The sequence below is a fragment of the Phenylobacterium sp. Root1290 genome (assembly GCF_001425305.1).
GTDB lineage: Bacteria > Pseudomonadota > Alphaproteobacteria > Caulobacterales > Caulobacteraceae > Phenylobacterium.
Map to the genome: position 1 here is coordinate 1669125 of NZ_LMEE01000001.1, position 109938 is coordinate 1779062.

A 109938-nucleotide genomic window follows, 5' to 3' on the forward strand; every position below is an offset into this window, starting at 1 on the left:
CGAGATCGCCCATCAGTTCGCCACCGGCCGCCTGCGGCTCTCGGGCCTGATCGTCGACACCGACCGCGACGAGGACGAGACCTCGCTGACCTATAACGAGCTGCCGCGTGGCGACTTCGACGAGTTCGAGATCCAGGCTGAGCGCATCCAGCAGCGCACCTACGCCCTCGACCTGGACGGCGAGTTCGACGCCGGGCCGGGCAAGCTCGGCTTCGACCTGGGCTGGTCGCGCTATGACGAGAAGACCCGCACGAACGTCGATGTCGGCGAGGAAGAGGACTTCTCCGACCGCGAACTGGACGAGTACGTCGAACTCGACATCGACGACCAGGAGTGGGGCGCCGGCGCCTATTACAAATGGAAGTCCGACCTGGTCGCGGTGAAGGCCGGCGTCGACTGGCTGAAGAAGACCCGTGACGGCTCCGAGGTCGAGTTCGACGTCGACGACGGCGCCGTCGGCGACCCCGATCCGGGTCCGGGCGCGGTCTACAAGATCAAGGAGCGCCGGATCGATCCCTATGTGCGGCTGACCTTCGAGCCGTCCGCCATGTGGACCTTCGATGCCGGCCTTCGCTACGAGACCACCAAGCGCGAGGTCGAGAGCGACCAGGGCTCGGTGTCCAAGGACGCCAACGAGCTCAATCCCTCGCTGCACGCCACCTTCCGGCCGACCGACGTCGATCAGTTCCGCGCCTCTGTCGCGCGCACCGTGCGGCGCCCCGACTACGGCCTGCTGGCCCCCTATGTCGCCGAGGAGGAGCCCGCGGAGGACGACGATCTGCGCGGCAATCCCAACCTCGACAATGAAACCGCCTGGGGCCTCGACATCGGCTACGAGCGCCGCCTGGGCGCCCGCGGAGTCGTCGGGATCAACTTCTTCTATCGCGACGTCGAGAACCTGATCGACCTCGTCGCCACCAGCGAAGTGTCGTCGTCTGGGCTGGGCCGCGTCTACGAGCCGCGCAACATCGGCTCGGGCAAGACCTATGGGATCGAGCTCGACCTCTCGACGCCGCTGGACGTGATCGGCCTGCCGAACACCGGGGTGTTCTTCAACTACACCTGGTTGGAGAGTGAGGTGAAGGATCCCTTCACCGGCCAGGACCGGCCGTTCACCAACCAGCCGAGCTACGTCTACAACGTCGGCTTCGTGCACACCGTGCCGAGCTGGAACGCCAGCTTCGGCGCCAGCCTGTACGACCGCGACATGGGCTTTGAGTCCGGCCTCGATGAGGAGGTCACCGTGGACTACGACGCCGATCTCGAGGCCTTCGTCGAGAAGCGCTTCGGCGATCGCTACGTGGTCCGCCTGGCGGCGATGAACCTGCTCGACAAGGAAAAGCGCGAGACCTACCGCACCTTCGACGGCGACTCGGTCGACGAGATCCTCGCCAACCGCCTGGCCCGCGACGTCGCCGAAAGCGAGCGCGAGAGCGAGCGGTCCGGCGTGCTCTACCAGGTCACGTTCCGGGCGGCGTTCTAGCCGCGGAGGCTCATCCCCGCGAAGGCGATCGCGCCTTCGCGGGCGATGCTCAGTCCATCAGTTTCTGGGCCAGGTAGACGTAGTGCCGGGCCCAGCGCTTGGCGTTCATCTCCGGGTCGGCGTCGTTGGAGTGGCCGCCGAAGGTGTTCTCGAAATAGAGGTAGGGGTAGCCGAGCTGCTCCATCTTGGCGGCGAACTTGCGGGCGTGGCCGGGATGCACCCGGTCGTCGCGCGTGTTCGTGGTGATGTAGGGCTCGGGGTACTTCTGGCCGGGCTTGAGGTTCAGGTAGCCGTCGTACCTGGCGATGAAGGCGTGATCCTCCGGCACGTCCGGATCGCCGTACTCGCCGACCCACGAGGCCCCAGCCGAGAGCTTGTGGTAGCGCAGCATGTCGACCAGCGGGCTCTCGACCACCACGGCTTTCCAGAGCTCGGGATGCTGGGTCATCGAGACGGTGGTCAGCACCCCGCCGTTGGAGCGGCCGTAGATGCCCAGACGGCGGGCTGAGGTGATCTTGCGCGCCTCCAGGTCGCGGGCCACCGCGGCGAAGTCGTCGAAGGCCAGCTGGCGCTTCTCGCGCAGCACCGACTGGTGCCAGGCGGGGCCGAACTCGCCGCCGCCGCGGATGTTGGCGATGACGTAGGCGCCGCCGCGTTCCAGCCAGATCTTGCCCATCTCCGGGATGTAGATCGGCGGCTTGGCGACTTCGAAACCGCCGTAGCCGTACATGATGGTCGGGACCCCGCCGTCGAGCTTGGCGCCCTTCGGACGGACCACGAAGTAGGGGATCTGGGTCCCGTCGGACGAGGTCGCCCAGAACTGGTCGACCTGATCTTTGCTGGCGTCAAAGCGGGCCGGCAGCGACTTCAGCTTCTCCGCCTTGCCGGTGGCGCCGTCGGCCAGCCACAGGCTCGATGGCGTCAGGAAGCCCTCGGCCCCGACGAACAGTTGGTCGTCCCTGCCGGAGGTGGAGATGATCGACAGCGTCTCGCCCTTGGGCAGGGCCAGGCGGCGGGCGGTCCACTTGCCGTCCTTCAGGTCGTAGACGTCGACCGCGCCCTTCACGTCCTCCAGCAGCTCGACCGCCAGCAGGCCCTTGGTGTCGGCGACCGCCTGGATCGCCTGGCGCGGCCCGGGCTGGAAGACCAGCGCCGGCTTGGCGGCCAGATCCTTGGGGTCGTAGGCGATCAGCGCACCGGAGCCGAAGCCGTTCCAGGCCTCCTGCAGCGTGAAGACCATCCGGCCGTCGACATAGGCCTGGAACTGCGCCTTCTTCGGCAGGGCGACCGCGGTCAGCTTGCCGTCGACGTACAGCGAGTACTCGGACTCGAAGAAGGTGAGGCCGCGCTGGATCAGCACGCCGTCGGTCCTGCCGGCCTCGCCGCGCAGCACCGCCGCGTTGGCCCAGACGTCTGACTTCTGGCCGCGGAAGATTTCGGTCGCCTCGCCCGAGCGCTTCAGGATCTTGACCACGTTGGCGTAGCCGGAGGCGGTGACCTCGCCCGGGGTCCATTCGCGCCAGGCGACCAGGGTGTCGCGGTCGACCCATTCGGCGCCTTGCTTGCCTTCCGGCGAGCGGAATCCGCCCTCGACGAAGGTTCTGGTCCTGGTGTCGAACTCGCGCAGCTCGACCGCGTCGCCGCCGCCGTTCGACAGCCGCACCAGGCACAGGGTCTCGTCCGGCTTGAGGCAGGTCGCCCCCTTCCAGAACCAGTTGCGCCCCTCGTCCTTGGCCAGCTTGTCGATGTCGAGCGTGACCTCCCAGGCCGGCGCGGCCATGCGGTAGGAGGCCAGGCTGGCGTGACGCCAGACGCCATGGGTGTTGGTCGCATCCTGCCAGAAGTTATCGACTCCGCCGGCCCGGAAGTCGGGCTTGGGGATGCGGTCGGTGGCGGTGAAGATCGCCCGGCCTTCGGTGAGGAAGGTCTGGTAGCGGGCGTCGCCTTCGAGGCGCTTGGCGGTGCGGGCGTTCTGCGCCTCCACCCAGGCCATCGCCTTGGGGCTGTCGATGTCTTCGAGCCAGATGAACGGGTCGGCGGCGGGGGGCTGAGCCAAGGCCGCGGGGGCGGTTAGAAGGGCGCCTGCGAGCGCCGCCGTAACAAGTTTCATGGGCGTTACGCATAGCGGCCAAGCCGGGCCGTGTCTCGCGCAAGGTGATTGCGTGGCAATTCTCGCCTATATAGCCCCGGCCATGAGCCGTCCGTTCCTGAAGATGAACGGGCTCGGCAACGACTTCGTCGTGGTCGAGGCCCGCACCGCCCCCTTCGCGCCCACCGCGGAGGAGGTGCGCGCGATCGCCAGCCGCGAGCGCGGAATCGGCTGCGACCAGCTGGTTTCCATCGAGCCCTCGCAGAAAGCTGACGCTCGGGTGCGCTTCTGGAACGCCGACGGTGAGGAGGTCGGCGCCTGCGGCAACGCCAGCCGCTGCGTCGGCTGGCTGCTGATGGAGGCCTCGGGCCGCGACCAGGCGGTGATCGAGACCCAGGGCGGCCTGCTGACCGCGGCCCGCGCCGGCGACAGGATCGTCAGCGTCGACATGGGCGAGCCGGGCCTCGACTGGCGGCAGATCCCGCTGGAGGAGGAGATGGACACCCGCGGCATAGAGCTGCAGGTCGGCCCCATCGACGACCCGATCCTGCACACGCCGGGCTGCGTCTCGATGGGCAATCCGCACGTGGTGTTCTTCGTTCCGGACGCCGAGACCGCGCCGGTGGTCCAGGTCGGCCCGATGATCGAGCATCACCGGCTGTTCCCAGAGGGCGTGAACGTCGGCTTCGCGCAGATCGTCAGCCGCGACCGCATCCGGCTGAAGGTCTGGGAGCGCGGGGCGGGCCTGACCAAGGCCTGCGGCACCGGCGCCTGCGCGGCGCTTGTCGCCTCGTATCGGCGCGGCCTGGTCGACCGCAAGGCGACGCTGGTGCTGGACGGCGGCGAGCTGGTCATCGAATGGCGCGAAAGCGACGGCCATGTGATCATGACCGGCCCGGCCCAGGTCGACTTCACCGGAACGCTGCCGTGAGCCACGACCACGACGCTGTCGAAGACTTCGAGCTGACGCCGCGGACGGCGCCGGCTGACGCGCGCGGCGTGGACATCGTCACCTTCGGCTGCCGCCTCAACGCCTATGAGAGCGAGGTCATCCGCGCCCGCGCGGCGGAGGACGGGCTCGAAAACGCGATCGTCTTCAACACCTGCGCGGTGACCAATGAGGCCGTGCGCCAGGCGCGTCAGGCGATCCGCAAGGCGCGGCGCGAGAATCCTGACGCCAAGCTGATCGTCACCGGCTGCGCAGCCCAGATCGACCCGGCCGCCTTTGCGGCGATGGACGAGGTCGACCTCGTGCTCGGGAACGCCGAGAAGTCCCAGGCCGGCGCCTATGCCGACCAGGTTCCCGAGGGCAAGGTCCGCGTCAACGACATCATGAGCGTGCGTGAGACCGCAGGTCATCTGATCGACGGGCTGAAGGATCGCGCCCGGGCCTATGTCGAGGTCCAGAACGGCTGCGATCACCGCTGCACCTTCTGCATCATTCCCTATGGCCGCGGGAACTCGCGCTCCGCCGCCGCCGGCGAGGTGGTCGAGCAGGTCCGCAAGCTGGCCGCCCAGGGCTATCAGGAAGTGGTGCTGACCGGCGTCGACGTGACCAGCTGGGGCGCCGACCTGCCGGGCCAGCCGACCCTGGGCCAACTGGTCGCGCGGATCCTGAAGCTGGTCCCCGATCTGCCGCGCCTGCGGCTGTCCTCGATCGACGCCGCCGAGATCGATCCGGACCTGATGCGCTGCCTGGCCGAGGACGCCCGGCTGATGCCCTACCTGCACCTGTCGCTGCAGGCCGGCGACGACATGATCCTCAAGCGCATGAAGCGCCGCCACAGCCGCGCCGACGCCCTGAAGCTGGTCGCCGACGTGCGGGCGGTGCGGCCCGACACGGCCTTCGGCGCCGACCTGATCGCCGGCTTCCCGACCGAGACCGAGGAGATGTTCGAGAACACCCTGGCGCTGGTCGAGGAGGCGGGTCTGTCCTTCCTGCACGTCTTCCCGTTCAGTCCGCGGCCCGGCACGCCCGCGGCGCGGATGCCCCAGCTACAGCGCCCGGTGATCAAGGACCGCGCCGCCCGTCTGCGCGCGGCCGGCGAAGCGGCGCTGGTCCGGCACCTGGAGCGTCAGGTCGGCCGCACCCTGATGGGCCTGGTCGAGCGCCCCGGCGTGGCGCGGGCCGAGGATTTCACCGAGATCGCCTTCGAGGGCGAGGCCCAGGTGGGCGGCGTCGTTTCGTTCTTCGTCACTGGGGTCGGCAGCGGCAAGGTGCTCGCCCGCAACGCTGTCGCCGCGGACGTCGCCTGAGCCGGCGCCCGCTATGCGGGTTTATGATGCAACTGTTGCGAGAATCTGCTGGTCGGTTTGCGTGAAGTCTCGGAGGGTCCCGGCCGCTGGAAAGGCCAGCGAGATCCTCAGGAGACGTCGTGTTCCGCACATTCCTATTGTCCGTCGCTCTGGCAGCGTCGGTCGCGGCAATCAGCTCGCCCGCCGCCGCTGCAATCAAACAGATCGATTTCACCGTGAGCAGCGGAGACTGGCAGCATCTGAACGGGGTGAACGGTCCCTACGGACTTTCGCTGCAGCCGACGCTTTCGGGGAGCTTGCGGTTCGACGACACGAAGGCCGACTCCAGCGCGTTCGTTTCGCTGGACTACGTGACCGGTACGCGCGTGTGGACGCTGGCGGACATCGCGGCTAATTCCAGCATCTTCTATTCCGGCGGGGCGTTCTCGGCGTTCGCCCTGCATTTCGGAAGCGGCAACCTGCTGGCTTCAAACACCACGGCTTCGGTCGCCGAAGGCCCCAACACCCTATACTGCAACAATTGCGTTTCGATCGGCCCGGTTAGCGCCGTCCCTGAGCCGCAGACCTGGGCCCTGATGATTGCCGGCTTCGGTTTGCTCGGGACCGCCTTGCGACGGCGCAAGGCCATGCTGGCGTCCTAGGAGCCTCCGGGCCGTCCGCGTCCGGGGAAGGCCGGCAGCGTCCAGCCGTAGCGGATGGCCCCGGCGCGGATCGAGAAGGCGACGGCGAAGCCGGTGATCCCGGTCCAGACGTCGCGCAGGCCCATCGCGTCGAGCGCCACATAGACCCCCGCGCCGGCCAGGGCGCAGCTCACATAGATCTCGCGGCGCAGCAGCACGGAGGGCTCATTCGCGAGCACATCGCGAATGATGCCGCCGAAGCAGGCGGTCAGCACGCCCATGACCAGGGCCGAGAACGGCGGCGCGCCGAGCGACAGCGCCTTGGCCGCCCCCACCACGCTGTAGGCCGCCATGCCCAGGGCGTCGAACCACAAGAGCACCTTCATCCGCGCGTGGCCGGTGCCGAACACCCAAACCGCCAGGGCCGCAGCCACGCAGACGATCAGGTAGTCGGGCCTGCCGACCCAGAAGACCGGCGCGTCGAGCAGCAGGTCGCGCAGGGTCCCGCCGCCGACCCCGGTCACCGCCGCGAAGAAGGCGAAGGTGACGAAGTCATGCTTGCGCTGGGCGGCGGCCAGGGCCCCGGTCGCGCCGAAAACGGCGACTGCTGCGTAGTCGAACCAGGTGAAGGCGGCGGCGAGAGCGTCCATGCCTGCATCCTCTATCGCGCAACCCTTTGACGAGCTAGAAGCGGGCCATGACCGAACCGAAGAAGGGCTGGTTCCAACGTCTCACCGCCGGGCTGTCGCGCTCGTCGAAGCAGATGACGGAACAGGTGGTCTCCACCTTCACCAAGCAGCCGCTGGACCAGGCCAAGCTCGACGAGCTTGAAGAGATGCTGATCGAGGCCGATCTCGGCCCGCATTCGGCTGCGCGCATCACGAAACGCTTTGCGGACGAGAAGTTCGGCAAGAGCGTCGATGAGCAGGAAATCAAGGAAGCCCTCGCCGAAGCCATCGGCGCGGAGCTGGAAAGCCGTGAAGGCGAGTTCGCGCCGCTGTCGGGGCCGCGCCCCTATGTGGTGATGTTCATCGGCGTCAACGGCTCGGGCAAGACCACCACGTTGGGGAAGATCGCCGCCGACCTGGTCGGGCGCGGCGCCAAGGTGCTGGTCGTCGCCGGCGATACGTTCCGCGCCGCGGCGGTCGAGCAGCTGAAGGTCTGGGCCGAGCGCTCGGGCGCCGACTTCATGTCGCGGCCGACCGGATCGGACGCGGCGGGCCTGGCCTTCGACGCGATCGAGCGGGCCAAGGCCGAGGGCTATGACGTCGTGCTGATCGACACCGCCGGCCGCCTGCAGAACAAGCAGGGCCTGATGGATGAGCTCCTGAAGGTCATCCGCGTGGTCAAGAAGGTCGAGCCGGACGCACCTCACGAAACCCTGCTGGTGCTGGACGCCACGGTGGGCCGCAACGCCCTTGCCCAGGAGAACATCTTCGGCAACCAGATCGGCGTGTCGGGCATCGTCATGACCAAGCTGGACGGCACGGCCCGCGGCGGCGTGCTGGTGCCGGTGGCCCAGGCCTCCGACTCGCCCATCAAGCTCATCGGCGTCGGCGAGGGGATTGAGGATCTCCAGCCTTTCAAGGCCCGAGCCTTCGCCCGCACCCTCGTTGGCCTGGAAGACGCATGAAGCTCTCCCCTAACGCTCGCAAGTGGGTGCGCGGCGTCGTCGACTACGGCGGCCTGGTCGCCTTCCTGATCGGCTTCTTCATCAACCGGAACGGCGGCCTCACCTCGCAGGAGGCGCTGGTCCTGGCGACCTGGTGGCTGGTCGGCGGCTCCGCCCTCGGCCTTGTCGTCGGCCTGGTGTTCGAAAAGCGCATCGCGCCGTTCCCGCTGATCGCCGGCGGCGCGGCCCTGCTGTTCGGCGGCCTGACGCTGTTCTTCCACGACGTCCGCTTCGTGAAGATGAAGCCGACGGTGATGAACACCCTGTTCGGGATCGTCCTGCTGGGCGGAATGGTCCTGCGCAAGAACCCGCTGAAGCTGCTGCTGGGCGATGCGATGAAGATGCCCGACGAAGGCTGGCGCAAGCTGACCCTCAACTACGGCCTGTTCTTCCTGGCCCTGGCGGCGCTGAACGAGGTGGTCTGGCGGACCCAGCCGGACGACATCTGGGTGGTGTTCCGGTTCCCCGGCCTGTTGATCCTGTCGGTGCTGTTCTCGTTCGCGCAAGTGCCGCTGATGATGAAGTACGCCAAGACCGACGAGCCGCCGCCGCCGCACGTCGAGTAGCTCGCGGAACGATGATTTCCGGGCGCCCCTGGCGCCCGCACCGTCCACTGACCATCTGTCGTCAAACCGACACCGTAGCCCGGTAGCGTCCGGGGCGTGTCGACAGGCGGGGGTGGAACCGGATGGCCAAGTCGAAGTCCCACGACAAGGTGAAGAAGGGCCTGCCGGCCCTGGACAAGTCGCCCAGCCATCTGCTGCACCGGGCGCTGCAACTGGCATTGGACATCTATGCGGCCGAGCAGGGCGACGGCGGGGTCACCCAGCGCCAGTACGCCGTGCTTGCGGCCGTCGAGGCCTATGAGGGCCTGACCCAGACCGACCTAGTCCGGATCACCGGCATCGACCGCTCGACCCTGGCCGACATGGTCGCGCGGATGATCGTGAAGGGCCTGCTGGAGCGCCAGCGCTCGGTCTCCGACGCCCGCGCCAACGCCGTCAGCCTCACCGAGGCCGGGCGGGTCGCGCTGGCAGAGGCCAAGCCGCGGATGGCGGCGGCTGACGCGCGGCTGCTGCGGCTGCTCTCGACCTCAAAGCGCGAGGCCCTGACCGCGGCGCTGCGCGACCTGATCCGCGCCAGCGACGAGGCCGCGGCGGTTCCCGTCCCGATCGCGGCGGCCAAGAAGCCGAAGGCCGACAAGCCGAAGAAGGCCAAGGCCGACAAGGCGGACAAGCCGAAGAAAAAGAAGCTGAAGAAGGCGGCCTGAGGGCCGCCGCTAGACCCGGATGTCCAGAAGCGAGCCCGGACGCAGGATCTTCTGCGGCGGCTCGTCGGGCAGCGCGGCGGGCATACGGTGCGCCGGGGCGGCTGGCGCCTGAGCCTGAACTTGGGCCTGGGCGGCGGCGGGTCGGCCCATCGCCGCTTCGAAGAACGCCCGCTGGGCCGGATTGCGGACCGGGGCCGTGGCCTGGGGCTGCGGCTGCGGGGTCGGGAAGATCGGCGGTCGGATCGTGCTCACGGCGCAGGCTTTATGGTTAACGGAACCTTCGCGACCGTTCGCTGCGTCGTCTCAAGGTTTGGTTAACGCGGGGCTTCCCTTGGAGCGTGTTCGAGCGGCGAAACCGCCGACGCTTTCGCCTAGCGCGCCTTGGCCAGAAGTTCGCGGGCCTTCTCGGCGGTGAGCGGGCCGGTGTGCTTGGCCAGGATCACGCCGCCGGGGCCGACCAGATAGGTCTCCGGCACGCCGGTGACGCCGAGGTCGATGCCGGCGCGGCCGTCACGGTCCACCAGCCGCTCGGCATAGGGATCGCCCAGGCGGCCGAGGAAGGCCTTGGTGTTCTCCGGCGCGTCCTTGTAGGCGACGCCGACCACCCGAACGCCCTGCTTTTTCAGGTCGACCAGCACCGGATGCTCGATCTCGCACGGGGCGCACCAGGAGGCGAAGATGTTGACCAGCACCGGCGCCGGCTCGGCGGCGTCGTGCAGCCGCACGGGGCGGCCGGTGTCGAGGGTCGGCAGGGTCAGGTCCGGCAGCGGCTTGCCGACCAATGCGTCGGGCTGGACCTGCGGATCGCGCTTGAGCGCATAGAGGCCGAACAGCAGGCCCAGCGCCAGCAGGGCGGCCAGCGGCAGGAACGCGAGGGTGCGGTTCACTTGCCGTCCTTCTCCGCCCGCCGCCGCCAGACGCGGGACTGGCGCAGGGTGAAGACGATCATGCCTAGGAAGGTGAGGGCGGTCAGGCCGTAGGCGGGCCACACGAAGACCGCGTACTTGCCGGCGTCGAGGTCGAGCATCGGATTATCCTCTCGCCGCGCGCAGAGCCGCGGCCTCGGCCCGGCGGCGCCAGACCTGGGCGCGGATCCCGACCAGCCACAGCGAGCCGAAGGCCGACATGTAGGCCAGGCCCATCAGCAGCAGCGGCCAGAGATAGTCGTTGGTCATCGACGGACCGTCGGCGCGGAACACCGAGGCGCCCTGGTGCAGCGTGTTCCACCAGTCGACCGAGAACTTGATCACCGGCAGATTGACCGCCCCGACCAGGGCCAGGATCGCGCAGGCGCGGGCGGCCTTGGTCTCGTCGTCGAGCGAGGCGCGCAGGGCCATGTAGGCCAGGTAGACCAGGAACAGCACCAGGACCGAGGTCATCCGCGCGTCCCACTGCCACCAGGTGCCCCACATCGGCCGGCCCCAGAGCGAGCCGGTGAACAGCGCCATGAAGGTGAAAGCCGCGCCCAGCGGGGCGGCGGCTCTCGCCGCGGCGTCGGCCAGGGCGTGACGGAAGACCAGGGCCAGGAAGCTCGCCACCGCCAGGCAGGCATAGACGAACATGCTCATCCAGGAGGCGGGCACGTGGATGAACATCAGCCGGACGGTGTCGCCCTGCTGGTAGTCCTCGGGGGCGGTGAAGCCCAGCCACAGGCCGGCCAGCGCCAGGACGAGCGCAATGGCCCCGAACATCGGGGCGGCCCAGCGGGAAAAGGCCATGAACCGCTCGGGATTCGACAGAAAGGCCGGCGCCGGGATCATGCCTGCGGCTTAGCGTCGGGCGACCTTGCCTGCAAGCGGCGCGTGCGCACAGCCTCGCCGCGGGGCGAGAGCCGGTAGCCGACCTCGAGGCTCTCGGTCAGGCCAAGGGCCTTGAGTTTGCGCACGTCGGTCTTGAACGGCGCGGTGTCGCGGCGAAGGCGGGCGGCGAGGTCCGGCGCCCGCACACCAGGGTTGGCGGCGATCAGGTCCAGCACCACCGCGGTCCAGGGCGCGCGGGCGTCCAGCCGGGCCAGTTGCGCCTCAACCTCGGTCAGCGCCGCCTCAGAGACGTCCAGCCGCAAGGCCTTGCGGGGATCCTCGCCGGTCCGCCGAAAGGCGATGCGGTGGATCGGGGCCTCGCCCTCCAACGCGGCCAGCGCCGCCGCGCGCGAGGCGTAGCCCGCGCGGATGGCGTCGGCGTCGGTGACGGCCTCGGCCGCGATGATCGCGACCTCGTCGATCGCCAGCAGTCCGGCGGGCGTATGCAGCGTTCCGCCCGCCTTGACGGTCGGTTTGCGCCATCGGCGAAAGGCCAGATCGACCTTGCCCTCCGCGATGGCCTTCAGGACGGGCGCCTTGAACAGCATCGCCCGTCCCTTTTAGCACAGGAGCGGCCTATTCGCCGTGGCCCATGGGTCCGGGGCCGCGTCCACGATGACCGCCCTTGCCCCCGTCGCCCTTGCCGTGGCCGCGCGGGGCCATGGCGTCGAACGCCTTCTGCTGGGCTGGGCTCAGCTGCGCGTAGAACCGCTTGGTGGCCGCCACGCGCTGGTCGAAGCGGGCCAGGCGCTCGGTCATCCGGGCGCGCTGGGCGTCGAGGCGTTGGGGCGTCGTCATCGCGCCGACGGCGGCGCGGTCGGCGCGGGCCGGGCGCGCGGCGGGCTTGCCGGTGTCGAGAAAGGCCTTCAGGGCCGGCTCCTGGTCAGGGCGAAGCTGCAACGCCGCGCGCAGGTGCTCGGCTCGGCGGGCGGCCATCGCCTCGGGGTCGGGACGGCGCCACTCGCCGCGCCCGTCGCGCGGCTGGCTCGGCGCGGCCGGGGGCGGCGGCTGCTGGGCGGCGCTGGCGGTGGCCCCGACCAGCAGCACGCCGCCGATCGCCCAGGGCGCAAGTTTGGTGAAGTTCATCGGTCTGTTGCTCCAGTAACTGCCCCTCATCCGTTCAACGGTGGTGTTCGCAGAGTCCGTCGCTGGCATGTTGGCTTTCGTCGACACAGGTGAAGCTGCGTCAGTAGTTTCGATTACACGCCTCTTGGTTTTCGGGCGCCCTCGCCCGGCGCAACAAGGAGACTGAACATGCGCATCATCCTCGCGGCCCTGGCCATGACCTGCGTGCTCGGCGCGGGGTCGGGCGCCCTGGCGGCGGATCTCGATCCCATCGCGGTGCAGCGCATCGAGGCGACGGCCTACGACTATGTGGACGGCCAGCTGGAAGGCGACGCGGCCCGCGTCGCGCGCTCGCTGCACCCCGATCTCGCCAAGCGGGCGGTGAAGCCGAACCCGGACGAGGAGCTGGGCCTGAGACGGATGAGCAAGGAGGAGCTGGTCGACCTGACTCGCCGCGGCGTCCTGAAGACTCCGCGCGAGAACTGGGACCGGCAGGTCAGGGTCTTGGACATCGCCGGCGACGTCGCTGTCGCCCGCGTCGAGACGCCCTGGTTCGTGGACTACTTCCACCTCGGCCGGTTCGGCGACCGCTGGGTGATCGTCAACGCCATGTGGCAGCCCAAGCCGCAGCCGGCGGTGACCGACTAGCGCGCGGCGAAGGGCTAGCTGAGCGCGTTGCGGCAGGCGGCGGCCATGGCGATCGGCCCCAGCGCCACGGCGCCGGCCGCATAGGCCGCCAACAGGGCGAAGCCGGCCCTCCAGGGCAGGCCGCCCGCATAGGCGTCCAGCGCGCCGCCGCCGAAGATGACCGGCGGCACGAAGAGGGGCAGCACGATCACGGCGGTCAGCAGCCCGCCGCGGCGGGCGCCCAGGCTGAGCGCCGCTCCGATCCCGCCGACGAAGGCGAAGGCCAGCCCGCCCATCAGGGCGCAGGCGAAGATCAGCGGCGCCAGGTGCGGCTTGGCGCCCAGCGCGATGGCCGCGATCGGCGCGGCGAAGGCCAGCGGCGCGGCGGTCGCCAGCCACTGTCCCAGGCACTTGATGGCGCAGGCGATCTCCAGCGGCACCGGCGACAGGGTCAGCAGATCCAGGGCGCCGTCCTCGTAGTCGCGCTCGAACAGCCGGTCGAGAGAGAGCAGGGCGGCCAGCGCCAGCGCCACCCAGGCCGCGCCGGGCGCGATCGCCGCCAGCCGCGCGGGCTCGGGCCCCGTCGCCAGGGGCAGCAGGGTGGCGACCCCGGCGTAGAAGGCCAGCGACACCATCGGTCCGCCGCCGCGGCCCCAGGCCAGGGCGGCCTCACGCGACAGAAGTGCCATGGCGCGGCTCATGACGCGGTCTCCTCGGACCCGACCTCGACCGCCAGGGCCGGGATCGGCAGCGGGTCGTGCACCGCCGCGACGATCAGCCCGCCGCCCGCCAGATGCGCGGCCATGATCTCGCCGAAGCGGACGCGCCAGCCGGCGTCCAGCGGGCTGAGCGGTTCATCCAGCAGCCACAGCGGGCGCGGCGCGGCCAGCAGCCGGGCGAGCGACAGCCGCCGCCGCTGTCCGGCCGAGAGCCGTCGGACTTCGAGATCGAGCAGGCGGGTCAGGTCGAGCCGGGCGGCCGCCTCGCGCGCCGCCGTCTCGCTCGCGCCGCTCCAGCGCGCCCAGAACGCGAGCTCTTCCCAGGCGGTGCGGGCCGGCTTCTGGCCGTCCTGGTGTCCGGCCAGATGCACGTGCTCGGCGCGGGCGTCCTCGGGGTCCAGCCCGCCGAAGGTGATTTGCCCGGCCTCAAGCGGCACGAGGCCGGCGATAGCGCGCAGCAGGCTGGTCTTGCCCGCGCCATTGCGGCCGACCAGCGCGGCGGCCTGGCCGGCCGGGAGCTCGACGTTAAGTCCCGAAAACAAAAGCCTTCCGCCCCGCCGCAGCGCCAGTTTTTCGATCACCAGCGCCTCGATCACGCCGCGGCTCCTTGCGGGTGATTCTCAGGTAGCGAGGAAATACCTCCGCCTGCATGGACGGTTAGGAAATCAGGGTCTATGACGCCCGCGGCCGTCGCCACCTTGGGGGGCGTACGCGGCGCTGGGACGAACGCTGTGTGTCCGCCCCGAAAAGCGCGCGATCCCCGATGTGGTCCAAGAGCGGCCGAGAACAGAGGAAGGATCCCTGATATGGCGTCTAACGACAGCCTGAAGTCCCGCCGCGAACTGGTCGTCGGCGACAAGACCTACGTCTACTACAGCCTTCGCGCCGCAGAGGAAGCCGGTCTTTCGAACGTGGCGCGCCTGCCCGTCTCGATGAAGGTGCTTCTCGAGAACCTGCTGCGCAACGAAGACGGCACGACTGTCGGCCCTGACGACCTGAAGGCGCTGGCCGCCTGGATCGACAACAAGGGCTCCGTCGAGCACGAGATCAGCTTCCGCCCGGCCCGGGTCCTGATGCAGGACTTCACCGGCGTTCCGGCCGTCGTCGACCTGGCCGCCATGCGCGACGCCATGACCCAACTCGGCGCCGACCCCGAGAAGATCAACCCGCTGAACCCCGTCGACCTGGTCATCGACCACTCGGTCATGGTCGACCACTTCGGCACCGCCAAGGCCTTCGGCGAGAACGTCGAGCGCGAGTACGAGCGCAACATCGAGCGCTACCGCTTCCTGCGCTGGGGCTCGTCGGCCTTCAACAACTTCCGCGTCGTGCCGCCCGGCACCGGCATCTGCCACCAAGTGAACCTCGAGTACCTGGCCCAGACCGTGTGGCTGAACGAAGAGGACGGCGCTTCGGTGGCCTATCCGGACACCGTCGTCGGCACCGACTCGCACACCACCATGATCAACGGCCTGGCCGTTCTGGGCTGGGGCGTCGGCGGCATCGAGGCCGAGGCGGCCATGCTGGGCCAGCCGATTCCGATGCTGATCCCGGAAGTCATCGGCTTCAGGCTGACTGGCGCCCTGCCGGACGGCGCGACCGCCACCGACCTGGTGCTCACCGTCACCCAGATGCTCCGCAAGAAGGGCGTCGTCGGCAAGTTCGTCGAATTCTTCGGCCCGGGCCTCGCGGGCCTGACCCTGGAAGACCAGGCGACCATCGCCAACATGGCTCCGGAATACGGCGCCACCTGCGGCTTCTTCCCGGTCACCAAGGCGACCATCGACTATCTGCGCGCCACCGGCCGTGATCCGGCCCGCGCCGACCTGGTCGAAGCCTACGCCAAGGAACAGGGCATGTGGGTCGAGGCCGGCGACGCCGAGCCGGTCTTCACCGACACCCTCGAGCTCGACCTCGGCGCGGTTCTGCCGTCGCTGGCCGGCCCGAAGCGCCCGCAGGATCGCGTCCTGCTGTCGGACGCCGCCGCTGAGTTCAAGGCCGCCCTGGCCAAGGACTTCGGCAAGACCGGCGAAGAGCCCCGCGCCCCGGTGGCCGGTGAGAAGTTCGACGTCGGCAACGGCGACGTGGTCATCGCGGCCATCACCTCCTGCACCAACACCTCGAACCCCTCCGTCCTGATCGCCGCCGGCCTGGTGGCGAAGAAGGCGGTCGAAAAGGGCCTGAAGGTGAAGCCGTGGGTGAAGACCTCGCTGGCCCCCGGCAGCCAAGTCGTGACCGACTACCTGAAGGCCGCCGGCCTGACGAAGTCGCTCGACGCGCTGGGCTTCAACCTGGTCGGCTACGGCTGCACCACCTGCATCGGCAACTCCGGCCCGCTGCCGGAAGCCATCGCCGAGGCGGTCAACGCCAACGACCTGGTCGCCTGCTCGGTGCTCTCGGGCAACCGTAACTTCGAAGGCCGCGTGAACCAGGACGTCCGGGCCAACTACCTGGCCTCGCCGCCGCTGGTGGTCGCCTACGCCCTGGCCGGCAACATGAACGTCGACCTGGCCACCGAGTCCCTCGGCGTCGGCAAGGATGGCAACCCGGTGTTCCTGAAGGACATCTGGCCGACCTCGGAAGAGATCGCGACGCTGCAGCGCAAGCACGTCACCCAGAAGATGTTCGCGACCCGCTACGCCGACGTGTTCAAGGGCGACAAGAACTGGCAGGGCATCAAGGTGTCCGGCGGCCAGACCTACGCCTGGGACATGGGTTCGACCTACGTGCAGAACCCGCCGTACTTCCAGAACATGAAGATGGAGCCGGAGCCGGTCACCGACATCGTCGAGGCCCGCATCCTCGGCGTGTTCGGCGACTCGATCACCACCGACCACATCAGCCCGGCCGGTTCGATCAAGGCGACTTCGCCGGCCGGTGTCTATCTGCGTGAACGCCAAGTGCCCGCTACGGAGTTCAACTCCTACGGCGCGCGCCGCGGCAACCACGAGATCATGATGCGCGGCACGTTCGCCAACATCCGCATCCGCAACAAGATCACGCCGGAAATCGAAGGCGGCGTGACCAAGCACTTCCCGTCGGGCGACGTCATGTCGATCTACGACGCGGCCATGCGCTACCAGAGCGAAGGCCGTCCGGCGGTGGTGTTCGCGGGCAAGGAATACGGCACCGGCTCGTCGCGTGACTGGGCCGCCAAGGGCACCAAGCTCCTTGGCGTCCGCGCGGTGATCGCCGAGAGCTTCGAGCGCATCCACCGCTCGAACCTGGTCGGCATGGGCGTGCTGCCGCTGCAGTTCACCCAGGACGGCTGGCAGAAGCTGGGCCTGACCGGCGAGGAAATCGTCACCATCCGCGGCCTGACGGAGCTCGCGCCCCGCAAGCAGCTGACGGTCGAGATGTACCGTCCGTCGGACGGCCGCATCGCCCGCTTCCCGGTTCGTTGCCGCATCGATACCCCGACCGAGCTTGAGTATTTCAAGAACGGCGGCGTGCTGAACTACGTGCTGCGCAACCTGGCCGGCGGTTCGGCGGCCTAAAGTCTTGGTTTGCCTCTCTCCCGCAGAGGGGTAGATCATCGAGTTCGAGGGGGCCTGCACCCGTGCAGGCCCCCTCTTTCGTTTCCGCGCCGGTCAAAGCTGCTCACGCCTTGTTGAAATCCAAACCTCGGGGAAGTCCGCTTAATTGCGCCACGATGCGTAAGGCCGCGCTTTTCATTCTCCTGCTCTGCGTGATCCCCGTCGCCGCGGCCGCCAAGCCGCCGGTGGTCGTGGAGCTGTTCACGGCGCAGGGCTGCGCCTCCTGCGGGGAAGCCAACGCCAACCTGGCCAAGCTGGCCCAGCGGGAAGGCGTCCTGGCCCTGACCTTCCCGGTCGACTACTGGGATTATCTCGGCTGGTCGGACACCTTCGCCAAGCCCGAGTTCACCGCCCGTCAGAAGGCCTATGTCGCCCGGCTGGAACTGCGCGAGCCCTATACGCCGCAGGTCGTGGTCGACGGCCGCGCCCAGGCCGGCGGGCTGCAGACCGAGAAAGTCGAACGGCTGCTGTCCCAGGCGGCCAAGGCGCCGCACGATCCGCCGGACATGGCGTTCATCGGCGCACGCCGCGTCGACGTCGGCACCGGCCGCCCGCCGCGCGGCGGGGCCGAGGTGTGGATGGTCCGCTATGACCCGCGCGAGCACGACGTCGTGGTCAGGAAAGGCGACAACCGCGGCCAGACGGTCGCGCACCGCAATGTCGTGCGCGAGATCAAGCGTCTGGGTTCCTGGCGCGGCCGGCCGACCGCCTATCGGCTGCCGGCGGAGGCCGAGGAGGGCCTGGTGACCGCGGTGCTGGTCCAAGCGACCGACGGCGGCCACATCCTGGCCGCCGCGGTCAAGGAGTAGCTGCGGCCTCGCCCAGGGCGTTCAGAGCCCGGAAGTTCTGCGCGCCTTCGATCGGCGGCATCGCAAGCAGGATGTCGAACATCGCGATACTGAATTCGCAGAAGGCTGTCTGGCTGAGCGGATCATTCGCCTTCGCCGGATCCCCGCCGATCTCGCCGAAGGCGACCCGCAGGCGATCGTCGGACAACTGGTCGTAGGCGTCCATAGCGATGGCCTCGAGCGCCTTTTCGTTGATCCTCACCGCGGGAGCTTCCGGCGCGAGCGCAGTCTGCTCAAGCAGCTTGGTCATCACGCTCATCTCCCGCTGGGTCAGATCCTCGGGCAAGGCGCGGACCGCGGCGATGTCATATTGGCGGACGCCCAGGATCGATAGGCATCCGGCCGGATCTCTGGCGAGCGTCACCTTGGCCTGCTCCCGGGTGAGCTTAAGCACCGCCAGAGTGTTCTCGATGTTGGCCTTAGGCGTCTGTTGCGCCACCAGCTGGACCACGACTGCATTGAGGTCGGCGACCATGGCCTTATGGGGCCGTCCGCCATTTATGCCCTGGACCAGGCCATCCAGCACTTGGGCGTAGACGGCTGGGTAGTGCTTGGCCAGCATCGAATAGAGCGGGATGGTCTGCAGTTCTTCGGCCGCGGCCTCGCGGGCGATACGTTCGGCGGCCGCGGGCGACGCGAAAGCCAGCGTCAGGGCCAAGGCCGCCGCCAGGCGGCGCAGCGTCTTTGCGCGTGTCATCGATGTCCCCCCGGGGCGCGCCGGGCGCGGCGCTTGATCTTGAACTACCTATCCGCTCTCAGGGCTCAGACGCAACGAAGCCCGCGCGGGTGGGGGGAGGATCCGCGCGGGCTCGCATTGGGGTGCTCTATAGAAAGAAGCGCCGGTTGACCGAAGCCCGCGATCCAGGGGGGCTGGGGGGGCTGTTCAGGATCCGGGACCAGCAGGTTCCGGCCAACCGACGATGTGAATATCGGGGCCGGATCAGGCGCGCGAACGACCGAAATAAGGTCTTTCCGTGGCGCAACATTACGGCGGATTTAGTTTTGGGGGCGGCCGTGTCGACGGTGCAACTGGGGCGCACACAGAGGGTTTGTCGAGCACACGAATTTGGGGCACGCTGACCTCTGATGGCGCTTGATCCGCAACAGCAGCACGCACGGACCGCACAGGTCTTCTTCGAGCGTCGCGAGCTCAACCGCCTGCTTGCCCTCTATGGCCGCATGGTCGCCGCCGGCGAATGGCGCGACTACGGCATTGGCGCGCTGTCGGACGCCTGCGTGTTCTCGGTGTTCCGCCGCGCCTCAGAGGCGCCGCTCTATCGCATCGAGAAGCGCCCCGCCCTGGCTCGTCGCCAAGGCGCCTGGGCGGTCATCGGCCAGGGCGGCATGGTCCTGCGCCGCGGCCATGAGCTGGAGCAGGTGCTCCGCTTCTTCGACAAGGGCCGCTTCAAGGTCGTGGACTAGGCCCGTATCCGGAAGGCGTCGCCGCAAACAAAAACCCCGGCGGTTTCCCGCCGGGGCCTGGAAGGTCTGCGCTGCTCGCGCCTAGCGGCGATCGCCGAGGAAGGCGAGCAGGAACTGGAACAGGTTGATGAAGTCGAGATACAGGTTCAGCGCACCGTAGTTGGTCGCCACGCCCATTGCGGCCTGGTCGCCGCCCATCTCGTAGTAGCTCATCTTCAGGCGCTGGGTGTCCCAGGCGATCAGACCGGCGAAGATGAATACGCCCACCGCGTTGATGATCAGGTACATCATCGGGTTCTTCAGGAAGATGTTCACGACGCTGGCGATCACCAGGCCGACGAGGCCGATGATCAGGAAGCTGCCGAAACCGGTCAGGTCCTTCTTGGTCGTGTAGCCCACCAGAGACAGGGCGCCGAAGGCCGCCGCCGTGATCAGGAAGGTCGAGAAGATCGAGGCGCCCGTATAGACGAAGGTCAGTACGCCCAGACCCGCGCCGATCAGGCTGACGATGGTCCAGTAGTAGATGCCCGACGACCGCGGCGTGACGTTCTTCATGGCGAAGGCGCCGAAGAGGATCACGGCCAGCGGCGCGAACGCCACGATCATGCCGAGCAGGGTGTAACCGACCTTGCCCGTCGGCGAGACGGTGAACATCAGGTCGCGAACCGGCGGGAAGGTGCCGGTCACAAACGCCAGAGCGGCGGAGAGCAGAAGACCCAGCGCTACCTTGTTGTAGACGCCGAGCATGAAGCTGCGCAGACCCGCGTCCACCGACATGTCGGCGCGATCTACGGGGACCGTGCGCGCGTAGCCGCGGTTATAGTCGCTCATAGGGATGTTGGCCCTTCTAGACGCGCCCCTAGCGGACGCATTGCGAATATCGTGTTCCATGAGCCTGCTTGCAAGGCTGGGTCGATTACGATTGCGTCAGTACGTCAGCACCTTAGGTAGGCTTCCATGATCCGCCTGTTCGCCGCGCTCGCCATTCCCGAGGAGGTCGCCGAAGACCTGATCGCCCGTCAGGATCGTTTGCCCGGTGCGCGATGGCGGCCGCCCGAGGCGTTTCACATCACTCTGAGGTTCGTCGGCGACGTGGCCGAGAACGTCGCGGCCGACCTCGACGCCGAACTTACCACCGTGGGTGGCGGGCCGCTGGAATTGTCCCTTGGCGGCGTGGGGGCTTTCGGCGAAGGCGCCGACATCCACGCGATCTGGGCCGGCGTGGACGACAACGAGGGACTGCGCCACCTGGCCCGGTCCTGCGAAACAGCCGCCCGTCGCGCTGGGCTCAAGCCAGACACCCGGGTCTACAAGCCGCACGTCACCCTGGCCTATCTGCGCCGCCCCAACCCGGCCGACGTCGCCGTCTGGATCCAGGAAAACAACCTGCTGCGCACCGAGCCCTTCCGCGTGACCAGCTTCGGACTCTATTCCAGCTGGCAGTCCGACCAGGGCTCCTGGTATCGGGCCGAGCGCGAGTATCCGCTGTACTGAGGCTCAGGCCTGGACCGCGTGATCTTTGAGGACGCCGAGCGTCACGATCGCCAGCGTCTCCTCGTGCGTGGCCTCCAGCACCACCTGCGGCGCGGCGCCGGCGTCCAGCGCCTCCTTCCAGCGCGGCGCGCACAGGCACCAGCGGTCGCCGGGCTTCAGCCCTTCGAAGCCGTACTCCGGCATCGGGGTCGAGAGGTCGTTGCCGATCATCTTGGAGTAGGCGAGGAACTCCGCCGTCATCACCGCGCAGACCGTGTGCAGGCCCAGGTCGTGCGGTCCCGTCTCGCAGCAGCCGTTGCGGAAGAATCCGGTCACGGGGTCGAGCGAGCAGGCGAGCAGCTCGCCGCCCAACACGTTCTTGGCGCCGGCGTCGTATCGGGTGGTCATGGCGCCATCCTAACCCTTATGACTGGGCCTTAGCCAGGAGCCCGCAGATCGTGATCGTCGCCCGCCCGCGCCGCAGCGCCCTCTACATGCCCGCCGCCAACGCCCGCGCGATCGAGAAGGCCCGCGAACTGCCCTGCGACGTGGTGATCCTCGACCTGGAGGACGCGGTCGCGCCCGAGGCCAAGGAGAGCGCGCGCGACCAGGCGGCCGCCGCGGTGAAGGCCGGCGGCTTCGGCCGGCGCGAGGTGGTGATCCGGGTGAACGGCCTCGACACGCCATGGGGGCTGGAGGATCTGGCCGCGGCGATCGACGCGCGGCCCGACGCCATCCTGGTCCCCAAGGTGTCGAGCGCCCACGACGTGCGGGCCTACGGCGCGGCCGAGGCCGGCGGCGTGCCGCTGTGGGCGATGGTCGAGACCTGCGCGGCGCTGTTCGCCCTGGGCGAGATCGCCGGGGCCGGCGCCGGGCTCGGCGCCCTCGTGGTCGGAACCAACGACCTGGCAAAGGAGATGCGCTGCCGCCTGAGCGTGGAGCGCGCGGCGCTGACCGGGCCCCTGTCGCTGATCGTCGCCGCGGGCCGCGCCCATGGCCTGGCGGTGCTGGACGGCGTGTTCAACGAGATCGAGGACGACGCCGGCCTGGCGGTCCAGTGCGCCCAGGGGCTGGAGTTCGGCTTCGACGGCAAGACCCTGATCCACCCGCGCCAGGTCGAGGCCGCAAACGCGGCCTTCAGCCCCTCGCCCGAGGAGGTCGCGTGGTCGCAAGTGGTCGTCGCGGCCTTCGATTCGCCGGAAAACGCCGTTAAGGGTGTTCTTAAAGTCGAGGGGCGCATGGTTGAGCGGTTGCACCTGGCTCAGGCGCGGCGCGTGATCGCCGTGGCTGAAGCCATCGCCGCGGCGTGAGGCGTGATTTGAACTATCTTCTGAGGTCTTCGATCGGGCTCCTGGCCCTGGCCGCCGCGTCCGTGGCCCAGGCGCAGGACGTCGTCGATCCGATCGGCTCCATCCTCGATCAGGTCGACGAGGACACCGCCGAGACGCTTGGCGCGCCGCCTGTCCCGCAACCTGCGCCGCCGCAGCCGGCCCCCGCGCCGGCTCCCGCGACCTATCCGGCTCCCGCGCCGGCCGCCGCAGTTCCCTACACGCCCGTCCCCGCGCCGCCGGCGGAGCGCCCGGCCGTCTACCAGCTGCCGCCGGCCTACACCCCGCCGCCGCCGCCGCCGCCGCGTCGTCCGCTGCTGAGCGCGCCGGTCACGGTCGACGAGTACGACAAGACGCCCGAGGCTCCGCTCAACGCGGTCGAGCTCGGCTATGAGAGCCGGCTGCGCTCGTCCTTCGCCTCGGCCCAGGGCATGCAGGGGCCGATGGACGGCGCCTGGATGCTGCGCTCACGCTCGGGCGAGACGCTCTATTCCTTCATGCTGGTGGACAAGGGCGGCGGCACGCTGGAAGGCGCCTGGCGCGATCCGCGCCGGCGTGGATCGCCCGACGCCTCGGGCTTCATGGTCGACATCCAGCGCGTCGGCTCGCAGGTCAGCGCCAGCTTCTATCCGCGCGCCGGCGGCGGCGTGGCGACCGTGATGCTGACCCCCGGCGGCGGCGGCGAGTGGTCGGGCGACCTGCTGGAAGGCCGCGACCGCACCGCCGTCACCCTGCGCCGAAACTAGGCCAGCCCCAGGGCGGCGCGGGCCGCGGCGACGACCGCCGCGAGGTGTTCGGCTCGATAGGGCTCGGCGGGGCTATGGCCCCACACCGGGCCGGGCCAGGCCGGGTCCTGCGCCCGGCGGCCGATCACGTGCACGTGCAGCTGCGGCGTGACGTTGCCCAGCGCCCCCACGTTCAGCTTGTCGACCTGGAAGCCCAGCGCCCGCACCGCACGGCCGGCCGCCAGGATCTCGTCGGTGAGCGCGGCGAGCTCCTCGCGCGCCAGATCCTCCAGCTCGCGGGCCCCGACCTGGCGCGGGATCAGCACGATCCAGGGATAGCGCGCGTCGTCCTGCAGCCGCGCATGGCTGATGGGCAGTTCGCCCAGGGCGTGGGAGGTGGCCAGGAAGGCCGGATCGATCTCGAACATGACCTCGGTTTGGTAGACCGCGGCGCGCGGCGAGTCACTTGCGCTTGCCGCAAAGCCCTTGCGGGTCTAGACCGCGCGCGATTTCGCACTGCAAACACGGGACAGTTCCATGACCACGAAAAAGCCGATCCGCGTCGCTGTCACCGGCGCCGCCGGCAATATCGGCTACGCCCTTCTCTTCCGCATCGCCTCGGGCGAAATGCTGGGCAAGGACCAGCCGGTCATCCTGCAACTGCTCGAAATCCCGACCGAGGGCGCGCAGAAGGCCCTGAAGGGCGTGGCCATGGAACTGGAAGATTGCGCCTTCCCGCTGCTGGCTGACATGGTCCTGACCGACGACGCCAACGTCGCCTTCAAGGACGCCAACTGGAACCTGCTGGTCGGCTCCAAGCCGCGCGGTCCGGGCATGGAGCGCGCCGACCTGCTGAAGGACAACGGCAAGATTTTCATCGCCCAGGGCAAGGCCATCGACGCCGTCGCCGCTGACGACGCCCGCGTCGCCGTGGTCGGCAACCCCTGCAACACCAACGTCATGATCGCCGCCGCCCAGGCCAAGCGCCTGACCGCCGACCGCTTCACCGCCATGGTGCGTCTGGACGAGAACCGCGGCCGCGCCCAGCTGGCCAAGAAGGCCGGCGTCTCGATCAACGACGTCAGCGACCTCTACATCTACGGCAACCACTCGCCGACCATGTTCGCCGACTTCACCCACGCCAAGATCGGCGGCAAGCCGGCCGCCGAAGTCATCGGCGATGAAGCCTGGCTGAAGAACGACTACCTCCCGGCCGTCGGCAAGCGCGGCGCGGCGATCATCGAGGCCCGCGGCCTGTCGTCGGCCGCCTCGGCCGCCAACGCCCTGATCGACCACGTGCGCGACCTGACCACGGTCGGCGCGGTCCACTCGGTCGCCATCAACAGCGAAGGCCGCTACGGCTTCGCCGAAGGCGTCTGGGCCGGCATGCCGGTGAAGACCACCGCTACCGGCTACGACGTGATCACCTCCTACGAGATGGATGACTTCGCCAAGTCGAAGATCGCCCTCACCAACGAGGAACTGGTCGGCGAGCGCGACACCGTGAAGGACCTGCTCGGCTAAGACCGGAGCTGCCTGACGTCGAAGGGCCGGCCCGCATCGCGGCGCCGGCCTTTTTCGTGCGCGGCTATCGGCGGCCGTAGCGGACCCGGCCGGCGGCGATGTCCTCGAGCTCGCCGATGCGGCGGTCGTAGGCCGCGGCGACGGCCCGCGGCGAGCGCAGCGCGGCTTCCTCGCGATAGGCCAGCCAGGCGTCCTGGTCGGCGCGCAACGCCTCCTGCGGCGCGCCCGAGCGTTCCGCCCTCCGATAGGCGCGGGCCAGATGCCGGTCGGCGGCGGCCAGCACGGCGTCGGTGCAGACCATCTCCTCGGCCAGCGAGGCGGCGTTGCGGCAATCGAAGCTCGGCCTCGCCGCGCCCGGCGGTTCGGGCGCGACGGGGGCCTCCGGCGCCCACGGGGGCTCCGGGGCGATCGGCGCCTGCGGCGCGGGCTGGACGAGCGGCGGCAGCGGTTCGGGCGGCGACGGCGGCGGGGGACCGCCGGCCAGCTCGGGGGGCAGGGTCTCCAGCGGCGGGCCGGGCGGCAGCGGCGCCGCCGGCGGAAGCTCGGCCATGACGATGTCCATCTGCCGTTCCGGCGTGGCGGGGGCGGCCTGCTTCATCGGCGTGCGCGGCATGAGGTCGGTGACCAGTTGCGGCCGGGCCGCCAGGCCGAGCCCTACGCCCAGCACGCAGGCGATCGCCACGCCGCCCAGCATCGCCTTGCGGCCCATGCGCCGGCGCGGCGGCGAAGGATCGCGCGGCTCCAGGGTCAGGGGCGGTTCGCCATCGAAGGTCATGACGCCACCCTACGCGCACGGGCTGAACGCGGGCTGAACCGCTGGCGCGCCTGGCCGAACCTTGAGATGGTCACGCCATGAGCCTCGGACCGACCCTGGAAACCGCCCGCCTGATCCTGCGTCCCATCTCGGGCGAAGACTTCGAACCCTGGGCCGCCTTCGCCGCCGACGAGGAGGCCTCGCGCTTCCTGGGCGGGCCGCAGCCGCGGGAAACCGCCTGGCGGATGATGTGCACCATGGCCGGCTCCTGGGTGGTGCGCGGCTTCGGCATGTTCTCGGTGCTGGAGAAGGACAGCGGCCGCTGGGTCGGCCGGCTGGGGCCCTGGCAGCCCGAGGGTTGGCCCGGGACCGAGGTCGGCTGGGGGATCGCGCGCGAGTTCTGGGGCAAGGGCTTTGCGCCCGAGGGCGCGACGGCGGCCATCGACTGGGCGTTCGAGGACCTGGGCTGGACCGAGGTCATCCACTGCATCGATCCGGGCAACACCAATTCGCAGGGCGTGGCGCGCAAGCTCGGCTCCTCGATCCTGCGCCACACGCTGCTGCCGCCCCCGATCAGCGAGAGCGTCGATGTGTGGGGCCAAAGCCGCGAACAGTGGCTCGCGCGCCGCACCTAGTCCTTTGGTTTGGTGGTCCATGCCCTGAGGTTATGGATCAAGGCCATCCGCGCTCGCGCAGCGGCTTGGCGCAGGCGCCGCTGATCGGGATCTCGGAGCGTCCTTGAGCAGGCGAGGCGAGGGCTCTCGCCGCAGACCGGAAACGCGCGCGCGAGATCTGCTCGCCTCGGACGGCGTCGATGCGCAGGGTCCCGCCCCGGAGGGGAGGCTCAGCCCAAGTGGCGGGTCACCCATTTCGAAGGCGCCCGCAGCGCCAGAAACACCGCCGCCGCCAAACTCGGCCACCCCGCTCATGGGGCCGTTTTCGAACCGCAGACGGCATGCAGCCGAGAAAACCCTATTGGGTCACATGAGGAAGCGCGGCTGGCGCGCGTCTTAATGGTCGAGCGATTGTTGTGATTGGTCTTTCTACGATGACGCAGGCGTCACGATTGTATACAGTAGACGAAAATACGCGGTTTTGTTGGGGGCTCGCGGTTGCCACATTGAGCGGTGGCGCCTATAACCCCGGCCGTCCGCCGAGCCCGGCGGGTTTCCCGATCACGCGTTACGCGGCCTCATGAACATCCACGAGCATCAAGCCAAGTCCGTCCTCTCCGAGTTCGGCGTGGCGGTCCCGCGCGGCTATGCCGCCTTTTCCGTCGACGAAGCGGTCAAGGCCGCCCAGGACCTCGGTGGTCCGGTCTTCGTCGTGAAGTCCCAGATCCACGCCGGCGGACGCGGCAAGGGCCGCTTCGAAGGCCTCGGTCCCGACTCCAAGGGCGGCGTCCGCGTCGTCAAGTCGGTCGATGAGGTCAAGGCCAACGCCGAGGAGATGCTCGGCCGCGTACTGGTGACCCACCAGACCGGTCCCAAGGGCAAGCAGGTGAACCGCCTCTACATCGAGGAAGGCGCCGCGATCGCCAAGGAATTCTACCTGTCGCTGCTGGTCGACCGCGAAACGAGCCGTGTCTCGGTCGTGGCCTCCACCGAAGGCGGCATGGACATCGAGGAGGTCGCGCACTCGACCCCCGAGAAGATCGTCACGTTCTCCATCGACCCGGCCACCGGCGTCTTCCCGCACCACGCCCGCGCGCTGTCCAAGGCGCTCGGCCTGACGGGCGGCCTGGCCAAGGAAGCGGCCACGCTCCTGACGCAGCTCTACACGGCGTTCCTCGCCAAGGACATGAGCATGCTGGAGATCAACCCGCTGATCGTGACCGGCGATGACCACCTGCGCGTCCTCGACGCCAAGGTCAGCTTCGACTCCAACGCGCTGTTCCGTCACCCGGAGATCGTCGCCCTGCGCGACGAGAGCGAAGAGGACCCGAAGGAAATCGAGGCCTCCAAGTTCGACCTCAGCTACATCGCCCTCGACGGCGAAATCGGCTGCATGGTCAACGGCGCGGGCCTGGCCATGGCCACCATGGACATCATCAAGCTCTACGGCGCCGAGCCGGCGAACTTCCTGGACGTCGGCGGCGGCGCCGACGAGCCCAAGGTGACGGCGGCGTTCAAGATCATCATGGCCGACCCGAACGTGAAGGGCATCCTGGTGAACATCTTCGGCGGCATCGCTCGTTGCGATATCCTCGCCAACGGCGTGGTCAACGCGGTGAAGCAGGTCGGCCTGTCGGTTCCGCTGGTGGTTCGCCTCGAGGGCACCAACGCCGAACTCGGCAAGAAGATCATCAACGAAAGCGGTCTGAACGTGATCGCGGCGAACGACCTGTCGGACGGCGCTGAAAAGATTGTCAAAGCCGTGCGGGAGGCGAACTGATGTCCATCCTCATCGGTAAAGAGACCCGCGTCATCTGCCAGGGCATCACCGGCGCCCAGGGCACCTTCCACTCCGAGCAGGCCATCGCCTACGGCACCAAGATGGTCGGCGGCGTGACCCCCGGCAAAGGCGGCCAGACGCACATCGGCCTGCCGGTGTTCGACACCGTGGCCGAAGCGGTCAAGCAGACCGGCGCCGACGCCAGCGCGATCTACGTCCCGCCGCCCTTCGCGGCCGACTCGATCCTGGAAGCCATCGACGCCGAAGTCCCGCTGATCATCTGCATCACCGAGGGCATCCCGGTGACCGACATGATCAAGGTCAAGAAGGCCCTGGCCGGCTCCAAGTCGCGCCTGATCGGCCCGAACTGCCCCGGCGTGCTGACGCCGGACGCCTGCAAGATCGGCATCATGCCGGGCAACATCTTCAAGAAGGGCTCGGTCGGCGTGGTTTCGCGCTCCGGCACCCTGACCTACGAAGCCGTGTTCCAGACCACCAACGTCGGCCTCGGCCAATCGACGGCGGTCGGCATCGGCGGCGACCCGGTCAAGGGCACCGAGTTCATCGACATGCTCGACCTGTTCCTCAAGGATCCGGAAACCGAGTCGATCATCATGATCGGCGAAATCGGTGGTTCGGCCGAAGAAGACGCGGCCGAGTTCATCAAGAATTCAGCCATCAAGAAGCCTATGGTCGGCTTCATCGCTGGCCGTACGGCGCCTCCGGGCCGCCGCATGGGCCACGCCGGCGCGATCATTTCGGGCGGCAAGGGCGGTGCGGAAGACAAGATCGCTGCGATGGAGGCCGCGGGCATCCGCGTCTCGCCGTCGCCGGCGAAGCTGGGCGAAACACTTCTTCAGGTGCTGAAAGGCGCCTGACGGCGAGCCGGGCGCCTGGAAGGCGTCCGGCGACAACCTAAGTAGTATGGGCGGTCCGCGCTCGGCTCCTTCTTCCTGAAGTCCGCGCGACGGACTCCGGGAAAAAGCGGACGACATGGCGGACGACGGCAGTCTGATCAACGAGGTTCTCGCGGAGACCTCATTCCTCTACGGCGGCAATGCCGCGTTTGTGGAGGATCTCTATGCGAGATGGGTGGCCAACCCCGCCTCCGTCGACGCGTCCTGGCAAGCCTTCTTCGCCTCGCTGAACGACCGCGCCGAAGAGGTGAAGGCCGCCGCCGGCCAGCGCTCCTGGACCAAGCCGGGCGCCCCCGCCGCGCGTCCCGACTGGCTCTCGGCCATCGACGGCCTCTGGCCGGCGGTCGAGGCGAAGGTCGGTGCCAAGGTCGCCGAGCGCGCCGCGCCCAGCGCTTCGCCGGAATCGGTCCGCGCCGCCACCCTCGACTCCCTGCGTGCGATCATGATGATCCGCGCCTACCGGATGCGCGGTCACCTGCGCGCCAATCTCGATCCGCTGGGCATCACGGTTCCGGACGGCGACGCCTCCGAGCTCGATCCCGCGACCTACGGCTTCACCGAGGCCGACTACGACCGTCCGATCTTCCTGGACTATGTGCTGGGTCTTGAGACCGGCACGATCCGCGAGATCCTGACGATCCTGAAGCGCACCTACTGCGGCGACATCGGCGTCCAGTACATGCACATCTCCGACCCGGCCCAGAAGGCCTGGCTGCAGGAGCGCATCGAGGGCCGCGACAAGGAGATCCACTTCACCAAGGAGGGCAAGGTCGCCATCCTCAAGAAGCTGATCGAGGCCGAAGGCTTCGAGCGCTTCCTGCACAAGCGCTACCCCGGCACCAAGCGCTTCGGCCTCGACGGCGGCGAGGCGATGGTCCCGGCGATGGAGCAGATCATCAAGCGCGGCGGCGCCCTGGGCGTGCGCGACATCGTGCTCGGCATGCCGCACCGCGGCCGCCTGAACGTGCTGGCCGCCGTGATGGCCAAGCCCTACCACGTCATCTTCCACGAGTTCCAAGGCGGCTCGTCGGTGCCCTCCGACATCGAGGGCTCTGGCGACGTGAAGTACCACATGGGCGCCTCGTCGGACCGCGCGTTCGACGGCAACAACGTCCACCTGTCGCTGACCGCCAACCCCTCGCACCTGGAGATCGTCAACCCGGTCGTCCTGGGCAAGGCGCGCGCCAAGCAGGCCTTCACCCTGCGTGAAGCGCCCGAGAGCGGCCGCGGCCACGTCCTGCCGCTGCTGCTGCACGGCGACGCGGCCTTCGCCGGCCAGGGCGTTGTGGCCGAGTGCTTCGCGATCTCCGGCACCAAGGGCTACCGCACCGGCGGCACCATCCACTTCATCGTCAACAACCAGATCGGGTTCACGACGGCGCCGCAGTACAGCCGCTCCTCGCCCTATCCGTCGGATGTGGCGCTGATGGTCGAGGCGCCGATCTTCCACGTGAACGGCGACGACCCCGAAGCCGTGACCTACGTCGCCAAGGTGGCCACCGAGTTCCGCCAGCAGTTCGGCAAGGACGTCGTCATCGACATGTTCTGCTACCGGCGGTTCGGTCACAACGAGGGCGACGACCCGACGATGACCTCGCCCTTGATGTACGCCAAGATCAAGGACCACCCGCCGACCCGCGAGCTCTACGCCCGCAAGCTGGTCGCCGAGGGCGTGGCCACCGAGGCCGAAGTCGCCGGTTGGGTGACCGAGTTCGAGGACTTCCTCGACAAGGAGTTCGAGGCCGGCAAGACCTACAAGGCCAACAAGGCCGACTGGCTGGACGGCAAGTGGGCGGGCCTGGCCCTGCCCGAGGGCGACGATCGCCGCGGCGACACCAGCGTGCCGATGCAGAAGCTGGTCGACCTCGGCCAGAAGATCACCGCCATCCCCGAGCGCCTGGATGTCCACAAGACGGTCCGCCGCGCCATCGAGAACCGCCGCGCGGCCATCGAGGCCGGCGAAGGCCTCGACTGGGCGACCGGCGAGCACCTGGCCTTCGCCAGCCTGCTCGACGAGGGCTTCCCGGTCCGCCTGGCCGGCCAGGACAGCGTCCGCGGCACCTTCGTGCAGCGCCACACCGACCTGATCGACCAGAAGACCGAGGAGCACTACACCCCGCTCTCGCACCTGCGTCCGGGCCAGGCCCACTTCGAGGTCATCGACTCGGCGCTGTCGGAGGAGGCGGTGCTGGGCTTCGAGTACGGCTTCTCGCTGGCCGACCCCAAGACCCTGACCCTCTGGGAAGCCCAGTTCGGCGACTTCGCCAACGGCGCCCAGGTGGTCATCGACCAGTTCATCTCGTCGGGCGAACGCAAGTGGCTGCGGATGAGCGGCCTGGTGATGCTGCTGCCGCACGGCTACGAAGGCCAGGGTCCCGAGCACTCCTCGGCTCGCCTCGAGCGCTTCCTCCAGCTCTGCGCGGAAGACAACCTGCAGGTCGTCAACTGCTCGACCCCGGCCAACTACTTCCACGCCCTGCGTCGTCAGCAGCGCCGCGAGTTCCGCAAGCCGCTGATCGTCATGACGCCGAAGTCGCTGTTGCGGCACAAGAAGGCGACCTCGACGATGGCCGATCTGGCCGAGGGGTCTTCCTTCCACCGCGTGCTGAACGACGACGCCGAGCGCGGCGTCAACACTTCGGTCAAGCTCGCCCCGCCGGACAAGATCCGCCGCGTCGTGCTGTGCTCGGGCAAGGTCTATTACGACCTGCTGGACGCGCGCGAGGAGAAGGGCGTCGACGACGTCTACATCATGCGCCTCGAGCAGTTCTATCCGTGGCCGGTGAAGTCGCTGTCGACGGAACTGTCGCGCTTCCCGAACGCTGAGCTGGTCTGGTGCCAGGAAGAGCCGAAGAACATGGGCGGCTGGACCTTCGTCGACCCGTGGCTGGAGCTCACCCTCGAGCGCCTCAAGGTCAAGGCCAAGCGCGCCCGCTACGTCGGTCGCCCGGCCTCGGCCTCGACCGCCGCAGGCCTGATGAGCCGCCACATGCGTGAACTGCAGAACTTCCTCGCGGACGCCTTCGCTTAAAGTCCCGAGCCGACAGACTTCCCAAAAAGAACAGAGCGAAAAGAGAGACAGGTACTTCCAATGGCCGACATCATGACCCCCGCCCTGGGCGAGTCCGTCACCGAGGCGACGGTCGCGCGCTGGACGAAGAAGGCGGGCGACGCCGTTCGGAAGGACGAGATCCTGGTCGAACTGGAAACGGACAAGGTGAGCCTCGAGGTCGCCGCTCCCGCGGACGGCGTCCTTGAGTTCATCGCCGCCGAAGAAGGCGCGACCGTCGAGCCGGGCGCCGTGCTCGGCCGCCTGGCCGAAGGCGCCGTGGCTGCGGCCCCCGCCGCCGCGCCGGCTCCCAAGGCCGAGGCGCCCAAGCCCGCTCCGGCGCCGGCTCCGGCCCCCGCGCCCGCCGCGGCTCCGGCCGCCGCCGCGCCGCTGGCCCCCTCGGCCCAGCGCATCGTCGCCGAGAACAACCTCGACGCCGGCTCCATCGCCGGATCGGGCAAGGCCGGCCGCGTGACCAAGGGCGACGCCCTGGCCGCTCTGGAAGCCCGCGCCAACGCTCCGGCGGCCCCCGCCGCTCCGGCCGCGCCGCGTGAGATCCACGAGCGCGAAGAGCGGGTCCGCATGACCCGCCTGCGCCAGACCATCGCGCGCCGCCTGAAGGAAGCCCAGAACGCCGCGGCCATGCTCACGACCTTCAACGAGGTCGACATGAGCGCGGTCATGGCCCTGCGCAACCAGTACAAGGACGGCTTCGAGAAGAGCCACGGCGTGAAGCTCGGCTTCATGAGCTTCTTCGTGAAGGCGGTGATCCACGGCCTCAAGCACGTGCCGGACGTCAACGCCGAGATCGACGGCACCGACGTCATCTACAAGAACCACTATGACATCGGCGTCGCCGTCGGCACCGAAAAGGGCCTGGTGGTTCCGGTGCTGCGCGACGCTGACGCGCTGTCGCTGTCGGGCATCGAAAAGGGCATCGGCGCCCTGGGCAAGAAGGCCCGCGACGGCCAACTGGCCCTCGAAGACCTGCAAGGCGGCACGTTCACGATCTCGAACGGCGGCGTCTACGGTTCGCTGATGTCGACCCCGATCCTCAACGCGCCGCAATCGGGCATCCTGGGCATGCACAAGATCCAGGAACGTCCGATGGCCGTGAACGGCCAGGTGGTGATCCGTCCGATGATGTACCTGGCGCTCAGCTACGATCACCGCATCGTCGACGGCCAGGGCGCGGTGACCTTCCTGGTCCGCGTCAAGGAAGCCATCGAGGACCCGCAGCGCCTGCTGCTGGACGTCTAAGCTCCGCCCGAGACGGGTAGATCGCATTCTATGGCGGCGGGGCTCTTACGCCTCGCCGTTTTGCTAAGGACTGGAAGAGCAATGGCTCAATACGACGTCATCATCATCGGCGGCGGCCCTGGCGGCTACAACGCCGGCATCCGCGCGGGCCAGCTGGGCCTGAAGGCCGCTGTGGTGGAAAAGCGCGTCACCCTCGGCGGCACCTGCCTCAATGTCGGCTGCATGCCCTCCAAGGCGCTGCTGCACGCCTCGGAACTTTATGAAGCCGCCGGCGGCGACTTCGCCACCCTCGGCATCGAGGTGAAGCCCAAGCTGAACCTCGTGCAGATGATGAAGCAGAAGGCCGACTCGGTGATCGCCCTGACCAAGGGCATCGAGTTCCTGTTCAAGAAGAACAAGGTCGACTGGGTGAAGGGCGCCGGCAAGATCGCGGGCCCCGGCAAGGTCGAAGTGACCGCCGAGGACGGCTCGGTCACCACCCTGGAAGCCAAGAACATCGTCATCGCCACCGGCTCGGAACCGACCCCGCTGCCGGGCGTGACCATCGACCAGGAGCGCATCGTCGACTCCACCGGCGCGCTCTCGCTGCCGGAAGTGCCGAAGAGCCTGATCGTCATCGGCGCCGGCATCATCGGCCTGGAGCTGGGTTCGGTGTGGCGCCGCCTGGGCTCCAAGGTGACCGTCGTCGAGTTCCTCGACCGCATCACCCCGGGCATGGACGCCGAAACCGCCAAGACCTTCCAGCGCTCGCTGACCAAGCAGGGCATGGAGTTCAAGCTGGGCGCCAAGGTGACCGCTGCGACCGCCTCGAAGAAGAGCGTCTCGCTCACCGTCGAGCCGGTGGCCGGCGGCGCGGCCGAGACCCTGGAAGCCGAGTACGTGCTGGTCGCCATCGGCCGGCGTCCCTACACCGAGGGGCTGGGCCTGGAGAGCGTCGGGATCACCCCGGACAAGCGCGGCTTCATCGAGACCGACCACTTCAAGACCTCGGCGCCCGGCGTCTGGGCCATCGGCGACGCCATCCACGGCCCGATGCTGGCCCACAAGGCCGAGGAAGACTCGGTCGCCTGCATCGAGACGATCGCCGGCAAGTACGGCCACGTGGACTACAATCTGGTCCCCAGCGTGGTCTACACCTACCCGGAAGTGGCCTGGGTCGGTCAGACCGAGGAGCAGCTGAAGGACGCGGGCGTCGCCTACAAGGTCGGCAAGTTCCCGTTCAGCGCCAACAGCCGCGCCAAGATCAACCATGAGACCGAAGGCTTCGCCAAGGTGCTCGCCGACGCCAAGACCGACGAGATCCTCGGCGTCCACATCGTCGGCCCGCAGGCCGGCGAGATGATCGGCGAATACTGCGTGGCCATGGCCTTCAAGGCGGCCAGCGAGGACATCGCCCGCGTCTGCCATCCGCACCCGACCCGCTCGGAAGCCGGCCGTCAGGCCGCCATGGGCGTCGAAGGCTGGACGATGCAGGCCTGATGATCGTGAGGCGTGCGCAGGCCGGGGAGATCGCGGCCTGCGCGGCGCTTTACGAGCGCGTCCTGCGCGAGACCTTCCTCTGGGTCCCGCCCGAGCAGCACCAGGCCTCGGACTTCCTCGCCCATGCGCAGGACGAGGAAGTCTATCTGGCGCAGGACGGCGACCGCCTGCTGGGCGTCGCCGGCTTCCACCGGCCCGGGAATTTCCTGCATTCGCTCTATGTCGAGACCCGCGGCGCCGGCGTCGGCAAGGCCTTGCTCGATCACGTGACGGCCGCCGCCGACGGCCCGCTGTCGCTCAAATGCCTGTCGCCCAATCTGCGGGCCCAGGACTTCTACCTGCGCGAGGGATTTCGCATCGTCGATATCGGCCGCGACCCCGACGCGGCGTTCACCTGGCTGCGGATGAGCCGCTAAATTCCTCTTCGACCTGTCACAGTCGGGGCGTAGGTTCTCCGCAGACAGGAGGATCGACATGGCCGCTTCCCTGCTTCTGACCGCCCTGGCCGCGACGGCGCTGTCCGCCCCGCCACCCCCCTCGTGCCCCAAGGAGGCGACCCTTCAGGTCGCCGATCCCACGCGTCCCGCCGCCCTGCTGCGGCCGGAGGACCGCCGTGGCCCCGCCGGCGCCCAGACCCTGGCCAGCCTGCCGCCGGCCGGCATGCACCTGACGGTCATGCGCTCGGTGGGCGGCTGCGCCATCCCGACCCTGGTCCGCCAGAACGTCCAGGGCGACGGCCGCTTCGCACGGCCGCAGCGCTAACTGTCATCCCGGTTTGCGGAGCAAGACCGGGCGCCGGTCTTCGGCTGCGGCCTAGTCCGTAATCGCCCGGCGGTTTGGCCCGACCATCAGCCCTTCGATGCGCGAGCCTTCTGCCCGCAGCACCGGCCGCAGCCGTTGGAACAGCCGCGCGTAGTTGTAGAACGGCACGCTCGGCCACAGGTGGTGCATCAGGTGCAGGTTCTGCTGCAACAGCACGAAGGTCCCGCCCGGCCACAGGCTGACGCGGGTGTTCAGATAGCGCTCGGTGCGGTCGAACGGGTGGTGCGGCAGCCACTGGAAGAAGATGTTCAGCGCCAGGATGCCGATCCGGGTCGGCAGGAACCACAGCATCAGCCACTCGGCGACATGCCCGGTCGCGAACGCCGCGACCAGCAGGGCAAGCGTCAGCAGGGTCACCGCGCTGACCTGGGCGATCTCGCCGGGGCTCAGGATGGCGCCCAGCCGCTTGTAGCGATCGGGGTTGATGAACCGCATCGCCCCGACCGGGATCAGCGACATCGGAACCATGATCGCCCATTTGCGCAGCAGCTGGGCGAAGGTCCCCTTCACCGAGATGTCGGGGTCGCGCTCTGTGTTGGTGTGCGAGTGGTGCAGCACGTGGGTCCGCTGCAGCGCCGGCCAGCCCGACCCCATGCCCAGCGAGCCGATCCAGCCGACCAGTGTATTGATCCAGGCCAGGCGCTTGGGACTGGCGACCACGTTGCCGTGGATGGACTCGTGGACCAACGTGTAGTGGGCGTAGGATATGATCGCCAGAACGGGCGTGCAGGCCCACAGCGGCCAGGCGCCGGTGAAGCCCAGCGCGATGACGCCGATCAGCGCCGCCGGCAAGGCGAGGGCGAGTAACAAGGTCGGCCAGGCGACAGCCGGCGACAGTTCCTGCGCGATCCGCCGCTCGTCGGCATGTGAAATCCCGATCGCCGCGCGCAGCGCTTTTGGGTCGTGAGCGCCGTCAGCCATGACCAATCCTCCCATCCCCACTGCTCGGGGGTTGGAGTGACGATAGCGACTTCGAAAATCAAAGCGACTCAAAAATGACGCCGGCGTCACGAATTAAGTCGGGCTGACTCCGTGTTGCTTTGAAATTCATGGTATCTGACGCGGGCCGTACCCTTGCGGCGGCCGGGAGGCGGCTGGCATGAGCGCTTCAGAGTCCGACTACGGCGACGCCACGCTGTGCCCGGTTGCGCACTCGACCGGCCTCGTGGGCGATCGCTGGTCGATTCTGATCGTCCGCGAACTGCTGATGGGCCAGAGCCGTTTCCAGGATCTCCAGGCGCAGACGGGCGCGTCCAGCCAGATGCTCGCCGCCCGGCTCAAGCGCCTTGAGGCCAACGGCGTGGTGGAGCGCCGCGCCTATTCGCAGCGTCCGCCGCGGTACGAATATCAACTGACCACGAAGGGCCGCGGGCTGATGCCGGTGATCCTGGCGCTGCGGACCTGGGGCGAGCAGTGGTGCAAGCCGGTGGCCGGTGGTCCGGCGACCCAGATGTTCCACCGCACATGTGGAACCGAGTTGGAGCTGAGCGGCCGCTGCCCGGCCTGCATGGTCCTGGTCGACTGGCCTGACATGCGCGGCCAGCCCAGCGAGGCCTGGGCCGAAGAGCGCCGCCGCCGCGCCGCCGATTTCGCCGAGCAGCGTAAAGCCTAGGCGCCAAGTCCGTCAGGCGTCGCTCCCCATCCCAGGAGGGGAGAGGGGAGTTGATCAAAGGCCTAGCCTTATGCGTGCGGATGGGCCTTGGCGTAGGCGCTGAGCAGGGACGCCGCATCGACCTCGGTGTAGCGCTGCGTCGTCGACAGCGAGGCGTGGCCCAGCAGTTCCTGGATCGAGCGCAGGTCCGCCCCCGCTCCCAGCAGGTGGGTGGCGAAAGAATGGCGCAGGGCGTGCGGCGTGGCGCTGTCGGGCAGGCCCAGGCGCCCGCGCAGGATCTGCACCGTGGCCTGCACGTGACGCGGGCTCAAGGGACCGCCGCGCTTGGCGCGAAACAGCGGCGCATCGGGACCGAGCACGAAGGGCAGGTCGGCCAGATAGGCGTCGATCGCCTCGCGCACCGCCGGCAGCACCGGCACGATCCGGGTCTTGCCGCCCTTGCCGAGGATCCGCAGCGTCTCAGGGACCGGCGCGTCGGAGCGCTTCAGCGACAGCGCCTCGGAGATCCGCAGGCCGCAGCCATAGAGCAGGGTCAGCACCGCCTGGTCGCGGCTGACTTCCCAGTCGTCGCGGTCGGGGTCGAAGGCGGGCTCGGCGATCATGCCGACGGCCTGGTCCTCGCTGACCGGGCGCGGCGCGGAGGGAACGACGCGCGGGCCGCGCACCAGGGCGATGGCGGCGTTGGGGGTGTCCAGCCGGCGGTCGAGGAAGCGGTGGAAGGTGCGGATCGCCGACAGCGATTGCGAGAGCGAGCGTGGCGACAGCGGATGGTCGCCCTGGCGCAGGTGCGCCAGCCAGGCGCGGATCTCGCTGGCGGCCAGGGACCCCATGTCGGAGAGGCTGAGCGCCTCGCCGCGATGGCGTTCCAGAAAGCTGATGTAGCGGCCGCCGGCGAAGGCGTAGGCCTCGACCGTGCGGGGCGAGGCGCGGCGTTCCTTGGCCAGGTGCTCCAGCCATTGGGCGAGAGCCTGGCGGGCGGAGGTCACAGGACCGGCCACCGCTCCGCAGTCCGCTCGACCACGCGGGCGAGGAAGGCGACCAGCTCGGCGCCCATGTCTTCGGTGAAGCCGTGCTCGTCGGCCGAGCCGAAGGCCAGCAGGCCCTCGCGCGAAGGCTCCCAGATCGCCATGCGGACCATGGCCATCGAGCGGATCTGCGGCGCGCGATCGCCGAACAGGCCCAGCGCCACCGGCTCGAAGCCCATCAGCGCCACGCGGTCATGGCCGATGATCATGTCGATCTGGCCGTCGACCAGCATCCGCCAGCCGGCCGGGGTGCGTTCGGGGCCTTCCAGGGCGACCACGCCGCTGATCAGGCCGAACCGCAGTTGGGCCAGTTCGTCGACCCGGCGGGCCAGATCGGCGTGGTTGCGCGATTCCAGCATGTCCACGACCGCGCCGTGGGTCTGGGCCTGGGCGGCGAAGTTGGCGCGGGCGGTGGCTTCCAGATGCTTGCGGGCGCTCGACTCGCGCTTGTGGGCTTCATGCACCCGGGCCAGGGCCGCGGGGCCGAAGTCGATCACATTGGCGGCGTCTTCGCGCAGGCCAAGCTCGGCCAGCAGCGCGTTGTCGCCGCGCAGGAAATCAGGATTGTCGGACAGGAAGCGGCGAACCTCGCGGGGCTCAAGACCGTGTTCCTTCGCCTTCGCCCCGCCTTCCATATGCCGCCCCCAGCGTTCTACAGGATGGACTGGCCCGTCTTGGCCCAGTCGCTCAGGAACTGTTCAAGACCCTTTTCGGTTAACGGGTGCTTGAAGAGGTCGGCGAAGACCGTGGGCGGAATGGTCGCGCAGTCGGCGCCGGCCAGGGCTGCGGCGGTGACATGGGCGGGCGTGCGGATCGACGCGGCCAGGATCTCGGTGTCGAAGCCGTAGTTGTCGTAGATCGCCCGGATCTCGGAGATCAGCTCCATGCCGTCGGCGCCGTAGTCGTCCAGGCGGCCGATGAACGGCGAGATGTAGCTGGCGCCGGCCTTGGCGGCGAGCAGGGCCTGGGCGGCCGAGAAGCACAGCGTGACGTTGGTCTGGATGCCCTGCACCGCGAACTCGGCGGTGGCGATCAGGCCGTTGCGGGTCAGCGGCAGTTTCACGACGACGTTCGAGGCGATCGCGGCCAGCTTGGCGCCCTCGGCCAGCATGCCCTCGACCTCGGTGGCGGCGACCTCGGCGCTCACCGGGCCCTCGACGAGCTCGCAAATCTCGGCGATGACCTCCAGCATGGGCCGCCCGGACTTGGCGATCAGCGTCGGGTTGGTGGTCACCCCGTCCACCAGGCCGGTGGCGGTGAGCTCCTTGAGCAGGCCAATGTCGGTGGTGTCGAGGAAGAGCTGCATGGGTGACCTTCTAGCGCGGGGTTTCGCGCGCTCTTTACCGGTTGCAGCCCCCTCGGACCAGCCTATGTGGACGGGGCCATGAGCCGCATCGCCTCCGTCCTTCTTCCCATGCCCCTGCCCGAGGCGTTCGACTACGCCGAGCCGGAAGGCATGGAGCTCGTGGTCGGCGACCAGGTGGCCGCGCCGCTGGGGCCGCGCCTGCTGCGCGGCGTCGTCGTCGCCCTGCGCGAGGGCGCCGGCGGCAATCGGCCGCTCAAGCCCCTCGACAGCAAGCTCGACTCCCCGCCGCTGCCGCCCGGCGCGATCGAGTTCGTGCAGTGGGCGGCCCGCTATTCCGTCGATGCGCCGGGCCAGCCGCTGGCCATCGCCATCCGCGGCGCCCGCGCGCCCAAGGCCAAGCCCGAACGCGTGCTGGAGGCCACCGGCGTCCTGCCGGCCCGCTCGACCCCGGCCCGGCTCAAGGTGCTGGAGGCCGCCGCGAGCGGTCCGCAGGCGCCCGCCGATCTCGCCCGCGCCGCCGGCGTCTCGGCCGGGGTCGTCAAGGGCCTGGTCGACGAGGGGGCGCTGGCCCTGCGGCTGATCGAGGCCGAGGCCGGTTTTCCCGAGCCCGACCTCGCCCGCGCCGGCCACGACCTGAACCCCAGCCAAGCCGCCGCCGCCGAGGCGCTGAAGGCCATGGTCGCCGAGGGCGGCTTCAACGTCGCCCTGCTCGACGGCGTCACCGGCTCGGGCAAGACCGAGGTCTATCTGGAGGCGGTCGCCGCCGCCCTGGCCCGCGACCCCGCCGCCCAGGTGCTGGTCATGCTGCCGGAGATCGCCCTGACCCAGGCGGTGATCGCCAGGTTCGTGGAACGCTTCGGCGTGAAACCTGCCGAATGGCACTCCGACGTCGCCCCGCCGATGCGCCGCAGGACCTGGGACGCGGTCGCCACCGGCCGCGCCCGCATCGTCATCGGCGCCCGCTCTGCCCTGTTCCTGCCGTTCACCCGGCTGTCGCTGATCGTCGTCGATGAGGAGCACGACGGCTCCTACAAGCAGGACGAAGGCTTCATCTACCAGGCCCGCGACCTCTCGGTGATGCGCGGCAAGATCGAGGGCGCGGGCGTGATCCTGGCCTCGGCCACGCCGTCGCTGGAGAGCCTGCGCAACGCCGAGACCGGCCGCTATCGCTGGCTGAAGCTGACCAGCCGCCACGGGACGGCGCGCCTGCCCGACATCACCCTCATCGATCTCAAGGCGACGCCGCCGCCGCCGGGGCGCTGGCTCTCGCCGCCGCTGGTCGACGCGATGGGCGAGACCCTGGCCGCCGGCGAGCAGACCCTGCTGTTCCTCAACCGCCGCGGCTACGCCCCGCTGGTGCTCTGCAAGGCCTGCGGCGAGAAGCTGACCTCGCCCGACACCGACTCATGGCTGGTCGAGCACCGCTACTCCGGCCGCCTGGTTTGCCACCTCACCGGCTTCTCGATGCCCAAGCCCGACAAGTGTCCGCACTGCGGGGCCAAGGACAGCCTGACCTCGATCGGCCCGGGCGTGGAGCGGGTGGAGGAGGAGGCCCGCCACCTGTTCCCGGATGCGCGTATCGCGGTGTTCTCGTCCGACACGGTGTGGGACGCCAAGGAGGCCCGCCGCCTGGTCGACTCCATGGCGCAGGGCGAGATCGACATCCTGGTCGCCACCCAGGCCGCCGCCAAGGGCCACAACTTCCCGAAGCTGACCCTGGTGGGCGTGGTCGACGCCGACCTCGGCCTGCGCGGCGGGGATCTGCGCGCCGCCGAGCGCACCTATCAGCTGCTGGCCCAGGCCACCGGGCGGGCCGGGCGCCGCGACCGCCCCGGCCGCGCGCTGCTGCAGACCTATGCGCCCGAGCACTCGGTGATGCAGGCGCTCAAGGCCCAGGACCGCGACGCCTTCGTCGAGGCCGAGATGGCCGAGCGTGAGATCATGAAGCTGCCGCCGTTCGGGCGGCTGGGGGCGATCGTGGTCTCGGGCCCAGACGCCGCCGCCCTGGAGGCCTTCGCGCGCGAGATGGCCAAGGTCGCGCCCAACGCCGAAGGCGTCGAGGTCTACGGCCCCGCCGACGCGCCGCTCAGCCTCGTGCGCGGCCGGCGGCGCAAGCGGTTCCTGGTCCGGGCCGACCGCAATGTCGACCTCTCGGCCTACCTCGCCACCTGGCGTGCGCGCGTGCGGCCGCCCGGCGCGATCCGGATCGCCATCGACGTCGATCCGTACAGTTTTCTCTAGAGCCGCCGAGTTCCTCCCCCGCCGGAGCGGGGGAGGAGACAGCGCCTAGTGCTTGGTCGCGTCCTGGCCCAGGGCATCGCGCTTCTTGGCCGCGTTTCGGCTCCACATGTTCAGCCCCTCGACCAGGGCCGAGAACGCCATCGCCGCGTAGATGTAGCCCTTCGGCACATGCACGCCGAAGCCGTCGGCGATCAGCACCGTGCCGATCATCAGCAGGAAGCCCAGGGCCAGCATCACCACGGTCGGGTTGTTGTTGATGAAGTTGGCCAGCGGGTCGGCGGCCAGCAGCATCACGGTCACGGCCACGACCACCGCGATCACCATCACCGGCAGATGCTCGGTCATACCCACGGCGGTCAGGATCGAGTCGATCGAGAACACCAGGTCCAGCATGATGATCTGGATGATGGCGGCGCCGAAGTTCTTGGCGACCGCCTTCTTGCTGTCGAACACGTCGTCGTTCGGGGTCGGGTCGACGGTGTGGTGGATTTCGGTCGTCGCCTTCCAGACCAGGAACAGGCCGCCGGCGATCAGGATCAGGTCGCGCCACGAGAACGCCAGCTCCCAGGCGGGCGTACCGTGCTCGTCCAGCGGCCCGGTCCAGGGCAGCTCGAACACCGGCGCGGTCAGGCCGACAATGAAGGCGAGGGTGGAGAGCAGCACCAGGCGCATGATCAGGGCCAGGCTGATGCCGATGCGGCGGGCCTTGGTGCGGTGTTCGGGAGGGAGTTTGTTCGAGAGGATGGAAATGAAGATGAGGTTGTCGATGCCTAGGACCACCTCCATGACGATGAGCGTGATCAGCGCCGCCCACACGGCCGGATCAGCAGCTAGGGTCATAAGGGTATCCATCGAGGTCCTCTCGGTTGTTTGAAGAATCTATCGAGCCAACCGCGTCAGATAAGGTGGAGTTTCAGCGCCGCAAGCGGGTCATGGTCTCAACAAAGCTCGATTTCAGCCGCGCGAGCGCCTCAGGCGACTCCGACTGCCCCGCCCACACCACGCCGTAGTTCAGCGCGCCGTTGATCATCACGGCCAACGCCTCGTCCTCGCCCTCGAGGCTGCCCTCGGCGACCGCCGCCTTCACGCCCTCGATCAGCAGGCCAAAACCGTGGCGCCGGTCCATCTCGTTCCAGGCCTCCCAGCCCAGCACGCTGGGGGCGTCCAGGATCAGGATTCGGCGCACGTCCGGCGCGGCCATGAAGTCGAGAAAGCCCAGGCATCCGGCGACCAGCCCGTCGAAGGCCGTACCCTGCGCCTCGGCGTCGGTCTCGATCACCTGCTCTGCCTCGCCGTGCAGCTCCTCGCAGACCTGGGCGAACAACGCCTGCTTGTCGGCGAAGTGGTGATAGAGCGCCCCGCGCGTCACGCCCGCCGCCGCCAGGATCGCCTCGGTGCCCGTCGCCGCATAGCCCTGCGTGGCGAACAGTTCGCGCGCCGCCACGACCAGCCGCGCCCGCGTGGCCGTCGCCTTCTGCGCCTTCACGCCCATGAGACATTTCCCGTTTGACATACAGACTGTCTGTATCTTAACTCGCCATCCAGACTGATCAAGGGACAAGCGCCATGAAGTTCGTCGATCGCTATCCGATCATCGTCACGCCGAAGCTGCGCGAATGCCGCGACTTCTGGGTCGCGCGCCTGGGCTTCGAGGTCGCCTTCGAGGCCGACTGGTTCATCCTGCTGGCCGCCGACGGCGCCACCCTGGCCTTCATGCACCCTGACCACCCCTCCAGCCCGCCGGGGCCGGAGGTGTTCTCGGGTCGGGGCATGTGCTTCGAGCTTCAGGTCGAGGATGCGACCCTGGCCTATGAGGAGTGCCGCGGCCGGGGGCTGCAGGTCGTCTACGCCCTGGCCCAGGAGCCGTTCGGCCAGCTGCGCTTCGGCTTCTTCGACCCCTCCGGCCTCTGGGTCGATGTGGTCGAGCAGGTCGAGCCGGCCGAGGGGTTCTGGGACCGCTACATGACGGCGGCCGCGCTCTAGGGTGTCATCCCGGTTTCGGCGTAGCCGAAGACCGGGACCCATTCGCGTCTGTGTTTCAGAACGGAGCGCCGCGTCGAATCCTGCGCCATCGGGTGTTCATGGGGCCCGGTCTTGCTGCGCAAACCGGGATGACGCCTCGGAGATCCTCCCTGGGGGAGCAGTGGCCCACCCGTAACCGAATGGTGAGGCTTGCCCGCCTAAGCTCCCCGCCGGGGCTCGCCTGGTGCGCGAATTGCACTCGCCCCAAAAGCGTGCGCCGAGAACGGCGCCGGAACGGGACGAAGCCGCCATGAACGACGCCGCGAACATCCGCCAGCTCACCTCCCTGCGGTTCTTCGCCGCCTTCTGGGTCGTGCTGTTCCACTATTGGCCGAAGCTCGACATCGACGCGGCGATCCCGCTCTTCGTCCAGAAAGGCTACCTGGGGGTGGAGCTGTTCTTCATCCTCTCGGGCTTCATCCTCTGTCATGTCTACCGGACCAGCCTGGAGGAGGGGCGTTTCCGCTACGGCGCGTTCCTCTGGAACCGGTTGGCGCGGGTCTATCCGCTGCACCTGGCGACCTTGATCGGCATGATCGTCCTGGCCCTTGGGGCGCAGGCGGCCGGGTTCGGCATCGACTCAAACATTCTCTCCTGGGAATCGCTGCCGGCGAACTTGCTGCTGGTTCAGGCGTGGGGGTTGGCGCCGCAGGCCGCCTTCAACCATCCCTCATGGTCGATCTCGGCCGAGTGGTTCGCCTATCTCTCGTTCCCGCTGTTCGCCTGGGCGGCCCTGGCGTTGAAGAACCGTCCGCTGCTGGCGCTTGGCCTGGCGGTGGTTTTCCTCGCCAGCCTCTATGCGGTCTTCCAGCATCTGGCCGGCTTCCCGCTCACCCAGGCGACCATTCAGTGGGGCGCTCTGCGCATCGTTCCGTGCTTCGCCCTGGGCTGCGCCCTGCACGCGCTCTGGCGCGCTCGACCCTCGCAGAATCGGGCGGGCGCCCTGGTCGGGGCCGGCGTTTCGACCCTCGCGGTGCTCATTTTTGCGGCGATCGCCGCCCCAGATGCCGTAATCGTGACCGCGCTGGGCGCCATGATCTTCTTCCTGGCGCGCATGGCGCAAACAGGATCTGAAACATTTGGTAACGCACAGCTCGTTTATTTGGGTGAGATCAGCTACTCGGTCTACATGGTTTGCGTGCCATGGAAGATTGTATTCGTGAACGCGGCGTCCAAAGTATTTGAGCTTAGTGACGAGCGCCTGCCCCTTTGGCTGTGGTTAGTTTTCCTGGGCGGGGTCGTTCCACTGGCCGCGGCTTCGTATCATCTTATCGAAAAGCCGGCTCGGACCCACATGAAGCTGTGGGCGGATGCGTGGGAGGCTAAGCGACCTTCCACCGCAGGCGCGTAAAGACTCTTTTCATCGCGCCATGAGATGGTTACCCCTTACGCCGTACTGCGTGGGGGAGTTCCCGTAACATGCTAAAACGACCGAGGGCCGTAATTGGATCCCTGGCCGCCGCGGCGGTTATGTTTTTCGCGCCGATCTCGGGCGCGATGGCCGACACCTATTGGCAGTGCGTCCCGTTCGCGCGGCTGATCTCGGGCGTTCAGATCTATGGCGACGCCTGGACCTGGTGGCGCCAGGCCGTCGGCAAGTACGAAACTGGCTTCAGCCCCAAGGCGGGCGCCGTGCTGTGCTTCAAGCCTACCGGCAAGATGCGCCTCGGCCACGTCGCGGTGGTCAGCCAGGTGCTCACCGACCGCGTCATTCAGATCACCCACGCCAACTGGTCGCGCATCGGCGGCACCCGAGGGCAGATCGAAAAGGACGTCACCGTCATCGACGTCTCGCCTGCCGGCGACTGGTCGCAGGTCAAGGTCTGGTACGATCCGGTGCGTGATCTCGGCTCGTCGACCTACCCGACCCACGGCTTCATCTACCAGGACGCCAACGCCCTGCGCATGGCCAGCAACGGCCTGAACGGCGCCCAGAGCGCGGTGATCGCCGTGGCCCAGGGCGCGGCCAGCCAGGTCGCCTCGGTCGTCCGTCCGGGCGCAGGCCCGCTCCAGATGCTGAGCCAGGCCGCCGACTCCACCGACCGTATCGCCGCCCTCATCCAGGCCGCGACCCAGCGGAACGCCCCGACCGAGTCCAACTGACCGGCCGGGCGTTGACGCCCACCTCTTGACGTCTCAGATGGGGCTCCATCCCTCGCGGAGAGCTCCACCTGCTTCGCCGCACCGGCCGGGGCCTTGCGCCCGAAACCGTCGGGGAGGGCCGGCGTCCTGACGAGGACACCATCTGGTGGTCTTTCTGCCGCCGACGCTGGTCGCATCCATCTACGGCATGAACTTCGATGTGATGCCCGAATTACACTGGATACTCGGGTATCCATTGGCGCTTCTGCTTATGGTTATCACGGGAGTTACCCCGTTTATCTGGTTCAAGCGCAAAGGCTGGCTGTAGATCGCCGACCGGCGTTAGATGTCGCCACAGCGAAGTCATAATTGTGCAACCGTTCCTTAAGCGCGATGTCTCATTTTGCAGACTTCCGTTGTTACTCCGGTTTGCATGTCTGCTGTCGCCAACCTTCATCGGCCGTTGGAGCCCCAGGCGCTTAGGCGCGTCCTGGAAGACCATCGCCGCTACCTCGCCCACCGGACCGGCGGGCGGCGGGCGAACCTGGCCTATGCGGACCTGTCCGGCCTCAAGCTCGCGGGACTGGACCTCACCGACGCCGACCTGACCGGCGCCCGGCTCTCGGGCGCGATGCTGGCCGGCGTGAAGCTCGACCGCGCCATCCTGTTCGGCGCCGACCTGCGGGACGCCGACCTGCGGCGGGCAAGCCTCTCCAAGGCCGACCTGCGCGGGGCCTCGCTGCGGGGGGCGAACCTGGCCGGCGCCAACCTCGCCGGCTGCGACCTGCGCGAGGGTCGCATCGCCCTGCAGGACCGCACCGAGGGCTTCCGCTTTCTCGACCACGCCGGCGGCCCGGGCGAACTGAACTTCGCCGATCTCACCGGCGCCGACCTCACCGGCGCCCAGATGACCGGAGCCTCGGCTCTGGCCACCGACTTCACCGACGCCAACCTGACCGACGCCCAACTGGGCGGGGCGCGCCTGATCAAGGCCAAGCTCGATGGAGCCAACCTGACCGGGGCCCAGGTGGCGGGGGCCGACCTCTCCGGCGCCTCGCTGCGGCGCGCCATTCTCATTCGCGTCGACTTCAGCTTCGCGACCGTCGAGGGGGCCGACCTGTCGGACGTGCTGCGCGCGCCGCCCGCGGTCTTCTATGTCGATGAACTGCCCCTGGCCGAGGTGTTGGCGGCGCACGAGACCTATTGCAACAGCGCCGGCCGCGCCGGCGTCGCGGCCCGGCTCTGCGCCGTCGACTTCCGCCCGGTGGTCTCGCTCAAGCGCCGCAAGCTCAGCGGGCTCGTCGCGCCGGGCTCGGTGCTGTTTGGCATGGATCTCGAGGGGGTCGAACTGCAGGGCGCCGATCTTTCCCGCTGCGACCTGCGGGGCGCCAACCTGCGGATGGCCGACCTGCGCGGCGCACGGCTGATCGACGCCCAACTGACCCGGGCCGACATGCGCGGCGCCATGCTGGGCCCGCTGGAGATCGGCCAGGGCCGGTTCGTGCGCACCGACCTCTCCCGGGCCAATCTGCGCCTCACCGACCTGCGCCGGGCCTTCGCCCTGCGCGCCCGCTTCCTGGAAGCCGACCTCTCGGACGCCAAGCTCGACGGCTGCGTGCTGACCGAGGCGGAGATCGAGGCTTAGGGCCTCCTCCCCCATCAATGGGGGAGGAAAGCCAAGCCTACATCCCGTGCTTCAGCGGCTGCAGCCCCTGCCACTCCGGCTCGCGCTTCTCGGACTTGGCGCTGAACGCCTCGGCCATGTGCGGGCCTGAGAACATCCCGGTCTGCCAGACGGCGATGTAGTCCAGCCCGTCCTTGATCGTGTGGTCGCGGGCGTAGTTGATCATCACCTTCGACCCGGTCACCGCCAGCGGGGCCTTGCTGGCGATCTCGTGGGCCGTGGCCAGGGCGTGGGCGACGCATTCCTCGTGGGTCGGCAGCACCTCGTTGACCCAGCCGATCTCCTTGGCCTTGGCGGCGGGCATGCGGCGGCCGGTATAGGCCATCTCGCGCACCCAGCCCTCGGGGATCAGCTTGCAGAGCCGCGGGAAGGTCCCGACGTCGGCGGTCATGCCGATGTTGATCTCCTGGATGCAGAAGAAGGCGTCGGCGCTGGCGTAGCGGATGTCGCAGGCGCTGGTCATGTCGACCGCCCCGCCGATGCAGCCGCCCTGGATGGCGACGATCACCGGGATGCGCGCGTCGTCCAGGCAGCCGAAGCAGTCCTGCAGCCAGAGGATATGGTGACGCTGCTGCTCGGCGTTGAGGTGGCGGTCCTGGACCTGGTTCTGCGAGGTCGAGCCTCCGCCGCCGAACACCGCCAGGTCCATGCCGGCGCTGAAGTGCCGGCCGGTCGAGGAGATCACGATCGCCCGGGCGCGGGCGTTGTGGTCGATGTCCTTCACGATGACCGGCAGCTCGTTCCAGAACTCGCGGATCATCGAGTTCATCGCCTCGGGGCGCTTGAGCTGAATGTGCGCGACGTGGCCGTCCAGGGTCACGTCGAAGCAGGTCCAGGCCTGCGAGAAGGCGTCGGCCATATGGGCGTCTCCTTATGAATGATGCAAAGGCTGCATCATTGCCGGATGACGCCGGGGAATGGGAGGCGTTTAGCCGTAGCGCATCTTGCCCAGGGCGCCGGCGACGTCGCGCAGGAGCTCCGAGGGCTTGAGGCCGGCCTTCCATTTCTCGAAGGCCATCACGTTCTCGATGCGGGCGTCGACGAACTCGGCCGCCGCGTCGCGGCCCGACGACAGCCGTATGGCCAGGGCGCTCGACAGGATGCCCGAGAGGATGGCGCGCTTGGAGTAGTGGTTCTCGTCGGTGGCGGTGTCGCCGGCCCAGCGCCACAGCTGGTCGGCGCTGTCCCACAGCAGGCGCAGCGCAAGCGGCAGGTGCATCGGCAACGCCAGGAAACCTGCCCATCGCCGGACGGCGGCCTCGTCCTGGGCCGCGATGTCGATCCGGGTCATCGCCGCGGTGCGGATGCGCTCGCGGATCTTCAGGCCCGTCGGGTCGGGCAGGGCGGCCAGGGTCAGGGCGTCGTGTCGCTTGCTGAGCAAGGCGGCGAGGTCGCGCGGACCGTGCGGCAGCAGCAGTTCGACGTCCGCGGCCGACAGCCCCGCGGCGGCGCCGGCGGCCTTCACCGTGGGCCACGTCCAGCCGCGATCGGCTGCAATCTGCAAGGCGGCGTCGAGAACCTGCCGTTCGGCGTCCTGCGCCCAGTCGTCTACATTGGCCATGGGCGCATCTTAGCGGGCGATTTTCGGCCTGTCCGCCGTGGACATCGCCTGCGGGTTCTGCTATCTCGCCGCGCTCAACCCGGAGGGCCTTCGCTCGACGGGTCGCAAAGCTTTTGTCCGTTCGCCGCCGCCTGATGTCAGGAAGGCCGAGCGGGAACGGGTGATAGGAGAGAGACCTCTGGTTCAGATTTTCGTCCGCGACAACAACGTCGATCAGGCCCTCAAGGCGCTGAAGAAGAAGATGCAGCGCGAGGGCTCGTTCCGCGAAATGAAGCGGCACGTGCACTATGAAAAGCCGAGCGAGAAGCGCGCTCGCCAAAAGGCCGAAGCCGTGCGCCGCGCGCGCAAGCTGGCCCGCAAGCGCGCTCAACGCGAAGGCCTGATCGCCGCGCCGAAGAAGCCGAGTCGGTAGAAATTAAGGCCTTGAGCCTGATGTGGGGGGCCGCGCGGGTGACTGCGCGGCCCTTTGCATGTCCGGATGCAGCGCGTTCACCGAACCGCGATGTTCGGTCGCGCGGCATGAGCCTTGCTAGTCCGCAGGGCCAGACCCACCTATTGTGGGCTTTGAGAGACACTTTTCGCGAAGGCGTGTCATGAACCTGCGTAATCTCGCCATCTGGGGCGTCATCGTCGTCGTCCTGATCGGCCTCTACAGCATGATGACCGGCGGCAGTCAGGCGGCCGGGGCTTCGGGCCAGATCTCCTACTCGCAGCTGCTGAGCAAGGTGAACTCGGGTGAGGTGAAGGCTGCGACGTTCCGCGGCACCGCCATCGAGATCAAGGATGCTTCGGGCAAGTCGTTCACCGCCCTGACGCCGAACAATCAGGACGACCTGATCAAGCGGCTGGAATCCGGCGGCGCCGACATCAGCGTGAAGTCGGCCGGCGGCGGCCTGCTGGGCCTGTTCCTGAACAGCCTGCCGATCCTGCTGCTGATCGGCGTCTGGATCTTCTTCATGCGTCAGATGCAGGGCGGCGCACGCGGCGCCATGGGCTTTGGCAAGTCCAAGGCCAAGATGCTGACCGAGAACAAGAACCGCGTGACGTTCGACGATGTCGCCGGCGTGGACGAGGCCAAGGAAGAGCTGACGGAGATCGTCGACTTCCTGAAGGACCCGCAGAAGTTCCAGCGCCTGGGCGGCAAGATCCCCAAGGGCGCCCTGATGGTCGGCCCTCCCGGCACCGGTAAGACCCTGCTGGGGCGCGCCGTTGCGGGCGAGGCCGGCGTGCCGTTCTTCTACATCTCCGGCTCCGACTTCGTGGAAATGTTCGTTGGCGTCGGCGCCAGCCGCGTGCGCGACATGTTCGAGCAGGCCAAGAAGAACAGCCCCTGCATCATCTTCATCGACGAAATCGACGCCGTCGGCCGCCACCGCGGCGCCGGCCTGGGCGGCGGCAACGACGAACGCGAGCAGACCCTCAACCAGCTGCTGGTCGAGATGGACGGGTTCGACCCGTCGGAAGCGATCATCGTCATCGCCTCGACCAACCGCCCGGACGTTCTCGACCCGGCGCTGCTGCGTCCCGGCCGCTTCGACCGTCAGGTCGTCGTGCCGAACCCGGACATCGGCGGTCGCGAACGGATCCTGCGCGTCCACATGAAGAACGTGCCCCTGGCCGCCGACGTCGAGGTGAAGACCATCGCCCGCGGCACCCCGGGTTTCTCGGGCGCGGACCTGGCCAACCTGGTCAACGAAGCCGCCCTGATGGCCGCGCGCAAGAACCGCCGCATGGTCACCCAGCGCGACTTCGAAGACGCCAAGGACAAGGTCATGATGGGCGCCGAGCGTAAGTCCATGGCCATGACCGAGGACGAAAAGCGCCTGACCGCGTACCACGAAGGCGGCCACGCCCTGATCGCCCTGAGCGTTCCGGCCACCGACCCGGTGCACAAGGCCACGATCATTCCGCGCGGCCGCGCCCTGGGCATGGTCATGCAGCTGCCCGAGCGCGACCAGCTATCGATGTCCTACGAGCAGATGACGTCGCGCCTGGCCATCCTGATGGGCGGCCGGATGGCGGAAGAGCTGATCTTCGGCAAGGACAAGATCACCTCGGGCGCATCGTCCGACATCGATCAGGCGACCAAGCTGGCGCGCGCCATGGTCACCAAGTGGGGCTTCTCCGACAAGCTCGGCGTGGTGTCCTACGGCGAGAACCAGGACGAGGTCTTCCTCGGCCACTCGGTCTCGCGCACCCAGTCGGTGTCGGAAGAGACCGCCAACCTGATCGACGCCGAAGTGAAGCGTCTGGTCCAGGGCGGCTTCGACGAGGCTCGCCGGATCCTGACCGAGAAGATCGACGACCTGCACACCCTGGCCAAGGCGCTGCTCGAGTACGAGACCCTGAGCGGCGACGAGATCATCAACGCGCTGAAGGGCGTGCCCCCGGTGCGCGATGACGCCGACGCCAAGCGGCCGACCGGTCCCTCGGTGGCGGTGCCGATCTCGCCGCGGCCCGAGCCGGCCTAAGGCCAGCCCGAAACCTGACTGACTTGACGCCCTCCCGGCCCCGCGCCAGGAGGGCGTCTTGCTGTCTGCGCCCACAGGAGTTCCGCCCATGTCCGGCACGGTGAAGGTCATGGGGATCGTCAACGTCACCCCGGACAGCTTTTCCGACGGCGGCCGTTTCCTTGCGCCGGACGCGGCCCTGACCCAGGCGCGCAGGTTGATCGCCGAGGGGGCCGACATCCTCGACATCGGGGCGGAATCGACGCGTCCGGGATCCGACCCGGTCCCGGCCGACGAGGAGATCGCCCGTGCGATCCCGCTGATCGAGGCGATCCGCGCCGAGAGCGACATCGCCATCTCCATCGACACCATGAAGCCGCAGGTCGCCCGCGCCGCTGTGGCGGCGGGCGCAGGCATATGGAACGACGTCGCGGCGCTGGGCTTCGCGCCAGAAGGTCCCGCGACCGCCGCCGAGCTCGGCTGCGAGGTGGTGCTGATGCACATGCAGGGCGAGCCGCGCACCATGCAGGCCGATCCTCATTATGACGACGTGGTCGCCGAGGTCTGCGCGTTCCTGGCGGCGCGGGCGCAGGCGGCTATCGCCTCGGGCGTGGCGTGCGAGAAGATCTGGCTCGATCCTGGCATCGGCTTCGGCAAACGGCCCGAGCACAACCTCGCCCTGATCGCCCATCTGGACCAGGTCGCCGCCCTGGGTTTTCCGGTCCTGCTGGGCGTCAGCCGCAAGCGCTTCATCGCCGCCCTCGACCCAGCCGGCGGGGCGGCGCTGGACGGGCGGCTGCCGGGATCGCTGGCTTCGGCCCTGGCCGGCGTCGAGCGCGGCGCGGGCGCCCTGCGTGTCCACGACGTAGCCGAGACCGTGCAGGCGCTGAAGGTGTGGAGCGCGGTCGCCGCCGCGCGCTAGTCGGGCCTTAGCCGCGGCCCACGAACGGCATCTTGGTCGCCATGACGGTCATGAACTGCACATTGGCGTCCAGCGGCAGGCCGGCCATGAACACGACCGCGTCGGCCACGGCCTTCACGTCCATCAGCGGCTCGGGGGCGAAGGAGCCGTCGGCCTGGGGCACGCCCTTGGCCATGGCCAGCGTCATCTCGGTGGCGGCGTTGCCGATGTCGATCTGACCGCAGGCGATGTCATAGGCCCGGCCCTCCAGGGAGGACGAGCGGGTCAGGCCGGTGATCGCGTGTTTGGTGGCGGTGTAGGCGACCGAGTAGGGCCGCGGCGCGTGCGCCGAGATCGAGCCGTTGTTGATGATCCGTCCGCCGCGCGGGTCCTGGGCCTTCATCAGCCGGAAGGCGGCCCGGGTGCAGAGGAAGGCGCCAGTCAGGTTGGCGTCCACGACCCGGCGCCAGGCGTCCAGCGACAGGTCCTCCAGTCGTCCCCCGGCCGAGACGCCGGCGTTGTTGAACAGCACGTCCAGTCGCCCGAACCTCTCGCGCACAGCCTCGAAGGCGGCGTCGACCGCGAGCTCGTCAGCGATGTCGGCGGGCTGGACCAAGGCCTCGCCGCCGATGGCGGCGGCGGTTTCCTCCAGCTTGTCGGCGCGGCGGCCGACGAGGACGAGCTTGTAGCCGGCTTCGCCGAGGGCGAGCGCGCTGGCGCGGCCGATCCCCGATCCGGCCCCGGTGACGAGGGCGACTTTCATGGCGGGAGGTTAGCAGGCTCGGGCCAAAGCGTCACAGTGGATGGCGGTGCAAATCCCGATGCATTTGCGGTCGTGGCGCGCTACCTCGAAGTCATGAGCGAGACCTTGGGCCGAGTGCTGATCATCGCGGGTTCGGACTCCGGCGGCGGAGCCGGGATCCAGGCCGACATCAAGACCGTCACGATGCTGGGCGGCTATGCCGCGACCGCCATCACCGCGGTCACGATCCAGAACACGCTGGGCGTCACCGGCGTCCATCCGATCCCGCCGGAAGTGGTGGAGGCCCAGGCCCGCGCGGTGCTGGACGACATCGGCGCGGACGCGATCAAGACCGGCATGCTCGGCGACGTGGCGATGGTCGAGACCGTCGCGCGGATCCTGGGCGGAGCTTCTGCGCCGGCGGTGGTCGATCCCGTGATGGTCGCCAAGGGCGGCTCCAATCTGCTGGCGCCTGAGGCGGTGGACGCGGTGCGGACGCTGATGATCCCGCGTGCGGCGCTATTGACGCCTAACGCCCCCGAGGCCCAGGCGCTGACCGGTCTTCCCGTGGAGAGCCTGGACGACCAGCGCCGGGTCGGGGAGTCGTTGCTGAAGCTCGGCGCCCGCGCGGTGCTGATGAAGGGCGGGCACGTGCCGGGCGAGACCGTCACCGACGTTCTGCTGACCACGGACGGCGAGACCACCTACGAGGGCGAGCGGCTCCACACCCGCCACACCCATGGCACGGGCTGCACCCTGGCCTCGGCCTGCGCCGCAGGTCTGGCCCAAGGGCTGCCTTTGACGCAGGCCGTCGCGCGGGCCTGGGCCTATGTTCACGAGGCCATGCGGGCTGCTCCGGGACTGGGCGGCGGCCATGGGCCGTTGGATCACGGCTGGCCGCTGCGGAGCGTCAAATGAGCGGCGACCTGACCAAGCGGCTCGAGGCGATCGTCAGGGCCACGCCCAGCCTGATGCACGTGCTGACCGGAGTGCGCGAGCAGGCCCTGCCGGATTGGCTGGTGTTTTCCGGCGCCGTCTACCAGCCGGTGTTGAACCACCTGACCGGCCGCGCCGCCGACTATGGGATCAAGGACTACGACCTTGGCTACTTCGACCCGTCCGACACCTCGTACGAGGCCGAGGACGCGGTGATCCGCCAGGTCGCGGCGGTGTTCGAGCCGCCGTTCAAGGAGATGGTGGAGGTGCGCAATCAGGCCCGCGTGCACCTATGGTTCGAGCAGAAATTCGGTGAGCCCTACGACCCGCTGACCTCCAGCGCCGAGGCGCTGTCGCGCTTCACCTCGACCGTCTTTGCGGTCGGCGTGCGACTGGAGCCCGATGACAATCTCACGGTGCACGCGCCGTTCGGGCTGGAGGACCTGTTCGCCATGCGCCTGCGGCCCAATCCTCGGCGCAAGACCGGCGGCTTCCTGCGTACGGCCCAGGCGGCGCAGCGACGCTGGCCAGAGCTTACGATCCTGGACGCCTAGATGCGAAAAGGGGCGGCCTGCGGGACCGCCCCTTCCGTGCGTCGCTAGGCCTTAGCGTCGGTAGTCGTTTCCGTAGCCGTAGCCATAGCGGCGGTCGTCGCGGTCGACGCGGCGGGCCAGCTGGTCATAGCGGCGGTCGATGTCCTGGCGCTCCCACTGGGTGAACCCGTTGCGGCTGTAGCGCCAGGCCAGGCGTTCGGTGGCGCTCACCTCGCGGCGCAGCCAGCTCGCGGCGCCGGAGTTGATCGAGCCGCTGCGCTCGGCGCGCTCGATGCGCCACATCAGCCGCTCGGAGCGATTGTTGTCATAGCGCTCGTGGCGGTCATAGCCGCCGCCATAGGGCTGCGCTGCGGCGGGAACGGCGGCGGCCGCCAGAGCGGAAGCCGCAGTCAGGGCCAGAACGAACTTTTTCATGACGGTCCTCCTTGGACATCCGCGTCGCCGGGGAAGCGACGTTGATGCAGAGAAGACCATCGGCGACCTGAAACGCGTCTGAGCCCGCCGTTGTCTGTCGTTCACCTTGCCGCCTCAGGCGGCGGCGACCGCGGCGTTCGCCGCCGCGCCGCCAGCCGCGGCCTCGGTCAGCGCACGGCTGATGGCCTCGTAGAGCTTGGCGATCTCGATCGGCTTGGCGACGTGGCCGTCCATGCCCGCCGCCAGGTATTCCTCGACCTGGTGCGAAAGCGCATTGGCGGTCAGGGCGACGATCGGCGTACGGGGGCGGCCGGCCTCGCGCTCGGCGGAGCGAATGGCGCGGGCGGAGTCGATGCCGTCCATGACCGGCATCTGGATGTCCATCAGGATCAGGTCGTAAGACCCGTCGCGCCAGGCTTCGAACGCCAGGCGGCCATTGGCGACGATGTCGATGTCGATGCCCAGCGATCCCATGACCGCAGCCAGCACCTGCTGGTTGGTCGGGTTGTCTTCGGCGGCCAGCAGGCGCAGGGCGCCCTCGTCGGTCTCCTCGGCGGCCTGGGGCGCGACCGGCGCCTCGATGGCCAGCTCGCCGCGCTCCAGGGGCAGCTCGACGGTGAACACCGAGCCCTTGCCCTCATGGCTCTCGACGCTGATCACGCCGCCCATCATCTGGGTCAGCTCGCGGCAGATGGCCAGGCCAAGGCCGGTGCCGCCGAAGCGGCGGGTCGCGGAATTGTCGGCCTGGGTGAACTTCTCGAACAGGCTGGCCTGCTTCTCGGTGGCGATGCCGACGCCCGTGTCGCGCACGACCAGCCGCAGGACGCCGCTTTCGGGGCTGATGTCGAAGCGGGCCCCGACTTCGCCCTGCAGGGTGAACTTGACCGCGTTGGACAGCAGGTTGCCGACGATCTGGCGGATGCGGTCAGCATCGCCGCGCCAGGCGCCGCGGGCCTCCTCGGCGACCTCGACCTTGAAGTCCAGTCCCTTGCCCTGGGCGATCACCGAGAACGAGCCGCGGGTCGGGGCGACGGCCGTCTCGAGGTCGAAGTCGTCGACCAGGAGGGTCAGCTTGCCGGCCTCGATCTTGGACAGGTCGAGGACGTCGTTCAGCACCGCCAGCAGCAGGCCGCCGGACTGGCGGATGACGTCCAGGCGCTCGCGCTGGACCGGGGCCAGGTCGCCCATCGACATGACCTCGGCCATGGCCAGCACGCCGTTCAGCGGGGTGCGGATCTCGTGGCTCATATTGGCCAGGAACTGGGACTTCAGCACATTGGCGGCGTTGGCCGCATCACGCGCTTCGACCAGTTCGCGCAGCGTCCGCTGCAGGGCTTGCTCGCGCTCGTCGAGCTTCGCCAATAGGTGGTTGAAGCTGTCGGTGAGGCTGCGGAACAGGGCGTCGTCGGCCTCAACCTCGACGGGCGTGAAGCGCCCGTTGGCGGCCACGCCATGCATCGCCTCGGAAAGCTTGAGCACGGGCGCAATCACCCGAGAGGCGAGTCCGCGCGCCAGGAACAGCGCCACGCCGACCCCGCCGAACAGCAAGGCGAGCGTCAGGGCGACGAACTGCGGCAGCATCGCGGTCAGGGCCGGGGTCTCGAACGTCAGGGCGAGCTCGCCGACCTGACGACCGTCGGCGAGCACGGGGGTCACGATGACCTCCTGAGCTTCCGAACTGCGCGGCGTGGGGCGCGAGAAGGTGGCGACCGAGCGTCCGGCGCTGTCCTTGAGCACCGCCTTGATGACGCTTCCGTCGCTGCCGAGCGTAGCAATGGAGACCCTTGCCTGAGCGGCGTCCTCGCCGGCGAGACCGGGGGCGGACGCCCGCGCGACGACTTCGGAGAGGGCGCGATGGGCCTGGTGGTTCTGCTCGCGGGCCACCGCCCACTGCTGGAGCATGAAGGTCAGGCACGCGGCGACCAGCACGACGACGGTCGTGATCAGGGCCACGCCCGCCACGCGCGCGTGGAAGGTCATCTGGGGCCTGGAGCCGGTGGTGCGAGGCTGGTCAGTCATGGAGCCCGAGCTTCATCCGAGCGCTCGGTTTAGGCGAATTCTCCTAACGGTTCGCTTCCAGACGGCTCGCCCGAGGCGAGAACTGTGGCGCCAAAGACACGATCACAACCGTCGAGCGATAAAATCGTGGTTAACGGAACATGAATCTCCTAGGTAGAATTTAACCTCCGGTTTACCTTGCTTTCGTTAGGGTTAATTTCCTCGGAGGGGTTTCCCATGGAAAAGGCGTTTGTCGCGCAACGTGTCGCGACCAAGTTGTTCACGACGGAAGCGGCGGTTGACCAAGCCATGGTCGAAGCCACGGAACTGCTGGCGGACCTGCTGAAGGCCCGTTCGGAAGTTAACGCCTCGCTCGTCTTCGCTGACGAAGTGCAGGTGAAGATGGTGGAAGCCATCAAGGCTCTGGGAGAAGCCCGGAGCGCCATGGTCGGCGCGCACAACGAGCTGGCGGAAGCCCAGCTTCGTCTCGGCATTCGCACCAAGCTTGGCTACATGGACAAGCCTGAGATGCGCAAGCGCGAGACCACCACGGCGATGCGCCAAGTCGGCTAAGCCGAGTTTGGTTGCAATAGATTAACTGGTGCTGCGCCCCTAATGCGAGTTAGGGGCGCAGTGCTATGCCGACATCACCGATCGTTCTTGGCCTGATCGCCCTCACGCTGGGCATCTCGCTTCTGGCCCTCTGGAAGGGCAGCTTCGCCGAACGAGTCGGCGGCGCCGTTGTGGGCGCCAATGTCGTGTTGTCCATTGTGAGCGGATTGCTGTTGCCGGAATCGGCTCAGGCGCTTGCGCGGCTCACCTTGGACGGCCTTACCGCCATCAGCCTGCTCATCATCACGGTCAGCTTCGCCAGCTTCTGGCTGGGCGGCGTGATGCTGCTCTACGCCGTGCAGTTCAGCCTGCACGCGTTCTACATCGTCACCTCGCGCCCGGTCGACGTCCTCTATGCCTGGGTCAACAACCTGAATTTCCTCGGGATCGTCATCTGCCTTCTGGTCGGGGCGATTGTCGGCTGGCGCCAGCGGCTCAGGCGGACGGTCTAGGCGCGCCGCCGGGCGGCCCGGGCGATTTCAAAAACTTTCGCTTGCGCCGCGCCGCGATAGGGAGTTTCTCCGCCGCGGGCCACACCCCCCCAACGGGGTGCTGCTCATCTGTAAGGATGGGAGACATCGATATGACGACCCTCGCCAAGCCGGCCATGCGTCCGGCGCGCCCCGAGTTCTCTTCCGGCCCGTGCGCCAAGCGCCCCGGATGGACCCCTGAAAATCTCCGGAATGCGGTCCTTGGCCGCTCGCATCGTTCCAAGCTGGGCAAGACGCGCCTGCAGGAAGCGATCGACCGCACCCGTCAGGTGCTGGAGGTGCCCGACGAATTCCTGATCGGCATCGTGCCTGGATCGGACACCGGCGCCGTCGAGATGGCGATGTGGTCGATGCTGGGCCCGAGGCCGGTTCAACTGCTGGCCTTCGAAAGCTTCGGCAAGGATTGGGTCACGGACGTGACCAAGCAGCTGAAGCTGCCGGCCGAGGTGCTGGACGCGCCGTACGGCGAGCTGCCGGACCTGACCAAGGTCCGCAAGGACGCCGATCTGGTCTTCACCTGGAACGGCACCACCTCGGGCGTCCGCGTCCCGAACGCCGATTTCATCGCCGCCGACCGTGAAGGCATCACCATCTGCGACGCGACCAGCGCCGCCTTCGCCCAGGATCTCGACTGGGCCAAGCTCGATGTCGTGACCTTCTCCTGGCAGAAGGCGCTGGGCGGCGAGGGCGCGCACGGCGTCCTGATCCTGTCGCCGCGCGCTGTGGCCCGCCTGGAAAGCTACACGCCGGCCTGGCCGATGCCGAAGCTGTTCCGCATGACCAAGGCCGGCAAGCTGGCCAAGGACATCTTCGAAGGCGCGACGATCAACACGCCCTCGATGCTCTGCGTGGAAGACGCCATCGACGCCCTGAAGTGGGGCGCCCAGATCGGCGGCCTGGCCGAGATGCAGCGCCGCGCCGACGCCAACCTGGCCGCGCTCGCCGCCTGGGTCGAAAAGACCGACTGGGTGGATTTCCTGGCCGCCGACCCGGCGACCCGCTCGAACACCTCGGTCTGCCTGAAGGTGGTCGATCCGCGCGTCGCCGCCCTGGCCGACGACGCCCAGGCCGACTTCGCCAAGAAGCTGGCCTCGGTGCTCGAAAAGGAAGGCGCCGCCCTCGACATCGGCGGTTACCGCGACGCGCCCGCCGGCCTGCGCATCTGGTGCGGCGCCACGGTCGAGACCTCAGACGTCGAGGCGCTCACCCCGTGGCTCGACTGGGCGTTCGCCGCGACCCTCGAGCAGCTTCAAGCCGCCTAAGCCCTACTCGCGTCCTCGAGACTCCACGCCAGGAAACCGCGTGGGGCCGAGGACGCCTACCCCTATCCGCAAGGAAATTCCCATGCCCCGCGTTCTTATCGCCGACAAGCTGAGCCCGGCCGCCATCGACATCTTCAAGCAGCGCGGCGTCGACGCCGACGTGAAGACCGGCCTCTCGAAGGAAGAGCTGCTCAAGATCATCAACGACTATGACGGCCTGGCCGTCCGCTCGGCCACCAAGGCTGACAAGGACGTCATCGCCGCCGCCCCGAACCTGAAGGTCATCGGCCGCGCCGGCATCGGCGTGGACAATGTCGACATCCCCGCCGCGACCTCCAAGGGGATCGTGGTGATGAACACCCCGTTCGGCAACTCGATCACCACCGCCGAACACGCCATCGCGATGATGTTCGCCCTGGCCCGCCAGCTCCCCGCCGCCGACGTCTCGACCCAGGCCGGCAAGTGGGAGAAGAACCGCTTCATGGGCGTGGAGCTCTACGCCAAGACCCTGGGCCTGATCGGCGCCGGCAACATCGGCGGCATCGTCGCCGACCGCGCCAACGGCCTGAAGATGAAGGTCGTCGCCTACGACCCCTTCCTGTCGGCTGAACGCGCTGTCGAGATCGGCGTCGAGAAGGTCGAGCTGGAAGACCTGCTGGCCCGCGCCGACGTCATCACCCTGCACACCCCGCTGACCGACAAGACCCGCAACATTCTGTCGGCCGAGAACCTGGCCAAGACCAAGAAGGGCGTGCTGATCGTCAACTGCGCCCGCGGCGGCCTGGTCGACGAAGCGGCCCTGCGCAAGGGTCTGGACGACGGCCACATCGGCGGCGCCGCCTTCGACGTGTTCGTCGAGGAGCCGGCCAAGGAAAACGTTCTGTTCGGCGCGGAGAATTTCATCGCCACGCCGCACCTGGGCGCTTCGACCATGGAAGCCCAGGAAAACGTCGCCCTGCAGGTGGCCGAGCAGATGAGCGACTACCTGCTCACCGGCGCGGTCTCCAACGCCCTCAACAGCCCGTCGGTCACCGCCGACGAAGCGCCGAAGCTGAAGCCCTTCGTGGCCCTGGCCGAGCGTCTGGGCGCCTTCGCCGGCCAGATGGTCGACGTCGAGGTCAAGGCCGTCGACATCGCCTACGAGGGTGAAGTCGCCAACCTCAACACCCGTCCGCTGACGGCCGCCGCCCTGGCCGGCGTGCTGCGTCCGATGCTGGCCGAAGTGAACATGGTCTCGGCTCCGGCCGTGGCCAAGGAACGGGGCATCACCGTCTCGGAGAGCAAGCAGGACGACTCGCCGATCTATGACAGCCTGGTGCGGATCACCGTCACCACCGCGCTCGGCAAGCGTTCGTTCGCCGGCACCGTGATGGCCGGCGCGCCGCGCGTGGTCGAGGTCAAGGGCATGGACCTGGACGCCCCGTTCGCCCCGACGATGCTCTATGTGAACAACCTCGATAAGCCCGGCTTCATCGGCGCCCTCGGCGCGCTGCTGGCCGAAGCGGAAGTCAACATCGCCACCTTCAACCTCGGCCGCGTCTCGGCCGGCGAGGACGCCATCGCCCTGGTCGGCATCGATCAGGATCCGGGCGACACGCTGGTCGAGAAGATCCGCGCCCTGCCGCACGTCAAGGAAGCCCGCACCCTGCGGTTCTGATCTGTCGCGGGCCGCGCCGTCTTGCCGGACGGCGCGGCCCCGCGCACCATCGCCTCCATCAGGGAGGCGTTATGAGCCGCGAGAAACACACCCGTCCCCTCGCCGACGGCCGCCGCGGCCTCTGGTGGACCGACCGCCTGTGGGACCTGACTGCGGACCTGCCGGTCGAGCGGCTGAAGCTCGCCGACATCGCCGAGTTCGACATCGATTGCTGGTTCCAGAATCGCCACGTGCCGAGCATCCGCGAGGTGGCCGCGCACGCCCGGCGGATCTTCGACGCCGACCTCGCCTATCCGGTCATCGTTTGCGCCGAAGGCCGGCTGATGGATGGCGGCCATCGCCTGGCCAAGGCCTGGATGGAAGGCCGCGACGACATCGCCGCGGTCCGCTTCCCTGTGACGCCGGAGCCGGACGAGATCCTGCCCGGCTAAGCGGCTCGAGCGATGCGACCTTCGCTCGGCGCATCGCCGGTCCGGAACGCGCCGATCATTCGCGCCAGCTCGCCGGTCTCTCCGGCCAGGCCTTGAGCGGCGGCGGTGGCTTCTTCCACCATGGCCGCATTCTGCTGGGTCACCTGGTCCATCTGGTTCACCGCGACATTGACCTCGGCCAGGCCGATGGCCTGTTCCTTGGCCGAGGCGGCGATGGTGGCGATGACCCGGTTCACCTCGGTCACCTGGGTGACGATGCGCTTCAGGGCCTCGCCGGTTTCGGCCACCAGTTCCACCCCGCGGCCGACCTGCTCGCTGGACGCCGAGATCAGCGCCTTGATCTCCCGCGCCGCGTCGGCCGAGCGCTGGGCCAACGCCCGCACTTCCGAGGCGACGACGGCGAAGCCGCGGCCCGACTCTCCGGCCCGCGCCGCCTCGACCCCGGCGTTCAGAGCCAGCAGGTTGGTCTGGAAGGCGATCTCGTCGATGACGCCGATGATCTTGGCGATTTCGCCGGAAGAGGTCTCGATAGCGCCCATGGCCGCGACGGCCTGGCCGACCACGGCGCCGCCGCGTTCGGCGTCGGTCTGAGTCGCGGCCATGGACTTGCGGGCGCTCTCGGCGCCGTCGGCGGTCTGGCGCACGGTGGCGGTGATCTGGTCCAGCGCCGCAGCGGTCTCTTCCAGGCTTGCAGCCTGTTGCTCGGTGCGTCGGGCAAGGTCGTTGGAGGCCTGGCTGATCTCCCGCGTGCCTGACCGGATACCTTTGGACGCGCCGACGATGCCGGTCATCGTCGATTGCAGATTGGCCACGGCGGCGTTGAAGTCGCCGCGCAGCTTCTCGTATTCGACAGCGAAGCCGGTATCGAGGCGGAAGGTCAGGTCTCCGGCCGACAGGTTCGACAGCCCTTGGGCCAGAGCGTTGACGACGCTCTGTTGCTCGGCGGCGATCTTGAGATCGGCTTCGCGCTTGGCTTCGGCGGCGCGCGCGCGCTCGTCGGCTGCGGCGCGTTGCTCCTCAGCTAGCCTGGCGGCCATTTCCTGCTGAACCTGCTGCTGGCGTTCGTGTTCGCGTTGGGCGGCGGCCAGGTTCTTGCGCCAGGTCAGCAGTGTGCGGATCAGGATGAACCAGCCGGCCGCCAGGACGGCGAAACCGGCAAGGGTGATCATCAGGGCCTGGCGGCGTGCGGCGCCGGCCGCGGCCACAGCCGCATCGGTTTCGGCCTGCAGGCCTTTGGCGAAGGCGGCCGCGCCGGCGATGTAGGTCTTCTTGGCCGAGCCATAGTCGCCGCCGTCCAGTATGGCCTGGGCGTCGGCTGGCGTCGCGGCGGCGAAGGCGTCGCCTTCAAGCTTCACCAGAATCTCGTTGGCGGCGCCCGTGGCGCTCTTGAACTGGTCGCGCAGGGCCGGGCTGGCCAGGGCCTGGGCGTCGGCGAGGGCCTTGTCGAGCTGGGGCGCGGCCGCGTCGTAGCGGTCCTTCCACTGCGAAGCGCCGGTGGCGGCGGCGAGTCGCGCCGACCCGGTCAGCACCTCGTCCAGTCGGGCGATATCACCGAGGACCTCGGCGCCGGCCGTGGCGCGCTCATGGGCTTGCGTCAGGCGTTTGCCAGTGTTCTCGCCGGTCCAGATCAGCCAGGCGACAAGGCAGGTGGACACCGCCAGGACCAGGGCGATGGTGCGGGTGGGAAAGCGGACTTCGGCGCTCATCACGGTTCTCTTGAGGGCGGCGGCGGGATCGCGCCGGACCAGGTCCCAGGCCATGCACTGCGGCGGCTAACCGGACGTGAAGACCGACCGCGGCGGCGTGGACATTTAGTCGCAGGGCTTGGTCAGCCGCCCGAGAGCGCGCCGAAGATCAACACCTCGTCGGCGTCGCTCACCGCCAGGCCGATGTCCTGGGCGCGGTCGCCGTTCTTGAAGATGCGCATATGGCGGCGGATGCGGTCCTGCTCGTCGACGACGCGGAACTTCAGCCCCGGATAGCGACGGTCGAGGTCGTCCAGCACCTGCGCGATGCTGCCGCCCTGTGCGGCCAGCCGGCTGGCGCCGTCGGTGTAGGAGGTTAGCTGCGAGGGGATGAACACCTGGGGCATCAGAGCGGCGCCGCCACGACCGAGTAGATCTCAGGCAGGTGTCGGGCGATCGGACGCCAACCCGCGCCCTCGTCGTCGCTCATCCACACCTCGCCGTTGGTGGCGCCCAGATAAAGTCCGACAGGGTCGCCCGCGTCCGCGCAGAACGCCTGGCGCTTGACGGTGAACCAGCCCTGCTCGGTGGGAAAGCCCGCATCCTGGCGTCGCCAGCTCTTGCCGCCGTCGGAGGTTCGATAGACCGCCGGCTTGCCGCCGGGACTGGTGCGCGGCCAGACCTCGGTGCCGTCCATGGGAAACACCCAGGCGGTGTCGGCCTGGCGGGGATGCGGCACGATGGTGAAGCCGATGTCGCCGATCTCCGGCGGCATGGCCATGCCGATCCGGTCCCAGCGCTCGGCGGGCCGGTCGAGCCGGTAGATGCCGCAGTGGTTCTGCTGCCAGATGCGGTCGGGCATGGTCGGGGCGAGGGCGATGTAGTGCGCGTCCTGGCCGTATTCCGGATAGGGGTCGGGGAAGAAGTTCGCCTCGACGCCCTGGTTCAGCGGCTTCCAGGTCGCGGCCTGATCGAGGCTCTCGAACACGCCTCCGGTCGAGGTGGCGAGGTACATGTGGCGGGCGTCGCGTGGGTCGATCTGGATCTGGTTCAGCAGGGCGCCGTCGGGCGTGCCGCCGTCCGCGGGACACCAGTTCCAGTACATCGGATGATCGTTGAACCCGGCGACGCTGTCCCAGGTCGCGCCGCCGTCGGCGCTGCGGAACAGGCCCGGCGGAGAGGTTCCGGCCCACCAGACGCCCGGCTCGCTGGAATGGCCCGGCTCCAGCCAGAACGAATGATCGACCGACCGCGCCGCCCCGTCGCCCTCGACCTTTGGAAAGGCCGGCGGCCGTTCGGCTTCGGTCCAGGTCTGGCCCTCGTCGGCGGAGCGGAAGATGGTCGGGCCAAGATGGCCGGTGGAGGCGGCCATCAGCAGCGTTTTCCCGTCGCGCGGATCGAGCACCAGGTGGTTGACGATGTGGCCGAGGAAGATCGGCCCCTGCACCGCCCAGGTCTTTCGCGCGGCGTCGCTGCGATAGATCCAGGCGCCTTTGCGGGTGCCGATGAGAAGCTGAACTGCGGTGGACATGAGCACCTCCCGTTCGTCTTGTTTCGCAGACCATAGCACCTGTCGGCCGTCGGCGGCGCCACCGTGAGGTGCTTGACTCTCTCGTCGTCGAAACTAGAACAAAAGAAGAACTTGGAGAACGAAAAAGCCATGTCCGGTTTTCGCGACAGCCGCTTGGCGGCTCTCAAGGCGAAGATCGCCGCCCTTGAGGCGGGCGGACGGGCGGACTCTGAATCCCTCCCGTTCGGCGCCGCCGATCTGGACGCCTGTCTGCCCGGCGGCGGGCTGCCGCTCGGCCAATGGCATGAGTTCGTCGGGGCCGGCATGGAGACGGAAATCGGGGCCTGCCCGGCCGCCTTCGCTGCGCTGGCCGCCGCGCCGCTCGCCCGCCGGGGCGAGGCGGTGTGGATCCTGCGACGTGACGATCTTTTCGCGCCGGGCCTGGTCGGCCTGGGCTTTCCCGCCGAGCGGCTGATCCAGGTCTGCGCCCGCGACGAGGACGAAGCCCTGGCCGTGGCCGAGGACGCGCTCTCGACCCTGGGCGTGACCGCCGTCTTCGCCGAGGTGGAGGGGGTGGACCTGACCGCCGGGCGGCGGCTGCAACTGGCCTGCGAGAAGCACGGGGCCACAGGCTTCGTGATCCGCCGCCGTCCTTATGGCGGACAGGAGCGGAAGGGAACGGCGGGCTCGGCCGCGGCCACCCGCTGGAAGATCGCGCCTGCGCTCAGCGAGCCTGGGCCGGGGGAGTTCGGCCTGGGGCCGCCGCGTTGGCGGGTCGAGCTGGAGCGCTGCCGGGGCGGGCGGACCGGCGGCTGGCTGATGGAGGCTGAGGCCGCATACACCTGGGAGGCCGAGAATGGCCCGCATCCTTTGCGCCTGGTCGCCGAACTGGGCGATCGCCAACTGGCGCCGGCGCAACCCCTCCGACTCTCCGCCTGAACCCTTCGCCCTGATCGAGACCGTCAAGGGCGCGCGCCGGCTGGCGGCGGTGGACAAGGCCGCGCGGGGACTCGGCTTGTTCGCCGGACAGAAGGCGGCCGACGCCATGGCCCTGGTCCCGAATCTGGCCTCGGCCGAGAGCGAGCCGGAGGCCGACGCCACGGCCCTGACGGCGCTGGTCGACTGGTCGGTGCGCTTCTCCCACGCCGTGGCCGAGGACGCCCCCGACGGCCTCTTCCTCGACATCAGCGGCGTCGCCCACCTGTGGGGCGGCGAGGCGGAGCTCATGGCCGACTATCGCGCCCGGCTGGCGGCCAGCGGGGTGTTCGTGCGGTGCGCCATCGCCGACACTCCCGGCGCGGCCTGGGCCCTGGCGCACCATGGCAAGGGCGCCGAGATCATCGCCCCGCCGAACGGTCAGGCCGACATGCTGGCCTATCTGCCGCCCGCGGCACTGCGGCTGGAGCCGGCCGCCGCCGCCCAGATGGAGCGGCTGGGCCTGCGCCTGCTGTTCCAGATCCTGGGCCTGCCCCGCGCGCCCCTGGCCCGCCGGTTCGGCCAGCACACTCTCACGCGGATCGACCAGGCCATGGGCCGGGCGGAAGAAGCCCTGACCTATCGCCGCCCGCCGCATCCTTGGTTCGCGCGGCTGGCCTTCTTCGAGCCGATCAGCGTCTTGGAGGATCTGCAGAAGGTCACCTTCGACGTCGCCGCCAAGCTGTGCGAGCGGCTGGAGCGGGAAGGCCAGGGCGCGCGCCGTTTCCGCATCGCCTTTCACCGCGTGGATGGCCGCGCCCTGCCGCTGGAGGTTGGTCTGGCCCTGGCGGCGCGCGATCCCGCCCGCATCGCCAAGCTGCTGGGCCCCAAGCTGGAAACCATCGATCCGGGTTTCGGCATCGACGTGGTCACTCTCGAAGCCGAGGCCGTGGAGCCGATCTCGGGCCGGCAGGTCCGGTTGGACGCCCGCGCCGAGCCGGCGCGGGAGGACGGCCTTGCGCCGCTGGTCGACCGGCTGACCAACCGCCTGGGCGAGCTGCGGGTCTGGAAGAGCGCCCCGGTGGCGACCCATGTGCCCGAACTGTCGGCGCGCCCCGGCGCCCCGCTGGAATCGCCTCGCGGTTGGAACCCAGAGGCGCCGCGGCCGCTGCGGCTGTTCCGCCAGCCCGAACCGCTGGACCTGGTCATGGCCCTGACGCCGGACGACCCGCCGCGTCAGTTCCAGTGGCGCAAGCGCCTGCACCGCGTCGCCCGCGCCGAGGGGCCGGAACGCATCGGCGAGGAGTGGTGGCGCGGCGACATCAACGACGTCAGCGTCAGTCACGTCCGCGACTACTACCGGGTCGAAGACCAGGACGGCGCGCGGTTCTGGGTCTATCGCGAGGGGCTCTATGAAGACGGCGTCCCGGCTCGCTGGTGGCTGCACGGGGTGTTCGGATGACCCGCTACGCCGAACTCCAGACCACCACCAACTTCTCGTTCCTGCGCGGCGCCTCGCACCCCTGGGAGCTGGTCGCCGGCGCCGGCGTGCTGGGCATGAAGGCCATCGGGATCGCCGACCGCAACTCGCTGGCGGGCGTGGTGCGGGCCTGGTCGCATATGGGGACGATGGAGGGGACGCCGTTCGAGATCAAAGCTCTGACCGGTTGCCGGCTGGACTTCGCCGACGGGACGCCGTCGCTGCTCTGCTACCCATCCGATCGCGAAGCCTATGGCCGCCTGACCCGGCTGCTGACCCTGGGCCAGCTGCGCTCGGAAAAAGGAGCCTGCGAACTTCACTGGCGCGACTTCGCCGACCATTGCGAGGGCCAACTGGTCCTGATCGTTCCGCCGGCGCGACTGGACGAGGCGTTCGAGCGCCAGGCGAGGCGGATCGCCGGCGACCTGCGTGGAAACGTCTGGCTGGCCGGCTCGCGCGACTATGGCCCGCGCGACCTGCATCGCCTGTCGCGGCTCGATGCCCTGGCTCAGGCGACCGGCGCGCCGATGGTGGCCACCAACGACGTGCTCTATCACGGGGCTGAGCGGCGGCCGTTGCAGGACGTGCTGACCTGCATCCGCGAGACCTGCAGCATCCACGAGGCAGGGCTGCGGCTGGGCGCGAACGCCGAGCGGCATCTCAAGACTCCAGAAGAAATGGCCCGTCTTTTCACGCGCTTTCCGGGCGCCGTGGAACGCAGCCTGGAGATCGTCGAACGGATCGAATTCGACCTTGGCCAGCTGAAGTACGAATACCCGGACGAACCGGTGCCGCCCGGCAAGACGGCCATCCAGCACCTGCGCGACCTCACCTGGGAGGGCGCCAAGTGGCGCTTCGAAAAGGGCATGGGCGAGAAGGAGCGCCGCACCCTGGAGCACGAGCTCGACCTCATCGAGGAGCTCGGCTTCGCCAACTATTTCCTGACCGTGCACGACATCGTCGACTGGGCGCGACGCCAGGGCATTCTTTGTCAGGGCCGTGGATCGGCGGCCAATTCCTGCGTCTGCTTCTGCCTGGGGGTCACGGCGGTGGATCCGACCAAGGAGGACCAGGACCTGCTGTTCTCGCGCTTCATATCCAAGCAGCGGGGGGAGCCGCCGGACATCGACGTCGACTTCGAACACGCCCGCCGCGAGGAGGTGATGCAGTACGTCTATCGGCGCTATGGCCGGGACCGGGCCGCCATCGTCGCGACCGTCATCCACTATCGGCCCCGCATGGCGATCCGTCAGGTCGGCAAGGCTCTGGGCCTGACCGAGGACGTCACCGCCGCCCTGGCCGGCACGATCTGGGGCAGTTGGGGCGAGGAGGTGCCCGACAGCTACATCGTCCAGGCCGGCCTGGATCCCGCCAACCCCGAAATCCGCCGCGCCGTCCGCCTGGCGACCGAGCTGCTGAAGTTCCCGCGGCACCTGTCCCAGCACGTAGGCGGCTATGTGCTGACCCAGCGACGGCTGGACGAAACCGTGCCGATCGGCAACGCGGCCATGAAGGATCGCACCTTCATCGAGTGGGACAAGGACGACATCGATGCGCTGGGCCTGATGAAGGTCGACGTCCTGGCCCTGGGCATGCTGACGGCTCTCAAGAAGAGCTTCGACATGATCCCCGAGAGCGATGTGGGCCGGAAGATCACCGACATCGCCCACATTCCGCAGGAGGTCCCCGAGGTCTACGACATGCTGTGCCGGGCGGACTCGGTCGGCGTCTTCCAGGTCGAGAGCCGGGCGCAGATGTCGATGCTGCCGCGGCTGAAGCCCAGGAAGTTCTATGATCTGGTCATTGAGGTGGCGATCGTCCGTCCCGGCCCGATCCAGGGCGACATGGTCCACCCCTATCTCAAGCGGCGAGATGGGATCGAACCCATCGACTATCCGCGCCCGGGACCCGAACATCCGCAGGACGAGCTCGAGAACATCCTGGGCAAGACGTTCGGCGTGCCCCTGTTCCAGGAACAGGCCATGCGCATCGCCATCGAGGCGGCGAAGTTTTCCGAGGACGACGCCGACGGTCTGCGCCGCTCGATGGCCACCTTCCGCCACCACGGCAATGTCGGCGAGTACGAGACCCAGTTCCTCGAAGGCATGAAGAACCGCGGCTACGATCCGGTCTTCGTCGAGCGTTGCTTCAAGCAGATCGAGGGCTTCGGCTCCTATGGGTTCCCGGAGAGCCACGCCATCAGCTTCGCCCTGCTGGTCTACGCCTCGGCCTGGGTGAAGTGGCGCTGGCCGGACGCCTTTCTGGCCTCGCTGCTCAACAGCCAGCCGATGGGCTTTTACCAGCCGGCCCAACTGGTCCGCGACGCGCGCGAGCATGACGTGGAGATCCGTGGCCCGGACGTGCTGGCCAGCGACTGGGACTGCACCTTGGAGCCTGCGACCCGGCACGAGCGCCTGCGGGCGGTGCGGCTGGGCCTGCGCCAGATCAAGGGGTTCAGTCAGGAAGAGGCCAAGCGGCTGGTCGCCGCGCGAGAGGCCGGGGTGCGCAGCATCGAGGGGTTCGCGGTCCAGGCCGGGCTCAACCGCCGCTCCCTGGAGCTGTTGGCCGAGGCCGACGCCTTCGCATCCCTGGGTCTGACTCGCCGCCAGGCGCTCTGGGCGGTGAAGGGCCTGGCCGACGAGACCGGCATTCTGAAGACCGCGCCGCTGCTGGCGGCCATGGGGGTGACGGAGCACCAGGTCGAACTGCCGCTGATGAACCTGCCCCAGGAGGTGCAGGAGGACTACCGCACCACCAGCCTGTCGCTGCGCGCCCATCCGATCAGCTTCTTCAGGGAGAGCCTGAATAGCCTGGGCGCGGTGCGGGCCGAGGATCTGAAGAAGCTGCGCGACCGCAAGCTGGTGTCCGTGGGCGGGCTGGTGCTGGTGCGCCAGCGTCCGGGAACCGCCAAGGGCGTGACCTTCCTGACTCTGGAGGACGAGACCGGCGTGGCCAATATCGTAGTCTGGAAGGACGCCTTCGACGCCAATCGCCGGCTGGTGATGAGCTCGTCGTTCCTGGTGGTGCACGGCCAGATCCAGAGCGAAAGCAATGTCATCCACGTGGTCGCCCGCCGTTTCACCGACCTCACCCATCGCCTGGCCGAGATGAAGGAGGAGCCGGACGCCGCGCCGCCGCAGATCCGCAACCGGGTGACGGGCCGACTGATCCGCAGCCGCGACTTCCACTGAGGCTTGACCGCGGCTGGCGCTCGCCGAATTCTCCTGCGCCGCTCAAGGGGGAACGCCATGCTGCGACTGGGTGCGATCGTCTTCGGAAGCCTGGCGTTGGCGAGCGCCGCCCAGGCCGGGCCGAAGGTCAAGGTCGAGGGTGGGGTGCTGGTCGGCGCGCAGACCGACCGGGCCAGGATCTTCCGCAACGTGCCCTATGCCGCGCCCCCGGTCGGGGACCTGCGCTGGGCGCCGCCCAGGCGGCCGACCGCCTGGAGCGGCGAACGCGACGCCACCGCCAACGGTCCCTCCTGCCCCCAGAAGATGAACGCGGACGGCACGCCGAACGAAGGCAGCGCCAACGGACCGGTCAGCGAGGACTGCCTGCAACTGAACGTCTTCGCGCCCCTCGACGCCAGGAAGGCGCCGGTGATGGTCTGGCTGCACGGGGGCGGGCACAAGACCGGTGCAGGCTGGATCTACGATGGCCAGAACTTCGCCCGCGACGGCGTGGTGCTGGTGGCGATCAATTACCGGCTCGGGCCGCTGGGCTATTTCGCCCATCCGGCGCTTGGAAAGGACCAGGCCGGCAACTACGGCCTCATGGACCAGGTCGCAGCCCTGCACTGGGTCAAGCGCAACATCGCCGCCTTCGGGGGCGATCCGGGAAATGTCACCGTCTTCGGCGAGAGCGCCGGGGGAAGCAGCACTCTGGCCATCCTGGCGACGCCCAGCGCCAAGGGCCTGTTCCACAAGGCGGCCGTGCAGTCGGGCGGCGGCTGGAACAAGCCGGTGACCTTGTCCGCGAAGGAGGCCGAGGGCGGCGCCCTTGCGGCCAAGCTCGGCGCCTCGAACCTGGCCGAGCTACGCGCCCTGCCGGCGCAGGCGCTCGCGGAGGCCGGCGCCGAGGTCGACTATGGTCCGTTCAGCGATGGCCGGGTGCTCAAGGAAACACCCGCCCAGGCCTTCGCCGCCGGGCGCGAGGCCGACGTGCCGTTGATCGTCGGCGCCAATTCGGGGGAAGATTCGCTGCTGGGCCGCCGCCTGCTGGGCGCCGAAGCGATGGCCGCCGCGCTTCCGGCCTCGGTGAAGGCCGCCTATCCGGACGAAGCCGCCAAGGGCGATGAGGCCCTGGTCCGCGCAGCCTTCGGCGACCAGTACATGGTCGCGCCGGCTCGGTGGCTGGCGGCCCAGGCGGCGGACGGTAAGCCGGCCTGGCTCTATCATTTCTCGTATGTGGGCTCGCGCTTCCGGCCCATGGGCGTGACTACGGCCGCCCACGCCGCCGAGATCCAGTACGTGTTCGAATACTGGGGCCGGCGCACGCCGCTCAGCATGGTGGCGGCCGATGACCGGGCCATGGCCGACCTGATGCACGGCTGCTGGGTCGCCTTCGCCAAGACCGGCGCGCCGACGTGCGATATCGCCTGGCCGGCCTATGACCCGGCGCGGGACGAACTGGTCGAGTTTGGGGTGCAGAGCGGCGCGCGGGCCGGCTTTCGCAAGACCAGGCTCGACGCCCAGCAGCAGGCGGTTCTGCCTGGCCTGGCCTTGCCGGAGAACTGAATCGCCAAGCTCGGCGTTCTCAGACTCTGGCCGAATGGGGAGTCTGAACATGGCCGCGCGTCCCACATGGCAGGGCTACCTGCGTCTGTCGCTCGTGAGTTGCCCTGTGGCGCTCTACACGGCGACGTCCCGCAGCGCCGACGTCTCCTTCAACATGCTGCACAAGGAGACGCACAATCGCATCCGCATGATCCCCACCGACCCGGAGACCGGGCCGGTCGATCGCGCCGACATCGTGAAGGGCTACGAGGTCGAAAAGGGTCGCTACGTCGTGGTCACCGACGAGGAGATCAAGAACGTGCGGCTGGAGACCACCCGCACGATCGACATCGAGCGGTTCGTCGATGCCTCCGAGATCGACAGGCTCTACTGGAACGACCCCTACTTCCTCACCCCCGACGGCGACCTGGCCGCCGAAGCATTCGGCGTGATCCGCGAGGCGATGGAAGGGGCAGGCAAGCTGGCCCTGGCCAGGGTGGTCATGCACCAGCGCGAGCGCCTGATGGCGTTGGAGCCGCGCGACCAGGGCATCGTCGCCTACAGCCTGCGTAACAACAAGGAAGTGAAGGACCCGGCGGAGTTCTTCGACCGCATTCCGGACGTGAAGGCCGATCCGAAGATGGTCGCCATCGCCGAGAAGATCATCGACCAACTGGAGGGCGCGTTCGACCCGAGCGAGTTCAATGACCGCTACGAGGACGCGCTGCGCAAGTTGATCGCCGAGAAAGAGGCCCACCACGGCGTCGTCTCGAAGGTCGAGGAGCCGAAGGAGGCCGAGGTCATCGACCTCATGGAGGCCCTGCGCCGCAGCCTCGGGGACGGCGGGCCGCGGCGCAAGGCCGAGCCCCGCGGCGGCGCCAAGAAGAGCGCGCCGCGGAAGACGCCCGCCCGGAAGCGGGCGTCCTGAAGGCCTACTGGAACATGCCCACGATGACCGAGGCGATGACGCCGGTGGCTGCGGCGGTCAGCACCACGTCGTTGTCGACGCGGGTGTAGTAGTAGCCGCGCGGGGGCGGGGGCAGACGGTAGGAGTTGTAGTTGCTGATCCGATAGCGGTCGGCGCGATAGGCCGGCGGCAGGCGGTCGCCGCGATTCCAGTGACGATACTGGTACCCCGGCGGGCGGTGATAGGCGTTGGCGCGGTACTTGCGCTCGGCCTTGCGGACGTCGCGGTCGTACTTGCGCTCGGCTTGGCGGACATCGCGATCGTAATGGCGCTCGGCGTGGTCGCGGCGGTCGTCGCCACGGTACGGCTGGGCCGAGGCGGCGCCGGCGGTGGCCAGGACCGACAGGGCGACGGCGGCGGTCAGAAACTTTCTCATAAGCTCTCTCCTATCGAACTGAGAGCCATCATGAGGGGGCGTGCTTGAGCGTCACCTGAACCGTATTGTTTGGCTTAGGTTCATCTTGGCGGCGAAGCTGTGGCGGAGCCCAGACGCTTGATCGCGGTTTCCAGGGGTCGCTCGCCGTCGGCATAGTCCGCCCAGGCATTGGTCTTGGCCAGCAGGGCAGGGACCGTCCTGATCGTATAGCGCCGCGGATCGAGGCCGGCCCTAACCTGGCTCCAGGTCAGCGGAAAGGAGACCGTGGCGCCATCCCGGGCGCGCGGCGACAGCGGGGCCACCGCGGTCGAAAGGCGGTCGTTGCGCAGGTAGTCCAGGAAGATCCTGCCCTGGCGGACCTTCTTGGCCATGTTCGCCACATAGCGCTCCGGCTCGTCGGCGGCCATCTGCTCGCACAGTTGCTTGGCGAAGGCCTTGGCGGTCGGCCAGTCCAGATCGCCCTTGGGCGGAGCCAGCGGCGTCACGACATGCAGACCCTTGCCGCCGGTGGTCTTGCAAAAGGCGATGAGGCCCAGGTCCTCCAGCCGGTCGCGCACCTCGCGCGCGGCGGCGACCACGGTGTCGAAGTCCACATCCGGCCCTGGATCGAGATCGAAGATCAGCCGGCCGGGGGTTTCAGGCGCATGCGGGCGGCAGTTCCAGGGGTGGTACTCGGCCGCGCCGATCTGGGCCAGCGCAGCCAGGGCCTCGATCCGGTCCACTTGTAGATAGGCGGCATGGTCGCCGAACACCTCGACCTGCGAGAGCAGGGGGGAGGCGCCCTTGCCGGCGTGACGCTGGAAGAACTGCTCGCCGCCGAGCCCGTCGGGGATGCGGATGATCGAGCAGGGACGGCCCTCTATGTGCGGCATCATCCAGGACCCGACCGCCTCCAGATACTGCGCCAGGTCGAGCTTGGTGACCGGGGTCTCGCTGTCGGCGGAGTTGGGCCACAGGACCTTGTCGGGGCTCGAAATGGTCACCCCCATCACGCTCGGATCGCCCATACGCTTCCTCGGCGGCTTATCTGGCTGAGGCTCCGCGGCGACCTCGCCTTCGACCTCGCGGGCCGGCTTGTCCTCGCGCAGTCCCTTGAACGCACCGTGACGCACGGCGCCGCTGTCCGTGAACCCGGCCGCCTCGATTTCCGCCACGAGTTCGGGGCGCGCCCAGTTGATGTCGCCTTCCTTGCGCGGGGCGCCTGCCCCTGAGAAGGGGCTCTTGGCGGTGGCCACGGCCTCGAGGCGCGGCAGCAGGCGGGCGACCACGGCGCTGCTGAAACCCGTCCCGACCCGCCCCGCATAGACCAGGGCGCCGTCCTGATAGCGCCCAACCAACAGCGAGCGCAGGCGGCCTTTCTCGCCGGTCCAGCCGCCGATCACGACCTCCTCGCCAGGGCGCAGCTTGGCCTTGGTCCAGCTGTCGCTGCGGCCCGAGCGGTACGTCGCGGCGACGCGCTTCGAAACGATGCCTTCCAGGTTCAGGCGCTGGGCCGAGCGCCAGACCGTCTCGCCGGACGCCTCGAAGTGCTCGACGTAGCGGACCCGCCCGTCCCCCGCGCCCAGCAGGGCCTTGAGCCGCGCCTTGCGTTCGCTCAGCGGCTCTTCACGCAGATCCTCGCCCTGCTCGAACAACAGGTCGAACGCGAAATAGACAAGCTCTCCGCCACGACCGTCCGAGAGCGCGGCCTGCAGCGCGGCGAAGTTCGGCGCACCGTCCTTGTCCAGGGCCACCGCCTCGCCGTCGAGGATGCAGTCGGGGAGTTTGGCGGCGGCCTGCGCCACCCCGGGAAAGCGTTCGGTCCAGTCCAGGCCCTTGCGTGTGCGGACGACGGCCTTGCCCGCATCCACGCGCACCTGCAGCCGGTAGCCGTCGAACTTGACCTCGTGCACCCAGGCGCCGCCCGGCGGGGGCCGGTCGATCGACTTGCACAGCTGCGGTTCGATGAAGTCCGGCATGCTCTCCTGTCTGGCCTTGGCGCTCTTCAGGGCGGGGGCCTTCTCGGCCTTGGCGCGGTCACGCGGCTTGGACTGCCAGACGCCATCGGCCTTGCCCTTGGCGTTGGTGATGAACGGGGTGGGCGCCTTGCCCTTGCCGGCCGCGATATCGGCCATCGATCGGCCCGAAGCCACCGAGCTGTCCTGCTGCGTCAGCAGGGCGTCGTCGTCGCCTTCGCGGGCGAACTCGTCGCGATGCTTGATCAGCAGCCAATTGTTGCGCGCGCCGCCGTTGCGATCGCTCTTCATCCGTACAAGGACGAACCCGCCATGCAGGCGCTGTCCCTCCAGTACGATCTTCAGATCGCCTTTCTCGAGACCCGCGTGCGGGTCGGTCCCGGGCTCGGGCGCCCAGTAGCCGCGATCCCACAGCATGACGCTGCCGCCGCCGTACTGACCCTTGGGGATCGTGCCTTCGAAGTCGCCGTAGTCGAGGGGGTGATCCTCGACCTCGACCGCCAGCCTACGTTCGTGGGGGTCGAGGGAGGGGCCCTTGGTCACCGCCCACGACTTGAAGACCCCGTCCAGTTCCAGCCGGAAGTCGTAGTGCAGCCGCGTCGCTGCGTGCTTCTGGATCACATACCGCAGGTGCTTCGCCGACTTGATCTTCACCTGGCCGTTCGGCTCGGCCGTCTGGGTGAAGTCCCGCATGGACTGATAGCGGGCGAGCTTGTTCGCCATAGAAGGGTCCCTCGGCGCTCCGCGCGCGGTCAGGTCCCCGCGTGTCGGCGAGCGCACGCACGAAGGCGTCGCGCCAGGCGGTGACGTCCTCGCGCTGGACGTTGTCGAAGAGAGCGCGCCAGCGCTCGATTCGCTCCATCAGGTCCATCGACAGCGCCCGGTGCAGCGCGTCGGCGATCTCCTCAGGGCTGTTCGGGTTGACGATCAGGGCGCTCTTCAGCTGGTTCGCCGCGCCGGCGAAGCGCGAGAGCACCAGCACGCCCGGGTCAGCGGGATCCTGGGCGGCCACAAACTCCTTGGCGACCAGGTTCATGCCGTCGCGCAACGGCGTCACCAGCGCGACCTTCGCGGCCCGGTAGATCCCGGCCAGTTCGTCGCGACGATAGTTGCGGTTGACGTAGCGGACCGGATTCCAGTCGATGTCGGCGTACTCGCCGTTGATGCGTCCGGAAAGGGCGTCCAGCCGCGCCCGGATCTCGCGATAGGCCTCGACGCCTTCCCGGCTGATCGGCGCGATCTGCAGGAACAGCACCTCGCGGCGCAGCTCCGGGTGGGCGCTCAACAGCCGCTCGAAGCCCAGGAAGCGCTCTTCCACGCCCTTGGAGTAGTCGAGCCGGTCGACGCCGATCACCATCTTCCGGAAGGCGGTGTGGGCGGTCATCACGTCATAGGTGCGCCGCGCCGTGGCGCTCTGCGTCAGCCCTGCGAAGTCGTCGGTATCGATGCCGATCGGGAATGCATCGACGGCGATGGTGCGGCCGAAAGCCCGCAGGTGACCCTCGCTGGTCATCACGCCGCGCGCCTCGTTGACCACGTATTCTTCGAAGGCCTGCTGGAACTCCGGCGTCTGGAAGCCGACCAGGTCATAGGCGAACAGGGCTTCGACCAGCCGGCGGTGGCGCGGCAGCGTGATCAGCAGCTGGTGGGCCGGCCAGGGAATGTGCAGGAAGAACCCGATCCGATTCTTTACGCCCAGCGCGCGCAGCTCCCGCGCCAGCGGGATCATGTGGTAATCGTGCACCCAGATCAGATCGTCGGGCTCGATCAGCGGCGCCAGGGTCTCGGCGAAGCGGCGATTGACCCGCTGGTAGCCCTCGTCGAACGAGCGGTCGTATGCCGTCAGGTCCTGGCGATAGTGGAACAGCGGCCACAGCGTCTTGTTGGCGTAGCCGTTGTAGTACTCGTTGAGGTCGGCTTCCTCCAGGTCGACCGTGGCGACGGTGACGCCTTCGACCCGTTGCAGGTTGAGCTGGCCGGTGAACTCCGGCGTGGTCTTGCCGCTCCACCCGAACCAGAGGCCGGAATACTCCCGCAGCGCCGCGGCCAGGGCCATGGCGAGCCCGCCGACCGTCTCCTCGCCCTTGCCGGCGGGCGGGGTCACGCGGTTCGATACGACGATCAGGCGGCTCACGACGCCGCCTCCAGCCAGGCCAGCGCGTCTTCGACACCGTCCATCCGATAAATGGCGGTGGTGCGCCGTTGCGGGCCGATCAGCACGCCGTAGCCGCCAAGCTGACGGACGGCGAAGAAGCCGTGTTCGTCAGTGAGGTCGTCGCCGAGGAAGATCGGCTGGGCGCCCTTGAACGGGGCCTCGGTCATGAAGGCGCGAATGGCGTCGCCCTTGCTCGCGCCGGGCGTTCGCAGCTCTACGACCATGTCGCCGGGCTGCAGGGTCAGGCCGGTGACCGTCGCCAGGCGCTCGGCCAGATCGATGGCCTCCTGCTTGCGGTCGGGGGCCAGGCGGTAGTGCAAGGTCAGGCTGAGCGACTTGTCCTCGATCAGCAGGCGCGGGTCGCCGTCGGCGAAGTCGCTCAACGTCGAGCGAGCGGAGGCCAGGCCCGGATGCGGCGGCGCTTCGCCGACGACGCCGCGTGAGTCGCGCCGCACCAGACCGTGGATCGCGGCGACGCAATCCACGCGGCGTTCCAGAATGCGGTCGATGTCGTCGAGCGAGCGGCCGCTGACGACGGCCAGCCGGCCTCTCATGCGCTCGGTCAGGCGTTGGAGCAGATCGTTTCGGCGGCGATCGGGACCCACGTCCTCAGGTCGCTCGGCGATGGGCGCCAGCGTGCCGTCGAGGTCCAGGAACAGAGCCGCGCCATCCAGCGTCAGCCGTGTCGGGGGCCACTCCAATCCAATGCTCAGTTCATCAACGCTCATGTACGCTTTCGCCCGCCACCGCACGACAAACGCCTCACCACGCGGTTCGATCCGCCGGGTTCGGCCGGCGGAAAAATCCCGTGCGGGAACGGACGCCGGTCAGAAGGGCTTGACGTCGCACGTGCGAACGCGGCTATGCGCACACGAAGACGTTTTCTCGCGAAAAGGTGACATCTGATGGCGGAGCAGCCCCTCGCCGACGTGATCGTGCTCTTCGGCGGAACGGGCGATCTCGCCCAGAAAATGCTCTTCCCGTCGCTCTACAATCTGGATGCGGACGGATTTCTGGTCGAAGGCTTCGGCATTATCGCGACCGCGCGAGCCGAGATGACCCGCGAGGCTTTCGTCGAGCAGATCAAGGACGCGGTTGCTGCCCGTGTCGGCGGCGGCGGGCTCGATCCCAAGATCTGGGCGCGCTTCGAGAAGCGGCTGCAGTACGTGGGCGCGGATGCGACGACCCCGGCCGGCGCGGCCGAGCTGAAGGCGGCGATCGGCGCGGCCAAGACCCCGATCTACTATCTGGCCCTGTCGCCCAGCATCTATGGCCGCGTCTGCGCGGCCCTGGCCGGCGCCGGCATGGCCGGACCCAACACCCGCATCGTGCTGGAAAAGCCGATCGGCCGGGATCTGGAGAGCTCCAAGGTCATCAATGGCGCGGTGGCGCAGGTCTTCCCGGAAGACAGCATCTTCCGGATCGACCACTACCTGGGCAAGGAGACGGTGCAGAACCTGCTGGCGCTGCGCTTCGCCAACACCCTGTTCGAGCCGCTGTGGAACAACCTGACGATCGACCACGTGCAGATCACCGTGGCCGAGACCGAAGGCGTCGGCGACCGCTGGCCCTATTACGATGAGTACGGCGCCCTGCGGGACATGGTGCAGAACCATATGCTGCAGCTGCTTTGCCTGGTGGCGATGGAGCCGCCGTCGGACATGGAGCCGGACAGCGTCCGCAACGAGAAGGTCAAGGTGCTGCGCTCGCTGCGCCCGGTGACCCGCGCCGACGTCCAGACCGTCAGCGTCCGCGGCCAGTATACGCCCGGCGTCGTCGGTGGCGCGGCCACGTCCGGCTACGAGGCCGAGCGCGGCCAGCCGACCGGGACCGAGACCTTCGTCGCCCTGCGCGCCGACATCGACAATTGGCGCTGGGCCGGGGTGCCGTTCTTCCTGCGCACCGGCAAGCGCCTGCCTGAGCGGCGCACCCAGATCGCCATCCAGTTCAAGCCGGTGCCGCACTCGATCTTCGGGGGCGCGGCCAAGGCCGACCTCGCCGCCAACCGCCTGGTCATCGACCTGCAGCCGGACGAGGACATCGAACTGCTGCTGATGAACAAGGCGCCGGGGCTTTCGGAGCGCGGCATGCGCCTGCAGTCGCTGCCGCTGTCGCTGTCGCTGGCCAAGGCCTATTCAGGCCCCAACTCGCGCCGCCGCATCGCCTATGAGCGGCTGATCCTCGACGTCATCCAGAACAACAGCACGCTGTTCGTGCGGCGCGACGAGGTCGAGCGGGCCTGGGAATGGATCGACGGCGTCGCCGACGCCTGGCGCGAATCCTCGATGGCGCCCAAGCCCTACGCCGCCGGCAGCTGGGGTCCGGCGGGAGCGTTCGCCCTCATCGAGCGCTCGGGTCGCGCCTGGTACGATTAGTCCAGGTCGATGCGGAAGCAGCGGCGTTCGCCGCTGACGCAGTCGGTCAACTCGACCTCGCCTTCGTGGACGAGGTCGGCGAACTCCAGCGCCGCGTCCTCGAAACTGGCGCCGACGATCTCATAGGTCGCGCCGCCCGCGGCGCGGGCTTCGAAACGGTGCAGGGTCTCTGTCGCGTGGAACATGGGGCCGCCCTTTCAGGGTCGCATCCCATGATCTTCCGCTGATTCGGCTATCGGACGGACGCCCAGGGCCGCGACAACATCGTCGCACAGTTGATCAGCCCGACGAGCGAGTAGGTCTGCGGATAGTTGCCCCAGAGCTCGGCGCCGTCGAAGGCGATGTCCTCCGACAGCAGGCCCGCCGCCGTGCGGCGCTCCAGCATCTCCTCGAACAGTTGCCGGGCCTCGTCCGACCGGCCGGACAGATAGAGGGCCTCGATGAGCCAGAACGTGCAGATGTTGAAGGCGGTCTTGGGTTCGCCGAAGTCGTCGGGAATGGCGTAGCGCAGCATGTAGGGGCCGCGCCGCAGCCCCTTTTCGACCGCCGCGATGGTCGCGGCCATGCGCGGATCGTCCGGGCGCACGAACCGCACGTCGACGAGCTGCAGCAGGCTGGCGTCCAACTCGTCGCCGCCGAAGGTCGCGGCGAACCGGCCAAGCTTGCTGTTCCAGGCGCGGCTCTCGATCGTCGCCCGGACCTGCGCGGCGCGGGCGTTCCAGTGTTCGGCGCGATCGGTCAGCCCGAGCTTGGCCGCGGCGTTGCCGAGCCGGTCGCAGGCCGCCCAGCACATGACCGCCGAGTAGGTGTGGATGCTCTCGCGGCCGCGGAACTCCCAGAGGCTGGCGTCGGGCTGGTCATGCATCTCGAACGCCCGGTCGCCGACCTGCTCCAGGGCATGGAAGTCGTCGATGGTCGCCGGCCGCAGCAGGCGCTCGTCGAAGAAGGCCTGGACCGTCGAGAGGACAATTTGTCCGTATACGTCGTGTTGCAGGTGTTCGTGCGCCTGGTTGCCGATGCGCACGGGTCCCATGCCGCGATAGCCGGGCAGGTGCTCGGCGAAATGCTCCGTCAGCGAGGGCTCCATGCCGACGCCGTACAGCGGCTGGACGTGCCCGCCCCCGGTGCGGTCGATCAGGTTTCGCAGATAGGCGAGATAGTTCTCCAGCATGTCGGCGGCGCCGAGCCGGTTCAGGGCCTGGACGACATAGTAGGCGTCGCGCAGCCAGCAGTAGCGGTAGTCCCAGTTGCGGCCGCTCTCGGCGTGTTCGGGGATCGAGGTGGTCAGGGCGGCCACGATGGCCCCGGTCTCCTCGTGGGCGCAGAGTTTCAGGGTGATGGCCGAGCGGATCACCGCCTCCTGCCACTCCAGCGGAACGGACAGGGTGCGCACCCAGCCGCGCCAGTACGCTGTCGTCTCGCTCAACATGCGCTCGCAGGTGGCGCCGAGGTCAGCGTCGAAACCCTCGTCGGGACCGAGGAACATCGCCACCGGCTTTTCCAGGCGGAACAGGCGCTCTGAGGTGATGTGCGACACCGGGGCGTCGGTGGTCAGCCGCAACGTCGTGGCGCCGCCGACGAAACGGATGTGGTTGGAGCCTGTGGTCCGGTCGGCGGCGCGTTCCCCCCAATTGACCATGGGCCTGGCGCGGATGCGGACCTTGGGCGTGCCGGAGATCGGACGCACCATGCGGATAATGGCGAGGGGGCGATAAATCCTGCCGAACTGCCGATAGCGGGGACAGAAGTCGATCACCTCGGCGACCGCGCCCTCGTCGTCGGTGATCAGCGTCGAAACGATCGGGGTGTTGCGCAGATAGCGCTGCTCGACCTTGGTCTGGTTCTCCAGCTGTATGTCCCAAAACCCTTGTACGTCGGGGCTTGCGTCCGGCTCCTCACCGAGCAGGGCGCAGAACATGGGATCGCCGTCGACGCGGGGGGCGCAGGCCCACACCAGTCGTCCGGCGCGGTCGATAAGGCCGCTGGCCGCGCAATTGCCGATCGGGAAGAGGTCGAGAGTCTGGGTCATTCGTCAGGAATTCGCGAACAGCCTCCAGGTTCGTTCGTATTTGACGACGGGCGCAAGTCGGACGTTCTTCAGAGGCCCTGGATTCCCCACCGGGGCGGGTTCAGCCATAGTGCGCTCTCACCAATCTCGGCAGATGGAGGCCAGATGATCCGCGCCCGCCGCGCCCGCATCGTCGCGACCCTCGGCCCGGCCAGCCGCGAGGCCGGCAAGGTCGTTCAACTCGCCACCGCCGGAGCGGATGTGTTCCGTGTGAACTTCAGCCACGGAACGCACGAGGACCACGCGCGCACCATCGCCAATGTCCGTGCGGCCGAAGCGCATGTCGGCCGTCCGCTGGCCGTCCTGGCCGACCTTCAGGGGCCGAAGATCCGGCTTGGCGAGTTCGCCGACCGCACGGTGCGGCTGAAGATCGGCCAGGACTTCCGCCTCGATGTCTCCGACGAGCCGGGCGACGCCAGCCGCGTGGGCGTGCCGCTGGCCGAAGTGTTCAGCGTACTGAGGCCGGGCTCCGACATCCTGCTGGACGACGGCAAGGTGCGGCTGCGCGTGCGTCGCAACGGCCCCGGCTTCGCCGAGACCGAGGTGCTGGTCGGCGAGATGCTGTCGAACCACAAGGGCCTCAACCTGCCCGGCCACGCCATTCCGGTGCCCGCGCTGACCGCCAAGGATCGCGAGGACCTCGGCTTCGCCCTGAAGCAGAACGTCGACTGGGTGGCGCTGTCCTTCGTGCAGCGCGCCTCGGACATGGCCGAGTTGCGCCAGATCGTGCAGGGCCGCGCCGCGGTGCTGGCCAAGATCGAGAAGCCGGCCGCCATCGACGCCTTGGACGAGATCCTCGACCTCTGCGACGGGGTGATGGTGGCGCGCGGCGACCTGGGGGTCGAGCTCAATCCCGAGGACGTGCCCGTCGTGCAGAAGGCGCTGGTCCGCGCCGCGCGCACCCGCGGCATCCCGGTGATCATCGCCACCCAGATGCTCGAGTCGATGATCCATGCGCCGACGCCGACCAGGGCCGAGGCCTCCGATGTCGCCGGCGCCGTCTATGAGGGCGCGGACGCGGTGATGCTGTCGGCCGAGACCGCGGCGGGGGAGTTCCCGGTCGAGGCGGTGACGATCATGAACCGCATCCTGACCCGGGTGGAGCAGGACCCGCGCTGGCCAGAGCTGATGCGCGCTGAGTATCCGGCGGAGGACGCCGACGCCGACGCCCTGGTCGCCGCCGCCAGCCGCGCGGCCGAGACCGCCTCAACCGCCTGTCTCGCCGCCTTCACGACGACGGGGCGCACGGCCCTGCGCCTGGCGCGCGAGCGCCCGCTGCAGCCGACCCTGGCCCTCACGCCGGACCTCAGGGCCGCGCGCCGGCTGGCTCTGGTCTGGGGCGTGGAATCCCGGGTCGTGCCGCAACTGAGCGATCCGGAAGAACTGGCGCGGGTCGCGGTAGAGGAAGCCATGCGCGTCGGCCTGGCTCACGCCAATCAGCGGGTGATCATCCTGGCCGGCCTGCCGATGGGCTCGCCCGGCGCGGCCAATATCCTGCGCATCGCCCACGCCCCGCGGCGCTGACGCTGTGTCGCGATAGTTCGCCGCATCTTGCAATGTAATCGATTGTATGGACACTGACCCCAACAAACGATGGCCGCATCGGGATGCATCCGGACGGCGGCCATAGGGTGGAAGCGGCGATGCGGCAGAGCTTTACTTGGTGGTCGTTCACGATGGGCCGAGACGTCGAGCCGAACGCCTTCCTGCGTGAGGCTGCGGGCGCCGGCGTGCAGGGCGTCGAGATGCTGCCTGAGGCCCATTGGCCCATCGCGCGCGACGTCGGGCTCGAGCTTGTCAATGTCACCGGCCATAAGCTGGAAGAGGGGTTCAACGACCCGTCGCGGCACGCCGATCTCGCCAATGAGGTGCGGCGCAAGATCGACGCCGCCGCCGAGGGCGGTGTCGAGGCGGTGATCGTGTTCGCCGGCGACCGGTTCGGAGACGGCGACGACGATCGCGCCATCGCCGCCTGCGTGGAAGGTCTGGGGCCGGTCGTTTCGCATGCCGCAGACGCCGGGGTGCAACTGCTCATTGAGCTGCTCAACAGCAAGGTCGATCATCCGGGGCAACAATGCGATCGGACGGAGTTCGGCGCCCAGATCGTGCGGGGCGTCGATTCCCCGGCGCTGAAGTTGCTCTATGACGGCTATCATATGCAGCTCATGGAGGGCGACCTCAGCCGCACCATCAAGGCGAACTTCGACCTGATCGGACATGTCCATACGGCCGGCGCGCCGGGACGGCGCGACCTGGACGACCGGCAGGAGATCAATTGGCGCGGGATCGCCGGCCTGCTTCGCCATCTGGGCTACGACCGATGGGTCGGCCACGAATTCATTCCGCGCGGCGAGCCCATCGGCGCGCTCAAGCAGGCCGTTGCGCTGTTCGATGCGCACGAACACGAGGCGTAAGGTTGGCGATGGCGTTCGATGCAATCGTAGTCGGGTCAGGCATCAGCGGCGGCTGGGTCGCCAAGGAGCTGTGCGAGCGCGGCCTAAAGGTGCTGATGCTGGAGCGTGGGCCGAACATTGAACACGGCGCCGACTACAGCCACGAGGAGGCTGGGCGGCTGCGCTGGCGCGACGACCAGATCCCGGATGACGAGAAGAAGCTGCACTACCCGTACTATGAGGGGGTCGGCTATGCGATGTTCAACTCGAACAAGAAGTTCTGGGTCAGCGATCACGACCACCCGTACGAGCAGGCGGAGGGCAAGCCGTACCGCTGGATCCGCGGCTATCACCTGGGCGGGCGCTCGCTGACCTGGGCGCGGCAGTCCTATCGCTGGGCGCCGGACGACTTCGAATCCAACCTCAAGGACGGGCACGGGGTCGACTGGCCGATCCGCTACGAGGACCTGGCGCCCTGGTACGATCACGTCGAGGCGTTCGTCGGGGTCAGCGGCAATTACGACGAGGTCCCGCAGCTGCCGGACGGCGACTTCCTGCCGCCGTTCCCGTTCAACTGCGTGGAAGAAGACGCCCGGGACCGCATCGAGGCGGCGTTCCCCACGCGGCGCTTCCTCATGGGGCGCTGCGCGAACCTGAGCCGGGTGGCCAAGCCGCAGATGGATCTGGGGCGCAAGCGCTGCGAGGGCTATGTGCGCTGCCACCACGGCTGTCCGCTGGGAGCGGCGTTCTCGACCCAGGCCGCGACGCTGCCGGCGGCGCGGGCGACCGGCAATCTGACCTTGATCACCGACGCCATCGTCGAGAGCGTGACCTATGACCCGGTCGCAAAGCGCGCCACTGGCGTGCGGGCGATCGACCGGCTCAGCAAGGTGGCGACGACCTACGAAGCGAAGATGGTGTTCCTCAACGCCTCGGCCATCAACACGGCCGCCCTGCTGCTGAACTCACGCTCCGACGCCGTTCCGCGCGGGTTGGCCAACGGCAGCGACCAGGTGGGGCGCAACCTGATGGACCACGTCGGCTGCGGCCAGATCGTGGGCACCTATCCCGGCGGCTTCGAGGATCAGCCCTGGCAGGCCGACCGGCCGACCGGCATCTATGTCCCGCGCTATTCGGGGATCACCGAGACTGAAAAGCCCTATCTGCGCGGCTTCGGCATGCAGGGCGGGGCGCGCAAGATCCGCCGCGGCGACGGCGAGGGGCGCGTCTGGGTGCTGTCGCTGGGACCGTTCGGCGAGGTGCTGCCGAACCCCGAGAACCGGGTGACGCTGTCGGCCTCGCGGGTCGATAGCTGGGGCGTGCCGCTGCCGCGCATCGAGGCCGCCCACGGCGCCAACGAGCAGGCGATGATGCGCGAAGCCGCGCGCGACGCCGCCGCCATGCTGGCCGCCGCCGGCTGCACCGACATCACCCCCTGGGAGGAGGCCGGCGCCAATCTGACGCCGCCGGGCGACCGCATCCACGAAATGGGCACCGCGCGCATGGGCCGCGACCCGGCGACCTCGGTGTTCAACGGCTGGGGGCAGGCGCACGAGGTTTCGAACCTCTTCTCGTCCGATGGCTCGGTGATGACTTCAAGCGCTTCGATGAACCCGTCGCTCACCTACATGGCGCTCTCGGCGCGTACTGCGAACTACGCGGCCGACCTGCTGGAGCAGGGCGCGCTTTCGTAGGGAAGCCTCGGCTCGGCGCGACCATGTGTTCTCGGACGCCCGGCTACCGCACCCGCACCTGGATGCCGGTGCGGCTGCGGCCCTGGACGTCGATGCGCCGGCCGGTGCGTTCGAACAGCAGGTCGACCTTGTCCTCGCCGATGCGCAGGCCGTCGATTTCCACCCGGTCGATGCCGATGGGCAGGCGCGGCTCGCTGACCCGCACTTCGCGGTTCCAGCCGTCGATCGAGACGCCCAGCACGGCCTGCAGCATCATGAAGATCGATCCCGCCGCCCAGGCCTGGGGCAGGCAGGCGACCGGATAGGCGATCGGCGGTTCGCCGGCCATACGCGGGAAGCCGCAGAACAGCTCGGGCAGGCGCATCTCGAAGGTGTTGGCGGTCTCGAACAGGCCGGAGGTGAGGTTCACCACCCCCTCGCGTTCGCCGTAGTTGGCCAGGCCCATGGCGCAGAAGGCGGTGTCGTGGGGCCAGACCGAGCCGTTGTGGTAGCTCATCGGGTTGTAGCGCGGCTCGCCGGCGGCGAGCGTCCGCAGGCCCCAGCCCGTGTCGAAGTCGGCCGAAAGCAGGCGCTCGACGACCTTGCGGCCGCGGACGGGGTTCGGCAGGCCGGAGAACAGCAGGTGGCCGGGATTGCTGCTCAGCACCCGGCAGAGCTCGCCCTGGCCGTCGATGGCGATGCCGTAGAACTGATGCTCTTCCATCCAGAAGCGGCGCTCGACTGACTCGCGGATCTGCTCGGCCCGCGCGGCCCAGCGCGCGGCGTTGTCCTGGTCGCCGCGATGGTGCGCCAGCTTGGCCATGGCGCGGTAGGCGGCGAAGGCGTAGCCCTGCACCTCGACCAGAGCGATGGGGCCGTTGGGAAAGCGGCCGTCCGCATGGAAGACGCTGTCCTCGCTGTCCTTCCAGCCCTGGTTGGCCAGGCCGGAGTCCTTGCCGCGCTTGTAGTCGATCAGGCCATCGCCGTCGGAGTCGCCGAACTGCTCGATCCAGCGGATCGCGGCGGTGAGGGCAGGCCAGAGGTCGTCGATCAGCACCAGGTCGCGTGTGCGCTCGGCATAGGCCCCGGCCAGGGCGACGAACAGCGGCGTGGTGTCGACCCCGCCATAGTAGCGGGCGAAGGGCACTTCTCCCATCGCCGGCATCTCGCCCTTGCGGGTCTCGTGCATGATCTTGCCGGGGGCAGAGTCGCGGAAAGCCGAGATTTCTTCGGCCTGATGGGCGGCCAGATAGGTCAGCACCCCGCGGGCCAGCGAAGGCTCGAACCACAGGATCTGCCAGGCGGTGATGATGGCGTCGCGGCCGAAGGCGGTCGAGAACCAGGGGATGCCGGCATAGGGATAGGGGCCGGTCTCCATGCGGGTGGTCAGCAGGGCCAGATCGGCGCGGGACTTCTCCAGCCACTCGTTGAACAGCCGGCCGGAGCTCTTGATGCGTGCGCCGTGGCGACGGCGCGCCCGCATGTCCCAGCGGGCGCGGGCGGCGGCGTAGCGGAAGCGGTGGCGGTCGGGGGGCGGCGCGCTGGAGGCGCCGACCTCCAGATAGAGCTCCAGCCGTCCCTCGGGCTGCAGCGAGTACATGTAGTCGGCGCGCTGGCCGGTCATGCGGGCCGGCGGATCGGAGAACGAGACCAGGCTGGTGCGCTCGACGCCGTCCAGGCCGTCGTATCGGAAGCGCACGCTGCGGCCGTCGGCCACGGGCGGGTGCAATCGGCCACGCTTTTCGCGATGCAGGCCGCGGACCTCGAACATGTCGCGGAAGTCGGCGCCGAACTCCACCGATAGCGGGATCAGCACCACGTCGCGGCTATAGTTCACGCAGCAGATGCGCTCGTAGAGCCGCTCCTCCCACAGGAAGCGTTTGCGCTCGACGTGCAGCACGCCGGGAGGACCGACCGGGCCGCCGGGATAGGGCAGGGCCTGGTTGGCCCCGTGCGAGGTGAAGAACACGTTGTCCTGGGCGATCGCCGCCGAAAGCAGCGAAGGCGGGCGCCCGCCCAGCAGCAACCGGAAGTGCGACAGGATGCGGGTGTCGTTGTGGAACAGGCCGTCGCCCGCGCCGATGATGTCGCCGAAGGCGTCGGCCACCACGAAGGTGTCCTTGTCCTTGAGGGCGAAGAGGCGATGCGGAACCCGAGGTTCGCCCGTTTCGCCCGTTTCGACCGGCGCATCCGGGGCCGGCGCGAGATCATCCATAGGCGTTACCTCAGGCGTTCGCCGCCAACGCGACGCCGCGTTCAGGGCGGGCGGTCACCAGGCCGGCATAGAGGTCGAGGTAGCGCCTGGCCATGGCGACGCCCGAGAAACGCTCGTCGAATCTGCGCCTTACGCTGCGGCGGTTCAAGTTCGGGATCCTGCTGATGGCGTCGACCGCCTCGTCCTCGTTGGCGACGATGAATCCGGTCAGCCCATCCTCGATCACCTCGGGCACCGAGCCGCAGCGATAGGCGACCACCGGGGTCCCGCAGGCCATCGCTTCGATCATCACCAGACCGAAGGGTTCGGGCCAGTCGATCGGGAAGAGCAGCGCCCGCGCGCCGCCGAGGAAGGCCGACTTCTCGTCGTCGCCGATCTCGCCGACGAACTCGACCAGCTTCTGGCCGATCAGCAGCGGTTCGATCTTTTCCTGGAAGTAGCGGAGGTCGGCGGCGTCGACCTTGGCGGCGATCTTCAGCTTCAGGCCCAAGCGCTTGGCGATGGCGATGGCGCGGTCGGGCCGCTTCTCCGGCGAGATCCGGCCGAGAAAGGCGAGGTAGTCGCCCGGCTCGTAGTTCGGCTTGTAGAGATCGGCCTGCATGCCGTGATGCACGGTGCCGGCCCAGTTGGCGAAGGCCAGCGGCTCGCGCTGCGAATCCGAGATCGAGACCAGCGGATACTGCTGCCAGCGCCAGTAGGCGCCGGGCAGGTCCTTCAGATCCAGCCGCCCGTGCAGGGTGGTCAGCGTCTTGCCGGCCATGTCCTCGAAGAACGGGAAATGCAGCATGTCGGTGTGGAAGTGGATGATGTCGAACTCGTGCGCGCGGCGGCGCACGTCCCAAAGCATCGACATGTGCGCGGCCAGATCCGACTTCAGCTGCGCGGGATCCAGCCGGATGGCCTGGTCGCGGACCTTGACCAGCTGGGCCGTGGTCTGGGCCTCGGCGCTGGCGAACAGGGTGACCTGATGCCCAAGCTCGACCAGGGCGTCGGTCAGGTGGGACACCACCCGCTCGGTTCCACCGTAGAAGCGGGGCGGGACAGCCTCGTAGAGCGGCGGAACTTGAGCGATCCTCATGGCGCGGCCTCCTGTCTGTGGAACGAGCGGCGACGCGCGGGCGGCTGGACGTGCCGTTGCGGCCGCAGGGGAAGCTCGCAACCGGCTGGTCTGGTTCCGGCCAGCCGCCGCTTTTCCTCGCTTACGGCGCGAATCCTTGGGGCCTTCGGCGCGGTGCTGCGTTAAGGGCGAGATATGATCGAGAGCTATGCAACACCGGCGGCCCTGGCGCAGGCCGCGGCCGAAGCGACCGTTCAGGCGCTGAGCCAGGCCCTGGCCGAGCGAGGGTCCGCCAGCTTGGTGGGGACGGGCGGGCGCTCGCCCGCGCCGGTCTACGACCTGCTCGCGCAGGCGCCCCTCGACTGGAGCAAGGTCGCCGTCACCCTCTCCGACGACCGCTTCGTGCCGGCCGCTTCGCCCGACTCCAACGAGCGGCTGGTGCGCGAGCGCCTGCTGACCGGCGCGGCCGCCGCCGCCCGCTTCACGCCGATCAGCGTGCTGGCGGACACGGTCGAAGCCGCCGCCGACAAGGTGGAGGCTGACGTGCGCGCCATGGCGCCTTATGACGTCATGCTTCTGGGGATGGGGGAGGACGGACACGTCGCTTCGCTGATCCCTGGATCGCCGGTGTTGGATCTGGGCATGGATCCGGCCGGAACGCGTTTCTGCCTGGGAATACCCGCCGGGGTCGGCTCGCCGCCGATCGCGCGGGTCACCATGACCATGCCCGCCCTCCTGCAAGCGCGGCTGATCCTGGTGCTGATCTCCGGGGCGAAGAAGCGCGACATCGTGGAGAAGGGGAACGGTCTGCCCGTGCACGCGCTGCTCAAGCAGGCTAAAGCGCCGGTGCGCGTTCTCTGGACCCTTTAGAAAGAGTCGGAGCGAGTTACATGCCTGTCGCGTTGCATCCCGTCACTGCCGCCGTCACCGCCCGCATCGTCGAGCGCAGCCGTCAGTCCCGTACGGACTATCTGAAACGCATGGAGGCCGCGCGACACGACGGCCCCGGGCGGGCCAAGCTGTCCTGCGCCAACTGGGCTCATGCCTTTGCGGCCGAGCCGGACGGCGTGAAGCAGCGGATGCGCAATCCGACCGCGCCGAACATCGCCATCGTCTCGGCCTATAACGACATGCTCTCGGCCCACCAGCCGCTGGAGCGCTTCCCCGCCATCATCAAGGCGGCGGCGGAAGAGGTGGGCGGCACCGCCCAGTTCGCCGGCGGCGTGCCGGCCATGTGCGACGGCGTCACCCAAGGCCGGCCCGGCATGGAGCTGTCGTTGTTCTCGCGCGACGTGATCGCGATGGCCACGGGCGTGGCCCTGACCCACGACGCCTTCGACGGCGCCCTGATGCTCGGCGTCTGCGACAAGATCGTGCCGGGCCTGGTGATCGGGGCGCTGGCCTTCGGCCACCTGCCGACCATCTTCGTGCCGGCCGGGCCGATGACGTCGGGCCTCTCCAACGCCGAGAAGGCGCGGGTGCGGGGCCTGTTCGCCGAGGGCAAGGCGACCCGCGACGAGCTGCTCGACAGCGAGATGAAGTCCTATCACGGGCCGGGCACCTGCACCTTCTACGGCACCGCCAACTCCAACCAGATGATGATGGAGATGATGGGCCTGCACCTGCCGGGGTCGGCCTTCATCCATCCCAACACGCCGCTGCGCGACGCCCTGGTCGCCGCCGCTCCCAAGCGGGCGATCGAGATCAGCCACTCGAGCAACGCCTATACGCCGATGGCCGCGGTGGTGGACGAGAAGGCCATCGTCAACGCCATCGCCGGACTGCTGGCGACCGGCGGCTCGACGAACCACACCCTGCACATCATCGCCATGGCGCGCGCCGCCGGCGTGGTGGTCGACTGGTCCGACTTCGACGAGCTTTCCAAGGTCACGCCGCTGCTGGCCCGGGTCTATCCGAACGGCAGCGAGGACGTGAACGCCTTCCATGCGGCCGGCGGCATGGCGTTTGTCGTGCGCGAACTGCTGGACGCCGGGCTGGCGCACGAGGACGTGGTCACCGTGGCCGGCGAAGGCCTGCGCCACTATCAGCGCGAGCCCTTCCTGGAGGACGGCAAGCTGGTCTGGCGCGAGGGAACGGCGACCTCGCTCAACCTCGACATCCTGCGTCCGGCGTCCGATCCGTTCCAGCCCGAGGGCGGGATGCGGCTGCTGACCGGCCAACTCGGCCGGGCGGTGATCAAGACCTCGGCCGTGAAGGACGAGAACCTGGTGGTCGAGGCGCCGGCGATCGTGTTCGAGGACCAGGACGACCTGCTGGAGGCGCACAAGCGCGGCGAGCTGAACCGCGACTTCATCGCCGTGGTCCGGTTCCAGGGCCCGACCGCAAACGGCATGCCCGAGCTGCACAGCCTGACCCCGGTCCTGGGCGTGCTGCAGGACAAGGGCTTCAAGGTGGCGCTGGTCACCGACGGGCGGATGAGCGGCGCGTCCGGCAAGGTGCCGGCGGCGATCCACGTCAGCCCCGAAGCGGCCCACGGCGGCCCCTTGTCGCAGGTGCGCGAAGGCGACGTGATCCGGCTGGACGCCCACGCCGGGACATTGGAGATCAAGCTCGACCCGGCGCAGTTCGCGGCTCGGGAGAAGCTGAGCGTCGCCCAGCCGGGATTCGGCTATGGCCGTGAGCTGTTCGGTTGGATGCGCCGGGCGGCCGCGCCCGCGGAGCAGGGCGGCGGCGCCCTTTTCGGAGACGTTGCGTGAAGACGATCTACACCGGTCTTGTCGGGGACATCGGCGGCACCAATGCGCGCCTCGCCGTGGTCGATTCCACCGGGCGCATCCGCAATCCGAAGACCTACCCGGCCTCCGAGTACGGAGCGCTGACCGAGGTTATCGGCGAGTATCTGGAGACCACGGTCGGCCGCCAGAAGCTGCAGACGGCGGCGATCGCCGTGGCCGGGCCGGTGGTGGACGGCGAGATCGAGTTCACCAACCTGGACTGGCGGGTGTCGGAGGGCGAGCTGATCGGCACCTTCGAGTTCCACTCGGCCAAGCTGATCAACGACTTCGCCGCCCAGGCCTTGGCCGCACCGGTGCTCGACCCCGACGACCTGCGGCTGATCGGGCCGGACCTGCGCGGCGCCGAAGGCGCGCCGATGCTGGTTCTGGGCGCCGGCACCGGCTTCGGCGTTTCGATGGTGGTGCGCACCGACCGCGGCGACATCGCCGTGCCCTGCGAGGGCGGCCACGCGGCTTTCGCGCCCTATGACGGGGTCGAGGCGGCGATCTGGGCCTCCCTGCGCCGCACCTACGGCCGAGTCTCGATCGAGCGGATTCTCTCCGGGCCGGGCCTCTACGCCCTCTACCGCGGCTTGGCCGACGTGCGCGGCGTCGCCGCCGACCTGAAGGACGAGAAGGAGGTCCTGGCGGCCGGGCACAAGGGCGATGACCTGCTGGCGGAGGAGACCCTCGAACGGTTCTGCGAGATCCTGGGCTCGGTGGCCGGCGACATCGCCCTGACCTGCGGCGCGCGCGGCGGGGTCTATGTCTCAGGCGGCATCGCCCCGCGTCTGGCTGACCGTCTCGCTTCCGGCGGCTTCCGGCGCCGGTTCGAGGACAAGGGCCGGCTGTCCGACTACACCCGCGACATCCCGACGTATCTGATCGTGCACCCCTATGCCGCGCTGGTCGGCGCGGCGCGCGTGCTCGAGCAACTGGAAGGTAACCTGCTGTGACCCTCGCCGAGATCCTCAAGCTCGCCCCGGTGGTGCCGGTCCTGATCATCGAGGACGAGGCCCAGGCCGTGCCTTTGGCCAAGGCGCTGGTGGCGGGCGGGCTCTATGCCCTGGAAGTGACCCTGCGCACCCCGGTCGCGCTCGACTGCATCCGTCGCATCGCCGGCGAGGTCGAAGGCGCGGTGGTCGGCGCCGGCACCATCACCACCGCCCAGGCGCGGCAGGCGGCCGCCGACGCCGGCGCGCGGTTCGGGGTCAGCCCCGGCCTGATCGACGGCGAGGGCGTCGACGGCGCCTTGCCGCTGCTGCCGGGGATCGCCACGGCCACGGAGCTGATGCGCGGCCTGCGGGCCGGATTCACCCATTTCAAGCTGTTCCCCGCCAACGTGGTCGGCGGCGTCGGCGCGCTGAAGGCCTTTTCCAGCCCCTTCCCGCAGGCGACCTTCTGCCCGACCGGCGGGATCGACGCCAAAAACGCGCCTGACTATCTGGCCCTGCCGAACGTGATCTGCGTCGGCGGCAGCTGGGTCGCGCCGGCCGACGCGGTGCGCACCGGCGATTGGGCGCGGATCACCGAACTGGCGAAGGCGGCGTCGGTGTTGGGGAAGAAATAGCAAGGCGGCATTGCGCTGCTTTGCAGCGCTTCCCCTCACCCCAACCCTCTCCCCATGAATGGGGCGAGGGAGCCCTCGGGCGCGATCCCTCTCCCCTTGGGGAGAGGGTAGGGTGAGGGGGACTGCTGAGTCCCGCGAGCCCCCGACTCTCACCGGCCCTTGAACACGCCCGGCCGGCGTTCCTGCACTGCGCGGACACCTTCGGCGAAGTCGTCGGTGGCGCGCAGGATGGCCTGCTCGGCGTGTTCGTGGGCGGTCTGGGCGCGGACGGCGGAAGCTAGATCCCCACGCAATGTCTTGCGGGTGGCGATCACGGCCAGCGGCGCATTCTCGGCGATCTCGGCGGCCAGGGCCTGAGCGGCCGGCAGCAGCTCGTGCAGTGGAACCAGCTCGTCGGCCAGGCCCCAGGCCAGGGCCTCGTCGCCCTTGATGCGGCGCCCGGTCAGGAACATCAGGTTGGCCCGCTGCACGCCGATCAGGCGCGGCAGGGTATGGGTCAGGCCAAAGCCCGGATGGAAGCCCAGCTTCACGAAGTTGGCCGAGAAGCGCGCCTCGGGCGCGACGACGCGGAAGTCGGCGACCAGCGCCAGGCCCAGCCCGGCGCCGACGGCGGCGCCCTGCACGGCGGCGATGATCGGGGTCTCGACCGCGAACAGCCGGACGGCCTGTTCGTAGAGGCTGTCGATGCCGCTCATACCGGTGCCGCCGATGCCGGTCGGCGAGACCAGATCGGCGCCGGCGCAGAACGCCTTGCCGGCCGAGCCGAGCACAACCGCGCGGATGTTGTTGTCGCGGTCCATCGCTTCCAGGCAATCGGCCAGGTCGCGCATCAGGTCGACCGAGACGTGGTTGCTGGGCGGACGGTCGATGATCACCGTCGCCACATGGCCCTCGGTGGTGAGCGTCAGGTGGTCGCCGTAAGCCGTCTTCATCGTCTCGATCCCATCAGGTTGCGGGCCACCACCCATTTATGAACTTCGGTGGGGCCGTCGTAGATTCGCATGGTGCGCAGGCGGCTGGCCATCAGCTGCAGCGGCAGCTCCTTGGTCATGCCCATGGCGCCGAAGGTCTGCATGGCGCGATCGACGACCTCCCAGGCCATCTCGGTCGCGTAGCCCTTGATCATCGAGATTTCCACCCGCACGTCGCGGCCCTGGTCCAGCTTCCAGGCGCAGTCGTAGGTCATCAGCCGCGCGGCGTGGATGCGGGTGGCGGCGTCGGCCACCCACCACTGGATCGCCTGACGCTCGCTGAGCGGCAGGCCGAAGGTCTTCCGCTGCGGGGCGTACTCGCAGATCATGTCGAGCGCCCGCTGGGCCATGCCGATCGACCAGGAGGCCATCTCGATCCGCCGGGTGCCCAGCCGCAGCTGCATCGGGGCGAAGCCGTTCCCCTCTTCGCCGAGCAGCTTCCAGCCCTCGACCCGGCAATCTTCCAGCGCCACCTCGTAGGTCGCCTGGCCGCCGATCATCGGGATCTTGCGCAGCACGTTGAAGCCCGGCGTCCCCTTGTCGACGAGGAAGGCGGACATGCCGCCGCGCGCGCCCTTCTCCCTGTCGGTCACCGCCATCAGAATGGTGAAATCGGCTTCCTCGGCCCGCGTGATCCAGATCTTCCGGCCGTTGATCACCCAGTCCTCGCCGTCGCGCACGGCGCGGGTGAGCATGCCCGCCGGGTCGGCGCCGGCGCCGGGTTCGGAGATGCCGATGGCGCTGATCGTCTCGCCGCGCACATAGGGGGCGAGATAGGCCTCGCGCTGGCGCTCGTTCACGGTGGCGGCCAGCATGCGCAGGTTCGGGCTGTCCGGCGGCAGGGTGTAGGGCGTGACGGTCTTGCCCAGCTCCTCGTTGACCCCGACCATCGCCACCGCCGGCAGGTCGACGCCGCCGACGTCCTCGGGCGCGTCCAGACCCCAGAGGCCGAGCGATTTGGAAACGTCGTCGAGCCGCGCGTTCTCGGCCGCGCTGATGCCCAGGCCCTTGCCGTCGGCCTCACGGGCCAGAACCCCGGCTTCCAGCGGCATCAGCTCGTCCTGAACGAACCGGGCCACCAGTTCCTTCAGCATCCTGTGTTCGTCGGAAAGCGCGAAGTCCACTAGCCCTCCCCCGCGTCAATGCGCGATGTTCGACCTCGATCATATCAAGGCGGTTCGCACAGGGGAGGCCTGACGTGGCGGAAGTAAAGCAGCTGGCGGACGAAGCCACGGGACCGCTGAAGGGCATCCGGATTCTCGACCTCACCAGCGTGGTGTTCGGCGCCTATGCGACCCAGATGCTGGGCGACCAGGGCGCCGAGGTGATCAAGCTTGAGGACCCCGGCTCGGGCCGCGGGAACGGCGGCGACATCATGCGCTGGCCGGGGCACACCCCGAAGGATTGGCCGCGGGACCTGGGGCCGATCTTCCTGACCATCAACCGCAACAAGCGCTCGGTGGTGTTCAACCTGGCCGATCCGAAGTCGCGCAAGAGCCTGGAGGCGCTGATCAAGAGCTGCGACGTGTTCGCCACCTCGATCCGCTATGAGGGGCTCAAGCGCCTGGGCCTGGCCTACGAGGACGTGAAGGCCCTGCGGCCCGACGTCGTCTATGTGCACGCCGCGGGCTACGGCTCGGAAGGCCCCTATGCGGGCGAACCGGCCTATGACGACCTGATCCAGTCGGCCTCGGGCCTGGCCGACGTGCTGCCGCGCACCGACGGCAATCCGACGCCGCGCATCCTGCCGAGCCTGATCGCCGACAAGGTCTCGGGTCTCTTCATGTGTCAGGCGATCACCGCGGGCCTGCTGAGCCGCGAACGCACCGGCCAGGGGCAGTTCATCGAGGTGCCGATGCTGGAATGCGTGACCAGCTTCAACCTGGTCGAGCACCTGTACGATCACGCCTTCGACCCGCCGACCGGCCAATGGGGCTATCAGCGGGTGGTCAATCCGCACCGCAAGCCGTTCCAGACCAAGGACGGCTACATCGGCCTGCTGCCCTATACGGACAAGCAGTGGGACATCTTCTTCGACGTCGCCGGCTGGGGTGAGACCTTCGGCAAGGATCCGCGCTTCCAGGGCCTGGAGCGCGGCAAGAACATCCACGAGCTCTACGCCCTGGTCGAGACGGTGACGGTGACCAAGACCACGGACGAATGGCTGGACCTGCTCAAGCCGCTGTCGATCCCGGTGACGCGGACCAATCGCCTGGACGACCTGCCCGATGATCCGCACCTGAAGGCGGTCGAGTTCTTCCAGCGCTACGACCATCCGCAGGCCGGGACCTATGTGGCGATGAAGCCGCCGGTGAAGTTCACGGGCACGCCGTCGAACATCCGCCGCCACCCGCCGCGCCTGGGCGAGCACACCGACGAGGTGCTGGCCGAGATCGCGGAGACGCAGGACGCCTGATGCGGGTCGCGGTGGTCGGCAGTTCGGGGTCGGGCAAGTCGACCCTGGCCAAGCGGTTGGCCGCGACCTTGGGCCTGCCGCACATCGAACTGGACGCGATCAACTGGCAGGCCGGCTGGAAGGATCTCAACAGCCACGACCCGGAGGAGTTCGTCCGCCGCGTCAGCGAGGCGGTCGGCCAGGACGCCTGGGTCAGCGACGGCAACTACGGCAAAGTGCGCGACATCGTCTGGAGGCGGGCGACGCATCTGGTGTGGCTGGACTATGAGCGCAGCGTGATCATGCCGCGGGTGATCAGGCGCTCGGTCCTGCGCGCTCTCGATCGCACGGAGCTGTGGCCGGGGACCGGCAACCGCGAGGACTGGCGGATGTGGCTGAGCAAGGATCACCCGATCCGCTGGGCCTGGGACACCTGGGCGCGGCGGCGGGCGGAATACGGCGCGCGGATCATGGACCCGAGGTTTGCGCATCTGCAGGTCCATCGCCTGCGCCATCCGCGCGAGGCGGAGCGGCTGGCGGGCAGGCTGACTCAGAGTGTCATCCCGGTTTGCGAAGCAAGACCGGGACCCATGAACACCGGATAGAGCAGAAGGCGGCTCGACCTTGCCAGCCGGCCGCGCTCGGCGTGAATGGGTCCCGGACAGCCGCTACGCGGCTTCCGGGATGACACCTTTGGGCCGGCCCTAGACCGGCGAGAACACCGGGACCGGGGGCCCGTTCTCGGTCGGCTGGAACTTCACCTTGACCTTCTGGCCGATGGAGAGCCCGTCGGGCGCCACGTCGACGAAGTTGGTGAGCACCGCGGGTCCTTCGTTCAGCGTCACGTAGCCGATGGCGTAGGGGCCGGACGGCGAGCGATGCATGACGCTGTAGCTGTAGATCACGCCTTCGCCCGGGCTCTCTTCCCACTCGGTCTTGTCGGAGAAGCAGAACGGGCAGAGCGCGCGCGGATACCAGTGGGCCTCGCCGCAATCGTTGCAGCGCTTGATGAGGAACTTGCCCTCGGCGGCCGCATCCCAGAAGGGCTTGCTTTCGATCGTGACGGCCGGGGCCGGGATCTGTCGGGTCATGAGGGCGGGGCGGTCTTGGACGTCGGTCATGCTTAGGCCTCCCGTTCCATGATGAGGGTCGCCGCGCCGTGGCGCGTGCCGAGCGAGCCGCCCGTGCCGTGGGCCAGCGCGATGTCGCAGTTCGGGACCTGCACCTTGGGGTGAGCCTCGCCGCGGAGCTGGCGCACCGCCTCGATGACCTTGGTGATGCCGCCACGGTTGGTCGGGTGGTTGTTGCAGAGCCCGCCGCCGTCGGTGTTGAACGGCAGCTTGCCGACGCCCGAGATCAGGTTGCCGTCGGCGACGAACTTGCCGCCCTGGCCCTTCTCGCAGAAGCCGAGGTCCTCGAGCTGCATCAGCACCGTGATGGTGAAGCTGTCGTAGATCGAGGCGTACTTGATGTCGGACGGCGTCACGCCGGCCTCGCCGAAGGCGATCGGGCCGGACCAGACCGCGCCCGAATGGGTGAGGTCGAGGCCGCGGCCGCCCATCGGGCCCTTGGGGGACTCGCCGGCGCCCATGATCTTCACCTTGGGGCGGTTGAGGGTCTTGGCGACCTCAGGGCTGACCACGATCAGCGCGCCGCCGCCATCGGTGACGACGCAGCAGTCCAGCAGATGCAGCGGGTCGGAGATCATCCGCGAGTTCACGACCTGCTCGACCGTGACCACGTCCTTGAGGAAGGCGTGCGGGTTGTACTGGGCGTGGTGGCTGGCGGCGACCTTGATCCAGGCGAGTTGCTCGGAGGTGGTGCCGTACTCGTACATGTGGCGCATGGCGCACATGCCGTAGGTGTTGTGGGTCGAGCCGCCGTAGATGTTCTCATAGCCGGCCTCGGGCGGGCCGTCGGTCAGCTGGCCGGGCTTGCCCGCGCCGCCGCCGAAGAACTTGTTCTGGCGCGGACGGCCGGCGAGGGTGATCAGGGCCACCGAGCACTTGCCCTCGGCGATCGCCTGGGCGGCGTGGCCGACGTGCAGCAGGTAGGACGAACCGCCGGTCTCGGTGGAGTCCATGTGGCGCACGTTGCGCAGGCCCATGTAGTCGATCATCGACATGGCGCCGAAGCCGGGGGCGTCGCCGGCGCAGAAGTAGCCGTCGATGTCGTCCTTGGTCAGACCCGCGTCCTCCAGCGCGCCCTTGGCGCATTCGGCGTGGAGTTGCGGGGTCGACTTGTCGGGCGCGTCGCGGAGCGGATGCTCGTACGCCCCCATGATGTAGGCCTTGCCTTTTATGCTCATGCGTTTCCCCGGAAATTATCTTTGGAAGAATGGAAGCTGGCTTATCGCGGTGCAGCATGGACGGCAACCGTTGCTGCCTTGAGGCGAATGGGATCCCTCGCCCCTTTAAGGGGAGAGGGTAGGGGGAGGGGTGGCGCCGCTGCGCGGCGCTCTCGGCCGCACGATTGAAAGCTCAGCAAGACCCTCACCCTAGCCCTCTCCCGCAGGCGGGAGAGGGAACGTCTCGGCTCAGGCCGGCTGCTTCATCGCCGCCAGGCGCTCGTCGCGCAGGGCGGTGCGGCGGACCTTGCCGGCGTCGTCGCGCAGCGGCTCGTCGACGAACTCATAGCTTCGCGGCTGCTTGTAGGTGACGAGCTTGGCCGCCAGATGCGCGCGCAGCGAGGCCTCGTCGCGCGAGCCCTTGGTCTGGACGATGGCGTGGATCTTGTTGCCGAGGTCGTCATCGGGGAAGCCGATCACCGCGCAGGACTGCACGTCCGGATGTTCCTCCAGCGCCGCCTCGATCTCGGCCGGATAGACGTTGGAGCCGCCGACCAGGATCATGTCGGTGCGCCGGTCGGCCAGGTAAAGATAGCCGTCTTCGTCGAACCAGCCGATGTCGCCCAGGCTCTCCCAGCCGCCGGGCAGGACCTTGGCCGTGGCGCCGATGTACTTGTAGGAGGGCGGCGCGCCTTCGGGGCGGCGCATGAAGATCTCGCCGACCTCGCGCGCGGGCAGGAACGTCCCGTCGTCGCTGACGGCGACCATCTCGCCGACCGTGACCTTGCCGACCGAGCCGCGATGCTCCAGCCACTCGGCGCCTGAGATCGTGGTGACCGCCTGAGCCTCGGTGCCGGCATAGAGCTCCATCACCGTCTCGGGACCGACCCAGTGGATGAAGGCTTCTTTCAGCCAGGCCGGGCAGGGCGCGGCCAGATGCCAGAGCGTCTCCAGCGAGGAGAGGTCGTACTTGGCGCGAACCTCTTCGGGCAGGTGCCAGATGCGGTTCATCATGGTCGGGACCAGATAGATCCAGGTCGCCTTGTTGCGCTGGATCTCCGCCAGGGTCGCCTCTGCTTCGAACCGCGGCATCAACACCATGTGGCAGCCGACGCTGAAGGCCGACATCATCATGCCGAAGCCGGCGTTGTGGTAGAGCGGCGCCGGCAGCAGGGCGACCGACGAGGGCTTCAGCCGCCAGCCGCCGACCTCCGGGGTTTCCTTGGCTGTGACGCCGGGCTGGCCCGACAGGATCAGCTTGGGGCGGCCCGTGGAGCCGCCGCTGGTCGGGGCCTTCGAGACCGGCGCGATGGCGTCGGGCAGGTCGCTGTCGTCGTCCGAGAGCGCCAGCAGATCGGGGACTGACAGCAGCGGCCGGTCGATCTGATGCTCGAACTGGGCGATCACCACGGGCGTGTTGGCCAGTTCCATGATCGCCTCCAGCTCGCCCTTGGGCAGGCGGAAGGAGATCGGCTGGGGCGTGGCGCCCAGCTTCCAGATCGCCCAGCACGCCACGGCGAAGTCGGTGGAGTTGGGCAGGCCCAGGGTGACGAGGTCGCCGAACTTGACGCCCTTGGCCGCCAGCCCGCGGGCCGCGCGGTTGGAAAGCTTGTGAAACTGATCATAGGTCAGAGTGGTGTCGCCGCAGGTCACGGCGGGCGCGTTCGGCTTCAGCTCGGCCAGCTGCTTCAGCTTGGCGCCGAGCGAAATCATCTCATCGGACATGGCTTGGTTTCCGTCCCCTGGAAATGGATCGGGCTCTGACGGCCCTTCGATCGAAGAATGTAGCTCCGCCGGAATGCGATGGCGGATGGCGACAGTTTCCTTTGCGGAAGCCTTGCGAAGCAAGCGCCGATTGCGGATGTCGCCATTTCGGGCTTTAGGGGTTCGTACAAGTGTTTGAGAGGGAGACGTCCATGTCCGTGGAAGAACTGCTCACCCAGGAATTCGGGACTTTGGCCGACGTGATCCGCGCGCAGGCGGTCGAGCTGAAGGACAAGCCGGCGCTGGTGGATGCGCGGCGGACGATCTCCTACGCCGAGCTGGACGAGCTGATGGACCGCATCGCCNGCGCGCAGGCGGTCGAGCTGAAGGACAAGCCGGCGCTGGTGGATGCGCGGCGGACGATCTCCTACGCCGAGCTGGACGAGCTGATGGACCGCATCGCCGTGGCGCTGCAGCGCGAGGGCGTGGGCAAGGCCGACGTGGCGGCGATCTGCGCGACGACCAGCGCCGAGTACGGCGCGAGCTTCTTYGGGATCCTGCGGGCCGGGGCGATCGTGGCGCCGCTGGCGCCGTCGTCGACGCCCGAGAGCCTGGTGATGATGCTGAGCGACTCGGGCGCGAAGGTGTTCTTCCTCGACGCCGGCGTCGCCAAGCAACTGGAAGGYGTCGCCGATCAGATCACCGCCAAGCGGGTGGCGCTGGACGGGTCGGACGCYGGGATCGCGTTTGACGACTGGCTGGCGCCGAAGGGCTCCAAGCCCGAGCCGGTCGAGGTCGACCCCGACCAGGGCTTCAACATCATCTACTCGTCGGGCACGACCGGCGCGCCGAAGGGCATCGTCCAGCCGCACCGGATGCGCTGGGGCCAGATCCGCCGCGGCGTCTATCCGGCCGAGTCGGTGACGATGATCTCGACGCCGCTCTANCGCCGAAGGGCATCGTCCAGCCGCACCGGATGCGCTGGGGCCAGATCCGCCGCGGCGTCTATCCGGCCGAGTCGGTGACGATGATCTCGACGCCGCTCTATTCGAACACGACGCTGGTCTCGTACCTGCCGACGATCTCGAACGGCGGCACGGCGGTGCTGATGCCCAAGTTCGACGCCGAGCAGTTCCTGAAACTGTCGGAAAAGCACCGCGCCACCCACGCCATGCTGGTGCCGGTGCAGTACCGCCGGCTGATGGAGCGGCCGGACTTCGACAGCTACGACCTGTCGAGCTTCAGGATGAAGTTCTCGACCTCCGCGCCGTTCTCGCCGGAGATCAAGGCCGATGTGCTCAAACGCTGGCCCGGCGGGCTGATCGAGTATTACGGCATGACCGAGGGCGGCGGCTCCTGCGGCCTGGTCGCGCACGAGCATCCGGACAAGCTGCACACGGTCGGCAAGCCGCTGCCCGGCCACGATATCCGCCTGATCGGCGAGGACGGGGTCGAGGTGGCGCAGGGCGAGATCGGCGAAGTCGTCGGCCGCTCGGGTGCGATGATGGTCGGCTACCACAACCAGCCGGGCAAGACCTCGGAGGCCGAGTGGTACAGCCCTGAGGGCCTGNGGCGAGATCGGCGAAGTCGTCGGCCGCTCGGGTGCGATGATGGTCGGCTACCACAACCAGCCGGGCAAGACCTCGGAGGCCGAGTGGTACAGCCCTGAGGGCCTGCGCTACATCCGCACCGGCGACGTCGGCCGCTTCGACGAGGACGGCTTCCTGACGCTCATGGACCGCAAGAAGGACATGATCATCTCGGGCGGCTTCAACATCTATCCGTCCGACCTCGAGGCCGAGATCGTGCTGCACGAGGCGGTGCTGGAAGCGGCCGTGGTCGGCGTGCTGTCCGACAAGTGGGGCGAGACCCCGGTGGCCTTCGTGGCCCTCAAGCCCGGCCAGAGCGTCGGCGCCGACGAGCTGAAGGACTGGGTCAACGCCAAGCTCGGCAAGACCCAGCGCCTCGCCGACCTGGTCTTCCTCGACAACCTGCCGCGCAGCCATATCGGCAAGGTCCTCAAGCGCGAACTGCGCGACGACTACAAGGGCAAGGCCCTCGNCCTCGCCGACCTGGTCTTCCTCGACAACCTGCCGCGCAGCCATATCGGCAAGGTCCTCAAGCGCGAACTGCGCGACGACTACAAGGGCAAGGCCCTCGCATGAGCCAGATCTCGGTCGCCGACCTCTGCGACGAACATGAGGGAACCATCGAGGTCTGCGAGACCCAGTTCCGCGACCTCGGCGGCAAGACCGCCTTTTCCGGGCCGATCCGCACCGTGCGTTGTCACGAGGACAATTCGCTGGTGAAGGCCACCCTGGCCGAACCGGGCGAGGGCTGCGTCCTGGTGGTCGACGGCGGCGGTTCGCTGCACCGGGCGCTGGTCGGCGACATGCTGGCCGCCGACGGGGTGAAGAACGGGTGGGCCGGTGTCGTCGTGTTCGGCGCCGTGCGCGACGCCGTGGTGCTCGGCACGCTCGACATCGGGATCAAGGCGCTGGGGACCAATCCCATGCGCAGCGTCAAGCGCGGCGAAGGCGTGGTCGACACGCCGGTGGCGTTCGGCGGGGTGGTCTTCCTGCCCGGCGACATGCTTTACGCCGACGAGGACGGGATCGCGGTCCTGCCCGCCCCCGACGACGAGGACGACGACTAAGGAGGGCCTCATGGCCGACGCCTTCACCAACCTGGGCGCCAACACGCCCGACGACCTCAACACGATGCAGCAGGGCTTCCTGCCGGGCGAGCTGGGACTGGAAGTGCTGGAGGCCCGCGAGGGCTATCTGCGCAGCCAGGTGAAGGTCGAGCAGAAGCACATGGCTCCCAACGGGTTCCTGCATGCGGCCAGCGTCATCGCGCTGCTGGATTCGGCGGCCGGCTACGGCTGCCGGATCTCGCTGCCCGAGGGCGGGGTCGGCTTCACGACCATCGAGCTGAAGAGCAATTTCCTCGGCACGGCCAAGGCGGGCGAGACCGTGACCTGCGAGGCCAGGCTGGTCCATGGCGGGCGCATGACCCAGGTCTGGGACGCCGTCGCCACCCACGCCCAAACGGGCAAGGCCATCGCGCTTTTCCGCTGCACGCAGATGATTCTCTACCCGCGCTGAAAGATCGCAAAACAGCCGCTTGATCTCGCGGGGGCGGATGAGTAGGTTCCGCGCCTCGCGCTCAGCGGGTTCTCTCTATTCGAGGCCCGAACGACGTCTCCGGAGAGGTGGCTGAGTGGTCGAAAGCACCGCACTCGAAATGCGGCGTACCTTTACGGGTACCGTGGGTTCGAATCCCACCCTCTCCGCCATAGACGTCTAAGCCGTTGAGAAGGCCCGAAGCGGTCCTTCTCTCGGGGGCTAGCTTCCATGAAATCTCAGGCTGATGGCTGCGCGGCGGCGGCGAGGAGCGCGTTGTCGATCTCGTCGGCGCGCAGGGCGGCGGGACGCTGCAGGTGGCGCTCCGCATAGGCCTCGAACGCCGGGCGCCTTTCGATCGTCCCGAAGTTCATGCCCCAGGACAGGTGCGACGCGAGATAGAGGTCGGCGGCGGTAAAGCTGTCGCCAACGAGGTAGGTGCGGTTTTCGACCGCGCCCTCCACCGCCGCCAAGACGTCCTCCATACTGCCGTAGCCCAGCGAGCTGCGCTGCTCGATCGTCGGCTCCAGGTTCACCATCTTGGCGGCCACGGCCTGCTCGATCGGGCCGGCGCCGAAGAACAGCCAGCGATAGTAGGGGCCGCGCAGACGGCTCTGCGCAGGCGGCGCCAGGCCTGCTTGCGGGAAGGCGTCGGCGAGGTAGGCGCAGATGGCCGCGCACTCGGTGACGACCACTCCGTCGTGGACGATGGCCGGCACCTTGCCCATCGGATTGATCGCGAGATAGTCGGCGCCCTTGGCCTCGCCGGTCTCCCAGGTCAGGACCTTGGTCTCATAAGGCTGACCGACCTCTTCGAGCATCCAGCGGATGATGCGGCCGCGCGACATGGGGTTGGTGTAGAAGACGAGGTCGGACATGGTCGGGGCTCCAGTTGTTTGCGCCACCAGTACCTGCGGCTGCTGACAGCGGTCTGTCAGCAGCCGTTTTTCGCTGGTCAGCGGGCACCATAGGCCTCGATCTGGCCGCGCGCCCCCCGGGCGATCGGCGGCCGCGCCCTGGGGAAAACCCCGATAGACCGCTCAGGACGCCGCCCGCAGTCTCAGCCCTTGATGACCCAACCCAGTCAGGTCGAGGGACTCATGGCGAGCAAGCTGCCGAAGGTCGGCCCGGAGCGGCCCAAGCGCGTGAAGAACCCGCCGCTTCCGCCGCTTCCCAACGTCGAGGGGCTGAGCGCCGACGGCGCGTCGGTCACCTACTCCACGCACCGAACCAAGCTTTCCACCCATCGGACCGATCTGTCGGAACACCGCACGGACCTCTCGGAGTTTCGGACGGACCTGTCGACCGAGCGCACCGAGATGTCGATGCGCCGGACCGGCATGTCCTTTCAGCGGACCCGGATGAGCGACGACCGCACCCTGATGTCGGTGATCCGCACGTCGCTGTCGCTGATCGGCTTCGGGTTCACGATCTACCAGGCGTTCCAGAAGCTGCGCGACGCCGGCGCCATCGCCAGCGCGGAGGCGCCGCGAAACTTCGGCGTCGCCCTGGTCACGCTGGGCATCCTGATGCTGCTGATCGGGATGGTCCGGCACGTGAAGTTCATGAGCGAGCTGAACGCCACGCGCATAGCCATGGCCAAGGAGGGGCTGATCTTCGCCGAGAGCACGTTCCCGGTCTCCTCGACCTTCTGGATCGCGGTCGCCCTGCTGCTGCTCGGCGTCGCCGCCATCATCAGCATGGTCTTCAGGATCGCCCTGTTCGGCTAGCGCGACATCCAGGGCTTGGACTTGGAGGACGACTGGGCCGCCGCCGCCTGTTCGCGCTGGAAGCGTCCGCCGCGCGGCGGTTTGGGGCGCGCCTCGATCGACGCCTTCTTCAGCCGCAGCGCGCGCTGGATCGGGGTCTCGTCGGGCGGCGCCGGATCGTCGGGCGTGTCGGTCATGAAGCGGTGTCCTTGCGAGACGCGATCCTAGCTGGCGTGGCGCGAGGTGTCCGTCGAAAACCGCCTCTCGCTCAGCGCACTTGCGCACCTGGGCGTTCGGCGGGCACACACCGGCCATGAAGCAAGTCATCGTCGTCAACGAGGCGCTGGCCCTCCCGCCCGGCAAGATGGCCGCCCAGGTGGCGCATGCCGCCGTCGGCGGACTGCTGAGCGCGCCGCGTGAAAAGCAGTCGGGCTGGCTGCAGGCCGGGATGCCCAAGGTCGTCCTGCGCTGCGGCTCCGAGGAAGAACTGTTCGAACTGGCGCGGCAGGCGGAAGAAGCCGGTCTGCCGGTGATGCTGATCCGCGACGCCGGCCGTACGGTGGTCGCCTCGGGCACGCCGACCTGCGTCGGGATCGGCCCCGACGAGATCGCCAAGATCGACGCCGTGACCGGCGCGCTGAAGCTTATGAGGTAGGACGATGGTCTATTCGACCAAACGTGGGACCGGTGTCCTCGGCACCGTTGAACAGCCGCTGGAAGCGGTGATCTTCGAGGCGACGATCGAGCACGCCCAGAACGCGATCCTGTCGTTCATCGGCAAGGTGACGACCCGCAGCGGCCGCAGCCTGGCCGACTTGAAGGGCCAGAACCTGGTGCTGCAGATCGACGACGGCCCGGCGCTGGGCGTGGTCATCGTCCATGTCGAGAACGACGGCGCCGAGGCCGTGCTGAACCTCTCCTCCAAATAGCGCGCCGCGCGACGTCTCGCGCCATTCATCCTGCGGGTTGATAACTTGCAAAAACGAACTTATCGTTTTGGCAGGGGAGAGAACCGCATGCCTTCAGACAAGATCGAGGCCCGCGCGGGCCGGCGAGGTCCACTCATGCGCCGCCTGGGCTACGCGCTCGCCGGCGTGGCGATGGCCGGCGCGGCGCAGGCCGCCGAGCCGCCGCTGGACGCCAAGGCCAGCGACCCGGTCGCCATGGGCTGGATGGTGGGTTCCCCTCCGCCGCCCGAGCGCACCGTCCGTTTCGACGACGGCAGCTATCTGACGTTTCCTCAGACCCGCTGGACCTTCTCGCACTGGCGCGAGTTGTTCCCCACTACGCTGGTGGCGCGCGGCGCCGGGCCGGTCAGCGCCCTGCCGCGGGCCGAACGCGGCGATCTGGACGCGGTGACCTTCACGCCGCTGGGCGGCGCAGCCCCGATGACGTGGGGCCAGTCGCTGGCCGCCAACTACACCGACGGCATCCTCGTGATGCACCGGGGCAAGGTGGTCTACGAACGCTACTTCGGGGCCCTGAAGCCGGAGGGGACGCACATCGCCCACTCGGTCACCAAGTCCTTCGTCGGCACGCTGGCGGCGATGCTGGTCGCCGAGGGCAAGCTTGGTCCCGACGCCCTGGTGACCCGCTACATCCCCGAGCTGGCTGGCAGCGCCTTTGGCGATGCGACCGTGCGCCAGGTCCTGGATATGACCACGGGGCTCGAATACTCCGAGGTCTATACCGACCCGAAGTCGCCGGCCTGGGACTTCGTGCGCGCCGTCGGCCTGTTGCCGCGCCCGCCGGGCTACAGCGGCCCGACCACCAGCTATGACTATCTGAAGACGCTGAGGAAAGCCGGCGAGCACGGGCAGGCCTTCTCCTACAAGTCCGTCAATACCGAGGTCGCCGGCTGGCTGGTCCAGAGGGCGGCGGGCAAGCCGCTGGCGCAGCAACTCAGCGAGCGGTTCTGGGCGCCGCTGGGCATGGAGCAGGACGCCTATCTGCAGGTTGACGCCGTCGGGTCCGGCTACGCCGCCGGGGGGCTGAACCTGGCGCTCCGGGACCTCGCGCGGTTCTGCGAGATGATGCGCCAGGAGGGCCGTTCCAACGGCCGCCAGGTCGTCCCCGCCGCCGTCGTGGCGGAGATCGCCGGCGGCGCGCGGCGCGAGGATTTCGCCAAGGCCGGCTACGCGACACTGCCGGGCTGGAGCTACCACGATCAGTGGTGGGTCTCGCACAACGACCACGGCGCCTACATGGCTCGCGGGGTCAACGGACAGGCCTGCTACGTCGACCCGAAGGCGGAAATGTCGATCGTGCGGTTCGCGTCCCACCCGCAGGCCAGCAACGTCTATCTCGACCCGCTGTCGCTGCCGGCCTACCACGCGCTGGCCCAGCACCTGATGCGAACGCCCTGAACCGGGCGCCCGCATCAGATCGCAGCTAGACGGCGGCGGGCTCAAGCGACTCCGGTCTACGGGCAGCCTTGCCGATCACCCGGCTGGCGAAGGCCGGCAGAACCACCAGGGTCAGCAGGGTGGCGGTGATAAGGCCGCCGATGACCACGGTGGCCAGCGGCTTCTGCACCTCGGCTCCGGCGCCGCCGGCCAGCGCCATCGGCATGAAGCCGAGCACCGCGACCAGCGCAGTGGTCAGCACCGCGCGCAGGCGGGCCATCGAGCCTTCGACCGCCGCCAGCTGGGGATCCGCGCCGGCCTCGATCCGCTCTCGGATCGCCTGAATCAGCACCAGGCCGTTCAGGGTCGCGACCCCCGACACGGCGATGAAGCCGACGGCGGCGGAAACTGAGAACGGCATCCCCCGCAGCAGCAGCGCCAACGCACCGCCGATCAGGGCCAACGGCACGCAGGCGAACACCAGCCCGGCCTGGGCCGCCGAACCGAGCGCGAAGTAGAGCAGCACTGCAATGGTGGCGAACACGATCGGCACGACGATGGCCAGCCTCGCCTCGGCTCGTTGCAGGTTCTCGAACTGGCCGCCCCAGTCGATCCAGGCGCCGGCCGGCAGCTTGACCTCGTCGGCCACGGCCGTGCGGGCGTCGGAAACGAAGCCGCCCAGGTCGCGGCCGCGGACATTGGCCTGGACGACGATGCGCCGCTTGCCGTTCTCGCGGCTGATCTGGTTGGGGCCCTCGCCTTCCTGGAACTGGATGACCGAGCCGAGCGGCACCATCACCGCGCCGTCGTTGACCGCCAGGGGCGTCTGGGTGACGACGCTGAGATCGTTGCGCGCCTCCTCGGGCAGCCGGACCACGACGTCGAAGCGCCGGTCGCCCTCGTACACGCGGCCCGCCGTGCGGCCGGCGAGCGCGATCTGCACCGCGTCGGCGGCGTCGGCGGCATGCACCCCGTGCAGCGCCGCGGCCGAGCGGTCGACCTGGGCGGTCATCATCGGCAGGCCTGACACCTGCTCGACCTTGACGTCGGCCGCGCCGGGCACGCCGCGCAATACGGTCGCGATCTTCTCGGCGGTCGCCTCCATCTCGTTGAAGTCGTCGCCATAGACCTTCACCGCGACGTCGGAGCGGACCCCGGAGATCAGCTCGTTGAAGCGCATCTGGATCGGTTGGGTGAACTCGTAGGCGTTGCCGATCTGGCCGTCGGCGACCTTTTCGATCTTGGCCAGCACGTCAGCCTTGCTCAGGCTGCGGTCGGGCCAGTCCTGGCGGTCCTTCAGGATGATGAAGGTGTCCGAGATGCTCGGCGGCATCGGATCGGTGGCGATCTCGGCGGTGCCGGTCTTGGAGAAGACGTTCTCGATCTCCGGGATCTTGAGCAGCGCCTTCTCCAGCCGGGCCTGCATCTCCAGCGACTGTTCCAGCGAGGCGCTGGGCACGCGCAGCGCCTGCAGCAGCACGTCCTTTTCATCCAGGGTCGGGATGAACTCGCGGCCGAGCAGGCTGAAGACCGCCAGACCGACGAGGACCGCCGCGCCGGCGCCGATCGCGACCCGCCGCGGATAGGCCACGGCGTTGCGCACCAGGGGTTCGAGGCGGCTGCGGACGATCGTCTCCGCCCGCGACTGGTGCTCGCGTTCCGGCGGCTTGATCAGCAGGGCGCACAGGGCCGGCACCAGGGTGAAGGTGAGGACGAAGGCGCCGGCGAGCGCCAGCATGACCGTCGCCGCCATCGGGTGGAACATCTTGCCCTCGACGCCCTCAAGCGCCAGCAGCGGGGCATAGACGAGCAGGATGATCGCCTGCCCATAGGCGGCGGGGCGGATCATCTGGCGGGCGGCGGCGACCGACTCGGCCATGCGCTCGGCGGCGGTCAGGTCGCGGCCCTCGGCCTGGCGGCGCAGGGTCAGCCGGCGGAGGGTGTTCTCGACCACGACGACAGCCCCGTCGACCAGCAGGCCGAAGTCGAGGGCGCCGAGGCTCATCAGGTTTCCGGAGACCCCGAACCTGTTCATGCCGATGACGCCGAACAGGAAGGCCAGCGGGATGACCAGGGCGGTGATGATCGCCGCCCGCACGTTTCCCAGCAGCAGGAACAGCACGACGATGACCAGCAGGGCGCCTTCGGCCAGGCTCGTGCGCACGGTGGAGATCGTGCGGTCGACCAGGGCCGTGCGATCGAGGACCGGGGTCGCCTCGACACCCGGCGGCAGCGAGGCCTTGATGGCGTCCAGCCGCTGGCCGACCGCGTGGGCCACGGTGCGGCTGTTCTCGCCCGCCAGCATGAGGGCGGTGCCGATCACCACCTCCTCGCCATGCTGCTGGGCTGCGCCCAGCCGTGCCGCCTGACCGATCTCGACGGTGGCCACGTCGGAGACGCGGACCACGAGGCCGTCACGGTTCTTGATCGGGGCCGCGGCCAGGTC

Annotated in this window: 105 protein-coding genes, 1 tRNA gene and 4 pseudogenes (2 of these 110 running past the window's edge); 65 read left to right on the forward strand and 45 right to left on the reverse strand. The window is 68.7% G+C overall.

The window, feature by feature from the left end; translation table 11 throughout:
• Nucleotides 1–1483, forward strand: partial view of a TonB-dependent siderophore receptor gene (locus tag ASC79_RS08150; RefSeq protein WP_162244267.1) — the 3' portion only. Its footprint begins 731 nt before the window's first position; the window shows 1483 of its 2214 coding nt (coding positions 732–2214); its start codon lies off the left edge, out of view; it ends in the stop codon at nt 1481–1483.
• A 49-nt stretch (nt 1484–1532) separates the two neighbouring features.
• Here ASC79_RS08150 and ASC79_RS08155 read toward each other — a convergent pair whose 3' ends face one another.
• Nucleotides 1533–3593, reverse strand: coding sequence for a prolyl oligopeptidase family protein (locus ASC79_RS08155; RefSeq protein ID WP_056026897.1), 2061 nt, complete (start codon nt 3591–3593; stop codon nt 1533–1535).
• An 82-nt stretch (nt 3594–3675) separates the two neighbouring features.
• Between ASC79_RS08155 and dapF the strand changes: the two genes are divergently transcribed.
• The 3 genes from dapF (at nt 3676) to ASC79_RS21020 (ending at nt 6469) form a co-directional block, all read left to right on the forward strand.
• On the forward strand, nt 3676–4503 hold the full coding sequence (gene dapF, locus ASC79_RS08160) for a diaminopimelate epimerase (RefSeq protein WP_056026900.1): 828 nt from the start codon (nt 3676–3678) through the stop codon (nt 4501–4503).
• Complete coding sequence (mtaB, locus tag ASC79_RS08165) at nt 4500–5828, forward strand: tRNA (N(6)-L-threonylcarbamoyladenosine(37)-C(2))-methylthiotransferase MtaB (protein ID WP_235528850.1); 1329 nt, start codon at nt 4500–4502, stop codon at nt 5826–5828. The genes dapF and mtaB overlap by 4 nt, the downstream gene beginning before the upstream one ends.
• Nucleotides 5829–5947: 119 nt before the next feature.
• Nucleotides 5948–6469, forward strand: a complete 522-nt coding sequence (locus tag ASC79_RS21020) for a PEPxxWA-CTERM sorting domain-containing protein (protein WP_156378509.1) — start codon at nt 5948–5950, stop codon at nt 6467–6469.
• Here the strand turns inward: ASC79_RS21020 and ASC79_RS08175 are convergent.
• Complete coding sequence (locus tag ASC79_RS08175; protein WP_056026906.1) at nt 6466–7098, reverse strand: trimeric intracellular cation channel family protein; 633 nt, start codon at nt 7096–7098, stop codon at nt 6466–6468. The genes ASC79_RS21020 and ASC79_RS08175 overlap by 4 nt on opposite strands.
• Nucleotides 7099–7145: 47 nt before the next feature.
• Here ASC79_RS08175 and ftsY point away from each other — a divergent pair, with 47 nt between their 5' ends.
• From ftsY to ASC79_RS08190, 3 genes are all read left to right on the forward strand, one after another.
• The gene (ftsY, locus tag ASC79_RS08180) at nt 7146–8081 is read left to right on the forward strand and encodes a signal recognition particle-docking protein FtsY (protein WP_056026909.1); all 936 of its coding nucleotides are present in this window, start codon (nt 7146–7148) and stop codon (nt 8079–8081) included.
• Nucleotides 8078–8686, forward strand: coding sequence for an inner membrane-spanning protein YciB (locus tag ASC79_RS08185; protein WP_056026912.1), 609 nt, complete (start codon nt 8078–8080; stop codon nt 8684–8686). Before ftsY ends, ASC79_RS08185 begins: the two co-directional genes overlap by 4 nt.
• Before the next feature lie 122 nt (nt 8687–8808).
• Nucleotides 8809–9390 (forward strand): MarR family winged helix-turn-helix transcriptional regulator, encoded by a 582-nt coding sequence (locus ASC79_RS08190; RefSeq protein WP_056026915.1) that lies wholly within the window; start codon nt 8809–8811, stop codon nt 9388–9390.
• Nucleotides 9391–9399: 9 nt separating this feature from the next.
• Here ASC79_RS08190 and ASC79_RS08195 read toward each other — a convergent pair whose 3' ends face one another.
• The 6 genes from ASC79_RS08195 to ASC79_RS08215 all read right to left on the reverse strand — a co-directional run bounded on the left by ASC79_RS08195 (nt 9400) and on the right by ASC79_RS08215 (nt 12275).
• Complete coding sequence (locus ASC79_RS08195) at nt 9400–9642, reverse strand: hypothetical protein (protein WP_056026918.1); 243 nt, start codon at nt 9640–9642, stop codon at nt 9400–9402.
• Nucleotides 9643–9761: 119 nt separating this feature from the next.
• Nucleotides 9762–10277 carry a DsbE family thiol:disulfide interchange protein gene (locus ASC79_RS08200; RefSeq protein WP_056026921.1) on the reverse strand — a complete coding sequence of 172 codons (516 nt, stop codon included), beginning with the start codon at nt 10275–10277 and terminating at the stop codon, nt 9762–9764.
• A complete protein-coding gene (gene ccmD / locus ASC79_RS20720) occupies nt 10274–10417 on the reverse strand; it encodes a heme exporter protein CcmD (RefSeq protein ID WP_082531978.1) in 144 nt (47 codons plus the stop codon). Before ccmD ends, ASC79_RS08200 begins: the two co-directional genes overlap by 4 nt.
• Nucleotides 10418–10421: 4 nt before the next feature.
• Complete coding sequence (gene ccmC / locus ASC79_RS08205; protein WP_056026925.1) at nt 10422–11150, reverse strand: heme ABC transporter permease CcmC; 729 nt, start codon at nt 11148–11150, stop codon at nt 10422–10424.
• The gene (locus tag ASC79_RS08210; protein WP_056026928.1) at nt 11147–11737 is read right to left on the reverse strand and encodes a hypothetical protein; all 591 of its coding nucleotides are present in this window, start codon (nt 11735–11737) and stop codon (nt 11147–11149) included. Before ASC79_RS08210 ends, ccmC begins: the two co-directional genes overlap by 4 nt.
• Before the next feature lie 28 nt (nt 11738–11765).
• Nucleotides 11766–12275, reverse strand: coding sequence for a Spy/CpxP family protein refolding chaperone (locus ASC79_RS08215; protein WP_056026931.1), 510 nt, complete (start codon nt 12273–12275; stop codon nt 11766–11768).
• 168 nt (nt 12276–12443) lie between these two features.
• Here ASC79_RS08215 and ASC79_RS08220 point away from each other — a divergent pair, with 168 nt between their 5' ends.
• Nucleotides 12444–12902 (forward strand): nuclear transport factor 2 family protein, encoded by a 459-nt coding sequence (locus ASC79_RS08220; RefSeq protein WP_082531980.1) that lies wholly within the window; start codon nt 12444–12446, stop codon nt 12900–12902.
• A gap of 14 nt (nt 12903–12916) precedes the next feature.
• On the opposite strand, the gene ccmB is transcribed toward ASC79_RS08220, so the two are convergent.
• Nucleotides 12917–13582, reverse strand: coding sequence for a heme exporter protein CcmB (ccmB, locus tag ASC79_RS08225; protein WP_056026935.1), 666 nt, complete (start codon nt 13580–13582; stop codon nt 12917–12919).
• Nucleotides 13579–14196, reverse strand: a complete 618-nt coding sequence (gene ccmA / locus ASC79_RS08230; protein ID WP_056026937.1) for a heme ABC exporter ATP-binding protein CcmA — start codon at nt 14194–14196, stop codon at nt 13579–13581. Before ccmA ends, ccmB begins: the two co-directional genes overlap by 4 nt.
• A 210-nt stretch (nt 14197–14406) precedes the next feature.
• Here ccmA and acnA point away from each other — a divergent pair, with 210 nt between their 5' ends.
• Together acnA and ASC79_RS08240 are read left to right on the forward strand one after the other, a co-directional pair.
• A complete protein-coding gene (gene acnA / locus ASC79_RS08235; protein ID WP_056026940.1) occupies nt 14407–17097 on the forward strand; it encodes an aconitate hydratase AcnA in 2691 nt (896 codons plus the stop codon).
• Nucleotides 17098–17252: 155 nt separating this feature from the next.
• A complete protein-coding gene (locus ASC79_RS08240; protein ID WP_056026943.1) occupies nt 17253–17945 on the forward strand; it encodes a thioredoxin family protein in 693 nt (230 codons plus the stop codon).
• On the opposite strand, the gene ASC79_RS08245 is transcribed toward ASC79_RS08240, so the two are convergent.
• Nucleotides 17935–18681 (reverse strand): hypothetical protein, encoded by a 747-nt coding sequence (locus ASC79_RS08245; RefSeq protein ID WP_056026946.1) that lies wholly within the window; start codon nt 18679–18681, stop codon nt 17935–17937. The genes ASC79_RS08240 and ASC79_RS08245 overlap by 11 nt on opposite strands.
• A 389-nt stretch (nt 18682–19070) precedes the next feature.
• Here ASC79_RS08245 and ASC79_RS08250 point away from each other — a divergent pair, with 389 nt between their 5' ends.
• Entirely contained in the window at nt 19071–19406 is a 336-nt protein-coding gene (locus ASC79_RS08250) for a DUF2794 domain-containing protein (protein ID WP_056026949.1), read from the forward strand.
• An 81-nt stretch (nt 19407–19487) separates the two neighbouring features.
• Here the strand turns inward: ASC79_RS08250 and ASC79_RS08255 are convergent, their stop codons facing one another.
• Entirely contained in the window at nt 19488–20237 is a 750-nt protein-coding gene (locus ASC79_RS08255; RefSeq protein WP_056026952.1) for a Bax inhibitor-1/YccA family protein, read from the reverse strand.
• Nucleotides 20238–20363: 126 nt separating this feature from the next.
• Here ASC79_RS08255 and thpR point away from each other — a divergent pair, with 126 nt between their 5' ends.
• Entirely contained in the window at nt 20364–20900 is a 537-nt protein-coding gene (gene thpR, locus ASC79_RS08260) for an RNA 2',3'-cyclic phosphodiesterase (protein ID WP_056026955.1), read from the forward strand.
• Nucleotides 20901–20903: 3 nt separating this feature from the next.
• Here the strand turns inward: thpR and ASC79_RS08265 are convergent, their stop codons facing one another.
• Complete coding sequence (locus ASC79_RS08265; RefSeq protein ID WP_056026958.1) at nt 20904–21287, reverse strand: DUF2237 family protein; 384 nt, start codon at nt 21285–21287, stop codon at nt 20904–20906.
• Between the two features lie 47 nt (nt 21288–21334).
• Between ASC79_RS08265 and ASC79_RS08270 the strand changes: the two genes are divergently transcribed.
• Nucleotides 21335–22189, forward strand: coding sequence for a CoA ester lyase (locus tag ASC79_RS08270; RefSeq protein ID WP_235528852.1), 855 nt, complete (start codon nt 21335–21337; stop codon nt 22187–22189).
• Nucleotides 22190–22197: 8 nt separating this feature from the next.
• Nucleotides 22198–22953, forward strand: coding sequence for a hypothetical protein (locus ASC79_RS21025; RefSeq protein ID WP_056026961.1), 756 nt, complete (start codon nt 22198–22200; stop codon nt 22951–22953).
• Here the strand turns inward: ASC79_RS21025 and ASC79_RS08280 are convergent.
• Nucleotides 22950–23360: an HIT domain-containing protein gene (locus ASC79_RS08280; RefSeq protein WP_056026963.1), complete on the reverse strand. Its 411-nt coding sequence runs from the start codon at nt 23358–23360 to the stop codon at nt 22950–22952. The genes ASC79_RS21025 and ASC79_RS08280 overlap by 4 nt on opposite strands.
• Before the next feature lie 109 nt (nt 23361–23469).
• Between ASC79_RS08280 and ASC79_RS08285 the strand changes: the two genes are divergently transcribed.
• Nucleotides 23470–24456 (forward strand): malate dehydrogenase, encoded by a 987-nt coding sequence (locus ASC79_RS08285; protein WP_056026967.1) that lies wholly within the window; start codon nt 23470–23472, stop codon nt 24454–24456.
• 64 nt (nt 24457–24520) lie between these two features.
• Here ASC79_RS08285 and ASC79_RS21690 read toward each other — a convergent pair whose 3' ends face one another.
• Nucleotides 24521–25231, reverse strand: coding sequence for a lysozyme inhibitor LprI family protein (locus tag ASC79_RS21690; RefSeq protein WP_056026969.1), 711 nt, complete (start codon nt 25229–25231; stop codon nt 24521–24523).
• A gap of 77 nt (nt 25232–25308) precedes the next feature.
• Here ASC79_RS21690 and ASC79_RS08295 point away from each other — a divergent pair, with 77 nt between their 5' ends.
• The 8 genes from ASC79_RS08295 to ASC79_RS08330 all read left to right on the forward strand — a co-directional run bounded on the left by ASC79_RS08295 (nt 25309) and on the right by ASC79_RS08330 (nt 35071).
• On the forward strand, nt 25309–25845 hold the full coding sequence (locus tag ASC79_RS08295) for a GNAT family N-acetyltransferase (RefSeq protein WP_056026972.1): 537 nt from the start codon (nt 25309–25311) through the stop codon (nt 25843–25845).
• Nucleotides 25846–26404: 559 nt separating this feature from the next.
• Nucleotides 26405–27604, forward strand: coding sequence for an ADP-forming succinate--CoA ligase subunit beta (gene sucC / locus ASC79_RS08300; protein ID WP_056026975.1), 1200 nt, complete (start codon nt 26405–26407; stop codon nt 27602–27604).
• Nucleotides 27604–28482 carry a succinate--CoA ligase subunit alpha gene (sucD, locus tag ASC79_RS08305; RefSeq protein ID WP_056026978.1) on the forward strand — a complete coding sequence of 293 codons (879 nt, stop codon included), beginning with the start codon at nt 27604–27606 and terminating at the stop codon, nt 28480–28482. Before sucC ends, sucD begins: the two co-directional genes overlap by 1 nt.
• 115 nt (nt 28483–28597) lie before the next feature.
• Complete coding sequence (locus ASC79_RS08310; protein ID WP_056026981.1) at nt 28598–31552, forward strand: 2-oxoglutarate dehydrogenase E1 component; 2955 nt, start codon at nt 28598–28600, stop codon at nt 31550–31552.
• Between the two features lie 60 nt (nt 31553–31612).
• Nucleotides 31613–32830: a 2-oxoglutarate dehydrogenase complex dihydrolipoyllysine-residue succinyltransferase gene (gene odhB, locus ASC79_RS08315; protein WP_056026984.1), complete on the forward strand. Its 1218-nt coding sequence runs from the start codon at nt 31613–31615 to the stop codon at nt 32828–32830.
• A gap of 81 nt (nt 32831–32911) precedes the next feature.
• A complete protein-coding gene (lpdA, locus tag ASC79_RS08320) occupies nt 32912–34309 on the forward strand; it encodes a dihydrolipoyl dehydrogenase (RefSeq protein ID WP_056026988.1) in 1398 nt (465 codons plus the stop codon).
• Nucleotides 34309–34725 (forward strand): GNAT family N-acetyltransferase, encoded by a 417-nt coding sequence (locus ASC79_RS08325; RefSeq protein ID WP_056026991.1) that lies wholly within the window; start codon nt 34309–34311, stop codon nt 34723–34725. The genes lpdA and ASC79_RS08325 overlap by 1 nt, the downstream gene beginning before the upstream one ends.
• Nucleotides 34726–34783: 58 nt before the next feature.
• Nucleotides 34784–35071 carry a hypothetical protein gene (locus tag ASC79_RS08330; RefSeq protein WP_056026994.1) on the forward strand — a complete coding sequence of 96 codons (288 nt, stop codon included), beginning with the start codon at nt 34784–34786 and terminating at the stop codon, nt 35069–35071.
• Between the two features lie 51 nt (nt 35072–35122).
• Here ASC79_RS08330 and ASC79_RS08335 read toward each other — a convergent pair whose 3' ends face one another.
• A complete protein-coding gene (locus ASC79_RS08335; RefSeq protein WP_056026997.1) occupies nt 35123–36052 on the reverse strand; it encodes a fatty acid desaturase in 930 nt (309 codons plus the stop codon).
• 178 nt (nt 36053–36230) lie between these two features.
• Here ASC79_RS08335 and ASC79_RS08340 point away from each other — a divergent pair, with 178 nt between their 5' ends.
• Nucleotides 36231–36743 carry a helix-turn-helix domain-containing protein gene (locus ASC79_RS08340; protein ID WP_056027000.1) on the forward strand — a complete coding sequence of 171 codons (513 nt, stop codon included), beginning with the start codon at nt 36231–36233 and terminating at the stop codon, nt 36741–36743.
• A 68-nt stretch (nt 36744–36811) separates the two neighbouring features.
• Here ASC79_RS08340 and ASC79_RS08345 read toward each other — a convergent pair whose 3' ends face one another.
• Genes ASC79_RS08345 through fsa form a run of 3 tightly spaced genes read right to left on the reverse strand, consistent with a single transcriptional unit; the run spans nt 36812 to nt 39074 of the window.
• The gene (locus tag ASC79_RS08345) at nt 36812–37729 is read right to left on the reverse strand and encodes a tyrosine recombinase XerC (protein ID WP_369817345.1); all 918 of its coding nucleotides are present in this window, start codon (nt 37727–37729) and stop codon (nt 36812–36814) included.
• Complete coding sequence (locus ASC79_RS08350) at nt 37726–38403, reverse strand: DUF484 family protein (protein ID WP_056027005.1); 678 nt, start codon at nt 38401–38403, stop codon at nt 37726–37728. The genes ASC79_RS08345 and ASC79_RS08350 overlap by 4 nt, the downstream gene beginning before the upstream one ends.
• A gap of 17 nt (nt 38404–38420) precedes the next feature.
• Nucleotides 38421–39074 carry a fructose-6-phosphate aldolase gene (fsa, locus tag ASC79_RS08355; RefSeq protein ID WP_056027011.1) on the reverse strand — a complete coding sequence of 218 codons (654 nt, stop codon included), beginning with the start codon at nt 39072–39074 and terminating at the stop codon, nt 38421–38423.
• Nucleotides 39075–39152: 78 nt separating this feature from the next.
• On the opposite strand from fsa, the gene ASC79_RS08360 reads away from it, so the two are divergent.
• Nucleotides 39153–41315, forward strand: a complete 2163-nt coding sequence (locus tag ASC79_RS08360; RefSeq protein WP_056027014.1) for a primosomal protein N' — start codon at nt 39153–39155, stop codon at nt 41313–41315.
• A gap of 45 nt (nt 41316–41360) precedes the next feature.
• Here ASC79_RS08360 and ASC79_RS08365 read toward each other — a convergent pair whose 3' ends face one another.
• Both ASC79_RS08365 and ASC79_RS08370 read right to left on the reverse strand, forming a co-directional pair.
• Nucleotides 41361–42167: a TerC family protein gene (locus ASC79_RS08365; protein WP_056027017.1), complete on the reverse strand. Its 807-nt coding sequence runs from the start codon at nt 42165–42167 to the stop codon at nt 41361–41363.
• Between the two features lie 61 nt (nt 42168–42228).
• On the reverse strand, nt 42229–42807 hold the full coding sequence (locus ASC79_RS08370) for a TetR/AcrR family transcriptional regulator (protein ID WP_056027019.1): 579 nt from the start codon (nt 42805–42807) through the stop codon (nt 42229–42231).
• A 74-nt stretch (nt 42808–42881) separates the two neighbouring features.
• On the opposite strand from ASC79_RS08370, the gene ASC79_RS08375 reads away from it, so the two are divergent.
• The 5 genes and pseudogenes from ASC79_RS08375 (at nt 42882) to ASC79_RS08390 (ending at nt 47064) form a co-directional block, all read left to right on the forward strand.
• Nucleotides 42882–43298 (forward strand): VOC family protein, encoded by a 417-nt coding sequence (locus ASC79_RS08375; protein ID WP_056027022.1) that lies wholly within the window; start codon nt 42882–42884, stop codon nt 43296–43298.
• A gap of 289 nt (nt 43299–43587) precedes the next feature.
• A complete protein-coding gene (locus ASC79_RS08380; protein WP_056027025.1) occupies nt 43588–44688 on the forward strand; it encodes an acyltransferase in 1101 nt (366 codons plus the stop codon).
• A 68-nt stretch (nt 44689–44756) separates the two neighbouring features.
• Nucleotides 44757–45440, forward strand: coding sequence for a CHAP domain-containing protein (locus tag ASC79_RS08385; protein ID WP_056027028.1), 684 nt, complete (start codon nt 44757–44759; stop codon nt 45438–45440).
• A 145-nt stretch (nt 45441–45585) separates the two neighbouring features.
• A pseudogene (locus ASC79_RS20735) lies at nt 45586–45747 on the forward strand (CorA family divalent cation transporter); the annotation flags it as partial.
• A 105-nt stretch (nt 45748–45852) separates the two neighbouring features.
• Entirely contained in the window at nt 45853–47064 is a 1212-nt protein-coding gene (locus tag ASC79_RS08390) for a pentapeptide repeat-containing protein (protein WP_056027031.1), read from the forward strand.
• A 37-nt stretch (nt 47065–47101) separates the two neighbouring features.
• On the opposite strand, the gene ASC79_RS08395 is transcribed toward ASC79_RS08390, so the two are convergent.
• Together ASC79_RS08395 and ASC79_RS08400 are read right to left on the reverse strand one after the other, a co-directional pair.
• On the reverse strand, nt 47102–47962 hold the full coding sequence (locus ASC79_RS08395) for a crotonase/enoyl-CoA hydratase family protein (RefSeq protein WP_056027034.1): 861 nt from the start codon (nt 47960–47962) through the stop codon (nt 47102–47104).
• A 69-nt stretch (nt 47963–48031) separates the two neighbouring features.
• Complete coding sequence (locus ASC79_RS08400) at nt 48032–48664, reverse strand: COQ9 family protein (RefSeq protein WP_056027037.1); 633 nt, start codon at nt 48662–48664, stop codon at nt 48032–48034.
• 178 nt (nt 48665–48842) lie between these two features.
• Between ASC79_RS08400 and rpsU the strand changes: the two genes are divergently transcribed.
• The 3 genes from rpsU (at nt 48843) to folP (ending at nt 52036) form a co-directional block, all read left to right on the forward strand.
• Nucleotides 48843–49076 carry a 30S ribosomal protein S21 gene (gene rpsU, locus ASC79_RS08405; protein ID WP_111275467.1) on the forward strand — a complete coding sequence of 78 codons (234 nt, stop codon included), beginning with the start codon at nt 48843–48845 and terminating at the stop codon, nt 49074–49076.
• Nucleotides 49077–49257: 181 nt separating this feature from the next.
• Complete coding sequence (gene ftsH, locus ASC79_RS08410) at nt 49258–51135, forward strand: ATP-dependent zinc metalloprotease FtsH (protein ID WP_056027041.1); 1878 nt, start codon at nt 49258–49260, stop codon at nt 51133–51135.
• Between the two features lie 88 nt (nt 51136–51223).
• Nucleotides 51224–52036: a dihydropteroate synthase gene (gene folP / locus ASC79_RS08415; RefSeq protein ID WP_056027044.1), complete on the forward strand. Its 813-nt coding sequence runs from the start codon at nt 51224–51226 to the stop codon at nt 52034–52036.
• A gap of 7 nt (nt 52037–52043) precedes the next feature.
• Here the strand turns inward: folP and ASC79_RS08420 are convergent, their stop codons facing one another.
• Nucleotides 52044–52778, reverse strand: a complete 735-nt coding sequence (locus ASC79_RS08420; protein ID WP_056027046.1) for an SDR family oxidoreductase — start codon at nt 52776–52778, stop codon at nt 52044–52046.
• 93 nt (nt 52779–52871) lie between these two features.
• Between ASC79_RS08420 and thiD the strand changes: the two genes are divergently transcribed.
• Together thiD and ASC79_RS08430 are read left to right on the forward strand one after the other, a co-directional pair.
• A complete protein-coding gene (gene thiD, locus ASC79_RS08425) occupies nt 52872–53675 on the forward strand; it encodes a bifunctional hydroxymethylpyrimidine kinase/phosphomethylpyrimidine kinase (RefSeq protein ID WP_056027167.1) in 804 nt (267 codons plus the stop codon).
• Nucleotides 53672–54247 carry a nucleotidyltransferase family protein gene (locus ASC79_RS08430; protein WP_056027049.1) on the forward strand — a complete coding sequence of 192 codons (576 nt, stop codon included), beginning with the start codon at nt 53672–53674 and terminating at the stop codon, nt 54245–54247. The genes thiD and ASC79_RS08430 overlap by 4 nt, the downstream gene beginning before the upstream one ends.
• Nucleotides 54248–54298: 51 nt before the next feature.
• On the opposite strand, the gene ASC79_RS08435 is transcribed toward ASC79_RS08430, so the two are convergent.
• Both ASC79_RS08435 and ASC79_RS08440 read right to left on the reverse strand, forming a co-directional pair.
• Nucleotides 54299–54661 (reverse strand): hypothetical protein, encoded by a 363-nt coding sequence (locus ASC79_RS08435; protein WP_056027052.1) that lies wholly within the window; start codon nt 54659–54661, stop codon nt 54299–54301.
• Between the two features lie 114 nt (nt 54662–54775).
• A complete protein-coding gene (locus tag ASC79_RS08440) occupies nt 54776–56680 on the reverse strand; it encodes a hybrid sensor histidine kinase/response regulator (protein ID WP_056027055.1) in 1905 nt (634 codons plus the stop codon).
• A 216-nt stretch (nt 56681–56896) separates the two neighbouring features.
• Here ASC79_RS08440 and ASC79_RS08445 point away from each other — a divergent pair, with 216 nt between their 5' ends.
• From ASC79_RS08445 to ASC79_RS08465, 5 genes are all read left to right on the forward strand, one after another.
• The gene (locus ASC79_RS08445; protein WP_056027058.1) at nt 56897–57232 is read left to right on the forward strand and encodes a hypothetical protein; all 336 of its coding nucleotides are present in this window, start codon (nt 56897–56899) and stop codon (nt 57230–57232) included.
• 65 nt (nt 57233–57297) lie between these two features.
• On the forward strand, nt 57298–57723 hold the full coding sequence (locus tag ASC79_RS08450; protein WP_056027061.1) for a hypothetical protein: 426 nt from the start codon (nt 57298–57300) through the stop codon (nt 57721–57723).
• 131 nt (nt 57724–57854) lie between these two features.
• Nucleotides 57855–59024, forward strand: a complete 1170-nt coding sequence (locus ASC79_RS08455) for a phosphoserine transaminase (RefSeq protein WP_056027064.1) — start codon at nt 57855–57857, stop codon at nt 59022–59024.
• A gap of 76 nt (nt 59025–59100) precedes the next feature.
• The gene (gene serA / locus ASC79_RS08460) at nt 59101–60681 is read left to right on the forward strand and encodes a phosphoglycerate dehydrogenase (RefSeq protein WP_156378513.1); all 1581 of its coding nucleotides are present in this window, start codon (nt 59101–59103) and stop codon (nt 60679–60681) included.
• A gap of 71 nt (nt 60682–60752) precedes the next feature.
• Nucleotides 60753–61112, forward strand: a complete 360-nt coding sequence (locus tag ASC79_RS08465) for a hypothetical protein (RefSeq protein WP_056027070.1) — start codon at nt 60753–60755, stop codon at nt 61110–61112.
• Here the strand turns inward: ASC79_RS08465 and ASC79_RS08470 are convergent.
• From ASC79_RS08470 to ASC79_RS08480, 3 genes are all read right to left on the reverse strand, one after another.
• Nucleotides 61109–62818 carry a methyl-accepting chemotaxis protein gene (locus ASC79_RS08470; RefSeq protein ID WP_235528851.1) on the reverse strand — a complete coding sequence of 570 codons (1710 nt, stop codon included), beginning with the start codon at nt 62816–62818 and terminating at the stop codon, nt 61109–61111. The two genes, ASC79_RS08465 and ASC79_RS08470, sit on opposite strands and share 4 nt — an antisense overlap.
• 122 nt (nt 62819–62940) lie before the next feature.
• Entirely contained in the window at nt 62941–63204 is a 264-nt protein-coding gene (locus ASC79_RS08475; RefSeq protein WP_056027076.1) for a MoaD/ThiS family protein, read from the reverse strand.
• Nucleotides 63204–64328 carry a sialidase family protein gene (locus ASC79_RS08480; protein WP_056027079.1) on the reverse strand — a complete coding sequence of 375 codons (1125 nt, stop codon included), beginning with the start codon at nt 64326–64328 and terminating at the stop codon, nt 63204–63206. Before ASC79_RS08480 ends, ASC79_RS08475 begins: the two co-directional genes overlap by 1 nt.
• Nucleotides 64329–64457: 129 nt before the next feature.
• Here ASC79_RS08480 and ASC79_RS08485 point away from each other — a divergent pair, with 129 nt between their 5' ends.
• From ASC79_RS08485 to ASC79_RS08505, 5 genes are read left to right on the forward strand one after another with little or no spacing between them, the layout of a single operon-like run.
• Nucleotides 64458–65246, forward strand: coding sequence for an ImuA family protein (locus tag ASC79_RS08485; RefSeq protein ID WP_056027083.1), 789 nt, complete (start codon nt 64458–64460; stop codon nt 65244–65246).
• Complete coding sequence (locus tag ASC79_RS08490) at nt 65164–66684, forward strand: DUF6504 family protein (RefSeq protein ID WP_082531985.1); 1521 nt, start codon at nt 65164–65166, stop codon at nt 66682–66684. The genes ASC79_RS08485 and ASC79_RS08490 overlap by 83 nt, the downstream gene beginning before the upstream one ends.
• Complete coding sequence (locus ASC79_RS08495; protein WP_056027086.1) at nt 66681–69893, forward strand: error-prone DNA polymerase; 3213 nt, start codon at nt 66681–66683, stop codon at nt 69891–69893. Before ASC79_RS08490 ends, ASC79_RS08495 begins: the two co-directional genes overlap by 4 nt.
• Nucleotides 69894–69950: 57 nt before the next feature.
• Nucleotides 69951–71438 (forward strand): carboxylesterase/lipase family protein, encoded by a 1488-nt coding sequence (locus ASC79_RS08500; RefSeq protein WP_056027089.1) that lies wholly within the window; start codon nt 69951–69953, stop codon nt 71436–71438.
• Between the two features lie 49 nt (nt 71439–71487).
• Nucleotides 71488–72345: a Ku protein gene (locus ASC79_RS08505; protein ID WP_056027091.1), complete on the forward strand. Its 858-nt coding sequence runs from the start codon at nt 71488–71490 to the stop codon at nt 72343–72345.
• A 4-nt stretch (nt 72346–72349) separates the two neighbouring features.
• On the opposite strand, the gene ASC79_RS08510 is transcribed toward ASC79_RS08505, so the two are convergent.
• From ASC79_RS08510 to otsB, 4 genes and pseudogenes are all read right to left on the reverse strand, one after another.
• Entirely contained in the window at nt 72350–72760 is a 411-nt protein-coding gene (locus ASC79_RS08510) for an RcnB family protein (RefSeq protein WP_056027094.1), read from the reverse strand.
• An 80-nt stretch (nt 72761–72840) separates the two neighbouring features.
• On the reverse strand, nt 72841–75438 hold the full coding sequence (ligD, locus tag ASC79_RS08515; protein ID WP_056027098.1) for a DNA ligase D: 2598 nt from the start codon (nt 75436–75438) through the stop codon (nt 72841–72843).
• 58 nt (nt 75439–75496) lie between these two features.
• Nucleotides 75497–76849, reverse strand: a pseudogene (gene otsA / locus ASC79_RS08520) (alpha,alpha-trehalose-phosphate synthase (UDP-forming)); the annotation flags it as partial.
• Nucleotides 76846–77598, reverse strand: a complete 753-nt coding sequence (gene otsB, locus ASC79_RS08525) for a trehalose-phosphatase (protein WP_056027101.1) — start codon at nt 77596–77598, stop codon at nt 76846–76848. The gene otsB and the pseudogene otsA, both read right to left, overlap by 4 nt.
• Before the next feature lie 177 nt (nt 77599–77775).
• On the opposite strand from otsB, the gene zwf reads away from it, so the two are divergent.
• Nucleotides 77776–79245 carry a glucose-6-phosphate dehydrogenase gene (gene zwf / locus ASC79_RS08530; protein WP_056027104.1) on the forward strand — a complete coding sequence of 490 codons (1470 nt, stop codon included), beginning with the start codon at nt 77776–77778 and terminating at the stop codon, nt 79243–79245.
• Here zwf and ASC79_RS08535 read toward each other — a convergent pair.
• Nucleotides 79242–79430, reverse strand: a complete 189-nt coding sequence (locus ASC79_RS08535; protein WP_056027106.1) for a DUF5961 family protein — start codon at nt 79428–79430, stop codon at nt 79242–79244. The genes zwf and ASC79_RS08535 overlap by 4 nt on opposite strands.
• A 47-nt stretch (nt 79431–79477) precedes the next feature.
• Nucleotides 79478–81274, reverse strand: coding sequence for a glycoside hydrolase family 15 protein (locus ASC79_RS08540; RefSeq protein ID WP_056027109.1), 1797 nt, complete (start codon nt 81272–81274; stop codon nt 79478–79480).
• Between the two features lie 144 nt (nt 81275–81418).
• On the opposite strand from ASC79_RS08540, the gene pyk reads away from it, so the two are divergent.
• The 3 genes from pyk (at nt 81419) to ASC79_RS08555 (ending at nt 85400) form a co-directional block, all read left to right on the forward strand.
• On the forward strand, nt 81419–82837 hold the full coding sequence (pyk, locus tag ASC79_RS08545; RefSeq protein WP_056027112.1) for a pyruvate kinase: 1419 nt from the start codon (nt 81419–81421) through the stop codon (nt 82835–82837).
• 119 nt (nt 82838–82956) lie between these two features.
• Nucleotides 82957–83727: a TIM barrel protein gene (locus tag ASC79_RS08550; protein ID WP_082531986.1), complete on the forward strand. Its 771-nt coding sequence runs from the start codon at nt 82957–82959 to the stop codon at nt 83725–83727.
• An 8-nt stretch (nt 83728–83735) separates the two neighbouring features.
• Complete coding sequence (locus tag ASC79_RS08555; RefSeq protein WP_056027173.1) at nt 83736–85400, forward strand: GMC oxidoreductase; 1665 nt, start codon at nt 83736–83738, stop codon at nt 85398–85400.
• Nucleotides 85401–85443: 43 nt separating this feature from the next.
• Here ASC79_RS08555 and ASC79_RS08560 read toward each other — a convergent pair whose 3' ends face one another.
• The gene (locus ASC79_RS08560; RefSeq protein ID WP_056027118.1) at nt 85444–87594 is read right to left on the reverse strand and encodes an amylo-alpha-1,6-glucosidase; all 2151 of its coding nucleotides are present in this window, start codon (nt 87592–87594) and stop codon (nt 85444–85446) included.
• Between the two features lie 10 nt (nt 87595–87604).
• The gene (locus ASC79_RS08565; RefSeq protein ID WP_056027121.1) at nt 87605–88672 is read right to left on the reverse strand and encodes a glycosyltransferase family 4 protein; all 1068 of its coding nucleotides are present in this window, start codon (nt 88670–88672) and stop codon (nt 87605–87607) included.
• A gap of 174 nt (nt 88673–88846) precedes the next feature.
• Here ASC79_RS08565 and pgl point away from each other — a divergent pair, with 174 nt between their 5' ends.
• Genes pgl through eda form a run of 4 tightly spaced genes read left to right on the forward strand, consistent with a single transcriptional unit; the run spans nt 88847 to nt 92956 of the window.
• On the forward strand, nt 88847–89521 hold the full coding sequence (gene pgl, locus ASC79_RS08570; RefSeq protein WP_056027123.1) for a 6-phosphogluconolactonase: 675 nt from the start codon (nt 88847–88849) through the stop codon (nt 89519–89521).
• A 32-nt stretch (nt 89522–89553) separates the two neighbouring features.
• Entirely contained in the window at nt 89554–91368 is a 1815-nt protein-coding gene (gene edd / locus ASC79_RS08575; protein WP_369817348.1) for a phosphogluconate dehydratase, read from the forward strand.
• A complete protein-coding gene (gene glk, locus ASC79_RS08580) occupies nt 91365–92342 on the forward strand; it encodes a glucokinase (RefSeq protein ID WP_056027128.1) in 978 nt (325 codons plus the stop codon). Before edd ends, glk begins: the two co-directional genes overlap by 4 nt.
• Entirely contained in the window at nt 92339–92956 is a 618-nt protein-coding gene (gene eda, locus ASC79_RS08585; RefSeq protein ID WP_056027131.1) for a bifunctional 4-hydroxy-2-oxoglutarate aldolase/2-dehydro-3-deoxy-phosphogluconate aldolase, read from the forward strand. Before glk ends, eda begins: the two co-directional genes overlap by 4 nt.
• 149 nt (nt 92957–93105) lie before the next feature.
• On the opposite strand, the gene ASC79_RS08590 is transcribed toward eda, so the two are convergent.
• Complete coding sequence (locus ASC79_RS08590) at nt 93106–93888, reverse strand: enoyl-CoA hydratase/isomerase family protein (RefSeq protein WP_056027133.1); 783 nt, start codon at nt 93886–93888, stop codon at nt 93106–93108.
• Nucleotides 93885–95051, reverse strand: a complete 1167-nt coding sequence (locus ASC79_RS08595) for an acyl-CoA dehydrogenase family protein (protein WP_056027136.1) — start codon at nt 95049–95051, stop codon at nt 93885–93887. The genes ASC79_RS08590 and ASC79_RS08595 overlap by 4 nt, the downstream gene beginning before the upstream one ends.
• A 74-nt stretch (nt 95052–95125) precedes the next feature.
• Between ASC79_RS08595 and ASC79_RS08600 the strand changes: the two genes are divergently transcribed.
• Both ASC79_RS08600 and ASC79_RS08605 read left to right on the forward strand, forming a co-directional pair.
• Nucleotides 95126–96343 (forward strand): CaiB/BaiF CoA-transferase family protein, encoded by a 1218-nt coding sequence (locus ASC79_RS08600; RefSeq protein ID WP_056027139.1) that lies wholly within the window; start codon nt 95126–95128, stop codon nt 96341–96343.
• Nucleotides 96343–96927, forward strand: coding sequence for a hypothetical protein (locus ASC79_RS08605; RefSeq protein WP_056027142.1), 585 nt, complete (start codon nt 96343–96345; stop codon nt 96925–96927). The genes ASC79_RS08600 and ASC79_RS08605 overlap by 1 nt, the downstream gene beginning before the upstream one ends.
• A 99-nt stretch (nt 96928–97026) precedes the next feature.
• Here ASC79_RS08605 and ASC79_RS08610 read toward each other — a convergent pair whose 3' ends face one another.
• The 3 genes from ASC79_RS08610 to ASC79_RS08620 all read right to left on the reverse strand — a co-directional run bounded on the left by ASC79_RS08610 (nt 97027) and on the right by ASC79_RS08620 (nt 100334).
• On the reverse strand, nt 97027–97443 hold the full coding sequence (locus ASC79_RS08610; RefSeq protein ID WP_156378510.1) for a Zn-ribbon domain-containing OB-fold protein: 417 nt from the start codon (nt 97441–97443) through the stop codon (nt 97027–97029).
• A gap of 2 nt (nt 97444–97445) precedes the next feature.
• The gene (locus tag ASC79_RS08615; protein WP_056027144.1) at nt 97446–98630 is read right to left on the reverse strand and encodes a thiolase domain-containing protein; all 1185 of its coding nucleotides are present in this window, start codon (nt 98628–98630) and stop codon (nt 97446–97448) included.
• A gap of 228 nt (nt 98631–98858) precedes the next feature.
• The gene (locus tag ASC79_RS08620; RefSeq protein WP_056027147.1) at nt 98859–100334 is read right to left on the reverse strand and encodes an AMP-binding protein; all 1476 of its coding nucleotides are present in this window, start codon (nt 100332–100334) and stop codon (nt 98859–98861) included.
• 383 nt (nt 100335–100717) lie between these two features.
• On the opposite strand from ASC79_RS08620, the gene ASC79_RS21030 reads away from it, so the two are divergent.
• The 6 genes and pseudogenes from ASC79_RS21030 to ASC79_RS08650 all read left to right on the forward strand — a co-directional run.
• Nucleotides 100718–101259, forward strand: a 542-nt coding sequence (locus ASC79_RS21030; RefSeq protein ID WP_235528871.1) for a class I adenylate-forming enzyme family protein, incomplete at its 3' end; no start/stop codon positions are given.
• 1 nt (nt 101260) lies between these two features.
• A pseudogene (locus ASC79_RS21035) lies at nt 101261–101883 on the forward strand (class I adenylate-forming enzyme family protein); the annotation flags it as partial.
• 1 nt (nt 101884) lies between these two features.
• Nucleotides 101885–102374 (forward strand): annotated as a pseudogene (locus tag ASC79_RS08635) (AMP-binding protein); the annotation flags it as partial.
• A gap of 100 nt (nt 102375–102474) precedes the next feature.
• Entirely contained in the window at nt 102475–102969 is a 495-nt protein-coding gene (gene rraA / locus ASC79_RS08640) for a ribonuclease E activity regulator RraA (RefSeq protein ID WP_056023535.1), read from the forward strand.
• A 10-nt stretch (nt 102970–102979) separates the two neighbouring features.
• Nucleotides 102980–103420 (forward strand): PaaI family thioesterase, encoded by a 441-nt coding sequence (locus tag ASC79_RS08645; protein WP_056023532.1) that lies wholly within the window; start codon nt 102980–102982, stop codon nt 103418–103420.
• 101 nt (nt 103421–103521) lie between these two features.
• Nucleotides 103522–103611, forward strand: a tRNA-Ser gene (locus ASC79_RS08650).
• A gap of 66 nt (nt 103612–103677) precedes the next feature.
• Here ASC79_RS08650 and ASC79_RS08655 read toward each other — a convergent pair.
• Complete coding sequence (locus tag ASC79_RS08655; RefSeq protein ID WP_056023529.1) at nt 103678–104316, reverse strand: glutathione S-transferase family protein; 639 nt, start codon at nt 104314–104316, stop codon at nt 103678–103680.
• Nucleotides 104317–104538: 222 nt separating this feature from the next.
• Here ASC79_RS08655 and ASC79_RS08660 point away from each other — a divergent pair, with 222 nt between their 5' ends.
• Complete coding sequence (locus tag ASC79_RS08660; protein ID WP_056023527.1) at nt 104539–105168, forward strand: YidH family protein; 630 nt, start codon at nt 104539–104541, stop codon at nt 105166–105168.
• Here the strand turns inward: ASC79_RS08660 and ASC79_RS08665 are convergent.
• Nucleotides 105165–105344, reverse strand: coding sequence for a hypothetical protein (locus ASC79_RS08665; RefSeq protein WP_056023520.1), 180 nt, complete (start codon nt 105342–105344; stop codon nt 105165–105167). The two genes, ASC79_RS08660 and ASC79_RS08665, sit on opposite strands and share 4 nt — an antisense overlap.
• Nucleotides 105345–105460: 116 nt before the next feature.
• Between ASC79_RS08665 and pth2 the strand changes: the two genes are divergently transcribed.
• The 3 genes from pth2 (at nt 105461) to ASC79_RS08680 (ending at nt 107513) form a co-directional block, all read left to right on the forward strand.
• On the forward strand, nt 105461–105802 hold the full coding sequence (pth2, locus tag ASC79_RS08670; RefSeq protein ID WP_056023518.1) for a peptidyl-tRNA hydrolase Pth2: 342 nt from the start codon (nt 105461–105463) through the stop codon (nt 105800–105802).
• Nucleotides 105803–105806: 4 nt separating this feature from the next.
• Nucleotides 105807–106076 carry a hypothetical protein gene (locus ASC79_RS08675; RefSeq protein ID WP_056023515.1) on the forward strand — a complete coding sequence of 90 codons (270 nt, stop codon included), beginning with the start codon at nt 105807–105809 and terminating at the stop codon, nt 106074–106076.
• 87 nt (nt 106077–106163) lie between these two features.
• Nucleotides 106164–107513, forward strand: a complete 1350-nt coding sequence (locus ASC79_RS08680; protein ID WP_200937094.1) for a serine hydrolase — start codon at nt 106164–106166, stop codon at nt 107511–107513.
• 25 nt (nt 107514–107538) lie between these two features.
• Here the strand turns inward: ASC79_RS08680 and ASC79_RS08685 are convergent, their stop codons facing one another.
• Nucleotides 107539–109938, reverse strand: the 3' portion of a protein-coding gene (locus tag ASC79_RS08685; RefSeq protein ID WP_056023512.1) for an efflux RND transporter permease subunit. The gene runs 804 nt beyond the window's last position; 2400 of the gene's 3204 nt are visible here — the last part of the coding sequence; the start codon falls outside the window, past its right edge; its stop codon occupies nt 107539–107541.

Excerpts from the sequence above, each read along its gene's own strand:
- ASC79_RS08655 (WP_056023529.1), bottom strand. The coding sequence starts at position 104,316 with ATGTCCGACCTCGTCTTCTACACCAACCCCATGTCGCGCGGCCGCATC.
- ASC79_RS08215 (WP_056026931.1), bottom strand. The coding sequence starts at position 12,275 with ATGAACTTCACCAAACTTGCGCCCTGGGCGATCGGCGGCGTGCTGCTG.
- ASC79_RS08390 (WP_056027031.1), top strand. The coding sequence starts at position 45,853 with ATGTCTGCTGTCGCCAACCTTCATCGGCCGTTGGAGCCCCAGGCGCTT.
- ASC79_RS08470 (WP_235528851.1), bottom strand. The coding sequence starts at position 62,818 with ATGAGCGCCGAAGTCCGCTTTCCCACCCGCACCATCGCCCTGGTCCTG.
- ASC79_RS08385 (WP_056027028.1), top strand. The coding sequence starts at position 44,757 with ATGCTAAAACGACCGAGGGCCGTAATTGGATCCCTGGCCGCCGCGGCG.
- dapF (WP_056026900.1), top strand. The coding sequence starts at position 3,676 with ATGAGCCGTCCGTTCCTGAAGATGAACGGGCTCGGCAACGACTTCGTC.
- ASC79_RS08445 (WP_056027058.1), top strand. The coding sequence starts at position 56,897 with ATGGAAAAGGCGTTTGTCGCGCAACGTGTCGCGACCAAGTTGTTCACG.
- ASC79_RS08590 (WP_056027133.1), bottom strand. The coding sequence starts at position 93,888 with ATGAAGACGGCTTACGGCGACCACCTGACGCTCACCACCGAGGGCCAT.
- ASC79_RS08435 (WP_056027052.1), bottom strand. The coding sequence starts at position 54,661 with ATGAAAAAGTTCGTTCTGGCCCTGACTGCGGCTTCCGCTCTGGCGGCC.
- ASC79_RS08420 (WP_056027046.1), bottom strand. The coding sequence starts at position 52,778 with ATGAAAGTCGCCCTCGTCACCGGGGCCGGATCGGGGATCGGCCGCGCC.
- ASC79_RS08190 (WP_056026915.1), top strand. The coding sequence starts at position 8,809 with ATGGCCAAGTCGAAGTCCCACGACAAGGTGAAGAAGGGCCTGCCGGCC.
- ASC79_RS08350 (WP_056027005.1), bottom strand. The coding sequence starts at position 38,403 with ATGGAAGGCGGGGCGAAGGCGAAGGAACACGGTCTTGAGCCCCGCGAG.
- sucC (WP_056026975.1), top strand. The coding sequence starts at position 26,405 with ATGAACATCCACGAGCATCAAGCCAAGTCCGTCCTCTCCGAGTTCGGC.
- folP (WP_056027044.1), top strand. The coding sequence starts at position 51,224 with ATGTCCGGCACGGTGAAGGTCATGGGGATCGTCAACGTCACCCCGGAC.
- ligD (WP_056027098.1), bottom strand. The coding sequence starts at position 75,438 with ATGGCGAACAAGCTCGCCCGCTATCAGTCCATGCGGGACTTCACCCAG.
- ASC79_RS08555 (WP_056027173.1), top strand. The coding sequence starts at position 83,736 with ATGGCGTTCGATGCAATCGTAGTCGGGTCAGGCATCAGCGGCGGCTGG.
- ccmB (WP_056026935.1), bottom strand. The coding sequence starts at position 13,582 with ATGAGCCGCGCCATGGCACTTCTGTCGCGTGAGGCCGCCCTGGCCTGG.
- odhB (WP_056026984.1), top strand. The coding sequence starts at position 31,613 with ATGGCCGACATCATGACCCCCGCCCTGGGCGAGTCCGTCACCGAGGCG.
- zwf (WP_056027104.1), top strand. The coding sequence starts at position 77,776 with ATGGCGGAGCAGCCCCTCGCCGACGTGATCGTGCTCTTCGGCGGAACG.
- ASC79_RS08210 (WP_056026928.1), bottom strand. The coding sequence starts at position 11,737 with ATGCTGTTCAAGGCGCCCGTCCTGAAGGCCATCGCGGAGGGCAAGGTC.
- ASC79_RS08375 (WP_056027022.1), top strand. The coding sequence starts at position 42,882 with ATGAAGTTCGTCGATCGCTATCCGATCATCGTCACGCCGAAGCTGCGC.
- ASC79_RS08310 (WP_056026981.1), top strand. The coding sequence starts at position 28,598 with ATGGCGGACGACGGCAGTCTGATCAACGAGGTTCTCGCGGAGACCTCA.
- ASC79_RS08500 (WP_056027089.1), top strand. The coding sequence starts at position 69,951 with ATGCTGCGACTGGGTGCGATCGTCTTCGGAAGCCTGGCGTTGGCGAGC.
- pyk (WP_056027112.1), top strand. The coding sequence starts at position 81,419 with ATGATCCGCGCCCGCCGCGCCCGCATCGTCGCGACCCTCGGCCCGGCC.
- ASC79_RS08280 (WP_056026963.1), bottom strand. The coding sequence starts at position 23,360 with ATGTTCGAGATCGATCCGGCCTTCCTGGCCACCTCCCACGCCCTGGGC.
- ASC79_RS08250 (WP_056026949.1), top strand. The coding sequence starts at position 19,071 with ATGGCGCTTGATCCGCAACAGCAGCACGCACGGACCGCACAGGTCTTC.
- otsB (WP_056027101.1), bottom strand. The coding sequence starts at position 77,598 with ATGAGCGTTGATGAACTGAGCATTGGATTGGAGTGGCCCCCGACACGG.
- ASC79_RS08340 (WP_056027000.1), top strand. The coding sequence starts at position 36,231 with ATGAGCGCTTCAGAGTCCGACTACGGCGACGCCACGCTGTGCCCGGTT.
- ASC79_RS08185 (WP_056026912.1), top strand. The coding sequence starts at position 8,078 with ATGAAGCTCTCCCCTAACGCTCGCAAGTGGGTGCGCGGCGTCGTCGAC.
- ASC79_RS08240 (WP_056026943.1), top strand. The coding sequence starts at position 17,253 with ATGCGTAAGGCCGCGCTTTTCATTCTCCTGCTCTGCGTGATCCCCGTC.
- ASC79_RS08480 (WP_056027079.1), bottom strand. The coding sequence starts at position 64,328 with ATGTCCACCGCAGTTCAGCTTCTCATCGGCACCCGCAAAGGCGCCTGG.
- ASC79_RS08360 (WP_056027014.1), top strand. The coding sequence starts at position 39,153 with ATGAGCCGCATCGCCTCCGTCCTTCTTCCCATGCCCCTGCCCGAGGCG.
- ASC79_RS08660 (WP_056023527.1), top strand. The coding sequence starts at position 104,539 with ATGGCGAGCAAGCTGCCGAAGGTCGGCCCGGAGCGGCCCAAGCGCGTG.
- ASC79_RS08550 (WP_082531986.1), top strand. The coding sequence starts at position 82,957 with ATGCGGCAGAGCTTTACTTGGTGGTCGTTCACGATGGGCCGAGACGTC.
- ASC79_RS08335 (WP_056026997.1), bottom strand. The coding sequence starts at position 36,052 with ATGGCTGACGGCGCTCACGACCCAAAAGCGCTGCGCGCGGCGATCGGG.
- ASC79_RS08540 (WP_056027109.1), bottom strand. The coding sequence starts at position 81,274 with ATGACCCAGACTCTCGACCTCTTCCCGATCGGCAATTGCGCGGCCAGC.
- ccmC (WP_056026925.1), bottom strand. The coding sequence starts at position 11,150 with ATGATCCCGGCGCCGGCCTTTCTGTCGAATCCCGAGCGGTTCATGGCC.
- ASC79_RS08440 (WP_056027055.1), bottom strand. The coding sequence starts at position 56,680 with ATGACTGACCAGCCTCGCACCACCGGCTCCAGGCCCCAGATGACCTTC.
- ASC79_RS08370 (WP_056027019.1), bottom strand. The coding sequence starts at position 42,807 with ATGGGCGTGAAGGCGCAGAAGGCGACGGCCACGCGGGCGCGGCTGGTC.
- ASC79_RS08265 (WP_056026958.1), bottom strand. The coding sequence starts at position 21,287 with ATGACCACCCGATACGACGCCGGCGCCAAGAACGTGTTGGGCGGCGAG.
- ASC79_RS08330 (WP_056026994.1), top strand. The coding sequence starts at position 34,784 with ATGGCCGCTTCCCTGCTTCTGACCGCCCTGGCCGCGACGGCGCTGTCC.
- ASC79_RS08485 (WP_056027083.1), top strand. The coding sequence starts at position 64,458 with ATGTCCGGTTTTCGCGACAGCCGCTTGGCGGCTCTCAAGGCGAAGATC.
- fsa (WP_056027011.1), bottom strand. The coding sequence starts at position 39,074 with ATGCAGCTCTTCCTCGACACCACCGACATTGGCCTGCTCAAGGAGCTC.
- ASC79_RS08495 (WP_056027086.1), top strand. The coding sequence starts at position 66,681 with ATGACCCGCTACGCCGAACTCCAGACCACCACCAACTTCTCGTTCCTG.
- ASC79_RS08365 (WP_056027017.1), bottom strand. The coding sequence starts at position 42,167 with ATGGATACCCTTATGACCCTAGCTGCTGATCCGGCCGTGTGGGCGGCG.
- ASC79_RS08325 (WP_056026991.1), top strand. The coding sequence starts at position 34,309 with ATGATCGTGAGGCGTGCGCAGGCCGGGGAGATCGCGGCCTGCGCGGCG.
- pgl (WP_056027123.1), top strand. The coding sequence starts at position 88,847 with ATGATCGAGAGCTATGCAACACCGGCGGCCCTGGCGCAGGCCGCGGCC.
- thpR (WP_056026955.1), top strand. The coding sequence starts at position 20,364 with ATGATCCGCCTGTTCGCCGCGCTCGCCATTCCCGAGGAGGTCGCCGAA.
- ASC79_RS08565 (WP_056027121.1), bottom strand. The coding sequence starts at position 88,672 with ATGAGGATCGCTCAAGTTCCGCCGCTCTACGAGGCTGTCCCGCCCCGC.
- ASC79_RS08510 (WP_056027094.1), bottom strand. The coding sequence starts at position 72,760 with ATGAGAAAGTTTCTGACCGCCGCCGTCGCCCTGTCGGTCCTGGCCACC.
- ASC79_RS08505 (WP_056027091.1), top strand. The coding sequence starts at position 71,488 with ATGGCCGCGCGTCCCACATGGCAGGGCTACCTGCGTCTGTCGCTCGTG.
- ASC79_RS08285 (WP_056026967.1), top strand. The coding sequence starts at position 23,470 with ATGACCACGAAAAAGCCGATCCGCGTCGCTGTCACCGGCGCCGCCGGC.
- ASC79_RS08255 (WP_056026952.1), bottom strand. The coding sequence starts at position 20,237 with ATGAGCGACTATAACCGCGGCTACGCGCGCACGGTCCCCGTAGATCGC.
- ASC79_RS08615 (WP_056027144.1), bottom strand. The coding sequence starts at position 98,630 with ATGAGCATAAAAGGCAAGGCCTACATCATGGGGGCGTACGAGCATCCG.
- ASC79_RS08245 (WP_056026946.1), bottom strand. The coding sequence starts at position 18,681 with ATGACACGCGCAAAGACGCTGCGCCGCCTGGCGGCGGCCTTGGCCCTG.
- ftsY (WP_056026909.1), top strand. The coding sequence starts at position 7,146 with ATGACCGAACCGAAGAAGGGCTGGTTCCAACGTCTCACCGCCGGGCTG.
- ccmD (WP_082531978.1), bottom strand. The coding sequence starts at position 10,417 with ATGCTCGACCTCGACGCCGGCAAGTACGCGGTCTTCGTGTGGCCCGCC.
- ASC79_RS08155 (WP_056026897.1), bottom strand. The coding sequence starts at position 3,593 with ATGAAACTTGTTACGGCGGCGCTCGCAGGCGCCCTTCTAACCGCCCCC.
- ASC79_RS08455 (WP_056027064.1), top strand. The coding sequence starts at position 57,855 with ATGACGACCCTCGCCAAGCCGGCCATGCGTCCGGCGCGCCCCGAGTTC.
- ASC79_RS08490 (WP_082531985.1), top strand. The coding sequence starts at position 65,164 with ATGGCCCGCATCCTTTGCGCCTGGTCGCCGAACTGGGCGATCGCCAAC.
- ASC79_RS08450 (WP_056027061.1), top strand. The coding sequence starts at position 57,298 with ATGCCGACATCACCGATCGTTCTTGGCCTGATCGCCCTCACGCTGGGC.
- sucD (WP_056026978.1), top strand. The coding sequence starts at position 27,604 with ATGTCCATCCTCATCGGTAAAGAGACCCGCGTCATCTGCCAGGGCATC.
- ASC79_RS08295 (WP_056026972.1), top strand. The coding sequence starts at position 25,309 with ATGAGCCTCGGACCGACCCTGGAAACCGCCCGCCTGATCCTGCGTCCC.
- ASC79_RS08380 (WP_056027025.1), top strand. The coding sequence starts at position 43,588 with ATGAACGACGCCGCGAACATCCGCCAGCTCACCTCCCTGCGGTTCTTC.
- ASC79_RS08605 (WP_056027142.1), top strand. The coding sequence starts at position 96,343 with ATGCGGGTCGCGGTGGTCGGCAGTTCGGGGTCGGGCAAGTCGACCCTG.
- rraA (WP_056023535.1), top strand. The coding sequence starts at position 102,475 with ATGAGCCAGATCTCGGTCGCCGACCTCTGCGACGAACATGAGGGAACC.
- ASC79_RS08675 (WP_056023515.1), top strand. The coding sequence starts at position 105,807 with ATGGTCTATTCGACCAAACGTGGGACCGGTGTCCTCGGCACCGTTGAA.
- ASC79_RS08175 (WP_056026906.1), bottom strand. The coding sequence starts at position 7,098 with ATGGACGCTCTCGCCGCCGCCTTCACCTGGTTCGACTACGCAGCAGTC.
- acnA (WP_056026940.1), top strand. The coding sequence starts at position 14,407 with ATGGCGTCTAACGACAGCCTGAAGTCCCGCCGCGAACTGGTCGTCGGC.
- ASC79_RS08645 (WP_056023532.1), top strand. The coding sequence starts at position 102,980 with ATGGCCGACGCCTTCACCAACCTGGGCGCCAACACGCCCGACGACCTC.
- ASC79_RS08560 (WP_056027118.1), bottom strand. The coding sequence starts at position 87,594 with ATGGATGATCTCGCGCCGGCCCCGGATGCGCCGGTCGAAACGGGCGAA.
- ASC79_RS08535 (WP_056027106.1), bottom strand. The coding sequence starts at position 79,430 with ATGTTCCACGCGACAGAGACCCTGCACCGTTTCGAAGCCCGCGCCGCG.
- ASC79_RS08610 (WP_156378510.1), bottom strand. The coding sequence starts at position 97,443 with ATGACCGACGTCCAAGACCGCCCCGCCCTCATGACCCGACAGATCCCG.
- ASC79_RS08620 (WP_056027147.1), bottom strand. The coding sequence starts at position 100,334 with ATGTCCGATGAGATGATTTCGCTCGGCGCCAAGCTGAAGCAGCTGGCC.
- ASC79_RS08430 (WP_056027049.1), top strand. The coding sequence starts at position 53,672 with ATGAGCGGCGACCTGACCAAGCGGCTCGAGGCGATCGTCAGGGCCACG.
- thiD (WP_056027167.1), top strand. The coding sequence starts at position 52,872 with ATGAGCGAGACCTTGGGCCGAGTGCTGATCATCGCGGGTTCGGACTCC.
- ASC79_RS21690 (WP_056026969.1), bottom strand. The coding sequence starts at position 25,231 with ATGACCTTCGATGGCGAACCGCCCCTGACCCTGGAGCCGCGCGATCCT.
- pth2 (WP_056023518.1), top strand. The coding sequence starts at position 105,461 with ATGAAGCAAGTCATCGTCGTCAACGAGGCGCTGGCCCTCCCGCCCGGC.
- ftsH (WP_056027041.1), top strand. The coding sequence starts at position 49,258 with ATGAACCTGCGTAATCTCGCCATCTGGGGCGTCATCGTCGTCGTCCTG.
- ASC79_RS08665 (WP_056023520.1), bottom strand. The coding sequence starts at position 105,344 with ATGACCGACACGCCCGACGATCCGGCGCCGCCCGACGAGACCCCGATC.
- ASC79_RS08465 (WP_056027070.1), top strand. The coding sequence starts at position 60,753 with ATGAGCCGCGAGAAACACACCCGTCCCCTCGCCGACGGCCGCCGCGGC.
- lpdA (WP_056026988.1), top strand. The coding sequence starts at position 32,912 with ATGGCTCAATACGACGTCATCATCATCGGCGGCGGCCCTGGCGGCTAC.
- ASC79_RS08400 (WP_056027037.1), bottom strand. The coding sequence starts at position 48,664 with ATGGCCAATGTAGACGACTGGGCGCAGGACGCCGAACGGCAGGTTCTC.
- ASC79_RS08680 (WP_200937094.1), top strand. The coding sequence starts at position 106,164 with ATGCCTTCAGACAAGATCGAGGCCCGCGCGGGCCGGCGAGGTCCACTC.
- ASC79_RS08220 (WP_082531980.1), top strand. The coding sequence starts at position 12,444 with ATGCGCATCATCCTCGCGGCCCTGGCCATGACCTGCGTGCTCGGCGCG.
- ASC79_RS08395 (WP_056027034.1), bottom strand. The coding sequence starts at position 47,962 with ATGGCCGACGCCTTCTCGCAGGCCTGGACCTGCTTCGACGTGACCCTG.
- ASC79_RS08475 (WP_056027076.1), bottom strand. The coding sequence starts at position 63,204 with ATGCCCCAGGTGTTCATCCCCTCGCAGCTAACCTCCTACACCGACGGC.